General features: G+C 58.7%; 103 protein-coding genes and 1 pseudogene (1 of these 104 running past the window's edge). 59 read left to right on the forward strand and 45 right to left on the reverse strand.

Annotated elements, in window-relative coordinates; genetic code table 11:
- From F6R97_RS09710 to F6R97_RS09720, 3 genes are all read right to left on the reverse strand, one after another.
- The coding region (locus F6R97_RS09710; protein WP_409999792.1) for a cyclic pyranopterin monophosphate synthase MoaC at positions 1-134 on the reverse strand (134 nt) is incomplete at its 3' end.
- Positions 135-371: 237 nt separating this feature from the next.
- Positions 372-1766 (reverse strand): PhoH family protein, encoded by a 1395-nt coding sequence (locus F6R97_RS09715; RefSeq protein ID WP_038979050.1) that lies wholly within the window; start codon positions 1764-1766, stop codon positions 372-374.
- Positions 1767-2103: 337 nt separating this feature from the next.
- Positions 2104-3228: a polysaccharide deacetylase family protein gene (locus tag F6R97_RS09720; RefSeq protein ID WP_048396514.1), complete on the reverse strand. Its 1125-nt coding sequence runs from the start codon at positions 3226-3228 to the stop codon at positions 2104-2106.
- A gap of 232 nt (positions 3229-3460) precedes the next feature.
- On the opposite strand from F6R97_RS09720, the gene yaaA reads away from it, so the two are divergent.
- The 13 genes from yaaA to F6R97_RS09785 all read left to right on the forward strand — a co-directional run bounded on the left by yaaA (position 3461) and on the right by F6R97_RS09785 (position 21775).
- Entirely contained in the window at positions 3461-4240 is a 780-nt protein-coding gene (gene yaaA, locus F6R97_RS09725) for a peroxide stress protein YaaA (protein ID WP_019647726.1), read from the forward strand.
- 819 nt (positions 4241-5059) lie between these two features.
- Positions 5060-6376 carry a nucleotide sugar dehydrogenase gene (locus tag F6R97_RS09730; RefSeq protein ID WP_038979048.1) on the forward strand — a complete coding sequence of 439 codons (1317 nt, stop codon included), beginning with the start codon at positions 5060-5062 and terminating at the stop codon, positions 6374-6376.
- Between the two features lie 181 nt (positions 6377-6557).
- A complete protein-coding gene (gene alg8, locus F6R97_RS09735) occupies positions 6558-8039 on the forward strand; it encodes a mannuronan synthase (RefSeq protein ID WP_390176101.1) in 1482 nt (493 codons plus the stop codon).
- 35 nt (positions 8040-8074) lie between these two features.
- The gene (locus F6R97_RS09740; protein ID WP_038979046.1) at positions 8075-9244 is read left to right on the forward strand and encodes an alginate biosynthesis protein Alg44; all 1170 of its coding nucleotides are present in this window, start codon (positions 8075-8077) and stop codon (positions 9242-9244) included.
- Positions 9245-9253: 9 nt separating this feature from the next.
- On the forward strand, positions 9254-10765 hold the full coding sequence (gene algK / locus F6R97_RS09745; protein WP_173667513.1) for an alginate biosynthesis TPR repeat lipoprotein AlgK: 1512 nt from the start codon (positions 9254-9256) through the stop codon (positions 10763-10765).
- Positions 10762-12249 (forward strand): alginate export family protein, encoded by a 1488-nt coding sequence (locus F6R97_RS09750; protein WP_048396516.1) that lies wholly within the window; start codon positions 10762-10764, stop codon positions 12247-12249. The genes algK and F6R97_RS09750 overlap by 4 nt, the downstream gene beginning before the upstream one ends.
- 26 nt (positions 12250-12275) lie before the next feature.
- The gene (gene algG / locus F6R97_RS09755) at positions 12276-13865 is read left to right on the forward strand and encodes a mannuronan 5-epimerase AlgG (protein ID WP_315866449.1); all 1590 of its coding nucleotides are present in this window, start codon (positions 12276-12278) and stop codon (positions 13863-13865) included.
- A gap of 10 nt (positions 13866-13875) precedes the next feature.
- The gene (locus tag F6R97_RS09760; RefSeq protein WP_315866450.1) at positions 13876-15327 is read left to right on the forward strand and encodes an alginate O-acetyltransferase; all 1452 of its coding nucleotides are present in this window, start codon (positions 13876-13878) and stop codon (positions 15325-15327) included.
- 11 nt (positions 15328-15338) lie between these two features.
- Positions 15339-16469 (forward strand): mannuronate-specific alginate lyase, encoded by a 1131-nt coding sequence (locus F6R97_RS09765; protein ID WP_038979042.1) that lies wholly within the window; start codon positions 15339-15341, stop codon positions 16467-16469.
- Positions 16470-16681: 212 nt separating this feature from the next.
- Complete coding sequence (locus tag F6R97_RS09770) at positions 16682-18247, forward strand: MBOAT family O-acyltransferase (protein ID WP_038979041.1); 1566 nt, start codon at positions 16682-16684, stop codon at positions 18245-18247.
- 11 nt (positions 18248-18258) lie between these two features.
- Positions 18259-19434 carry an alginate O-acetyltransferase gene (locus tag F6R97_RS09775; RefSeq protein ID WP_038979040.1) on the forward strand — a complete coding sequence of 392 codons (1176 nt, stop codon included), beginning with the start codon at positions 18259-18261 and terminating at the stop codon, positions 19432-19434.
- Between the two features lie 14 nt (positions 19435-19448).
- Complete coding sequence (locus tag F6R97_RS09780) at positions 19449-20114, forward strand: alginate O-acetyltransferase AlgF (RefSeq protein WP_038979039.1); 666 nt, start codon at positions 19449-19451, stop codon at positions 20112-20114.
- Between the two features lie 209 nt (positions 20115-20323).
- A complete protein-coding gene (locus F6R97_RS09785; protein WP_038979038.1) occupies positions 20324-21775 on the forward strand; it encodes a mannose-1-phosphate guanylyltransferase/mannose-6-phosphate isomerase in 1452 nt (483 codons plus the stop codon).
- Positions 21776-21860: 85 nt separating this feature from the next.
- On the opposite strand, the gene F6R97_RS09790 is transcribed toward F6R97_RS09785, so the two are convergent.
- Positions 21861-24701, reverse strand: a complete 2841-nt coding sequence (locus F6R97_RS09790) for an RHS repeat-associated core domain-containing protein (RefSeq protein ID WP_315866522.1) — start codon at positions 24699-24701, stop codon at positions 21861-21863.
- 180 nt (positions 24702-24881) lie between these two features.
- On the opposite strand from F6R97_RS09790, the gene F6R97_RS09795 reads away from it, so the two are divergent.
- From F6R97_RS09795 to F6R97_RS09805, 3 genes are all read left to right on the forward strand, one after another.
- Positions 24882-25346 (forward strand): hypothetical protein, encoded by a 465-nt coding sequence (locus F6R97_RS09795; protein ID WP_008070465.1) that lies wholly within the window; start codon positions 24882-24884, stop codon positions 25344-25346.
- 35 nt (positions 25347-25381) lie between these two features.
- Positions 25382-26206 (forward strand): SDR family oxidoreductase, encoded by an 825-nt coding sequence (locus F6R97_RS09800; protein WP_038979037.1) that lies wholly within the window; start codon positions 25382-25384, stop codon positions 26204-26206.
- A 119-nt stretch (positions 26207-26325) separates the two neighbouring features.
- The gene (locus tag F6R97_RS09805; RefSeq protein ID WP_315866451.1) at positions 26326-26724 is read left to right on the forward strand and encodes a DUF4440 domain-containing protein; all 399 of its coding nucleotides are present in this window, start codon (positions 26326-26328) and stop codon (positions 26722-26724) included.
- A 150-nt stretch (positions 26725-26874) separates the two neighbouring features.
- On the opposite strand, the gene F6R97_RS09810 is transcribed toward F6R97_RS09805, so the two are convergent.
- The 4 genes from F6R97_RS09810 to F6R97_RS09825 all read right to left on the reverse strand — a co-directional run bounded on the left by F6R97_RS09810 (position 26875) and on the right by F6R97_RS09825 (position 31797).
- Positions 26875-27738 carry an HlyD family secretion protein gene (locus F6R97_RS09810; RefSeq protein ID WP_050681487.1) on the reverse strand — a complete coding sequence of 288 codons (864 nt, stop codon included), beginning with the start codon at positions 27736-27738 and terminating at the stop codon, positions 26875-26877.
- A 10-nt stretch (positions 27739-27748) separates the two neighbouring features.
- Positions 27749-27949: a DUF1656 domain-containing protein gene (locus tag F6R97_RS09815; protein ID WP_007896379.1), complete on the reverse strand. Its 201-nt coding sequence runs from the start codon at positions 27947-27949 to the stop codon at positions 27749-27751.
- Positions 27939-30143: an FUSC family protein gene (locus F6R97_RS09820; RefSeq protein ID WP_315866452.1), complete on the reverse strand. Its 2205-nt coding sequence runs from the start codon at positions 30141-30143 to the stop codon at positions 27939-27941. Before F6R97_RS09820 ends, F6R97_RS09815 begins: the two co-directional genes overlap by 11 nt.
- A gap of 154 nt (positions 30144-30297) precedes the next feature.
- Positions 30298-31797, reverse strand: a complete 1500-nt coding sequence (locus F6R97_RS09825) for an efflux transporter outer membrane subunit (RefSeq protein WP_315866453.1) — start codon at positions 31795-31797, stop codon at positions 30298-30300.
- Positions 31798-32081: 284 nt separating this feature from the next.
- Between F6R97_RS09825 and F6R97_RS09830 the strand changes: the two genes are divergently transcribed.
- From F6R97_RS09830 to F6R97_RS09845, 4 genes are all read left to right on the forward strand, one after another.
- Positions 32082-33050, forward strand: coding sequence for a LysR family transcriptional regulator (locus F6R97_RS09830; RefSeq protein ID WP_050681489.1), 969 nt, complete (start codon positions 32082-32084; stop codon positions 33048-33050).
- A gap of 334 nt (positions 33051-33384) precedes the next feature.
- On the forward strand, positions 33385-33648 hold the full coding sequence (locus F6R97_RS09835; RefSeq protein WP_038979031.1) for a DUF6124 family protein: 264 nt from the start codon (positions 33385-33387) through the stop codon (positions 33646-33648).
- 195 nt (positions 33649-33843) lie between these two features.
- On the forward strand, positions 33844-34818 hold the full coding sequence (locus F6R97_RS09840) for a D-glycerate dehydrogenase (RefSeq protein WP_315866454.1): 975 nt from the start codon (positions 33844-33846) through the stop codon (positions 34816-34818).
- 142 nt (positions 34819-34960) lie between these two features.
- Positions 34961-35470 carry a DUF2165 family protein gene (locus tag F6R97_RS09845; protein WP_038979029.1) on the forward strand — a complete coding sequence of 170 codons (510 nt, stop codon included), beginning with the start codon at positions 34961-34963 and terminating at the stop codon, positions 35468-35470.
- Between the two features lie 29 nt (positions 35471-35499).
- Here F6R97_RS09845 and F6R97_RS09850 read toward each other — a convergent pair whose 3' ends face one another.
- Positions 35500-36402: a DMT family transporter gene (locus F6R97_RS09850; protein WP_315866455.1), complete on the reverse strand. Its 903-nt coding sequence runs from the start codon at positions 36400-36402 to the stop codon at positions 35500-35502.
- A gap of 138 nt (positions 36403-36540) precedes the next feature.
- Here F6R97_RS09850 and F6R97_RS09855 point away from each other — a divergent pair, with 138 nt between their 5' ends.
- From F6R97_RS09855 to fecA, 4 genes are all read left to right on the forward strand, one after another.
- Positions 36541-37425, forward strand: coding sequence for a helix-turn-helix transcriptional regulator (locus F6R97_RS09855; protein WP_038979027.1), 885 nt, complete (start codon positions 36541-36543; stop codon positions 37423-37425).
- Positions 37426-37612: 187 nt separating this feature from the next.
- Positions 37613-38101 carry a sigma-70 family RNA polymerase sigma factor gene (locus F6R97_RS09860; protein WP_038979026.1) on the forward strand — a complete coding sequence of 163 codons (489 nt, stop codon included), beginning with the start codon at positions 37613-37615 and terminating at the stop codon, positions 38099-38101.
- Positions 38098-39036: a FecR family protein gene (locus F6R97_RS09865; protein WP_315866456.1), complete on the forward strand. Its 939-nt coding sequence runs from the start codon at positions 38098-38100 to the stop codon at positions 39034-39036. Before F6R97_RS09860 ends, F6R97_RS09865 begins: the two co-directional genes overlap by 4 nt.
- 91 nt (positions 39037-39127) lie before the next feature.
- Positions 39128-41461, forward strand: coding sequence for a TonB-dependent Fe(3+) dicitrate receptor FecA (gene fecA, locus F6R97_RS09870; protein WP_315866457.1), 2334 nt, complete (start codon positions 39128-39130; stop codon positions 41459-41461).
- Positions 41462-41678: 217 nt separating this feature from the next.
- On the opposite strand, the gene F6R97_RS09875 is transcribed toward fecA, so the two are convergent.
- Together F6R97_RS09875 and F6R97_RS09880 are read right to left on the reverse strand one after the other, a co-directional pair.
- The gene (locus tag F6R97_RS09875) at positions 41679-42086 is read right to left on the reverse strand and encodes an HPF/RaiA family ribosome-associated protein (protein WP_008070486.1); all 408 of its coding nucleotides are present in this window, start codon (positions 42084-42086) and stop codon (positions 41679-41681) included.
- Positions 42087-42299: 213 nt separating this feature from the next.
- On the reverse strand, positions 42300-43247 hold the full coding sequence (locus tag F6R97_RS09880) for a LysR substrate-binding domain-containing protein (protein WP_038979023.1): 948 nt from the start codon (positions 43245-43247) through the stop codon (positions 42300-42302).
- Positions 43248-43382: 135 nt separating this feature from the next.
- Here F6R97_RS09880 and F6R97_RS09885 point away from each other — a divergent pair, with 135 nt between their 5' ends.
- The 3 genes from F6R97_RS09885 to F6R97_RS09895 all read left to right on the forward strand — a co-directional run bounded on the left by F6R97_RS09885 (position 43383) and on the right by F6R97_RS09895 (position 46654).
- The gene (locus F6R97_RS09885; protein WP_315866458.1) at positions 43383-44759 is read left to right on the forward strand and encodes an L-serine ammonia-lyase; all 1377 of its coding nucleotides are present in this window, start codon (positions 43383-43385) and stop codon (positions 44757-44759) included.
- A 63-nt stretch (positions 44760-44822) separates the two neighbouring features.
- Positions 44823-46124: a serine/threonine transporter gene (locus F6R97_RS09890; RefSeq protein ID WP_038979021.1), complete on the forward strand. Its 1302-nt coding sequence runs from the start codon at positions 44823-44825 to the stop codon at positions 46122-46124.
- Positions 46125-46336: 212 nt separating this feature from the next.
- The gene (locus tag F6R97_RS09895; protein WP_038979020.1) at positions 46337-46654 is read left to right on the forward strand and encodes a DUF3509 domain-containing protein; all 318 of its coding nucleotides are present in this window, start codon (positions 46337-46339) and stop codon (positions 46652-46654) included.
- On the opposite strand, the gene F6R97_RS09900 is transcribed toward F6R97_RS09895, so the two are convergent.
- On the reverse strand, positions 46651-47151 hold the full coding sequence (locus tag F6R97_RS09900) for a phosphate-starvation-inducible protein PsiE (protein WP_007903272.1): 501 nt from the start codon (positions 47149-47151) through the stop codon (positions 46651-46653). The genes F6R97_RS09895 and F6R97_RS09900 overlap by 4 nt on opposite strands.
- Before the next feature lie 359 nt (positions 47152-47510).
- Between F6R97_RS09900 and F6R97_RS09905 the strand changes: the two are divergent.
- Positions 47511-47765, forward strand: a pseudogene (locus tag F6R97_RS09905) (YebG family protein); the annotation flags it as partial.
- A gap of 165 nt (positions 47766-47930) precedes the next feature.
- On the opposite strand, the gene F6R97_RS09910 reads toward F6R97_RS09905, so the two are convergent.
- The 4 genes from F6R97_RS09910 to F6R97_RS09925 form a co-directional block, all read right to left on the reverse strand.
- Positions 47931-49034 carry a dihydrolipoamide acetyltransferase family protein gene (locus tag F6R97_RS09910; RefSeq protein ID WP_038979018.1) on the reverse strand — a complete coding sequence of 368 codons (1104 nt, stop codon included), beginning with the start codon at positions 49032-49034 and terminating at the stop codon, positions 47931-47933.
- Between the two features lie 14 nt (positions 49035-49048).
- A complete protein-coding gene (locus F6R97_RS09915; RefSeq protein WP_315866459.1) occupies positions 49049-50035 on the reverse strand; it encodes an alpha-ketoacid dehydrogenase subunit beta in 987 nt (328 codons plus the stop codon).
- Positions 50028-51122: a pyruvate dehydrogenase (acetyl-transferring) E1 component subunit alpha gene (pdhA, locus tag F6R97_RS09920; protein WP_409999791.1), complete on the reverse strand. Its 1095-nt coding sequence runs from the start codon at positions 51120-51122 to the stop codon at positions 50028-50030. Before pdhA ends, F6R97_RS09915 begins: the two co-directional genes overlap by 8 nt.
- Before the next feature lie 132 nt (positions 51123-51254).
- A complete protein-coding gene (locus tag F6R97_RS09925) occupies positions 51255-52274 on the reverse strand; it encodes a Glu/Leu/Phe/Val dehydrogenase family protein (protein WP_038979015.1) in 1020 nt (339 codons plus the stop codon).
- A gap of 183 nt (positions 52275-52457) precedes the next feature.
- Between F6R97_RS09925 and F6R97_RS09930 the strand changes: the two genes are divergently transcribed.
- Positions 52458-53261: a SirB1 family protein gene (locus F6R97_RS09930; RefSeq protein ID WP_038979014.1), complete on the forward strand. Its 804-nt coding sequence runs from the start codon at positions 52458-52460 to the stop codon at positions 53259-53261.
- Positions 53262-53360: 99 nt separating this feature from the next.
- Here F6R97_RS09930 and maiA read toward each other — a convergent pair whose 3' ends face one another.
- From maiA to hmgA, 3 genes are read right to left on the reverse strand one after another with little or no spacing between them, the layout of a single operon-like run.
- Positions 53361-53996 carry a maleylacetoacetate isomerase gene (gene maiA / locus F6R97_RS09935; RefSeq protein WP_315866461.1) on the reverse strand — a complete coding sequence of 212 codons (636 nt, stop codon included), beginning with the start codon at positions 53994-53996 and terminating at the stop codon, positions 53361-53363.
- Between the two features lie 12 nt (positions 53997-54008).
- Positions 54009-55313 carry a fumarylacetoacetase gene (gene fahA / locus F6R97_RS09940; RefSeq protein ID WP_315866462.1) on the reverse strand — a complete coding sequence of 435 codons (1305 nt, stop codon included), beginning with the start codon at positions 55311-55313 and terminating at the stop codon, positions 54009-54011.
- Positions 55314-55316: 3 nt separating this feature from the next.
- Positions 55317-56621 (reverse strand): homogentisate 1,2-dioxygenase, encoded by a 1305-nt coding sequence (gene hmgA / locus F6R97_RS09945; RefSeq protein WP_315866463.1) that lies wholly within the window; start codon positions 56619-56621, stop codon positions 55317-55319.
- A 165-nt stretch (positions 56622-56786) separates the two neighbouring features.
- On the opposite strand from hmgA, the gene F6R97_RS09950 reads away from it, so the two are divergent.
- Entirely contained in the window at positions 56787-57578 is a 792-nt protein-coding gene (locus F6R97_RS09950; RefSeq protein WP_315866464.1) for an IclR family transcriptional regulator, read from the forward strand.
- 33 nt (positions 57579-57611) lie between these two features.
- Here the strand turns inward: F6R97_RS09950 and F6R97_RS09955 are convergent, their stop codons facing one another.
- From F6R97_RS09955 to F6R97_RS09970, 4 genes are all read right to left on the reverse strand, one after another.
- On the reverse strand, positions 57612-60182 hold the full coding sequence (locus F6R97_RS09955) for a dermonecrotic toxin domain-containing protein (RefSeq protein WP_315866465.1): 2571 nt from the start codon (positions 60180-60182) through the stop codon (positions 57612-57614).
- A 4-nt stretch (positions 60183-60186) separates the two neighbouring features.
- Positions 60187-62742 (reverse strand): LuxR C-terminal-related transcriptional regulator, encoded by a 2556-nt coding sequence (locus tag F6R97_RS09960; protein ID WP_315866466.1) that lies wholly within the window; start codon positions 62740-62742, stop codon positions 60187-60189.
- A 140-nt stretch (positions 62743-62882) separates the two neighbouring features.
- Positions 62883-64250 carry a DUF1329 domain-containing protein gene (locus F6R97_RS09965; protein WP_315866467.1) on the reverse strand — a complete coding sequence of 456 codons (1368 nt, stop codon included), beginning with the start codon at positions 64248-64250 and terminating at the stop codon, positions 62883-62885.
- A gap of 23 nt (positions 64251-64273) precedes the next feature.
- Positions 64274-66067 (reverse strand): DUF1302 domain-containing protein, encoded by a 1794-nt coding sequence (locus F6R97_RS09970; protein WP_315866468.1) that lies wholly within the window; start codon positions 66065-66067, stop codon positions 64274-64276.
- Positions 66068-66876: 809 nt separating this feature from the next.
- Between F6R97_RS09970 and F6R97_RS09975 the strand changes: the two genes are divergently transcribed.
- The 5 genes from F6R97_RS09975 to F6R97_RS09995 all read left to right on the forward strand — a co-directional run bounded on the left by F6R97_RS09975 (position 66877) and on the right by F6R97_RS09995 (position 72604).
- Positions 66877-69096 carry an S-type pyocin domain-containing protein gene (locus tag F6R97_RS09975; protein WP_315866469.1) on the forward strand — a complete coding sequence of 740 codons (2220 nt, stop codon included), beginning with the start codon at positions 66877-66879 and terminating at the stop codon, positions 69094-69096.
- Positions 69097-69357 carry a bacteriocin immunity protein gene (locus F6R97_RS09980; RefSeq protein WP_315866470.1) on the forward strand — a complete coding sequence of 87 codons (261 nt, stop codon included), beginning with the start codon at positions 69097-69099 and terminating at the stop codon, positions 69355-69357.
- A gap of 10 nt (positions 69358-69367) precedes the next feature.
- Positions 69368-69796, forward strand: coding sequence for a bacteriocin immunity protein (locus F6R97_RS09985; protein WP_315866471.1), 429 nt, complete (start codon positions 69368-69370; stop codon positions 69794-69796).
- Positions 69797-70332: 536 nt separating this feature from the next.
- Complete coding sequence (locus F6R97_RS09990) at positions 70333-72345, forward strand: S-type pyocin domain-containing protein (protein ID WP_315866472.1); 2013 nt, start codon at positions 70333-70335, stop codon at positions 72343-72345.
- 1 nt (position 72346) lies between these two features.
- Complete coding sequence (locus tag F6R97_RS09995; RefSeq protein WP_315866473.1) at positions 72347-72604, forward strand: bacteriocin immunity protein; 258 nt, start codon at positions 72347-72349, stop codon at positions 72602-72604.
- A gap of 47 nt (positions 72605-72651) precedes the next feature.
- Here F6R97_RS09995 and F6R97_RS10000 read toward each other — a convergent pair whose 3' ends face one another.
- The 4 genes from F6R97_RS10000 to F6R97_RS10015 all read right to left on the reverse strand — a co-directional run bounded on the left by F6R97_RS10000 (position 72652) and on the right by F6R97_RS10015 (position 76033).
- Positions 72652-73563, reverse strand: a complete 912-nt coding sequence (locus F6R97_RS10000; RefSeq protein WP_315866474.1) for an SDR family oxidoreductase — start codon at positions 73561-73563, stop codon at positions 72652-72654.
- A gap of 110 nt (positions 73564-73673) precedes the next feature.
- Positions 73674-74576, reverse strand: coding sequence for an alpha/beta hydrolase (locus F6R97_RS10005; protein WP_315866475.1), 903 nt, complete (start codon positions 74574-74576; stop codon positions 73674-73676).
- Positions 74577-75359, reverse strand: a complete 783-nt coding sequence (locus F6R97_RS10010) for a class II aldolase/adducin family protein (protein ID WP_315866476.1) — start codon at positions 75357-75359, stop codon at positions 74577-74579.
- A 218-nt stretch (positions 75360-75577) separates the two neighbouring features.
- Complete coding sequence (locus tag F6R97_RS10015; RefSeq protein WP_038979001.1) at positions 75578-76033, reverse strand: flavodoxin; 456 nt, start codon at positions 76031-76033, stop codon at positions 75578-75580.
- A 103-nt stretch (positions 76034-76136) separates the two neighbouring features.
- Between F6R97_RS10015 and F6R97_RS10020 the strand changes: the two genes are divergently transcribed.
- Positions 76137-76613 carry a PAS domain-containing protein gene (locus F6R97_RS10020; protein ID WP_038979000.1) on the forward strand — a complete coding sequence of 159 codons (477 nt, stop codon included), beginning with the start codon at positions 76137-76139 and terminating at the stop codon, positions 76611-76613.
- 54 nt (positions 76614-76667) lie between these two features.
- Complete coding sequence (locus F6R97_RS10025) at positions 76668-77273, forward strand: hypothetical protein (RefSeq protein WP_038978999.1); 606 nt, start codon at positions 76668-76670, stop codon at positions 77271-77273.
- 3 nt (positions 77274-77276) lie between these two features.
- Here F6R97_RS10025 and F6R97_RS10030 read toward each other — a convergent pair whose 3' ends face one another.
- Positions 77277-78254: a MerR family transcriptional regulator gene (locus tag F6R97_RS10030; RefSeq protein ID WP_038978998.1), complete on the reverse strand. Its 978-nt coding sequence runs from the start codon at positions 78252-78254 to the stop codon at positions 77277-77279.
- A gap of 193 nt (positions 78255-78447) precedes the next feature.
- Here F6R97_RS10030 and F6R97_RS10035 point away from each other — a divergent pair, with 193 nt between their 5' ends.
- The 11 genes from F6R97_RS10035 (at position 78448) to F6R97_RS10085 (ending at position 87455) form a co-directional block, all read left to right on the forward strand.
- The gene (locus tag F6R97_RS10035) at positions 78448-79017 is read left to right on the forward strand and encodes an antibiotic biosynthesis monooxygenase (RefSeq protein WP_038978997.1); all 570 of its coding nucleotides are present in this window, start codon (positions 78448-78450) and stop codon (positions 79015-79017) included.
- Positions 79018-79186: 169 nt separating this feature from the next.
- Entirely contained in the window at positions 79187-79897 is a 711-nt protein-coding gene (gene folM, locus F6R97_RS10040; protein WP_315866477.1) for a dihydromonapterin reductase, read from the forward strand.
- Between the two features lie 22 nt (positions 79898-79919).
- A complete protein-coding gene (gene folE / locus F6R97_RS10045) occupies positions 79920-80495 on the forward strand; it encodes a GTP cyclohydrolase I FolE (protein ID WP_038978995.1) in 576 nt (191 codons plus the stop codon).
- Positions 80496-80497: 2 nt separating this feature from the next.
- Positions 80498-80869 (forward strand): dihydroneopterin triphosphate 2'-epimerase, encoded by a 372-nt coding sequence (folX, locus tag F6R97_RS10050; protein ID WP_007901645.1) that lies wholly within the window; start codon positions 80498-80500, stop codon positions 80867-80869.
- Between the two features lie 68 nt (positions 80870-80937).
- Positions 80938-81234, forward strand: a complete 297-nt coding sequence (locus F6R97_RS10055; protein ID WP_018927179.1) for a DUF1244 domain-containing protein — start codon at positions 80938-80940, stop codon at positions 81232-81234.
- Entirely contained in the window at positions 81227-81565 is a 339-nt protein-coding gene (locus F6R97_RS10060; protein WP_027924562.1) for a HopJ type III effector protein, read from the forward strand. The genes F6R97_RS10055 and F6R97_RS10060 overlap by 8 nt, the downstream gene beginning before the upstream one ends.
- A 321-nt stretch (positions 81566-81886) precedes the next feature.
- Complete coding sequence (locus F6R97_RS10065) at positions 81887-83137, forward strand: aspartate aminotransferase family protein (protein WP_315866478.1); 1251 nt, start codon at positions 81887-81889, stop codon at positions 83135-83137.
- A gap of 230 nt (positions 83138-83367) precedes the next feature.
- A complete protein-coding gene (locus F6R97_RS10070; RefSeq protein ID WP_038978993.1) occupies positions 83368-84342 on the forward strand; it encodes an amino acid ABC transporter permease in 975 nt (324 codons plus the stop codon).
- 69 nt (positions 84343-84411) lie between these two features.
- A complete protein-coding gene (locus tag F6R97_RS10075) occupies positions 84412-85140 on the forward strand; it encodes an amino acid ABC transporter ATP-binding protein (protein ID WP_409999793.1) in 729 nt (242 codons plus the stop codon).
- Between the two features lie 47 nt (positions 85141-85187).
- Positions 85188-86021 (forward strand): transporter substrate-binding domain-containing protein, encoded by an 834-nt coding sequence (locus F6R97_RS10080; protein ID WP_048396698.1) that lies wholly within the window; start codon positions 85188-85190, stop codon positions 86019-86021.
- Between the two features lie 150 nt (positions 86022-86171).
- Complete coding sequence (locus F6R97_RS10085; RefSeq protein ID WP_048396547.1) at positions 86172-87455, forward strand: NAD(P)/FAD-dependent oxidoreductase; 1284 nt, start codon at positions 86172-86174, stop codon at positions 87453-87455.
- Positions 87456-87646: 191 nt separating this feature from the next.
- Here the strand turns inward: F6R97_RS10085 and trxB are convergent, their stop codons facing one another.
- Positions 87647-88603, reverse strand: a complete 957-nt coding sequence (gene trxB, locus F6R97_RS10090; RefSeq protein ID WP_048396549.1) for a thioredoxin-disulfide reductase — start codon at positions 88601-88603, stop codon at positions 87647-87649.
- 315 nt (positions 88604-88918) lie between these two features.
- Here trxB and cysZ point away from each other — a divergent pair, with 315 nt between their 5' ends.
- Positions 88919-89674 (forward strand): sulfate transporter CysZ, encoded by a 756-nt coding sequence (gene cysZ / locus F6R97_RS10095; RefSeq protein ID WP_038978989.1) that lies wholly within the window; start codon positions 88919-88921, stop codon positions 89672-89674.
- A gap of 40 nt (positions 89675-89714) precedes the next feature.
- Complete coding sequence (locus F6R97_RS10100) at positions 89715-90914, forward strand: glycosyltransferase family 1 protein (RefSeq protein WP_315866480.1); 1200 nt, start codon at positions 89715-89717, stop codon at positions 90912-90914.
- Positions 90915-91030: 116 nt separating this feature from the next.
- Here the strand turns inward: F6R97_RS10100 and F6R97_RS10105 are convergent, their stop codons facing one another.
- From F6R97_RS10105 to F6R97_RS10115, 3 genes are all read right to left on the reverse strand, one after another.
- The gene (locus F6R97_RS10105; protein WP_048396553.1) at positions 91031-92134 is read right to left on the reverse strand and encodes an NADH:flavin oxidoreductase; all 1104 of its coding nucleotides are present in this window, start codon (positions 92132-92134) and stop codon (positions 91031-91033) included.
- A gap of 210 nt (positions 92135-92344) precedes the next feature.
- Positions 92345-92827, reverse strand: coding sequence for a glutathione peroxidase (locus F6R97_RS10110; RefSeq protein ID WP_038978986.1), 483 nt, complete (start codon positions 92825-92827; stop codon positions 92345-92347).
- A gap of 122 nt (positions 92828-92949) precedes the next feature.
- On the reverse strand, positions 92950-93435 hold the full coding sequence (locus F6R97_RS10115) for a peptidylprolyl isomerase (RefSeq protein ID WP_007901600.1): 486 nt from the start codon (positions 93433-93435) through the stop codon (positions 92950-92952).
- Here F6R97_RS10115 and F6R97_RS10120 point away from each other — a divergent pair.
- The 3 genes from F6R97_RS10120 to F6R97_RS10130 all read left to right on the forward strand — a co-directional run bounded on the left by F6R97_RS10120 (position 93404) and on the right by F6R97_RS10130 (position 96825).
- Positions 93404-93742 (forward strand): DUF3565 domain-containing protein, encoded by a 339-nt coding sequence (locus F6R97_RS10120; protein WP_315866481.1) that lies wholly within the window; start codon positions 93404-93406, stop codon positions 93740-93742. The genes F6R97_RS10115 and F6R97_RS10120 overlap by 32 nt on opposite strands.
- Positions 93743-93816: 74 nt before the next feature.
- Positions 93817-95916, forward strand: a complete 2100-nt coding sequence (gene pta / locus F6R97_RS10125; RefSeq protein WP_048396556.1) for a phosphate acetyltransferase — start codon at positions 93817-93819, stop codon at positions 95914-95916.
- The gene (locus tag F6R97_RS10130) at positions 95917-96825 is read left to right on the forward strand and encodes an acyltransferase (RefSeq protein WP_038978984.1); all 909 of its coding nucleotides are present in this window, start codon (positions 95917-95919) and stop codon (positions 96823-96825) included.
- 181 nt (positions 96826-97006) lie between these two features.
- Here F6R97_RS10130 and cysN read toward each other — a convergent pair whose 3' ends face one another.
- From cysN to F6R97_RS10145, 3 genes are all read right to left on the reverse strand, one after another.
- The gene (gene cysN / locus F6R97_RS10135; protein ID WP_038978983.1) at positions 97007-98905 is read right to left on the reverse strand and encodes a sulfate adenylyltransferase subunit CysN; all 1899 of its coding nucleotides are present in this window, start codon (positions 98903-98905) and stop codon (positions 97007-97009) included.
- Positions 98906-98914: 9 nt separating this feature from the next.
- Entirely contained in the window at positions 98915-99832 is a 918-nt protein-coding gene (gene cysD / locus F6R97_RS10140; protein WP_008008639.1) for a sulfate adenylyltransferase subunit CysD, read from the reverse strand.
- A 262-nt stretch (positions 99833-100094) separates the two neighbouring features.
- Positions 100095-100853 carry a Nif3-like dinuclear metal center hexameric protein gene (locus tag F6R97_RS10145; protein WP_038978982.1) on the reverse strand — a complete coding sequence of 253 codons (759 nt, stop codon included), beginning with the start codon at positions 100851-100853 and terminating at the stop codon, positions 100095-100097.
- A gap of 103 nt (positions 100854-100956) precedes the next feature.
- Here F6R97_RS10145 and algW point away from each other — a divergent pair, with 103 nt between their 5' ends.
- The 3 genes from algW to F6R97_RS10160 all read left to right on the forward strand — a co-directional run bounded on the left by algW (position 100957) and on the right by F6R97_RS10160 (position 105084).
- On the forward strand, positions 100957-102114 hold the full coding sequence (algW, locus tag F6R97_RS10150) for a Do family serine endopeptidase AlgW (RefSeq protein WP_038978981.1): 1158 nt from the start codon (positions 100957-100959) through the stop codon (positions 102112-102114).
- A gap of 121 nt (positions 102115-102235) precedes the next feature.
- Positions 102236-104341, forward strand: coding sequence for a TonB-dependent receptor (locus F6R97_RS10155; protein WP_315866482.1), 2106 nt, complete (start codon positions 102236-102238; stop codon positions 104339-104341).
- 14 nt (positions 104342-104355) lie between these two features.
- Positions 104356-105084 carry a DUF4198 domain-containing protein gene (locus F6R97_RS10160; protein WP_050681505.1) on the forward strand — a complete coding sequence of 243 codons (729 nt, stop codon included), beginning with the start codon at positions 104356-104358 and terminating at the stop codon, positions 105082-105084.
- A 116-nt stretch (positions 105085-105200) separates the two neighbouring features.
- On the opposite strand, the gene hisC is transcribed toward F6R97_RS10160, so the two are convergent.
- The 10 genes from hisC to F6R97_RS10210 form a co-directional block, all read right to left on the reverse strand.
- Entirely contained in the window at positions 105201-106253 is a 1053-nt protein-coding gene (hisC, locus tag F6R97_RS10165) for a histidinol-phosphate transaminase (protein WP_315866483.1), read from the reverse strand.
- A 2-nt stretch (positions 106254-106255) separates the two neighbouring features.
- The gene (gene hisD / locus F6R97_RS10170; protein WP_038978977.1) at positions 106256-107593 is read right to left on the reverse strand and encodes a histidinol dehydrogenase; all 1338 of its coding nucleotides are present in this window, start codon (positions 107591-107593) and stop codon (positions 106256-106258) included.
- A 124-nt stretch (positions 107594-107717) separates the two neighbouring features.
- A complete protein-coding gene (hisG, locus tag F6R97_RS10175; RefSeq protein ID WP_007901570.1) occupies positions 107718-108353 on the reverse strand; it encodes an ATP phosphoribosyltransferase in 636 nt (211 codons plus the stop codon).
- Positions 108354-108482: 129 nt separating this feature from the next.
- Entirely contained in the window at positions 108483-109748 is a 1266-nt protein-coding gene (gene murA / locus F6R97_RS10180) for a UDP-N-acetylglucosamine 1-carboxyvinyltransferase (RefSeq protein ID WP_007901567.1), read from the reverse strand.
- Positions 109749-109770: 22 nt separating this feature from the next.
- On the reverse strand, positions 109771-110022 hold the full coding sequence (locus tag F6R97_RS10185; protein ID WP_038978976.1) for a BolA family protein: 252 nt from the start codon (positions 110020-110022) through the stop codon (positions 109771-109773).
- A gap of 114 nt (positions 110023-110136) precedes the next feature.
- Entirely contained in the window at positions 110137-110442 is a 306-nt protein-coding gene (locus F6R97_RS10190; RefSeq protein WP_038978975.1) for a lipid asymmetry maintenance protein MlaB, read from the reverse strand.
- A complete protein-coding gene (locus F6R97_RS10195) occupies positions 110439-111092 on the reverse strand; it encodes a phospholipid-binding protein MlaC (RefSeq protein ID WP_038978974.1) in 654 nt (217 codons plus the stop codon). The genes F6R97_RS10190 and F6R97_RS10195 overlap by 4 nt, the downstream gene beginning before the upstream one ends.
- Before the next feature lie 11 nt (positions 111093-111103).
- The gene (gene mlaD / locus F6R97_RS10200) at positions 111104-111571 is read right to left on the reverse strand and encodes an outer membrane lipid asymmetry maintenance protein MlaD (protein ID WP_007901560.1); all 468 of its coding nucleotides are present in this window, start codon (positions 111569-111571) and stop codon (positions 111104-111106) included.
- A complete protein-coding gene (gene mlaE, locus F6R97_RS10205) occupies positions 111571-112368 on the reverse strand; it encodes a lipid asymmetry maintenance ABC transporter permease subunit MlaE (RefSeq protein ID WP_038978973.1) in 798 nt (265 codons plus the stop codon). Before mlaE ends, mlaD begins: the two co-directional genes overlap by 1 nt.
- Positions 112368-113177 carry an ATP-binding cassette domain-containing protein gene (locus F6R97_RS10210; protein WP_038978972.1) on the reverse strand — a complete coding sequence of 270 codons (810 nt, stop codon included), beginning with the start codon at positions 113175-113177 and terminating at the stop codon, positions 112368-112370. The genes mlaE and F6R97_RS10210 overlap by 1 nt, the downstream gene beginning before the upstream one ends.
- Before the next feature lie 277 nt (positions 113178-113454).
- Between F6R97_RS10210 and F6R97_RS10215 the strand changes: the two genes are divergently transcribed.
- The 3 genes in view from F6R97_RS10215 to lptC are tightly spaced (at most 7 nt apart) and all read left to right on the forward strand, a layout consistent with a single transcriptional unit that may run on beyond the window.
- The gene (locus tag F6R97_RS10215) at positions 113455-114429 is read left to right on the forward strand and encodes a KpsF/GutQ family sugar-phosphate isomerase (protein WP_038978971.1); all 975 of its coding nucleotides are present in this window, start codon (positions 113455-113457) and stop codon (positions 114427-114429) included.
- The gene (locus F6R97_RS10220; RefSeq protein ID WP_038978970.1) at positions 114429-114953 is read left to right on the forward strand and encodes a KdsC family phosphatase; all 525 of its coding nucleotides are present in this window, start codon (positions 114429-114431) and stop codon (positions 114951-114953) included. The genes F6R97_RS10215 and F6R97_RS10220 overlap by 1 nt, the downstream gene beginning before the upstream one ends.
- A gap of 7 nt (positions 114954-114960) precedes the next feature.
- A protein-coding gene (gene lptC / locus F6R97_RS10225) for an LPS export ABC transporter periplasmic protein LptC (RefSeq protein WP_038978969.1) crosses the window boundary here: on the forward strand, positions 114961-115343 show its 5' portion. It continues 190 nt past the right edge of the window; 383 of the gene's 573 nt are visible here — the first part of the coding sequence; it begins with the start codon at positions 114961-114963; its stop codon lies off the right edge, out of view.

Genomic DNA, 115343 nt, shown 5'->3' on the forward strand with positions numbered 1-115343 from the left:
CCAGCAACGATCATCTGCAGGGTTTCGGGCAGCATGCGCACCAGCGCTTGGGCCGTCGCTTCACGGAACGTCACGGTTTTTTCAGTGACGTCGACCATATTGGCGCGACCTTGGGAATCGAGATGAGTCAGCACAGGGATACTCCTGATCAGGAGCATCGATTGTAAACCTGTGGGTCAAATTTCCGCACGTTTGATTATCCGATTACCACAATCCCCTTGTGGGAGCGGGCTTGCTCGCGAATGCGGTGTATCAGTCACTATATATTTCAACTGACACACCGCATTCGCGAGCAAGCCCGCTCCCACATTTGATTTGTGTCGGGCATAAAAAAACCGGGCGACCATTAGGCCGCCCGGTTTTGGTGAGGGTTACAGATGCGATTCGGCGTATTCGGCCAGAATCGAGCGTGGCACCCCTTGCAGGGTGATGTGCACACCGTTGGGGAAGTCCTTGAAGCGCTCGGTCAAGTACGTCAGCCCGGAGCTGGTCGCGGACAGGTAAGGGGTGTCGATCTGCGCCAGGTTGCCCAGGCACACCACTTTGGAACCGGCGCCGGCACGGGTGATGATGGTTTTCATCTGGTGCGGCGTGAGGTTCTGGCATTCATCGATCAGGATCAGACTCTGCTGGAAGCTGCGGCCTCGAATGTAGTTGAGGGATTTGAACTGCAACGGCACTTTACTGAGGATGTAGTCGACGCTGCCATGGGTGTTTTCGTCATCCATGTGCAAGGCTTCGAGGTTGTCGGTGATGGCGCCCAGCCAAGGCTCCATTTTTTCCGCCTCAGTGCCGGGCAGGAAACCGATCTCCTGGTCCAGGCCCTGCACGCTACGGGTCGCGATGATCCGGCGATAGCGTTTACTGACCATGGTCTGCTCAATGGCCGCCGCCAGTGCGAGGATGGTTTTACCCGAACCCGCAGCCCCGGTCAGGTTGACCAGGTGGATATCCGGATCGAGTAAGGCGTACAGCGCCAGACTTTGATAGATGTCACGCGGTTTCAGGCCCCAGGCTTCCTGGTGCAACAGGGGTTCCTGATGCAGGTCGAGAATCAGCAGTTTGTCTTCTTCGATATCCTTGATCCAGCCGACAAAACCCTGTTCGTCGATGATGAACTCGTTGACGTGCACCGCCGGCAGGTTGTCGATCAACTGCACTTGGTGCCAGGTGCGGCCATGATCCTGACGGGTGTCGACATTCCTCACACGGTCCCAGAAGGAGCCGGTCATGTTGTGATAACCGTTGGGTAGCAGCGACACGTCGTCAACCAGTTGGTCGGTGCTGTAGTCCTCGGCCGCAATCCCGCAAGCCCGGGCCTTGAGGCGCATGTTGATGTCTTTGGTGACCAGCACCACGGGCAGCTTTGGTTCGCGCGCGTGCAGGTCGATCAACTGGTTGATGATGATGTTGTCGTTCAGGTGCTCGGGCAGAATGATGTTCGGCTCAGTGCGCTTGCTCATCAAAATTGACAGCAAACCCTTGGGCCCACTCTTGCCGCGCTGGATCGGTACGCCGAGTTCGACGTCTTCGGGGCTGGCATCGCCCAAAGTCTTGTCGATCAGGCGAATCGCCTGGCGGCATTCAGCGGCAACGCTGTGATGCCCGCTCTTGAGCTTGTCCAGCTCTTCAAGCACGGTCATCGGGATGGCGACGTGGTGTTCTTCGAAATTAAGCAGGGCGTTTGGATCGTGAATCAATACGTTGGTATCGAGTACATAAAGGATTGGCTGGTTGGAAGAAGGGCTACGTCCGTGATCATCCATACTCGGTCACCTTTGTGGGAGCCAGTCGACGCAGTACCATGACAGTGCTGCGCCTCGAAGTGGCCGCCGAATTCACCTGCGAGGATTCAAGTGAACTGCACACAAACTGGGGTCTTGGGAGACGCCACCTGTGTTGCAGGTTTCGGCGGTCTGTCTTCGTAATACTCCAAAACACATGACAGAAAAAAGCACTTTGACGTTTTTTTGAAGTTTATTTTTCAGAGTGACGAATAGCCCTTGGCGTGCAGGCAATGTGCCGTTAAAGTCGGAAGTCCGCCTGCACCGATTTCTCTGCAAAAATCGCCCTTCCCCCAATGTTTACGGCCTTTTGCCGTTTTCAGCGAAACGCGTCCTGACAGTCTGCCCAACCGATCCCGCTTGGCGCCGTTTGCGTAATGAGCCAGGGCATCGCCGTTTTCAGCGCATCCTGCTTCACATTGAAATTGATCACCCCGTGCCGCCACAGCAGCATCAGGGTTAACACCCGTTGTGCGCTCTGGCTGCCCTTGAGCTTGCCGGCGCCGTCCTGGGCATCGATATCCCACAATGCCACCTGCAAGCCCTGAGACTTGAAGAAGCCCTCGGCATCGGACCGGCGCTGGCCATCGGGCGGGCGAAACAGCGGCACGTAATTCTCCGGCAGCTTGTTTTTGACCAGTTCGGCGCTGCGTCGCACCGAGTCCTGCCAGTCCTGCCAGTGGCTGTGGGAGCGGAACTCCCAGCCTTGCACGCCCACGCATTGCTGCGAATAAGTGCCTTGCAGGCTGGCCACCGAACGCTCGGCCAGACGGGCCTGAATGTCCTTGCCGAGGACGAAGAACGTAGCGCTCATGTTCGATTTGCGCAGGTACTCGGTGACCCAGGCGGTGTTATCTGGCGCGGTGTTGGCGGCGCTGTCGAATGTCAGCAGGAACAGGCGGTCATTCATGGCCTCGCCGTTGCGCTCATAGTCGCCAAAACGATCGACTTCGCTGCTGGTCTGCGGGAACAGCGCGGCCTTGCGCAACTGCTCGTCCAGGTACTGGGCGTGGAACAACCGGCTCGGCTCGGCCCACTTGATGTAATAGCTGTCGTCGCTTACCTGGAACTTGGCCGCTTGCTCACGCAAGGTGGCCATGTCCTCGACCAGGAAACAGAAGGAAGCATCCTGATCGCAACTCTGCTGGGCGAAGTTGTAATTGGTCAGCAAACGCTGCCACAGGCGTTGGCGCAACTGGTTGACCGACTCCAGATTGAGGGTGCGCAGGCCCAGGCGTTGAGCCAGGCTCGCTTCATCCAGCGATTCGCTGGCCAGCAGAACGCGGGCGAACATGAGGATTTCGGCCCGCGAGGCGACGTCGAACAACGTCGGGCTGCTGAGCTGCTCAGGCCAGGTACTGCGATCCAGCGTCGCCACATCGCCCGGCGCCGCCATGGCACCAAAGCTCAAGAGCCAGGCCGAGAATAGAAAAACGATACGCAATGGGATGTCTCCATAACAAAACCCGCGCGGCACTATATCGCGGGAAGATCAAAAGATCGCAGCCTCGCTTCGCTCGACAGCTCCTACAGATGGACGCGCACCGTAGGAGCTGCCGAGCGAAGCGAGGCTGCGATCTTGTTCAATGACGCCACCGATCACCTATGACACCCATAGCTGGAGTCAACACGAACAACCCCCTAGAATCGCCGCCACGATTAAAGGAGACGACTTCATGCTGATGGTGATTTCCCCCGCCAAGACCCTCGATTACGAAACACCGCCGGCGACCCAGCGCTTCACTCAGCCGCAATACCTCGACCACTCCCAGGAGCTGATCCTGCAACTGCGCGACCTTACGCCAGCGCAGATCAGCGAGCTGATGCACGTCTCCGACAAGATTGGCGGTCTCAATGCCGCGCGTTTCGGTAGCTGGACCCCGGCCTTCACCCCAGCCAACGCCAAGCAGGCGCTGCTGGCATTCAAGGGCGATGTGTACACCGGCCTGAATGCACAAACCTTCAGCGAAGCCGACTTCGATTACGCCCAACAGCACTTGCGCATGCTCTCCGGCCTGTATGGCCTGTTGCGCCCTCTGGACCTGATGCAGCCCTATCGGCTGGAGATGGGCACCAAACTGGCCAATGCCCGAGGCAAGGACTTGTACGCCTTCTGGGGTACGCGGATCAGCGAATGGCTGAACGAAGCCTTGGCCGATCAAGGCGATGACGTGCTGCTGAACCTGGCCTCCAACGAGTACTTCTCGGCGGTCAAACGCAGTGCCTTGAATGCGCGCATCATCAATACCGAGTTCAAGGATCTGAAGAACGGCCAGTACAAAATCATCAGTTTCTACGCGAAAAAGGCCCGCGGGATGATGAGTCGCTTCGTCATTGAAGAACGCATCAATGACCCGGTCGCCCTCAAGCAGTTTGACGTTCAGGGTTATCGCTACAGCAGCGAGCAGTCTAAACCGGACAATCTGGTGTTCCTGCGCGATCACGCACCGGAGTAATAGAACCTGCACTAAGTCAGCGCACGACACCCATTACTTCGTCGTGCGCGCCCCCTTTGATCATCGAACAATCCCTTCCGTTTCGCCGCTTTATTGGCGCCAAAATTCAAGCACTCTATTTTCTAACTTTAGTTTCACTCGACATTGATCATTTTTTTCAGTAGTGGCACTGAAAATTTTTATCCGTAGTGGCAAAAAAATATCTAACGCAATAATCACCCCATATATAAAGGGCCAAACGGCAAGTGCTATCAATATGAGAGCAGTGCCATCTTTTTCCATATTTCAAGAAATTTCAGAATTCGCGATGGGCGGACAGGAACTATGTCCAAATGCACCGCTCATACCACCGGTAACGATTCTCTCGGTGATTGTGCGAGATAACTTACACAGACAAGAGATTCATGTAGCGAAGTTGTCACACATACTTGGGCTTACTGATCGCTTATTTGGGCAACACATGAAGGACAGGAGATAACGCACCATTACTATCCCCTACAAGGCCACGGCTGCGCCCCTATAAACGTGCTCACCTGAGCACCCAACCGCTTGATTTACGGGCTTTCGGGCCTGGCATTGAGCGCGCAAGACCTTTGCACGGAAGTCTTCAGAAAAGAGGATCGGCTGCATAACAGGGCACGTCATAACAATAAGGCCTGGCTGCGCACATCTTGAGTGCACTTATTTAGACACTCGGAACTTAGTATGCCTGCACACGGCACTGTGGCGCCTTTAAGTCGCACTTGCGAGTGCACTATGACCGCTGAACACCATTAACTCCGGCCATGTAATGGCTTGATAAACACAGAGGTAATTGCGATGCGCATCAGCATATTTGGTTTGGGTTACGTCGGCGCAGTATGTGCCGGTTGCCTGTCTGCACGGGGCCATGACGTCGTTGGCGTCGATGTTGCCAAAGACAAAATCGATATGATCAACGCAGGCCGTTCGCCGATCGTTGAACCGGGTTTGGGCGAACTTCTGAAGAAGGGCATCGAGACGGGCAAATTGCGCGGCACGACCAACTTCGCCGAAGCGATTCGTGACACCGACCTGTCGATGATCTGCGTCGGTACGCCGAGCAAGAAGAACGGCGATCTGGAACTGAACTACATCGAAGCCGTGTGCCGCGAGATCGGTTTTGTCCTGCGCGACAAGACCACCCGCCACACCATCGTGGTTCGCAGCACCGTACTGCCGGGCACCGTGGCAAACGTGGTGATCCCGATCCTCGAAGACTGCTCTGGCAAAAAGGCCGGCGTCGATTTCGGCGTGGCGGTCAACCCTGAGTTCCTGCGTGAAAGCACCGCGATCGCCGATTACGATCTGCCGCCAATGACCGTTATCGGCGAGTTCGACAAGGCTTCGGGTGACGTTCTGCAGTCGCTGTACGAAGAGCTCGACGCGCCGATCATCCGCAAGGACATCGCCGTTGCCGAGATGATCAAGTACACCTGCAACGTGTGGCACGCCACCAAGGTGACCTTCGCCAACGAGATCGGCAACATCGCCAAAGCTGTCGGCGTCGATGGTCGTGAAGTGATGGAAGTGGTCTGCCAGGACAAGACACTGAACCTGTCCCAGTACTACATGCGCCCAGGCTTTGCGTTCGGCGGCTCTTGCCTGCCCAAAGACGTCCGCGCCCTGACCTACCGCGCCGGTTCCCTGGACGTGGAAGCACCGCTGCTCAACTCGCTGATGCGCAGTAACGAGTCCCAGGTGCAGAACGCGTTCGACATCGTCTCCAGCCACGACAAACGCAAAGTCGCCCTGCTGGGTCTGAGCTTCAAGGCCGGCACCGACGACCTGCGCGAAAGCCCGCTGGTCGATCTGGCGGAAATGCTGATCGGCAAGGGTTACGACCTGAGCATCTACGACAGCAACGTCGAGTACGCCCGTGTCCACGGTGCGAACAAGGATTACATCGAGTCGAAGATCCCTCACGTCTCGTCCTTGCTCAACTCCGACTTCGACGACGTGATCGCAAACTCCGACGTGATCATCCTCGGCAACCGTGACGAGAAATTCCGCGCCCTGGCGCTGGAAGCTCCACACGGCAAGCAAGTGGTCGACCTGGTTGGCTTCATGTCCAAAGCCACCAGCGTGAGTGGCCGGACCGAAGGCATCTGCTGGTAACACCCTCCTCGTAGGAGCCAGGCTTGCCGGCGAACCAGGCGACGTGATGTGTCAGGTACGCCGCCTTCGCGGGCAAGCCTCGCTCCTACAGGTCTGATGAGATCGACTTGGCTTTCTACGCCTGCCTTAACCCCATCGGGCCACCCCACAGGCTCGCCCGAGATCGAGACGGATGCAGATTATGCACAGGCTAAAGCACGGCCTACTTCAGGCCGCCGGTTGGCTGTTTTACCTAAGTTTACTGATGGGCATCGCCATGGCGCTGCCTGCGTCCACGTTCGACTCCGAGTCGAAGGACTTCATCTTCCTGATCGGTATCGTCGGTATCTGGCGCTACTCGATGGGTGCCACGCACTTTCTGCGCGGCATGCTGTTTCTGTACGTGGTCTACCCGCACCTGCGGCGCAAAGTGCGCAAGCTGGGCAAAGCGGCAGATCCGTCCCATGTATTTCTGATGGTCACCAGCTTTCGTATCGACGCGCTGACCACCGCTCAGGTCTACAGCTCGGTAATCCGCGAGGCCATCGACTGCGAACTGCCGACCACCGTGGTCTGCTCCATCGTGGAAATGTCCGATGAGCTGCTGGTCAAGAGCCTCTGGAAACGCATGAACCCACCGCCACGGGTCAAGCTCGACTTCGTGCGCATTCCCGGCACCGGCAAGCGCGATGGCCTGGCCTACGGTTTCCGCGCCATCTCGCGCCACCTGCCGGACGACCGCGCCGTGGTTGCCGTGATCGATGGCGACACCGTATTGGCCGAAGGCGTCGTACTCAAGACCGTGCCGTGGTTCCAGCTGTTCGGCAATGTCGGCGGCCTGACCACCAACGAGTTCTGCGAAGTGCGCGGCGGCTACATCATGAGCGAATGGCACAAACTGCGATTCGCCCAGCGTCACATCAACATGTGCTCCATGGCCTTGTCCAAGCGCGTGTTGACCATGACCGGCCGGATGTCGGTATTCCGCGCCACCGTGGTCACCAACCCGGACTTCATCGCCGATGTGGAAAGCGACTCGCTGCAACACTGGCGCCTGGGCCGCTTCAAGTTCCTTACCGGTGACGACAAGTCGAGCTGGTTCAGCCTGATGCGTCTGGGCTACGACACGTTCTACGTGCCGGATGCCGCGATCCACACCGTGGAACACCCGCCGGAAAAGAGCTTCATCAAGGCCAGTCGCAAACTGATGTTCCGCTGGTACGGCAACAACCTGCGGCAGAACTCCCGCGCCCTGGGCTTGGGGATGAAACGTCTCGGCCTGTTCACTTCGGTGGTGCTGTTCGATCAGCGCGTGTCGATGTGGACGTCCTTGCTGGGCCTGACCGTGGCAATCCTCGCCACCTTCAAGTACGGCAGCGCGTTCATCCTGGTTTACCTGCTGTGGATCGGCATCACCCGCCTGATCCTTACAGTGCTGCTGTCCTGTTCCGGTCACCGGATCGGCCCGGCCTACCCGGCGATTCTCTATTACAACCAGATCGTCGGCGCGCTGGTGAAGATCTACGTGTTCTTCCGCCTCGACCGTCAGTCCTGGAGTCGCCAGCCCACTTCCCTGACCCGTGATCTCGCCAGCTTTCAAGGTTGGTTCAACACTTGGTCGTCTCGGACCATGACCTTCTCCGCCGGCAGCATTTTTGTCGCCGTGCTGCTGATGATGGTCTGACCGAACTCGCCTGAATTAACTAGGAAATCGCCCATATGAATACCGCCGTCAACTCCAACGTAGTGCACGAATCCGAAGCCCAGCGCCAACACGCTCGCGTGAAAATCCCGGCCAAGCTGCGTTTCTTCGGCCCTGACCGGACTCCGGTTGAAGCCCGACTCATCGACCTTTCCGCTGGCGGTCTGGCGTTCAACGCCGGTCAGCTGCCGCTGAAAGTCGGCGATGTGCACAAGGCTCGCCTGCAATTCGTCATCGATAACCTCGGTTTGGCCATGGACGTGGAATTGCAAATTCGCTCCGTGGATCGCCAGACCGGTCGCACCGGTTGCCAGTTCCAGAACCTGGAACCCCGTGACATTTCCACCCTGCGCCACCTGATCACCTCACACCTGGCCGGCGACATCGTCAGCGTCGGTGAAATGCTGGCGACCCTGCAGCGCGACAACTTCACCAAGGCGCGCAAGGTCAAGGATGGCGGCCACGGCATGACCGCGCTCGGCCGTCTGAAAGCGGTGACCTTCAGCGCCGGTATCTTCGTGGTCGGTCTTGTGGCGTTCGGTTTCATTTTCAAATCGGTGTACGGCATGTACTTCGTCAGCCACGCCCAGGCCGGCCTGGTCAGCGTGCAGGGCATGAACATCACCATGCCGCGCGACGGCACCGTGCAGAGCCTGATCAAGGCTGACGGCGTTGCCGCCAAAGGCGCACCGCTGGCGACTTTCAGCACCAGCATGCTCGACGTACTCAAGGGCCATCTGGACGAAGGTCAACTGCAACCATCCAAGGTTGAAGAACTGTTCGGCAAGCAAATGACCGGCACCCTGACGTCGCCGTGCGATTGCACCGTGGCGCAGCAACTGGTGGCTAACGGTCAGTACGCCAGCAAAGGCGACGTGATCTTCCAACTGGTGCCGCGCAACACCGAAGCCAACGTTGAAGCACGCTTCACCTATCGCCAGTTCGGCGACGTACGCCCAGGCACCACGGTCAGCTTCCAGATCGCCGGCGAAGACCAAACCCGTACCGGCAAGATCGTCAGCAGCACCAGCCTGAAAAGCGCCGACCTGTCGTCCGACATCCGCGTGCAGATCAAACCTGACGAGCCACTGGACAGCGCCTTCGCCGGTCGCCCGGTGGAAGTGAACAGCACTCGTGGCCCGAACCTGAACTGGCTGATCAACAAAGCCATGGCCGCCGGTCTTTAAACAGAGGACATGCCCGTGACGATCATCAGTCTCCTGAAAACACCGCGAATCCTGTGGGAGCGGGCTTGCCCGCGATTGGATCAACGCGGTCTTTCTGAAGCACCGAGCCGCCTGAATCGCGGGCAAGCCCGCTCCCACAGTGGCTATGTGGTGTGCTCGCTCGCGCTGGCCGTGAGCCTCGCCGGCTGCGCCGGCCTGCCCGACCAGCGTCTGGCCAATGAAGCCCTCAAGCGCGGCGACACCACGCTGGCGGCGCAGAACTATCAGCAATTGGCAGACCTGGGTTACAGCGAAGCCCAGGTTGGCCTGGCCGATCTGCAGGTCGACAGCCGTGACCCGGCGCAAATCAAAAAGGCCGAGGCGACTTACCGCGCCGCGGCCAGCGTCTCGCCGCGGGCTCAGGCTCGCCTGGGTCGTCTGCTGGTGGCCAAACCCGGCGCCACCGAAGCCGAACACCAAGAAGCCGAAGCGCTGTTGAAGAAAGCCTCGGCCAATGGCGAAGGCAATACTCTGATCCCGCTGGCGATGCTGTACCTGCAATACCCGCACAGTTTCCCCAACGTCAACGCACAGCAGCAGATCAGCCAATGGCGCGCCGAAGGCAAACCGGAAGCGGGTCTGGCGCAAGTGCTGCTCTATCGCACCCAGGGCACGTACGACCAGCACCTGGATGACGTGGAGAAAGTCTGCAAAGCGGCGTTGAATACCACCGACATCTGCTACGTCGAACTGGCTACGGTCTATCAGAAACGCGGCCAGCCAGAGCAACAAGCCGAGCTGATCAAACAAATGCAGGCCGCTCACAGCCGTGGCGCCGTCTCTGCGCAACGTGTGGACAGCGTGGCCCGCGTGCTGGGCGATGCGAGCCTGGGCAAGACCGACGAGAAAACCGCTCAGTCGCTGCTCGAAGGCATTGCACCTGGCTACCCGGCATCCTGGGTCAGCCTGGCGCAACTGCTCTACGACTTCCCTGAACTGGGTGATGTCGACGCCATGATGAAGTACCTGGACAACGGCCGCGCCGCCGACCAGCCGCGTGCCGAACTGTTGCTGGGCAAGCTCTACTTCGAAGGCAAAATGGTGCCGGCCGACGCCAAGGTCGCCGAAGAGCACTTCAAGAAAGCCGTCGGCCGTGAAGTCGCCGCCGATTACTACCTCGGCCAGATTTACCGTCGTGGTTACCTGGGCAAGGTCTATCCGCAGAAAGCCCTGGATCACCTGCTGACCGCTGCGCGTAACGGCCAGAACAGCGCCGATTTCGCCATTGCCCAACTGTTCTCCCAAGGCAAGGGCACCCGGCCCGACCCGGTCAACGCATATGTCTTCAGCCAATTGGCGAAGGCTCAAAACACCCCACAAGCCAATGAGCTTGCGCAAACAATCGAAGCGCAACTGCCGCCTGACCGGCTGGCCGAGGCCCAACGCCTGCTGAAACAAGAGCAGGCCATTCGTAGTGCCGTGAGTTCGGACACGCTGGAACTGCACGCCCTGCAAGAAGAAGACGGCGAGGAATCCCTATGAAGCTCAATCCATTCGTGAAGGCCGGTATTGGCCTGACATTCGCCCTGCTGTGGTCGTGCCCGACCCTGGCAGCCCTGACCGAAGACAAGAACTTCGGCCTCGAAGTCAAAGTTACCGGCCAGTCCGAAGACGACCGTGACTTGGGTACTGCCAGCGGCGGCGACGTTTCCGGCGTCGGCCTCGACCTGCGTCCATGGGTATACGGCGAAAGCGGCGCGTGGAGCGCCTACGCCATGGGTCAGGCGGTGACGTCCACCGACATCATCGAAACGGACACCCTGCAACAGTCCGACAGCGACGGTACCCAGACCACCGACAACGGTGATCGCAAAACCAAGAAAAACTACCTGGCGATGCGCGAGTTCTGGGTCGGCTACAGCGGCCTCACGCCCTACCCTGGCGAGATCCTCAAGCTCGGTCGCCAACGCCTGCGCAACGACGACGGCCAATGGCGCGACACCAACATCGAAGCCCTGAACTGGACCTTCGACACCACCCTGTTGCGCGCCAACGCCGGTATCGCCGAACGCTTCAGCGAATACCGCACCGACTTGAAAGAGCTGGCGCCCAAGGACGAGGATCGCCTGCACGTTTTCGGCGACGTTGCCACTCAATGGTCGCCGGGTAACTGGGTCGGCATTCGCGGTCATCACACCCACGATGACGGCAAGCTCGACTACCCGGAACCGGGCGTGGCCGGCGATTCGCTGGATAAAAAACAGAACGGTGACATCAGCTGGCTCGGCCTCACCGCCGACAGCGACGCCTACAACTGGCGCAACACCAACACCGTCAACTACTGGGGCAGCATCACCGGCATGAGCGGCGACACCGACACGGTCAACCCGCTGAACGCCGATGGCACGCGTCCGACCGAAGCCAAACGTGGTGAAGACCTCAATGGCTGGGCCACCGATATCGGCCTGCGTTTGCGCCTTGATCCGCAGTGGCAAGTCGGTGCGGCGTATGCCCGTGCCAGCGCCGAGTACGAACAGACCGGCCTGGAAAGCAATCGCTCGAACTACACCGGTACACGCTCGCGGGTTCACCGTTTCGGCGAAGCCTTCCGTGGCGAAATGAACAACATGCAGACCGCTACCCTGTTCGGCTCGTGGATGCTCAACGACGAATACGACGCCAGTCTGATCTACCACAAGTTCTGGCGCGTCGACGGCAACAAGCCGGTAGGCAGCAATGGCATCAACGCCGTCGAAAACAACACCGACGACGTGACCGGCGCGATCCTCTCCAGCACCTCGCTGCCGCTGGAAGATGGCAACAAAGACCTCGGTCAGGAAATGGACCTGGTGGTCACCAAGTACTTCAAGCAAGGCCTGCTGCCTGCGTCGTTGAGCCAGTCGATCGATGAGCCTTCGGCTCTGGTGCGGTTCCGTGGCGGCGTGTTCAAGCCTGGCGATGCGTATGGCAAAGAAGTCGACTCGTACATGCACCGCGCGTTTGTCGACGTGGTCTGGCGCTTCTGATGCAAACCGCGAAGGGAGTGCCCGACATGAACAGCGCCAAGAAAGGCTCGATCAGCCTGCTGGCCGGCGCGCTGCTGCTCGCCAGCGCAGCGGCCTTCGCCACCGTCGAACCGGCCCAGCCTGTGCAAGCGGGAAAATCGACGACCATGGCCAAGGGGCTGCAACAGGCCAAGACCTACACCGTCAGCAGCGCACCAACCGCGCCGCTGGACCTGGACGCGCCGAAACTGCCGGACACCTCTGGCTACACCGCGGAAGCCATCGCCGAGAAAATCGTGCGCACCAAACCCGGCAAGATCAGCGTGCGCCGGATGATGCAAGAGAACGCCTTGAAGGACTTCATCGGCGGCGACAACAAGATGGCCGAGTGGGTAGTGCGTCAGCATGGCATCCCGCAGGCGATCTTCATCGACGACGGCTACATGAACCTCAAGGACCTGGCGAAGAAGCTGCCCAAGCAGTACTTCAGCGAAACCTCGCCGGGCGTGTTCCTGGCGAAGTTGCCGATCGTGGTGGGGAACAAGGGCATTCTGGAAATCGACAAGCAGACCCAGGAATTGCGCCTGTCCCAAGAGGCTGGTTCGTTCCTGGTCAACGACGGCCAGTTGTTCGTGCGTGATACCAGAATCACTGGCTGGAGCGAGAAGGCAAACGGCCCGGCGGCTTTCAAGTCGCCCAAGGAATTCCGTCCGTTCCTGCTGTCCTGGGGTGGCACCGAGACCTACATCGCCAACAGCAAGATCGCCAGTTTCGGTTACGCCAACAGTAAGTCCTACGGCGTGAGTATTTCCCAATACACGCCGAACATGGCCAAGGTGCTCAAGCGCCCTGAACCGAGCGGCTGGATCGTCGGCTCCGAATTCTCGGACATGTGGTACGGCTTCTACTGCTACGAAACCCGCGACTTCGTGGTCAAGGGCAACACCTACAAAGACAACATCGTCTACGGCATCGACCCGCATGACCGGTCGCATGGCCTGATCATCGCCGACAACACGGTGTTCGGTACGAAGAAGAAGCACGGGATCATTATTTCCCGTGAGGTCAACGACAGCTTCATCTTCAACAACCGCAGCTACGACAACAAGTTGTCGGGCCTGGTGATCGACCGTAACAGTGTGAACAACCTGATCGCCTACAACGAGATCTACAAGAACCACACCGATGGCATCACCCTCTATGAGAGTGCTGACAACCTGTTGTGGGGCAACAAGGTGATCAGCAACAAACGCCACGGCATCCGTATTCGTAACAGCGTGAACATCCGCCTGTATGAAAACGTCTCGATGGCCAACGGCCTGACCGGTGTCTACGGGCACATCAAAGACCTGACCGACACCGACCGGGACATCAAGCTCGATCCGTTCGACGCCCAGGTGTCGCTGATCGTGGTCGGCGGTGAACTGGCCGCCAATGGCAGCGGACCGCTGTCCATCGACTCGCCGCTGAGCGTGGAGTTGTATCGCGTGTCGATGCTCGCGCCGACCAAATCCAGTGGCATCAGCTTCTCGGGGATTCTCGGCGAGCGCCAGGATGAAATTCTCGACCTGCTGGTGCGCCAGCAGAAAGCCGTGCTGATCGACCCTGTCGAACGCCAGACCGAAATGCGGGACTGAGGATAATTTTATGCACCCACACTTGATCAAATTACTCAGCCTGTCGGCCCTGACCGCGGGCATTCTCGCGGCCAGTGGTGGCGTACGTGCCGAAGACGCCAAAGCACCCAGCTTCAAGGCCGAGGATTGCTGCAGCCTGTGCCCCGCCGCCCATGACGCGAAGAACTACACCACCCGCTATCAGCAGAACTTCACCACACTGGTGCAGGCGCAGGGCGATTGGCTGTTCCGTACGCAAGAAGACTTGCGCACCGAGTTCGACACCACACCCGCCGGCTACAAACGCCTGAAACAACTGCACGAGGCGTTCAAGAGCAAAGGCGTGGAACTGGTCATCGTTTACCAGCCGACCCGTGGCCTGGTGAACCGCAATAAGCTGAACCCGGCTGAGAAGGCGAGCTACGACTTCGACAAGGCGCTGAGGAACTACAAGACCATGCTCGGGCGTTTCGCGCAGATGGGCTACGTGGTCCCGGACCTGTCGCCGCTGACCAACGAGTCGCTGCCCGATACCCTGCCGGCTCACGATTTCTACTTCCGCGGCGACCAACACTGGACGCCGTATGGCGCCCAACGCACAGCGAAAATTGTCGCTGAGAAGGTCAAGCAATTGCCGGCTTTCGCCGACGTTCCCAAGCGTGAATTCGAGACCCATAAGTCGGGTCGCATGGGCAAGACCGGAACGTTACACAACATGGCTGGTCAACTCTGTGGCACTAGCTACGCGATCCAGTACATGGATCAGTTCACCACCGAGCCCAAGGGCGAAGCGGGCGATGGCGATCTGTTCAGTGATTCCGGAAATCCGGAAATCACCCTGGTCGGCACCAGCCACAGTGGCAAGAACTACAACTTCGCCGGTTTCCTCGAAGAGGCCATCGGCGCCGACATTCTCAACGTGGCGTTCCCCGGTGGTGGCTTCGAAGGTTCGATGCTGCAGTACTTGGGCAGCGAAGAGTTCCAGACCAAACCGCCGAAAATCCTCATCTGGGAATTCTCGCCGCTTTATCGCCTCGATCAGGAAACCATCTACCGCCAAATGATGGCGCTGCTGGACAACGGTTGCGAAGGCAAAGATGCACAGATGAGTGCCAGTGCCACGCTCAAACCGGGCAAAAACGAATTGATGGTCAACAGCAAGAACCTGGACCTGCGCAACAGCAGCCACCAGGTCGACATCCGCTTCGCCGACACCTCGGTGAAAACCTTGCAAGCCACCCTCTGGTACATGAATGGGCGCCACGAGGACATCAAGATCGACAAACCGGAAACCTCCGATACCGACGGGCGTTTCGCCTTCGAGTTGCGCACGGACGAAGACTGGGCCTCGCAGAACCTGCTGGCCGTCGAAGTCCAGGGACCTGAGAAACCAGGTACCACGCCTCAGAAAGTCGAAGCGAAAATCTGCAAACGCAACGTGTTCTCCGGCACCGGGCAGCGTACCGCTCAAGCCGGGCAATGAGGCTACCTCTTATGAACTGCATGCAAACCCGAACGCTGAAAAAGTTACTCGCGCCCTCCCTGCTGACGCTGGCGATGTTCGCCGGCGCCACCCAGGCCGCCGCGCCACTTCGCCCGCCGCAGGGTTACTTCGCGCCGATTGAAAAAGTCAAAACCGGCGACAAGAGTGAAGGCTGCGAAGCGATGCCGACGCCCTACACCGGTGCCCTGCAATTTCGCAGCAAATACGAAGGCTCCGACAAGGCCCGTTCGACTCTGAACGAGGCATCGGAAAAAGCCTTCCGCGACACCACCGCCGACATCACCAAGATCGAGCGCAGCACCAGCAAGCAGGTGATGAAGTTCATGCGTGACGGTCGTCCGGAACAACTGGAATGCACCCTCAGCTGGTTGACTGCCTGGGCCAAGGCCGACGCGTTGATGTCCAAGGACTTCAACCACACCGGTAAGTCCATGCGCAAATGGGCATTGGGCAGCATGGCTTCGTCCTATGTCCGCCTGAAGTTCTCTGACTCGCATCCACTGGCTACCCACCAGGAAGAAGCGCGAGTGATTGAAGCCTGGTTCAGCAAAATGGCTGATCAGGTGGTCAGCGATTGGGACAACCTGCCGCTCGAGCAAACCAACAACCACTCGTACTGGGCAGCCTGGTCGGTGATGGCCACGTCGGTCGCCACCAACCGCCGCGACCTGTTCGATTGGGCCGTCAAGGAATACAAGGTCGGCGTCAATCAGGTCGACGCCCAAGGCTTCCTGCCCAACGAACTCAAGCGCCAGCAACGCGCCCTCGCCTATCACAACTATGCCCTGCCGCCACTGGCGATGATCGCCAGTTTCGCTCAGGTCAACGGTGTGGATCTGCGTCAGGAAAACAACGGTGCTTTGAAACGCCTGGGTGATCGCGTGCTTGCAGGCGTAGAAGACCCGGATGAATTCGAGGAGAAGAACGGTAAAGAGCAGGACATGACCGACCTCAAGGTCGATTCGAAATTCGCCTGGCTTGAACCGTTCTGCTCGCTCTACACCTGCACGCCGGATGTGCTGGCGCAGAAACACAAAATGCAGCCGTTCAAGACCTTCCGTCTCGGCGGGGATTTGACCAAGGTCTACGACCCGGCCAGCGAAAAGGGCAAAGGTTCCTAGGAACAATACAAAACCCTGTGGGAGCGGGCTTGCCCGCGATTGCAATCTGACATTCAGCATTGATGTCGACTGACCCACCGCTATCGCGGGCAAGCCCGCTCCCATAGGGTCGGTGTCGAGTTTGAGTTTTGTGAGTTAGCCCTCCGGTTTTCGGTGGGGGGTTTGGGGGGGCCGTTGGCCCTTGACTGTTGGTTAAACATGGAGAGATCGGGATGGTATTTTCATCCAACGTGTTCCTGTTTCTGTTCTTGCCGATCTTTCTCGGCATGTACTACTTGAGCGGAATACGCTATCGCAACTTGCTGCTGCTGATTGCCAGCTACGTGTTCTACGCCTGGTGGCGTGTGGACTTCCTTGCGCTGTTCGCAGCCGTCACGCTGTGGAACTACTGGATCGGCCTGAAAGTCGGTGCGGCAGGCGTTCGGACCAAACCGGCCCAGCGCTGGTTGCTCCTGGGCGTCGGGGTGGATCTGTGCATCCTCGGCTACTTCAAGTACGCCAACTTCGGCGTGGACAGCATCAACGCGATGATGACCTCGGTCGGTCTGTCGCCGTTCATCCTGACTCACGTGCTGTTGCCGATCGGGATCTCGTTCTACATCTTCGAGTCCATCAGCTACATCATCGACGTCTACCGTGGTGATACCCCGGCGACCCGCAACCTGATCGACTTTGCCGCATTCGTGGCGATCTTCCCGCATTTGATCGCGGGCCCCGTGTTGCGTTTCCGCGACCTGGCCGATCAGTTCAACAACCGCACCCACACCCTCGACAAGTTCTCCGAAGGTGCCACGCGGTTCATGCAGGGCTTCATCAAGAAGGTCTTCATCGCCGACACCCTGGCGGTGGTGGCCGACCATTGCTTCGCCTTGCAGAACCCGACCACGGGCGATGCCTGGCTTGGCGCCCTGGCCTACACCGCGCAGCTGTACTTCGACTTCTCCGGCTACAGCGACATGGCGATTGGTCTGGGCTTGATGATGGGTTTCCGCTTCATGGAAAACTTCAAACAGCCGTACATCAGCCAGTCGATCACCGAGTTCTGGCGTCGCTGGCACATCAGCCTGTCGACCTGGTTGCGTGACTATCTGTACATCACCCTCGGCGGTAACCGTAAAGGCACGCTGATGACCTATCGCAACCTGTTCCTGACCATGCTGCTCGGTGGTCTGTGGCACGGCGCGAACATCACCTACATCATCTGGGGTGCCTGGCACGGCATGTGGCTGGCGATCGAAAAAGCCATCGGCCTGAACACTTCGCCACGCAGCTTCAACCCGGTCCGTTGGGCCCTGACGTTCCTGCTGGTAGTGATGGGCTGGGTGATCTTCCGCGCAGAAAACCTGCACGTCGCCGGTCGCATGTACGGCGCGATGTTCAGCTTCGGCGAATGGTCGCTGTCGGAACTCAACCAGGCCAACCTCACCGGTCTGCAAGTGGCGACCCTGGTGGTGGCTTACGCAACCCTGGCGTTCTTCGGCCTGCGTGATTTCTACACCAACCAGCCGCCGGTCAAGACCAAGCCTGCGGCGAACACCGAGACCGATGGTCCTGCCGCTGCCACGCCTGGAATGATCAAAGCCGTACCGGGCGACAACCCGGGCAGCATCCACGAACCGGGTTACACCGTCGGCGTTGAAGCGACTGTGCAACCGGCCTACTGGACCGCTGACTGGTCCCGTTACGTGATGCGCGCCTTGGTACTGCTGCTGTTCATCGCCTCGATTCTCAAACTCTCGGCGCAAAGCTTCTCGCCGTTCCTTTACTTCCAGTTCTGAGGGATCTGACTATGACCCGCTCATTACGCATCTTCTACATCGCCCTGTTCCTGGTGACCTTGCTGGTCCTGGGCGTGTGGTCGGTACGCAGCTTCTTCGGCTTCAGTACCAATGCCGATGCGACCGTGCTCAACGGTCGCTGGAGCAAAGCCGTCGAAACGCACTACGACGAAGAGTTCCCGATCAAGCGCCTGGGCACCAACCTTTGGGCCGCGCTGGATTTCAAACTGTTCAACGAAGGTCGTCCGGGCGTAGTGCTCGGTCGCGATCAGTGGCTCTACAGCGATGAAGAGTTCCACCCGATCGTCAACGAAGAGTTGAACCTGCAAGGCAACTACGCGCTGGTCGAAGGCGTGCGCCAGACCTTGAAAAAGCAAGGCGTGCAACTGGTGATGGCGATTGTCCCGGCCAAGACGCGTCTGTACCCGGAACATCTGGGTGAAGTGAAGCCGGCGAGTATCCACGCCAATCTGTACAAGGATTTCCACGCTCGTGTGGCGGCCAACAAGATCCTCGCCCCTGACCTGCTCGGCCCGCTGCAAAAGGGCAAGCAAGACGGTCAGCAAGTGTTCCTGCGCACCGACACCCACTGGACTCCGGAAGGCGCGCAAATCGCTGCCCAGACCCTGGCCAAAACCATTGCCGAGAAGGCTCCGCTCAGCGGCGAACCGCAAAACTTCGTCACCGAACCTGCGGAGAAGGTGACGCACAAGGGCGACCTGCGGTTGTTCCTGCCGCTGGACCCATTGTTCGAAAACCTGATGCCGGCGCAAGAGCCTTTGCAGAAGCGCAACACCGTGGCGGCCCAGGATCAGCCTGCCGGTGATGACGCCCTGTTCGCCAACACTGAAGTGCCGGTGGCCCTGATCGGCACCAGCTACAGCGCCAACCCGAACTGGAACTTCGTCGGTGCGCTGAAAGAAGCACTGCGCAGCGACGTGGTCAATTACGCCGAAGACGGCCATGGCCCGATTCTGCCGATGCTCACTTACCTGAAAAGCGATGCTTTCAAGAACAGCCCGCCACAAGTGCTGATCTGGGAGTTTCCTGAGCGATATCTGCCTGTGAACAACGAAATCGGTGACGCCGACCCGCAGTGGGTCGCAGAGCTTAAACAAGCCGGCGCACGCCAACAAAACGTAGCTGCAAACACTAAATCCGAGACGCCCGACCGGGCGCAAAACTGAAAGAGAGGTACACCATGACTTTCACTACTACTCCTCGCCGTCTCGCCGCTCGCTCCTTAAAAGCAGTCGCTCTCGTTGCTGGCATGAGCGTGTTGTCGATGTCCGCCTTCGCCGGTGACGGCGCGCTCTACGGCCCGACCGCACCCAAAGGCTCCAGTTTCGTGCGGGTCTTCAACGCTGGTAACGCTGAAGTCAGCGCCACCGTTGGCACCACCAACCTGAGCGAAGTCGCGCCGCTGTCCAGCACCGACTTCAGCTTCATGCCGGGCGGCGATTACAGCGCCAAGGTCGGCAGCCAGACCCTGCCGGTGAAGTTGGCCGGCGACCACTATTACACCCTGGTCAACAACGCCAGCGGCGCGCCACAACTGATCGAAGAGCCGCCGTTCAAGAACAAGCAGAAATCCCTGGTTCGCGTACAGAACCTGAGCGACAAGGCCCTGACCCTGAAAACCGCCGACGGCAAGACCGAAGTGGTTCCGTCCGTAGCGGCCAAGGGCCGTGGCGAGCGTGAAATCAACCCGGTGAAAGTCAGCCTGGCCCTGTACGACGGCGCCACCAAAGTCGGTGACGTGAAACCGGTTGCCCTGGAACGTGGTGAAGCCGCGGTGCTGTACGTCACCGGCAGTGGCAGCAGCCTGTCGCCAGTGTGGGTCAAGCGCCCGGTTTCGACGCGTTGATTAATTCTCTGAATTGACGCTCCCCCTGTGGGAGCGGGCTTGCCCGCGATGCAGACGACTCGGTGAAACAGATACACCGAAGTGATGCCATCGCAGGCAAGCCAGCTCCCACAAGGGACCGAGGTGTCAATTCGGACACGGAACAAGAACAAGAGTGAAACGACAGAACGCAGTAGCTCTAACCAAATCGATTTTAAAGGAGTAACAACATGATTCCGGTGATCTTGTCAGGTGGTAGCGGCTCACGTCTTTGGCCGCTTTCGCGTAAGCAATTCCCCAAGCAATTCCTCGCCCTGACCGGCGAACACACGCTGTTCCAGCAAACCCTGGAACGCCTGGTGTTCGAAGGCATGGACACTCCGATCGTGGTCTGCAACAAGGAACACCGCTTCATCGTCAACGAGCAACTGAGTGCCCGCAACCTGGACACCCAGCGCATCCTGATGGAACCCTTCGGCCGCAACACTGCGCCGGCCGTGGCCCTGACCGCGATGATGCTGGTCAATGAAGGTCGCGACGAGTTGATGCTGGTGCTGCCGGCCGACCACGTGCTGGAAGACCAGAAAGCCCTGCAACGCGCCCTGGCCCTGGCCACTGTGGCAGCCGAGCGTGGCGAGATGGTGCTGTTCGGCGTGCCGGCGACCAAACCGGAAACCGGTTACGGCTACATCAAATCCACCAACGATGCGCTGCTGCCGGAAGGCGTCAGCCGTGTCTCGCACTTCGTCGAAAAACCTGACGTGAAACGCGCCACCGAATTCGTCCAGTCCGGTGGTTACTTCTGGAACAGCGGCATGTTCCTGTTCCGCGCCAGCCGTTTCCTCGAAGAACTGAAGAAACACGATCCGGACATCTACGACACCTGCGTACTGACGCTGGAACGTAGCGCACAGGATACCGACACCGTCGACATCGACCCCGCCACCTTCGCCTGCTGCCCGGACAATTCCATCGATTACTCGGTGATGGAAAAAACCCAGCGCGCCTGCGTAGTGCCGCTGACCGCCGGCTGGAGCGATGTCGGTTGCTGGTCGTCGCTGTGGGAAGTCAATGAAAAAGACGCCAACGGTAACGTCACCAAAGGCGACGTGGTCATCCAGGACAGCAAAAACTGCATGATCCACGGCAACGGCAAACTGGTGTCGGTGATCGGCCTGGAAAACATCGTGGTCGTCGAAACCAAGGACGCCATGATGATTGTCCACAAGGACAAGGTCCAAGGCGTGAAGCAGATGGTCAACACCCTCAATGAACAGGGCCGCAGCGAAACCCAGAACCACTGCGAAGTCTATCGTCCGTGGGGCTCCTACGACTCGGTCGACATGGGCGGCCGCTTCCAGGTCAAGCGCATCTCGGTCAAGCCGGGCGCGTGCCTGTCGCTGCAAATGCACCACCACCGCGCCGAACACTGGATCGTGGTCAGCGGCACTGCTGAAGTGACCTGCGACGAAAACGTGTTCCTGCTGACTGAAAACCAGTCGACCTACATCCCGATCGCCTCGGTTCACCGTCTGCGCAACCCGGGCAAGATTCCACTCGAGATCATCGAAGTGCAATCGGGCAGCTACCTGGGTGAAGACGATATCGAGCGGTTTGAAGATATCTACGGTCGCTCTACCCCGATCGAACGCGGCGTGTCGGTGAAAACCATCGCGCAGTGATTTGACCGGTAAAAAATAAAAAGCCCTCGCCCAGCCCGCTGCGTCCCTATCCGCAGTGGGTTGGGTGGGGGCTTTTTCTCTTGCGTCAGCCGCGAGCTGACTTGGACGTCTCATTAAGTGATTGTCGTCTTCCGGCGTAAGGCTTGGGCGCGACAAGCTCAATGAAATCCTGCTGTCGGTTCAAGGTCTCAACCACCGCTTGCGTCTGCGTCGAAACTTCAGCGACTTTCTCGAAGGTTTCCGGATCAGCGCTACCGGAACTTGCGAATTCAATTTTGATGGTCTGCATCCTGAACTCCAGTACATCGATCATCACTGGCGTCTCGTCGTAAGCCTCACTAAGCGATGTCGCGTTCAGCCCTTGCGATGCCTGGTAAAACTCCCGACCTGTCTTGATCAAACCTGGCGCTTCCGACCCCAGCTTACTGCCGACCTTTTCGACCACCTTATCAACAACTGCGGTGGTGATTTTTTTCCTCAATTGCTTTCGCCCTTCACTTGTCCGCGGGTCAACCGCCACCAGCTCAAACTTTACCGCTGCAAGACTGAATTTCTTTCTGGGTTCAACGCTCTCAATGAATGCCTTAGGGTTCATTTCGTTACCCTTGAAGTTGATCGGACGCTCCAGTTGATAGGTGTCCACCATCTTGGAAATCAAAGCATCTGCCGCCTTGGAGCCGACTTTCGCCCCGACCTTGGCCCCCAGCGTTGCGCCTCCCGGACCTACCAACCCACCCAAGGCACCGCCTGCCGCAGCACCCGCCGACGTACCGGCCGCACTGACGGCACTGCTGGCAAGTTGGGTTAGGACCCGTCTGCCCAACGCCTTGAACCGATGCTGCGCATAGACGTGATTGAGTATTGAATTCTTGAGGTCAGAAACGACGCTTCCAACCGATGAGGCCAAAGCTTGCTGCTTATCCAGGCTCTCACTCAGCTGTGAAGCCTTGGTCCTTCCCCCGCCGTCGCTATCGACATGAGTCATGGGCGAGTTACTGACCATCTGATACAGGTTCGGTCCATCAACGAACCCCTTGGGATCTGGGTTGAGCCAACGTTGCAACCACGGCACGTAATAACGCAGACCATAGTAATAAAGCCCTGTCGCGTCCCGCTCCTTGCCCGAATAACGAATGGTTTTGTAACTCGCTTCCACGACGTCCGTTCCGGCAAACCACGCGGTCTCGCCGAAGGGATAGTAGGTTTCCTGACTGATGATTCGCGCGTCATCGGCGAGTTCCAGGGTGCAAGACTTCAGGTGATCAACGAGGTTGTAACAGTATTGTTTTTTGGGCACGCCGGACGGTGGATCCGTCTCCCAGTGCCATACCCGAACGTTGTTGAGGCCCGCCTGAGCGGTGATGACTTGCAGTACTTCCCCGGTGCAACTGTCGGTACGAAGCTCCAGCCCCGGCAAGTAACGTACTTCAGCCACCACGGTGCGGGCATTGGTATTGAGTGAGCGGATTTTACGCACTCGCTGGCCACCGCCATCGTAGACATAGCACTCCCAATCATTGAACCCGGAAGCGCGTTCCACTGGGCTGACCGAGTGCAATTGGTTACGTAAATCCCACGTCAGAAACCGGCCCTGATCCAGCTCCAGTAAATTGCCCCTGGCATCGAACGCGGCAGCGATTTCTTCTTCGGTGGGTGGCACCCCGTTGCACCAGGGCCGACAGCGATTGCTGTAGCGAGCGGCCTTCAGTTCATGCCCCGGGCCTTGTGCGCCAACATGGGTCAGCTTCAACAGATTGCCGCCTTCGTCATAGCGGTAGGTCTGCCGGTAATTGCTGACCGCCGCCGGATCGACCCGTCCCATCGATGCTGGGCCCTGATTGGCACTGCCCGCCTCCCAGCCAAAGGCCTCGATCAACTGGTAGAGGCTGTCGTAGCGAAAACGACTGAGCGGCTCGATACGCTGATTGGCAAAGTAACGCACCGGCAGTGCCTTGTCTTCGATGCTGAGGACGTTGCCCATTCGGTCATATTCGTAGATCAGATGCTGCAACCATCGCGCACTCGCATCCTGCGTCCGCCGCTCCATCAATAATCCGTCTTCAGCTCGGTAAACCAGAGCGGTTTGCACAGCATTGCCGGCAGTTTCGTATGCAACTTGCCCTTGGGCGTTGTACTGGACATCCCTGACCAGTGTCTGCCAAGTCAGCCCCTGAAGTTGCAAGCGCGCCTCACGCAAGGAACCGTCAAGGGTCAAGCTGAAGGCCTGGCGGTTTTCCTTGGCGTCGATCTGTTGCAGAACATCGCCCAACGGACCGAAATTCCACTTTGAAACAGCCCCCTCCCCCGGCTCAAGCAGCTTTTGACGATCGGCTTCCAACTCCGGCCAGTCAGGCGTAACAGGGTTTTGGGTAAAGTGACGAACTTGCTTCACGCATTGGCCGGTGATCGAAAATGCCTCGAACAGCACCGTCCCGGCGGGATCATCATGACGGATCAACTGCCCGCATCGATTCTGGTCACTATGGTCGGGACCGCCATAGGCCATGCGTTCAACAAACCTTCGCGGCTCGGTTGCTCCCTGCTCGAACACTGCCACGGGACGGAGCAGGTCGTCATATTCAACTTCGCGTCGTGTACCTCGGCTGTCCCACGCCAGCAAAATCTCGTCACCCAGACCGGGCAGGCTCAGTTGCAATCCAGCATCGACGCTAATGGTACAAAGCGCATTGCCAGACAGCGAATGCACGGTCGTTGAATTGGCGGGTGCCAGAGGATCTTCATCCTGCAATGCCCAAAGCCGCGGATCCCACTGTTTTATCGAATGGCCCGCAGCATCATGGGCTGTGCGATTGATGCGTGCTTCGCTGGGCAGGTTTACGACGGCGCGCCAATAGTCCACCGAACGGATCAACAAGCCACGCGGGTCGACGACGGACAATTTTGGTGTTTTGTGGTGCATTCCCATCGTCAAGACCTGCATGCCTGTATGTCCTGTTTGCCAATCGACATCTAACCGTTCGTGGACATGCCTGGCTACTATCAGAAATGACAGTACCGACCAACGGCCATCGATCTTACTCCACGAATGTCCATTCCGGCGCCCCTTCGGTAGGATGGTGTTTATGAGTTCAAGGAGCATTCACACATGTTCATCGGCGTCCTGCTGGTCATCACCTGGCTGATCCTGCTGCTGCGCTACCCGTCCAAGGCCGTGCCGGTTTCCATGGCCGCCGCTGTCGGATTGGGCCTGGTGGCGGTGTGGGTGTTCTGGCTGGACACCCGCGAGGTCAAGCAACTGGCGCGCCTTGAGCTGCGCATCACCTACGCGCCCGAACACTGCCCGGCGGATCGCCCCTTGAAGCTGACGATGAACAACGGCAATGACGTGCCGTTGACCGAACTGCGCTGGCGCATCGCCGCTTATGCACCGGGCGATACGGTCAATCTGGCTGACAATCAATACGCCGCACCGCGCTATCGCGGCCCCGGCGAACTGCAGGCCGGCGGCAATTGGGAAGACTGCTTGCCAATGCCGCCCCTGCGCCCCGGTTATCGCCCGCAAACCCTGGAGTTTCGCGCCGAGCGTTTGCAGGGTAGTTTCTCCGACTGATCCTCCCTTTCTTCTTTTTGCACAAGGACCGCGCCATGCCCGTTGCGTTGATTACCGGTTGCTCCAGCGGCATTGGCCGCGCCCTCGCCGACGCCTTCAAAGGGGCCGGATACGAAGTCTGGGCCAGCGCCCGCAAGGCTGAAGATGTAGCCGCTCTAACCGCTGCCGGTTTCACCGCCGTGCAATTGGACGTGAACGATGGTCCGGCACTGGAGCAATTGAGTGAGCGGATCAATCAGCAGTGCGGCGGTCTTGATGTGCTGATCAACAATGCCGGTTATGGCGCCATGGGACCGCTGCTCGATGGCGGTGTGCCGGCCATGCAGCGGCAATTCGAAACCAACGTATTTGCCATCGTCGGCGTGACTCGCGCGATGTTCCCGGTGCTGCGCCGCGCCAAGGGCCTGGTGGTGAACATCGGCAGCGTGTCCGGAGTTCTGGTCACGCCGTTTGCGGGCGCCTACTGCGCCTCGAAAGCCGCGGTGCATGCCTTGAGTGATGCGTTGCGTATGGAATTGGCGCCGTTCGGCGTGCGGGTGATGGAAGTTCAGCCGGGTGCCATCGCCTCCAGCTTTGCGAAAAATGCCGGCCATGAGGCTGAGCAACTGATCACCGAGCAGTCGCCATGGTGGCCGCTGCGTGAGGGTATTCGTGCACGGGCCAAGGCGTCTCAGGACAAGCCGACGCCGGCCAGTGAATTTGCCGCCGGTTTGTTGAAGGCCGTGCAGCAGAATAAACCGCCGCGTCTGGTGCGTTTGGGTAATGGCAGCCGAGCGTTGCCGTTGATGGCGGGGTTGTTGCCCAAGGGGCTGTTGGAGTCGGGGTTGATGAAGCGGTTCGGGTTGCGCGGGCAACTTTGAGACCGGGTTGACGCCATCGCGGGCAAGCCCGCTCCCACAGGTTGCGCGGTGCTCTCTGTGGGAGCGGGCTTGCCCGCGAAGACGTCTGACCAGACGCTTAAGAATTTCAGGAATTAAACATGAGCGACTACACCGAATACTTTGACGAAGTAATCCAGGCCCACATAGCCATCGAACAATGGTTGGCCGAGGAGCGAGACGCGTCCGAGCTTGAGCAATTGCTGACGCGTTTTTCGCCGCAGTTTTCCATGATCTCGCCATTGGGCCGGGTGCTGGACTTCGAGGCGTTGAATGAATTGTTTCTTCTGGCGGGCGGGAAGAAACTCGGGTTCAGGATTGAGCTCAGCGAGTTGCGAGGGGTCGCGCTGTATGACGGTGGTGCAGTGGTGAGTTACCGCGAGCAGCAGACCGATGCGACGGGGCTGCATTCTGATCGGCGATCCTCGGTGGTGTTTGAGAAGCAGGCAGATGGCAAGGTGGTTTGGCGGCATTTGCATGAGACGTTTTGCAAGGAATGAACTGTCGCCATCTGCCTGAGAGACCGAGTCGCTCCATTCGCGAGCAAGCCCGCTCCCACATTTGATCTTCAGTGAACACAGAATATGTGCACAAAGTAGATCAAGTGTGGGAGCGGGCTTGCTCGCGAAGCAGACGACTCGGTCTGTCAGTTACCCCTCGACAGCCTGTTTCACCACAACGGTACAAGTAATCCCCGCCGCCAACAGCACGCCCTCTGGCACTTCATCAATGTGTATCCGCACCGGCACCCGCTGCGCCAGGCGCACCCAGTTGAAGGTCGGGTTCACGTCGGCGATCAGCTCGCGGCTTTGCGGGTTGTCGCGGTCATAGATGCCGCGAGAAATGCTTTCCACATGGCCCTTGAGTACTTCGCCGCTCATCAATTGCATGTCGGCTTTATCGCCCACGCGCACGTGGGGCAATTTGGTTTCTTCGAAGAAGCCATAAACCCAGAATGAGTTCATATCGACCACGGCCATTTTCGCTTCGCCGATGCGCGCGTAGTCGCCACGATGAACGTTGAGGTTAGTGACATAGCCGTCCACCGCAGCGCGTACTTCGGTGCGCTTGAGGTTGAGTTCGGCAGCTTCCAATTGCGCCTGGGCGTGCTGGTAATCGGCCAGAGCCGAGTCGGCGATGTTGCTGGCGTCGTCGCGGTTTTCCCTCGAGATCACCAGGTTGTCGAGGTCGGCGCGGCGATGGGCGTTGACCTTGCGCATCTCCCATGTGGCTTTGCGCGAGGCCACCAGCGACTGCGCCTGTTTCACCGCGATGCGGTAATGCTCGGGGTCGATGCGCATCAGCAAATCGCCCTTCTTCACTCGCTGGTTGTCGCGCACCGGCACGTCCACCACTTCACCGGTAACGTCGGCGGCAACGTTGATGATGTCGGCGCGCACCCGGCCGTCGCGGGTCCAGGGGGTGTTCATGTACTGCACCCACAAGGTCCGGCCGATCCACAGGGCAAGGGCCAACACCAGCAGGGTCGCGAGCAGGCTGAAAAGCTTTTTCATCACGGTGTTCTCAACGGTAAACAGTCAGCGCCAAGGCGCCGAACAGACAGGTAAATAGACTCAGGCGCAGCAGCGCCGGGTGCCAGAAAAAGCGGTACAAATCAAACCCGGAGAGGAACCGGTCCAGCGCCCAGGCCAGCGCCGCCGCAATGAAAAACATCAGGGTCATGGTCGGCATGTACACGCCGTGGAAGGCGATTTCACGAGGCATGTTCAAGTCCTTGGGGCTTGGCAGTGGCGATGACATTTATGTAGTCCGCGAGCGGCGATTGCGGATCGAGCAGCGAGGTGCGGATGAAGTGCAGGTAGCTTTTCACCCGGCGCAAGGCAGAGGTATCGAAGTGCGGCGCGAAGGGTTCGTCGGTGGCCTGCACGCAACTGATTGCGTGGTCGACCGCGACCAGAGCACGCTCCAGATTGCTCCGGTTCGGTTGCAGAAACAGTCGCACCAGCGACCGCCCCATCACCCGGATTGACTGGCGCCACGGCTGGGATTCGGCGTAGGCCGGGTGCACCGGCAGAATTGCCTGTTCCTTGCGCAACTCGATGATCGCGTGGCCGACTTCCAGCACCACGAACATCCAGCGCAGCAAGTCCCGTTGCACCTGCGGCTGTCCCGCTGCGAGGCCGTAGGCCTGATGCAAAAGATCACGTGTGCGGCTTTCGAAACTCGATGCCAAACCCTTGAGTTTTCCGCTGATGGCGTACACCACTTGTCCGCGCAAATCCTGCTCCAACCTTCGCCATAACCAGCGACTGTTGGGCGGCAGAATGATCGCCCCGGCCGCCGCGCACACCAGCATGCCCATGATCATCGCGATGTAGTCGTTGATGAAGGCGTAAGGGTTGTAAACCGTGAGGTTGTCCGGCACCGAACCGGTGGTGAAGAAGATCAGCAATCCCAGGCCAACCCCGGCGTATTGCGGCCGTGAAGTCAGGAACGCCCCGACCACGATCACCGGCGCGAGCATCACGCACAGCAATGGAAAACCGTCGATCCAGGGGAAGATGAAGAACATCTCGACGAAGCCGATCAGCGCCCCGAGCAACGTCCCGCAGGCCATCTGAAATGCCATGCGCTTGGGGTTCGGTGTTGCCGCTGAAAGGCCGACGGTGGCAGCAGCGATCAGGGTCATGGTCGCCCCGCTCGGCCACGCGGTGGCCACCCAATAACTGCCGAGCACCACGAGGATGAATGCTGCGCGAATGCCCGATGCCGCCGAGGCCAGCCAGTTGGTTTGCAGAGTGAAGGGCTCGTCCCAACGTTCCCGTTCGTGGCTGTGATCGGCCAGGGATGCGTGGGTCTGTGCATAACTGTGCAGGTCGTCGACGAAGCGATAAAGCAGCTCGTAGGCGGTGTGAAAATCCAGCTGCTCGGCGTCGCTCGGATCACTCTCCTGAAAGGTCGCCCGCAGACTGCGGACCCGCGCCGGCAAGTTTTCCTTATAGGTCGCCAAAGCGGTGGCCAGGCGTGCAGCGTCGGGGCTGGTCAAAGCGCGACCGCTGAAACCGTCGAGCACTTCGGCCAAGTCCTGTAACCCCGGTTTGATCGCTGCGACAACGTGATCGGTGCCGCTGCTGCGTAGGCGTTCAAGCAACTGATGCAGCGCATTGAAGCGCGTGGTGATGCCCATGAATTCGCTGTTCAAACGACTGAGCCGCCCGTTGCGCCGACGCATGTGCGGGTCTTCGAACACCGTGACGCTGCGCAGCCCTTCCAGGCCTACCGCCTCGGCGATAAACCGCACGTTGTTCGCTTCGAACGCCTCGCGTCGGCTGCGACCGCGCAAGTCATCGGTGACGAACAGGGCAAACACACCGAAGCGCTGATACAAGGCATTGCGCATCGCGGCGCTGGCGGTTTGCGGCAGGATCGCGGCGCTCACCAGTGTCGAGCAGAGAATCCCCAAGGAAATTTCCAGCACACGCCAGACTGCCGCCATGAACGCCCCGTCGGGATGAGCCAATGCAGGCAGCCCGACCATCGCCGCCGTATAACCGGCGAGCACAAACCCGTAGGCGCGGAAGTTGCGATAACGCGCCGCGCCGGCCGAGCAGAGGCCGACCCAGATCGCCAGCGAGCCGAGGAACAGTTCGGTGTTCTGCGCAAACAAGGCAATCAACGCGACCATCACCGCCGACCCGGCCAACGTGCCGAGGAAGCGATAGAAACTCTTGGCGAACACTTGGCCGCTTTGCGGTTGCATGACGATGAATACGGTGATCATCGCGGTGCGTGGTTGCGGCAACTCCAGACGCATGGCCAGCCACAGGGTCAGGAACGCCGCGAACAGCACCTTGAAAATGTACACCCAGGTCACGCCATCGCTGCGTGCCCAGTCGAAGAAGCCCCGGCGCCATTCAAGGGAATACAGCCAGCGCAAAGGTGCGGGCAAGGGAGTCATGGAATTTTGCTCATTGAGATTCGGTTAAGACGCAGAACCTGTGGGAGCGGCGGTGCGGCGATCCGACTTGCCCGCGATGGTGGTGTGTCAGGCGCCATCAATGTCGGATGTGATGACGCCATCGCGGGCAAGCCCGCTCCCACAGGGTTAGTGTTCAACGCAAAAGAACCGGGGTGTTCGGGGGTTGGGTTTTCTCGGCATTCGGCACGTCATTGCCAGCGCCGAGGCCTCCGCCCAAAGCAGTCACCAATTGCGCATGAGCACTCAAGCGTGCAGCCTGAACCTGCTGCTGCACTTGTTGCTGCTTGAACAACAAGGTCTGCGCATTGAGCACGTTGAGGTAATCGGTCAGCCCGCGCTGATACGCGATCATCGCGATGTCGTAGGTCTTCTGCGCCGTGGCCACCGACTCGGCGGCGAAGGCCTGTTGCTTGTCCATCGACTCGCGGCGGATCAGTTGGTCGGAGATGTTCTTCAGCGCGTTGACCAGCGTCTGGTTGTACCTGGCCACGGCTATGTCATAACCGGCCGCGGCTTCACCCAGCTCCGAGCGCAAGCGGCCGCCATCGAAGATCGGCAACGAAATCGCCGGGCCGACGCTGTAGTTGAGCTTCTTGCCGGTCAAAAACTCCAGCGCTCCACCGCCGGTGGCCATGTAGCCGAGGCTGCCGACCAGATCGACGTTGGGGTAGAAGCCGGCGTGGGCAACATCGATACCCCGAGCCTGCGCCGCCACTTGCCAGCGACTGGCGACCACGTCCGGGCGTTGGCCGAGCAGTTGCGCCGGCAAAGACGACGGTAACTTCAGCGCCGCGCCCAACGACAGCGTCGGCCGTTGCAACTGCGCGCCCTCCCCCGGCCCCTTACCGGCCAGCGCGGCGAGTTGGTTGCGGCTTAGAGCAATTTCCTCGTCCAGCGCATCGATTTGCCGATGGGTTTCCGGCAATGGGGTTTCGGCTTGGCTGACTTCGAAATGGGTGCCGATGCCGCCGTCCAGACGTCTCTGTGCCAGGTCGAGGATTTGCTGTTGCTGCTTCAACGTTGCCGCAACGATGTCCCGTTGCGCGTAATGCAAAGAGAGCTCGATGTAGGCGCGGACGATGTTGCTCTGCAATTCGAGCTGGGCCTGCCGTGCTTCGGCGGCGCTCATGTGGGCCATGTCCACGGCGCGTTCGCTGGCGTTGCTTTCGCGTCCCCAGAGGTCGAGGGCATAGCTGAAGCCCAGCGCGGCGTTGTTGTCCCAAGTGGTGGTGTTGGCCAACTCGCCGGGACCGTAGAACTGATCGGTGGGCCAGTTGTGTCGCTTGAGGGTGGATTGGCCATTGATCTGCAGCGACTCGGCGGACTCGGCAATGCCGGCCATGGACCGCGCCTGACGCACTCGCGCTGCGGCCATGGCCATGCTCGGGCTGCCTTGCAGGGCGAGATCGATCCAGTGGTTCAGTTGCGGGTCGCCGTAGGCTTGCCACCATTGGGCGGTCGGCCAGTGAGCGTCTTGCGCGGCGCTCCGAATGGCTTCATCGGTGGCCAGTGAATCAGCCTCCAGTGCCTTGCCCTGTGGGGCAATACCTGCGGTGCCGATGCAGCCGCTGATTGCCAGGGTTAAAGCCAAAACACTGAGCGTCTTGAGCGCTCTGTTGATGCGACGCGGCACTGCTGCAAATTCCTGAAATAGGGGGAGATCCCCTGTAGGAGCTGTCGAGTGAAACGAGGCTGCGATCTTTTGATACTGCCCTTTAAAAGCAAAGATCAAAAGATCGCAGCCTCGTTTCACTCGACAGCTCCTACAGAGGTGGGCGCAATTCTAGGGGTGGGCCTGGATGGCGATAAGCTGGGATTCCTGTGAATCTTTGTTACCGTTGAAGAGATAATCCCTTTGTAGGGGCACCGCCCCTGTAACTTCGTGTCACAATTTGCCATCGCATTCGAGAGCACCCCATGGACACTTTGCAAAACATGCGCGCCTTCAGTTACGTGGCCGAGGCCGGCAGCTTCACCGCCGCCGCCGTGCAACTCGACACCACCACGGCCAACGTCTCGCGCGCGGTCTCCAACCTGGAAGCCCACCTGCAAACCCGCCTGCTCAACCGCACCACCCGCCGCATCGCCCTGACCGAGGCCGGCAAGCGCTATCTATTGCGTTGCGAGCAGATCCTGGCCTACATCGAAGAAGCCGAAGCCGAAGCCAGCGACGCCCACGCGCGCCCGGCCGGGCAACTCAAGGTGCACACCATGACCGGCATCGGTCAGCACTTCGTGATCGACGCCATCGCCCGCTACCGCAAAACCCACCCGGACGTGACCTTCGACCTGACCATGGCCAACCGCGTGCCAGATCTGCTCGACGAGGGCTACGACGTGTCCATCGTGCTCGCCAGCGAACTGCCCGACTCAGGCTTCGTTTCCCAGCGTTTAGGCATCACCTACAGCATCGTTTGCGCATCGCCCGCCTATGTGAAAGCCAACGGCTGCGCGCACAAGCCCAGCGACCTGCTCAACCACGCCTGCCTGCGCCTGGTGAGCCCGGTCATCCCACTGGAAAAATGGACCTTCGACGGCCCTGAAGGCCAGGAAATGGTCACCATCAACAGCTCGCCGTTTTTGGTGAACTCCGCTGATGCGATGAAGACTGCAATCACCAGCGGCATGGGAGTTGGGGTGTTGCCGGTGTATGCGGCGATTGAAGGGCTGCGCAACGGCACGCTGGTGCGGGTGATGCCGAATTACCGCTCACAGGAATTGAATCTGTATGCGATTTATCCGTCGCGGCAGTATCTGGATGCGAAGATCAAGACGTGGGTCGAGTACTTGCGCGGGTCGTTGCCGGAGATATTGGCGGCGCATCAGGCTGAATTGGCGGCGTATGAATTGAGTGGGAGTTTGGGCGGGGTTGGGGTGGCGAATTGAGCTACAGACGGTCCTACAAATCGCCAATGTTCGGGGATGCTTCCCACGTGTTTTGACGGTTGGTGTGTGGGACGGGAGATGGGTAGGCTTTGGGGGTCGCTGACGCATCAGCGATCAGGTCTGGAAAACCTGACATCCTTTACACACGCCTCATGGCATACTGCGGCGCTTTTTTGTGCACGCAGTTCCTTGTTATGGCAGCTGTGCGCGGGAGACCTTCGGGTCTGCCGGTTTGGAAGGTGTCCGGTTTTTCCAGTCCGCGCGCAGTTGCCACCTTTTCGTCTGGAAAACGGAAGGTGGCGACCCTAATACACCTTCCATAGGAATAGCCCTCATGTTTAAGCCAACACCGAATCCGCCCCACACTCCCAGCCATCTGTTCATCGTCGCCCCCAACGCCAATACCGAAAACCTGTTGGCCTACGCCAGCGAATCCCTCGCCTCGGCCAGCGTCATGGCCAGTGACTTCGCCGGGTTTCTCGAAGGCACTCATCGCAACACCATGCTCGGCATCCAGCAGGTCATCATGCTGGCCGAACTGGCGGTGAACCGGGTGCTGGATAACGTCGACATACCTAAGCCTGCGCCACACAGCTGATCCCTTGTAGGAGCGAGGCTTGCCCGCGAAGACTTTCTAACATTCAACATCTATGTCACCTGACACACCGCTTTCGCGAGCAAGCTCAGCTCCTACAGTTTTGAATGGCGTACACCCGGCGGTCCGAGACTCGCAAAATGTCCGGGAAGAATGTTAGCGTGCTTGGCATTCTCCAAGCCCGACGAGCCGCCTCCAATGAAAAAAACCGTCCTCGCCTTCAGCCGCATCACCCCACCGATGATCGAACGTCTGCAACAAGACTTCGACGTGATCGTGCCGAACCCGAAAAACGGCGACATCAACGCCCAGTTCAATGAAGCCCTGCCCCACGTCCACGGTCTGATCGGCGTCGGCCGCAAACTCGGTCGCGCGCAACTGGAAAACGCCAGCAAACTGGAAGTGGTCTCCAGCGTCTCGGTCGGCTACGACAACTACGACCTCGCCTACTTCAACGAACGCGGGATCATGCTCACCAACACCCCCGACGTCCTCACTGAAAGCACCGCCGACCTGGCCTTCGCCTTGCTCATGAGCAGCGCCCGCCGCGTCGCCGAGCTAGACGCATGGACCAAGGCCGGCCAATGGCAAGCCACCGTCGGCGCGCCGTTGTTCGGCAGCGATGTGCATGGCAAAACCTTAGGGATTGTCGGCATGGGCAACATCGGCGCGGCCATCGCTCGTCGCGGTCGACTGGGCTTCAACATGCCGATTATCTACAGCGGCAACAGCCGCAAGACCGAGCTGGAGCAGGAGCTCGGTGCGCAGTTCCGCAGCCTCGACCAGTTGCTGGCTGAAGCCGATTTCGTCTGCCTGGTGGTGCCGCTCAGCGAAAAAACCAGGCACCTGATCAGCCACCGTGAACTGGCGCTGATGAAACCGAGCGCCATTCTGGTGAATATCGCCCGCGGCCCCGTAGTGGACGAACAGGCGTTGATCGAAGCGCTGCAAAACAACCGGATTCGCGGCGCAGGGCTGGACGTCTATGAGAAAGAACCGCTGGCCGAATCGCCATTGTTCCAACTGAAAAACGCCGTGACCTTGCCGCACATTGGCTCGGCCACGCACGAAACCCGTGAAGCCATGGCCAACCGTGCATTGGCCAACTTGCGTAGTGCTTTGTTGGGTGAGCGGCCGCAAGACCTGGTGAACCCACAAGTGTGGAAAGGCTGACTAATAAGGGCAGACGTTTCAAACGCCTGCCCGCTCACTACATACTTTGCAATTCAGTCCACCGTCGTAAAGCAGACACACACGATAGACTCTCCATTACTTACCCGCCCTTTACGGGACTTAGCCATGGAGAGCATAAATTTTGAACCCGCCAACAACCGATCAACTCATCAGGTACAGCAAAGTCATATTGATGGCTTATATCAGCTTCTTTGGCTTGCTGGTGATGTTCAGCAACTTTACCGACTATGCGACCAATTATGAGTATGTCGGCCACGTCCTGAGCATGGACACCACCCGAGAGAATTTAAACCTGAGTTACCGGGCGATTACCTCACCCATGCTCCATCATCGGATCTACTGGATCATCATTACCCTGGAAGTTATTTATACGGCTTTCTGCCTACTTGGCACGTTTCATCTTTATCGAAACATCCATGCTTCTCCCGAAGATTTTCACGAAGCAAAAAAGTTTGCGATCATCGGACTATTGGTTGCCATGTTTGTCTATTACGTCGGCCTCCAAGTCATTGGCGTGGAATGGTTCAACATGGATGAATCACAAACCTGGAATGCAAAAGACTGGGCCCGACACATTGTCGACTTTATATTACCGTTATTGATTTATGTGGCCGTCAGGATCGAGCGCTGAGCTGTTCAGCACTCGATCCACAGGGAACCTCACGCCAATTTGCCGTTTCCTTGCACCATCGACGCCTTGGGTTTACGGAACACCAGCGCATTCCCCAACATCACCAACACCAGCCCCACCAGTGCCGGTGCCGTCCATTGATAGCCTTCGACAAACGCCGACACGTTCAGCGCCACCACCGGAAAGAGTACGGTGCAATACGCCGCCCGCTCCGGCCCCATGCGCCCGACCAAGGTCAGGTAGGCGGTGAAACCGATCACCGATCCCGGAATCACCAGGTACAGCAACGACCCGATGTAGCGGGCATTCCATTCCATGTCGAACGGAATGCCTTTGACCAGGCACCACGCCGACAACATCGCCGCGCCGTAAGCCATGCCCCAGGCATTGGTGGTCAGGGGTTTCAGGCCGGCCTTCTGTTGCAGACTCGACAGCATGTTACCCGCCGAGAAACACAAGGTGCCGAGCAACGCCAGACCCAAACCGAGCAAGGTTTCGGGGCTGGCGGTATGACCGGCCAGCTCCGGCCAGAACAGCAGGCCCAATCCGAGCAAACCCAGTGCACCGCCCATCAATACATTGCGAGCGATTTTCTGACCGAAAAACACCCGTGCATTGAAGGCGTTCCACAGTGTGGCGGTGGAAAATACCACGGCGACCAGACCGCTGGGGATCCACTGGCTGGCGGTGAGGAAACACATGAAATTAATGCAGAACAGACACAGCCCCTGCGCCAGGCAAATCAGATGCCCGCGACGGTTCATCACTTGCAGGCGCCGGCTAAGCAGCAACATCACGAACAGCACCAGCGCTGCGAGGCCGAAGCGATAAACGATCGACACCGGAATCGCTACCACGCCCAGTTGCCATTTCAAGGCAATCCAGGTGGTGCCCCAGATCAGCACGGTCAGTAGGTACAACGAAAGGTTCATGGTGACGACTCCTGAATAGGCCTTCAGTGTCCGGCGCGAAACCCTTTTGCACTTGCATAAACTTGCGCTTTTGTCGGCCGGCGGGCTGGCAGGTCAACGTCTACGGAGTAGGATGCAAAGCGTTGGAGAGAACCGATCATGGCCGCACAAGTGTCACTCGAGACCCTACAAGTCTTTCAAGCGCTTAACCGCTCGCCCAATGCTCGCCTGGAGCACAGCGCCGAGCTCGGTGACGGCATGGCTGCAGCTTTGTGGAACAACCACCACGACGCCCAGGACTACGAAGCGCCGAGCCATCACACCCTGTCGTGCTACATCGCCGGCGGCACCGGCACCTTTCGCCGCGACCAGCCCGGTACCAAGGGCGGCCCGGACAAGCTGTGCATTCTGCCGGCCGACCATCAGTCAGGCTGGGTGATCAATGGCGATATTCGCCTGGCCCACCTGTATTTTAGCCCCGAACAATTTGCCCTTGGCTGCGTCACGCTGCTGGATCGCGAACCGCGGGAATTGCAGTTACGCGAGCGCACGTTCCTTGAAGACCCGCAGCAAGCCCGGCGCTTTCGACAGTTGATCGCCCTCAACTGGGATGAACCGGGTGAACGTCTGCTCACCAGCAGCCTGGCCCACGAAATGCTCAGCCATGCCCTGCTCAGCCAGGTCGGCGTGCGTGAGGGCTTGCGCCTCAAAGGTGGATTGGCGGCGCATCAACGACGGCAGTTGGTGGAATTCATCGACCATCAAATGGCCGAAGCGATCAGCCTCGGGCAATTGGCGGGGTTGTGTGCGCTGTCCGAATATCACTTTGCGCGGATGTTTCGTGTGAGCTTCGGCCTGCCGCCACATCAGTATGTGTTGGCTCGACGACTGAGCCGGGCGCGGGAGTTGTTGCGCGGAACGTCGCAGCCGTTGGGGGATATTGCGTTGGCCTGTGGTTTTGCCAGTGCGAGCCATTTCACCAACCGGTTTCGGCAGGCGTTGGGTGGAACGCCTGGGGAATATCGGCAGGCGTTTTTGCGGTAAAGCAAGATCAAAAGATCGTCCGAACGCGGCCCGAGCCTTCGGCGGCTCCTACGCCGGTCGCGTGCTCCTGTAGGAGCTACCGCAGGCTGCGATCTTTTTCCCAGCGATTGCCGGATCCAGGCCTCGCCCCTACAATGCGAACAATTCTTGTTCTCTAACGTATCAAAATACGTCCGGAGCGGTTCCGTTGTCGTCAGCCACTACCGTCGAAGTCCTTTATCACGCCCATCACAACTGGCTCACCGGTTGGTTGCGGCGCAAGCTCGGCTGCCCTGACAGCGCCGCGGATCTGGCCCAGGACACGTTCATTCGAGTGCTGACGGCACGGGAAACGCCCCAGATCATCGAGCCACGGGCGTTCCTCACCACCATCGCCAAGCGCGTGCTGTTCAATCATTATCGTCGTCAGGATCTGGAGCGCGCCTACCTCGATGCGCTGGCGCAGACGCCGCAAATCGTCGCGCCGTCGGAGGAAGATCGGGCGATCATCCTGCAAACGCTGATGGAACTCGACCAATTGCTCGACGGTTTGCCGCGCCTGGTCAAACGCGCCTTTTTACTGGCTCAGCTCGATGGTTTGACTTATCCACAGATCGCTATCGAATTGGGCATTTCCATTGCCACTGTCAAACGGCACCTGAACAAAGCGGCGATGCGCTGCTACTTCGCACTATGAATAGCCCTGCGGATTTTTCCTCTCAAGTTGCCGAACAGGCCGTGCATTGGTGGATGGAAATCCAGCAAGGGCCTTTGAACCCGCGCCAGGAAATTGCCTGGCAGCAATGGCTCGATGCTCACGGCGAACATCGACGGGCCTGGGAACATATTCAGCGGGTCAACCAACGCTTGCGCGGTGTGTCTTCACCGCTGGCCCATGCCGCCCTCAACGCACCGAAATCCGCCGGCCGTCGTCAGGCGTTGAAGCTGTTGCTGATTCTCGGCGCGGGTTCGGCGGTCACTTGGGGCATGCGTGAGCACAATCCGCTGACGCCGTTGCTGGCCGACTACCGCAGCCCGATCGGCCAGCGACGCAAAGTGTCGCTCGGCGATGGCAGCCAAGTGCAGCTCAATACCGCCAGTGCGGTCGATGTACGAGTCGAAGGTCAGCAGCGGCTGATCCGCTTGCTCGAAGGCGAGATGCTCCTGACCGCCGCCCAAGCGTTTCAAGTACAGACCACACAAGGCCTGTTGAAAACCCAAGGTGGGCGGCTGAACGTGCGACAGTTTTCCGATCACACTCACGTGGCGGTGTTTGAGGGCAGCGCCGAACTGACGCCCGATGGCGGGTCGCCACGGATGCTGCAAACCGCCCAGCAGTTGAGCTTCGGCGCACGCGGCATCGACACTCCCCTGCCGCTGGACGCCAACAGCGGCGCCTGGGCCGATGGCATGCTGGTGGCCGCTCATATGCGCCTGGGAGATTTTCTCGATGAACTCGGTCGCTATCGCCGGGGGCAGCTCAATTGCGCGGCGAATGTTGCCGATCTGCTGATCTCCGGGACTTATCCACTGGACGACAGCGAGCGGATTCTTGATCTGCTGGAAATCAGTTTGCCGGTGAAGGTGAGGCGTTTCACCCGGTATTGGGTGACCGTCGAGGCGAAGGTTTAACAGCAAGATCAAAAAAGGTGAGCCGTTTTTCAGATCTGGCGTGACAGAGAAGGAAAGCCCCCTTGATTCAACCTTCTCAGGATCGCCCTCCATGCAACCCACCCGTCTCACACCACTGGCTCGCACTTTGCGCCAACTCTTGCTGGGCGCCAGCCTGAGCTTCGGCGCTCTGCCTCTGGTGCATGCCGCTGATGCCAAGCCCTACCACATAGCACCGTCCTCGCTGGAGAACGCCCTCAACCAGTTTGGCCGTGAAGCCGGCGTGCTGATCTCCTTTGGCTCGCAAGTCACCAGCGGTGTGCAAAGTCGCGGCCTGGAAGGCAACTACACCCCTTCGCAGGGCTTGAACGCGTTGCTCGAAGGCACCGGCTTGCAAGCCCGCGCCGAGGGCAACAATGCCTTCAGCCTGCAACCGGCGGGTGATGCGGCGCTGGAGCTGGACACCTCTAAAGTGGTCGGCGACTGGCTCGGCGATGCGGCTCAAACCAACGTCTTCGAACACCCCGGCGCTCGCGATGTAATCCGCCGCGAAGAATTCGAACGCCAGGGCGCGACTCAGGCCAGGGACGTGCTCAACCGCATCCCGGGGGTCAATGCGCCGGACAACAACGGCACCGGCAGCCATGACATGGCACTGAACTTCGGCATTCGCGGGCTCAACCCTCGGCTGGCTTCACGCTCCACGGTATTGATGGACGGCATTCCGGTGCCCTTCGCACCTTATGGTCAGCCGCAGTTGTCGTTTGCGCCGATCAGCATGGGCAACATGGACGCGGTCGACGTGGTGCGCGGCGGCGGTGCGGTGCGCTACGGGCCGCAGAACGTCGGCGGTGTGGTCAACTTCGTGACCCGCGCCATTCCCGATGAGCCGACGGTCAAAGGCGGCTTCCAGACCGAAACGGGTCCCTCGTCCAGCCATGACGGTTTCAAAACCACCGGCAATTTACTGGCCGGCGGAACCGCCGATAACGGTCTGGGCGGCGCGATTCTGTACTCGGGAACCCGCGGTGGTGACTGGCGCGAACACAGCGACACCGAAATCGACGACCTGATCCTCAAGGGCAAATACCAGCTCGATGATGCCAACAGTTTCAACGCCATGGCCCAGTACTACGAAGGCAAAGCCGACATGCCCGGCGGCCTGAACGTCGCCGATTACGATGCTGACCCGTACCAGTCGACCCGCCCGAAAGACCAGTTCTGGGGCCGCCGCACGATGTTCAACTTCGGCTATCGCTATCAGGAAGATCGCCGCGAGTTCACCGCCAATACCTTCTTCACCAAAACCCTGCGCAGCGGTTATCTGGATCAGGGCACTTTCCTCTCGCTGTCGCCACGCGAGTATTGGGTACGCGGCCTGGAAACCCGTTTCGCCCAAGGCTTCGATCTCGGTCAGACCAGCCATGAAGTCGGCGTCGGCTATCGCTACATCAACGAGGCCGGCCACGAACTGCGTTACCGCACGCCAATCGCCAGCAACGAACTCCCGACCACCAACAGCCGCAACGACCGCGATACCCGGGGCGGCACCGAGGCCAATGCGTTCTTTGTCGATGACCGGATCGATATCGGCAAGTGGACGATTACGCCGGGCATCCGCTACGAAATGATCGAGTCGCAGCAGACCAACAACCTGACCAACGTGAAATACAAGGGCGACTACAACACCGCCCTGCCGGCGTTGAACGTGCTCTATCACCTGACCGACAGCTGGAACCTCTACGCCAACACCGAAGGCTCATTCGGCAGCGTGCAGTACAGCCAGATGCCTAATCGGGTGACCAGCGGCGAAGTCAAACCGGAGAAGGCGCGCACCTGGGAACTGGGTACCCGTTACGACAACGGCGCGTTGCGGGCAGAGATTGGTGCGTTCCTGATCAACTTCGACAACCAGTATGAAAGTAATCAAACCAACGACTCGGTGATCGCCCGAGGCGAAACACGTCATCAAGGCATCGAAACCAGCATCAATTACGCCCTCGACGACTTGAGCCCGGCGCTGGCCGGTTTCGATGTGTACGCGACTTACGCCTATGTGGACGCAACCATCCGCGAAGACGGGCCGAACAAGGGCAATCGCGTGCCTTTCTCCTCCAAGCACAAAGGCACGGTCGGCGTCGGTTATACCGAAGGCGCGTGGAAACTGAACCTGGATAGCAGCTATCAGAGTGATCAGTTCGCTGACAACGCCAACACCTCGGCCGAAAGCGCCGATGGCAGCACTGGCAAGATTCCGGGGTACATGTTGTTCAGCAGCCGCGCGGCGTATGACTTCGGGCCGAAGTTGTCGGACCTGAATGTGGCGGTGGGGGTGAAGAACATTTTCAACCACCAGTACTTCACCCGCTCGTTCGATGACAACAACAAGGGCAAGTATGTTGGGGAGCCAAGGACGGTTTATGTGCAGACGTCGGTAGCGTTCTGACCTCACCCATTGATCGGTCCCACGCTCTGCGTGGGAATGCAGCCCGGGACGCTCTGCGTCCCAGAATCGGACGCGGAGCGTCCATTGAGGCATTCCCACGCAGAGCGTGGGAACGATCAGTCAGAAATCATTAAATCCAGAAACAAGAACGGGCCTGCATAAGCAGGCCCGTTTTTTAGGTGGAGAGAACGTAGGAAGGTAAAAAGTGAATCAGGCCTCAGCCGTTTTGTGCAGCCTGTTCGTTCTCGAGAAACTCGTCTTCCAGCAGCGCATCGGCGGTAGGCCTTTCGAACGGCACTACAGCGGCACGTGGTTTGCCCCGCAGTTTGCCGAACAGATGTTCAAGCGCATGTTCGAGTTTTTCGGCCGCACCGTCGATCGCCAGTTCCAGGTTAGCGGCTTTATGAGTGACAGAAATCGGTTGATGGCCTTTTGGCCGCGCTTCCAGCTGGCAGCGCATATCGTGGGGACCGGGCTTGTCGCCGTTCTCGTCCCGCAGGTGGACCTCGACGCGGGTCAGGTCCTCTTCATAACGTTCGAGCGTGCTCTCAATGGTAGTACGTACCCACTCCTCCAGTCGGATGCTGCTTTGAATATGGTTATCGCTATTGACTTGGATTTGCATAGTTCATCCCTTATTTCAGCTAGCTCGCGAGAGGCCGGTCAGCTAGCCCTTGGGCGTCATCACCGTGACCTCTTGGTTACACAATCGGTGTGTACGCAGAACATTTCAACCCCTAAAAAAAGATAAATATTGATTCGCAAAAAAAGCCGGACAACGGGCAAAAGCGCTGTTAATGTCGGGAGTTGGGTCGCATCGCTCTTCAGTCACAATTGCTCACATCTGCTGCTCCGCCAGCGGGTGCAGACCACGAAATATCCCCGCCTCTTCCACCAACCAGTCATGTACCGCGCGTACGCCGGGATGGCTCAGCGCGCCCGGCGCATAGAGCAGCACGTAACGCTTGTGATTAGGCACCGCCAGGCCAAACGGCACGATCAACGTCCCGCGTTCCAGTTCATCGTTGAGCAGCGTTCGCCGCGCAATCGCCACGCCCATCCCGGCAATCGCCGCTTCGATGGTCAGGTGATTGCGATTGAAGGTGTGCCCACGCCGTACATCCGCGCCTTCGAAGCCGATAGCGTTGAGGTAAAACTCCCATTCCGCGTACTCGTAACTGCCGCGCCAGGCGGTGATGTCGTGCAGCAATGGAAAATGCACCAGGTCCGCCGGGCCGTGCAGTGGCGGCCTTGCGCGCAACAAGCTCGGAGCGCAGACCGGAAAGATCTGCTCATCCAACAAGGCTGTGGATAACAATCCTGGATAACTGCCGTCATTGAGGTCGATGGCCAAATCGAAGTCGCCCTCATGCAATGGCACGCTGCTGTCCTCAGCCACCAGTCGCAGCTGAATGTCCGGAAAGCGCTGTTGCAAACGCGGCAGGCGCGGGGTCAGCCATTTGCTCAGGAACGAAGGAATCGAGCGCAACCGCAAAATCCCGCTGATCATTCCCGCATCCAGTCGTCGCAATTCCGCATCGATGCTGCCGTAGGCTTCGTTGACGGTGATAGCCAATCGCTGGCCTTCGGCGCTCAATTCCACGCCCCGGGGGCGACGATGAAACAGGCGAAAACCTAGCCGCTCTTCCAGTTGGCGAATTTGCTGACTGACCGCCCCCGGCGTGATGTGCAGTTCTTCGGCGCAACGGGTGAAGGACAAGTGCCGCGCGGCACACGAAAACACGTGCAGCCAGACGTAGGTCTGGGCGTGCAATTGGCGACTCATTGTTTAGTCCTGCTAAAGGCTGTCTTAGGAAGTTTCGTTGGTCACGTAGGACCGAGGTTGGCAGTATCGCCGACATTGCGCTTGTCCTACAGAAATGGCGGCGATTTCTCTTCCATTGCTTGTATAGGCTTTAGCATGGCTATCAGTGTTTTCGATCTCTTCAAAGTCGGCATCGGTCCGTCCAGCTCCCATACCGTCGGCCCGATGCGCGCCGCCGCAACCTTCGCCCAAGCGCTGATTGACCAACATTTACTGGCCGACGTACGGCGGGTAGTAATCCGACTCTACGGCTCCCTTTCGGCCACTGGCGTCGGCCACGCAACCGACCGTGCCTGCATCATGGGCCTGATGGGCGAATGGCCAGACAGTATTGATCCGAACTCAATCGACAGCCGAATCCAAACCTTGCGTGAAACCGGCGAACTGAGTCTGGCCGGCAAATCGACCATTGCCTTCAACTGGCAGCGCGATCTCCTGCTGCTCGACGAGAGCCTGCCCTACCACCCCAACGCCATGTCCCTGACAGCCTTCGGCGAAACCGGCGAGCTGTTCGAGCAGACGTACTACTCGGTGGGCGGTGGTTTCATCATCGAAGCAGCCGAAGCCGTGTCTGGCATTGCGCCGGCCAGCGATGTGGTGCTGCCCTACGACTTCTCCAGTGCCGCCGAATTGCTCAAGCTCTGCAACCAGCACGGTCTGCGGGTTTCCGAGTTGATGATGGCCAACGAACGGGCTTGGCGCAGTGACGCCGAGATCCGCCAGGGGTTGCTGCATATCTGGTCGGTGATGCGTGAATGCGTCGAGCAAGGTTTGCGCCACGAAGGCATCCTGCCCGGCGGTCTGAATGTTCCGCGCCGCGCCGCGAAATTGCACCGCAGCCTGTTGGAAATCGGCAAACCGAATGTCATCAGCTCCACCTTGTCGGCCATGGAGTGGGTCAACCTGTTCGCCCTCGCCGTGAACGAAGAAAACGCGGCTGGCGGACGCATGGTGACCGCGCCTACAAACGGAGCGGCGGGGATCATTCCCGCCGTGCTGCACTACTACATGAAATTCAACCCGGACGCGTCGGACGATGACGTCGTGGCGTTCTTTTTGGGCGCTGCCGCTGTAGGCATTCTCTGCAAGAAAAACGCCTCGATCTCTGGCGCCGAAGTCGGCTGCCAGGGCGAAGTCGGTTCGGCGTGCGCCATGGCCGCCGCCGGCCTGGCCGACATACTCGGCGCCACTCCCGAGCAACTGGAAAACGCCGCCGAAATCGGCCTGGAACACAACCTCGGCCTGACCTGCGACCCCGTCGGCGGCCTGGTGCAGGTGCCGTGCATCGAGCGCAACGCAATCGCTGCCGTGAAGGCGATCAACGCCACGCAAATGGCCCTGCGCGGCGACGGCAAACACTTCATTTCCCTGGACCGGGTCATCCGCACCATGCGCGATACCGGCGCCGACATGCACGACAAATACAAAGAAACTTCACGGGGCGGCCTGGCTGTTAGCTGGGTGGAATGTTGAAGAACATTTCCTGACAGCCCGCAACACGTGAGCCCGAGCAAGAATAATAACGAGGCAAAAACGATGACCGATGTACGTACACCCGCTGCCGATAATCCCGCTGTAGACCTGACACGCAATAGCGAAATATCCCACAAAGGCTGGAGTAAACACGACACCACCTGGATGCTTGGCCTCTATGGCACGGCGATTGGCGCTGGCACGTTGTTCCTGCCAATCAACGCCGGTGTCGGTGGTTTCTGGCCGCTGCTGATACTGGCGGTGCTGGCGTTTCCGATGACCTTCTTCGCCCACCGTGGCCTGACGCGCTTCGTGTTGTCCGGCCGTTCCGGGGATATTACCGAAGTAGTGGAAGAACACTTCGGCATCGGCGCCGGCAAGCTGATCACGCTGCTGTATTTTTTCGCGATCTTCCCGATTCTGCTGGTGTACAGCGTGGCGCTGACCAACACCCTGAGCAGCCTCATGGAGCACCAGCTGCACATGACACCGCCACCTCGGGCGATCCTGTCGCTGGGTCTGATTCTCGGCTTGATGGCGATCGTCCGTTGCGGTCAGGGCGTCATCGTCAAATGCATGAGCGTACTGGTTTACCCGTTCGTTGCAGCGTTGCTGTTGCTCGGCGTCAGCCTGATCCCGAACTGGAACGGCGCGTTCTTTGCCACCGCCAGTGAAGGCATGCCGCTGCCGCTGTTCTTCAAGACCTTGTGGCTGGCGATTCCGGTGATGGTGTTCTCGTTCAACCATTCGCCGATCATCTCCGCCTTCGCCGTCGATCAGAAACAGCGTTACGGCGAGCAAGCCGAACGCAAAAGCAGCGGCATTCTCGCGATCGCTCACGTCATGATGGTCGTCACGGTGATGTTCTTCTGCTTCAGCTGCGTGCTGGCGTTGTCCCCGGCGGACTTGGCCGCTGCGAAGGCGCAGAACATTTCGATCCTGTCGTACCTGGCTAACCATTTCCAGACACCGGTCATCGCTTACGCCGCGCCGTTGATTGCGCTGGTGGCGATCACCAAATCCTTCCTCGGCCATTACATCGGCGCCAGCGAAGGTTTTCAGGGGCTGATCGTGAAAAGCCTGCGTGGCCGTGGTCGCGTCATGTCCGCCAGTTGGCTGAACCGCATCACTGCGCTGTTCATGATCCTCAGTTGCTGGGCCGTGGCGACCTTCAATCCGAGCATCCTGGGCATGATCGAAACCCTCGGCGGGCCGATCATCGCGTGCCTGTTGTTCCTGATGCCGATGTACGCCATCCACCGCGTGCCGGCCTTGCGCCAGTACTCGAATCAGGCCTCGAACGTGTTTGTGGTGTTGATCGGCTTGATTGCACTGTCTGCGATCATCTACTCGTTCATGCCCTGAAACGGGCAGGCAAAAAGAAGGCGGGCCAAAGTGCCCGCCGTTTTTTTGTCGTGTTCATTACCCCATCGTTTTCCCGGCATGCCCCTTGCTTTGTCTCCTGCGTTGCACGGATGAAAGTTACAGGAACATGGAAGGCCGATGGTCTGGTGTTGCGAACTAATCCCGATCATGGCTGGTCAACAACTGCACGTTCAATCAGGCGGTGACGCATCATGGACAACCCCTTTCAACTCATTACCGATGCCTTTGCACCGGATTATCAAGTCAACCTGAGCATTCAGGGGCTGGACGGCCGCATCATGCTGACCCTCTCCAAAAGTGGCCGCGTGGTGGCCAAACGGATGATCAGCGCCGAACAGCGCAATGACCCCAAGCGCCTCAAACGCCTGGTGCAAAGCATTCAATTCGGCATCGCCATCGAACAGGGCCACAGCGCCGTGGCCATCCTTGAAGCCATGACCGACGGCGACAATCGCAACCCGCCGCCGCCCTTGGTCAAATCCCGGCCCCGACCTTCAATGGGGCTTTAAATCTCGCCCTTCTCCACTTCGGGATGCTCACCGGAACCCGCACCGATCTTGCGTTGCGGGTGTTCGATCTTCACCGAAGGAAATTGCGACGAGGCGTAACGCACCACCAGAATCGCAAACGCCAGCAGCAGAATCCCGCCGCACAGGTAGATGATCCCCAAGTCCGGTGGATTGTGGTGCGAGACGTTGGAGATCAGCAGCCGCGTCAGTGCGGTGATCGCCACGTAGATCAGGAAGCGCACCGGCATGTGGTTGGTCTTGAAGTAAATCCCGACCATCGCCCCCAGTTCCAGGTAGATGAACAGCAGCAAGATGTCATCGATCTTGATATGCCCCTGTTCGAGCATTCCGAGGAACTCCATCACCGCCGCCCACGCGGTCACCGCACCGATGGCGAACAGCGCCAGGTAGTGGAAGGTCTCGACGAACAGGTTGCCCAGGGACTCGGCCAGTTGGTGCACGTTCTGCCGCAGGTTCTCGGCCCAGTTGATTTTCACTTTGAATGTTCCTTAGCTCGGTTCGAGCGGATGATGCGGGTTTGACGTGACGGTTGTTCTGCATGCAGAAAAAAGGCCAGATACTGTTGGGTGAGATGATGGCCGCGTGATATGAGACACGTTAGCGGTGGTTGGACGGACGCCATCGCGGGCAAGCCCGCTCCCACAGGGTCCGGCGGTGATCCTTGTGGGAGCGGGCTTGCCCGCGAATGGAGCGACTCGGTTCACCTGACAAACGCCGATTACGGTCTACATTAAAAAGCCACTACCCAAAGCGCAGGGATTCGCTTATCCTTTTCGCTGTATATAAATACAGTGGTCGAAACAGACAACTAATGTGAAGGCATGTGAGGTGGTGAATGGCCGTCGAAGTGGTATACCGCAGCAGCCGAGATCTGGAGCGCTTGTTCATGGATAAAGCCGAAGCTGACCGTCATGACAAAATGCTCGAACTGGCCGAATTGCTGGCTGAAGTGTTGCAAAAAGCCGTTCCGTCCCTGACCGAACAGCAAGTGGAAGAAGCCGGGATCTACATGGCGAAGAACCGTGATGTATTCGCCAAGGCATTCAAGAGCCAGCCGGACGCACTGTCCGAACTGCTGAATGCACCCGCCGAAGTCGCTGAGCCTGTTGAAGCAGCTGCACCTGTTGAAGTGACGGACGCTGAGCCGACCAAGCCAGCCAAAGCCGCCAAGACACCAAAGTAAGCAATGCCCGAATTGAATAGGCCCTGAGTCAAATGGCTCAGGGCCTTTTTCATGCCTGCGGGAAACCTGGATCTAGGGTTGTTCCAGCGCCTCGACCAACGCTTTGAAGAACCGCGCCGCCTCGCCGCCGGTGACCACCCGATGATCGAAGGTCAGGGACAACGGCAGGATCGGATGCACCACCACCGCTCCTTCGACCGCCACCGGTTCATCACGGATTGCCCCGGCGGCGAGGATCGCCACTTGCGGCGGCACCACCACCGGGTTGGCATAACGGCCGAACAAGGTGCCGAAGTTCGACAGGGTCAGGGTGGCGCCCATCATTTCCTGGGGCGGGATCGAGCGCGCCTGCACGTCGGCGCGCAGACGCATCACACCTTCTTTCAAATCCGCCGCCGTGCGTTGACCGACATCGCGCAGCACCGGCACGAACAAGCCGTCCGGCGTATCCACGGCAATGCCCAGATCGAGCCGTTCGTGTTGCTTGAGCGCCAGGGTTTTGCCATCGAAGGCGCTGTTGAGCACCGGCTCTACGGCGCAGGCGGCCGCCATCGCCTTGGCCAGACGAATCAGCGGTTCTCGTGCCTGCCCCCAGCGATGCAGATCGGCATCACCAAAAATTGTTACCGGGACAACTTCGGCATGGGACCTGGCCATGTTCAGTGCCATGCTGCGTCGCACACCACGCAGCTTCTCGCCGCCGAAGCGTTCGCGCTCTGTCTGGGCCGAGTTTTCTACGTCGCTGCGGGTGATCTGGCCGTCTTGACCGGAGCCGACCAAGGCGCTCAGTTCAACACCGAGTTGCCGAGCCAGTTGACGCACCGCCGGCGTGGCACGGTTCGCCAGATGCTCACGAGTCGAAGGCGCAGCGCCGATGAAAAATGCATCCTCCTGATTCGTACCGCCGCCCTCAAGCCGGCCCACCACGGTGCCCGCATCCGCTTCGCCTTCGTAACCGAGCAGAGGTTCGCCAACGTGAAGGATGTCGCCCTCGCCACCAAAGGTTTTCGCCACCACGCCGTCGTAGGGCGCGGGAATGTCCACCAGCGCCTTGGCGGTTTCCACCGACACCAGCAGTTGGTCGGCCTTGACGGTATCGCCGACCTTGACGTGCCAGCGAACGATTTCCGCTTCCTGCAAGCCTTCGCCCAGATCCGGCAGTTTGAAATATTTCATCGCAACCTCCTCTGTCAGGCGTGGTGCAGCACGATGTCGCAGGCATGAAGGATGTCTTCGACGCCGGGCATATACAGCGACTCCAGTCGATACAGCGGCGGCGGAATGTCTGGCGCGGTGACTCGCTGGATCGGTGCGTGCAATTCCAGAAATACCCGTTCGTAGAGGCTGGCGGCGATTTCCGCGCCGACCCCGCAGGAGCGTGGCGCTTCATGCACGATCACGCAGCGACCGGTCTTGCGCACCGAGGCTTCCATCGTGTCGAGGTCCAGCGGTTTGATACTGGCGACATCGATCACTTCCGCCGAGATGCCCTGCTCGGCCAGTTGCGTGGCGGCTTGCAGGGTTTCCATCACGCTGGCGCCCCAACTGATCAAGGTAAGGTCGCTGCCTTCACGCAGGGTGAAACAGCTGTCAAGCGGCAGGCGCTTGCCGTCATCCAGCAGCGGTTGCGGGTTCATTCGATAGAGTCGGGTCGGTTCGAGAAATATCACTGGATCCGGGTCGTCGATGGCCGCGAGCAACAAGCCATAGGTCCGGGCCGGCGAGGACGGGATCACCACCCGCAGCCCCGGAATATGCGCGAACAGGGCTTCAGTGCTTTCGCTGTGGTGCTCCGGCGCGCGAATCCCGGCGCCCATGGGCGTTCGCATCACCATCGGGCAGGTGATCCGCCCGCGCGTGCGGTTACGCATGCGGCTGGCGTGAGACACCAGGTGCTCCATGGTGGCGTAGATGAAACCCATGAACTGGATTTCCACCACCGGTTTCAGGCCTTGGGCCGCCATGCCCACCACCAGCCCGCCGAGCATGGTTTCGGCCAGCGGCGAGTCGATCACCCGCTTGAAGCCAAAGCTGTCGCGCAACCCCAGCGTGGCGCGGAACACGCCACCGTTCACCCCGACGTCTTCACCGAGGACGATGACGTTTTCGTCTTCGCTCATGGCCCGATGCAACGCCAGATTCACCGCTTCCAGCAGCGTCACCTTACCGTTACTCATGACCCGAACCTCCCGTCCGGCGCGCCACCCGTTCGAGAAACTCTTCGCGCTGTTCGGCCAGGGCTTGTGGCCACTGCGCGTAGACATGATCGATCACCGACTCCGGTGGCTGCAGGCCCGCCGCTTCGAAGTTATCCACAGCCCCCAGCACCAAACCTTGGCATTCGCTGATCAGTGCCTGTTCGCGGCCTTCGTCCCACACGCCCTGCCCGGCCATGAAGCGTTGCAGGCGTTTGATCGGTTCTTCGAGCCAGGCCTGCTTGACCTCGTCCGCCGACCGGTAGCGCGTGGCATCGTCGGCAGTGGTGTGATCGCCGAGGCGATAGCTCAGGCATTCGAGTAACACCGGACCTTTCCCGTGGCGTGCCCGTTCGAGGGCTACTTGTATGCGGTCGTAAACGGCGAGCATGTCATTGCCGTCGACTTGCTCGCCGTGAAACCCGGCGCCAATGGCTTTCTGCGCCAAGGTTGGGGCGCCGCACTGAATGCGTCGCGGCACCGAGATCGCCCATTGGTTGTTGTTGATCACAAACACCACCGGCAACTGCCAGGCGCCAGCAACGTTGAGGGCTTCGAGGAAATCACCTTTGCTGGTTCCGCCGTCGCCGCAAGTAGTGACGGCGACCCGATGCTCGCCACGGATTTTGAAGGCGCTGGCGACGCCGCAGGCATGCAGGGCCTGGGTGGCAATCGGCACGCAGATCGGAAAATCCTCGGCCACCGCCGGGTCGGCAAAGTCGCTGCCACGCTCATCGCCGCCCCAGTACAAAAGGATTTCTTCCATGCGCACACCACGCATCAATTGCACGGCGGTGTCGCGGTAATACGGGATCAGTACGTCTTCGGTGTGCATCAGGCTGCCGACCGCGACGCCAATGGCTTCCTGGCCCAAGGTCGGCGCATAAGTGCCGATGCGCCCGGTGCGTTGCAGGGCGACAGCTTTCTGATCGAAAAGGCGGGTCAGGACCATCTGCCGATACAGACGAGTCAGCAGATTGAAGTCGTCGGCCCAGGAGGGAAGATTGCCGAGCGGCTGACCATCAGGGGATAAAAAACGGGTGTACGGCAGCTCAACCTTGTGAGGCATCACAGGGCTCCTGGCACGCGTGAGTCGGCGTGCATTTGTCAGGCCCGACGCTTGTGACGCAGGGCTTGAGGAGCAAGTCGGCTGGATAGGCCCTCACTCCTTCATCGGTTCAAACTTTTCATCAGTACAACATCACCGGTACAGCACTTTCTCCGCCAACTCATCCGCCACCCGGGCCGGAGAACGCTTTTCCGCTTGGGCATGAGCGAAGACTTCGGTCAGCCGAGAACTGATTTTCGACAGGTGCGCGGTGATGGTCGTCAGCTCCTCCCCGCGGTGTTTGAGCGACACGTAGATCAGCCCGCCAGCATTGATCACGTAATCGGGCGCATACAAAATGCCCCGGCGCTCTAGCTGATCGGCGATTTCCAGATGGATCAGTTGGTTGTTTGCCGAACCGGCGACCGCCGCGCAGCGCAGTTGCGCCACACTGTTGCTGTTAAGCACACCGCCCAGGCCGCAGGGCGCGAGTATGTCGCACGGTGTGCTGAGCAGCGCGTCGTTGGCGATTGGATGAGCGCCCAATTGCTCCATGGCCAACTGCACTTTACCGTGATCAATATCGCTGACCAGCAACTCGGCACCGGCCGCGTGTAGCTGTTCGGCCAAGGCATAACCGACGTTGCCCAGGCCTTGAATGGCGATGCGCAAGCCTTCGAGATTATCGCTGCCCAAGCGGGCCATGGCGGTGCTGCGAATGCCGGCAAATACGCCCATGGCGGCGTGCGGTGCCGGGTCGCCCGCAGCGGTGGTGCTGGTGACGAATTGTGTTTGTTGGGCGATGCAATCCATGTCCGCCACCGAGGTGCCGGCGTCGATGGCGGTGATGTAACGACCGTCGAGTTCGTTGATGCAGCGCCCGAAGGCTTCAAATAGCGCGGCGCGGTTTTCCACATGGGCCGGGCGAAGAATCACCGCAACGCCACCGCCCTGAGCCAGGCCGGCCAGGGCCGCCTTGTAACTCATGCCTTGGGCAAGGCGCACGGCATCCTCGATCGCGGATTCATCGCTGGGGTAAGCAAGGTAACGACACCCGCCCAGGGCAGGCCCCAGACGGCTGTTGTGGATGGCAATCACCGCCTTCAACCCGGTGACCGGATCGACGCTCAGGTGCAGCGATTCAAGGCGAGTGCTTTGCATGAGAGCGAACATCGTAGGGCTCCCGAATCACTTCTTGTAGTCGCCAGTATAGGCTTGCGCACAAAAATTGCAGAAGCGCACCGGAATAAGCGGCGGCGCTTTGAACGCTTTCGGACATAACCTGTTACTACCTATGTGCAGTACTGGACGAAAGCGTGTGACGGGTCTAAAACGAGGCATTGCCCGGAGATTTTGATGACCCCGCGCCAACGTTTTTTCGATTGTCTGCAACGATCACCGCCCGCGCTGTTCGAGGCGGCGCTGTGGATGGCTGTCGAACACGATAAAGAGCTGGATCCCGAGACAGTGCTGGCGGACTTCAAGGACCTGCAACAGCGGGTCAGCTATGGGTTGCCGATGCTGCCGGTGAGTGAATTGGCCCAACCGTTGTTGCGGCGAATGAATGACCTGGGGTTCGCCCAGGACGACTCCACGCCCTTGCGCCCGCAAGTGGCGTTACTCAATAAAGTGCTGGAACGTCGGCGGGGCCAGCCGCTGGTGCTGGGCCTGATTGCGCTGGAACTGGCCAGAAGGCTGGAGATTCCCATGGTCGGGGTCAACTTTCCCGGGCATTTCCTGCTGCGGGTGCAAGGCGCCGATCACCTGCTCGACCCGTGCGGCGGGCGACGGCTGTACCCCAATGATTGCCGCGAACTGCTGCAACGCCAATACGGCCCGAACATGAAGCTGGGCGCCGAGCATTTACTGACTGCCGAGCCGGTGCAGATGCTGCAACGGCTGTCGCGCAACCTGCGCCAGTTGTACCTCACGAATGACGACTACATCGATGCCCTGATCGACGCCGAGCGCGTGCTTGAACTGGGCAACGCCAGCGCCTCCGACTATCTGGCCCGGGCCAGCCTGTATCAACGCCTGGACTGCCCGAATGCCGAGCGCTTTGACCTTGAGCATGCGCTGCTGCTCAGTGACGATCCGATCCAACGGATTCGCCTGACTGAACGACTCGGGCACCTACCGCCCAATTCGGTCGTGCATTAAAAGCAAAAGATCGCAGCCTTCGGCAGCTCCTCATTGGGATGGCGTACATCCTGAGCTGCCGAAGGCTGCGATCTTTTGATCTTGTTTATGACAACCTTGTTATGGGGTATCGGGCTGATTCGCCGGATGGGCCAGGAAGAAGGCTGGGTGTGTCGCTGCCAACGCCGCCACTCGACGAATTCGCGGGTAGGCTTCCAATGAAATATTGAAGCGCTCGGCTGCATACAACTGCGGGATCAAATAGACGTCCGCCAGCCCCGGTTGATCGCCAAAGCAATAACCGGTGTCACCGATCAATTGCTCCACCGTCGCCAACCCTTGGCTGATCCAGTGACCGATCCACTCCACCACCTGCGGCTCATCGTGCCCCAACTGCCGAAGCTTGTTGAGCACGCTGACGTTGTGCAGCGGATGCACATCACACCCGATCACCGCCGCCACGCCACGCTCATGAGCGCGGACGGCCAAGTCTTTGGACAGCAATGGCACCTGTGGATAACGTTCCTCCAGGTACTCGATGATCGCCGGTGACTGGATCAGCAACTCGCCTTCGTCGGTGCGCAAGGCTGGCACCCGGCCTTGCGGATTGATGCCCAGATACGTCGGCTGCCGATGTTCGCCACCTTGCGGCGCGATCAGGTTGATTGGCAGCGCCTGGTAATCCAGCCCCTTCAACGCCAGCGCGATACGCACCCGGTAAGACGAGGTCGAACGGTAGTAGGTATAGAGTTCCATGACCCGATCCTCTTAACGCGCCGGCAGCACTTTGCCGCGGCATTCGCCGAAACCGATGGAAGCAAAACCCTCGCGGCTGCAACGCGCGCGCAGAATGATTTCGTCGCCGTCCTCAAGGAATTTACGCACCTCGCCCGACGCCAGTTGAATCGGTTTTTTACCGCCCTCGGTGATTTCCAGCAGGCTGCCGAACTGACCGTTTTCAGGACCGGACAGCGTGCCCGAACCGAACAGATCACCGGCCTGCAACTGGCAGCCGTTGACGCTGTGGTGCGCAACCAGTTGTGCAACGGTCCAGTACATGTGTTGGGTGTTGCTGAGGGTCAGGCGACGGGCTGGCAGATTTTGCTCGCGCATCGATTCGGTCAGCAGCAGCACTTCGAGTTCAATGTCGAAGGCACCGGCAGCCTGATCACGTTTGTCGAACAGGTACGGCAACGGCTGCGGATCGCCTTCCGGGCGCGCAGGCTGGGCACGGCGGAACGGCTCCAGCGCTTCGGCCGTCACCACCCACGGCGAAATGCTGGTGATGAAACTCTTGGAGAGGAATGGACCCAGCGGCTGGTATTCCCAGGCCTGGATGTCCCGCGCCGACCAGTCGTTGAGCAGGCAGAAACCGGCGATGTGATCGGCGGCATCACCGATGGCGATGGAGTCGCCCATCGCGTTGCCCTGGCCGATCCAGATGCCCAGTTCCAGTTCGTAGTCCAGACGTGCGCACGGGCCAAACGTCGGCTCGCTCTGGCCGGCCGGCAGGGTCTGGCCTTTCGGACGACGCACGTCAGTGCCAGACGGGCGAATGGTCGATGCACGACCGTGGTAACCAATCGGCACGTACTTGTAGTTCGGCAGCAACGGGTTGTCCGGGCGGAACAGTTTGCCGACATTCTGCGCGTGCTCGATGCCGACGTAGAAGTCGGTGTAGTCGTTGATCCTCGCTGGCAGGTGCATTTCGCAATCCGCCGCCAGCGGCAGCAGCTTCGCGCCTTGAGCCTCGATCTTGCCGTGCAGGGTGCTGCCTTCGGCAAACAGTTCCAGCAGACGTTCGCGCAAAGAGACACGAGCCTCGCGGCCCAATTCGAAGAACGCATTCAACTGGCCGCCACGGGTGGCTTCGACTGCTTTCTTCGCAATGCCATCGAACAGGCCGGCATCCAGTGCCGCTTCCAGATCAAAGATATGGTCGCCGATCGCCACGCCACTGCGCGGCGCGGAGCCCTTCACGCTGAACACGCCTAACGGCAGGTTTTGCAGCGGAAAATCCGCGTGGCCGTTGGCGGAGGCAACCCAGCTACGAGTGATGGAAGTCTGAGTCATGGGTTATCTCCGGGTCGGGTCGAAAGTGGCGGGCAACGTAGCCCAGCAAGCGTCGTAATTGTTTTGCAGTTGCGGGCAATCCAGGGCGAATCGGCTCGGGCGCAACACTTGGCTGGTCTCGAACATGAAGGCCATGGTGTTATCGATTTTAGCCGGCGCCAATTCAGCGTTGATCGCCTTGGTGCAGGTCTCGCCGTCGGGGCCGTGGGCGCTCATGCAGCTGTGCAACGACGCACCGCCAGGCACGAAACCTTCGGCCTTGGCATCGTATTCGCCCTGGATCAGGCCCATGAATTCGTTCATCAGGTTGCGGTGGAACCACGGTGGACGGAACGTCTTCTCGGCCACCATCCAGCGTGGCGGGAAGATCACGAAGTCGAGGTTGGCCAAACCATGCACGCTGGTCGGCGAGGTCAGTACAGTGAAAATCGACGGATCCGGATGATCGAAACTGACCGTGCCGATGGTGTTGAAACGGCGCAGGTCATATTTGTACGGCACGTTGTTGCCGTGCCAGGCGACCACGTTCAGCGGCGAATGATCAAGCTCACAACCCCACAACTGGCCGAGGAATTTCTGTACCAGGGTGGTCGGTTGTTTGAGGTTTTCGAAATGGGCCACCGGCGTCAGGAAGTCGCGAGGGTTAGCCAGACCGTTGCTGCCGATCGGCCCCAGATCCGGTAGGCGCAGCGGGGCGCCATGGTTTTCCGCGATGTAGCCGCGGGCTTGCGGGTCGAGCAGTTCGACGCGGAATTTCAGCCCGCGAGGCAGAACGGCGATTTCCAGCGGTTCCAGCTCCAACACACCCAGTTCGGTGGCGATGCGCAAACGGCCAAGTTCCGGCACCAGCAGCAGTTCGCCGTCGGCGTTGAAGAACACGCGTTCCATGGAACGGTTGGCGCGGTAGTTATAGATACTGATCCCGGACGGTTTTTCCGCGCCCGAGTTGGCGGCCATGCTCACCAGCCCGTCGATGAAATCGGTCGGTTCGGTCGGAATGTCCAACGGATTCCAGCGCAGGCGATTGGGGGTTACTTCACCCAATGGGCCGCCGGCCAATTGCCGATCCAATTTGACGAATGCCGGATGGTTGGCCGACGGCTGAATGCGGTACATCCAGGTCCGTCGTGCTTCGCTGCGAGCCATGGTAAAGGCCGTACCGGAGAACAGTTCGGAGTACAGGCCGTAAGGGGCTTTTTGCGGGGAGTTCTGGCCGACGGGCAGTGCGCCCGGCAACGCTTCGCTGCTGAATTCGTTGCCGAAGCCTGACTGGTAAGCCAGCGCTGGCGCCGTTGAATCGAGGTTCATGGAGCCTCCTGAACGGGGAGTAGGCAATGGCCTGTCACTCTGCTGAAGAGGTCTTGGCACGCCTGGGTTATTTTTATCGTAATTCGATTACGCATAACGTAATTTGATTGGTATTGACCGTCAAGCTATAAAGACGCCCATTCGTCCCGGGATCACACCGCCTCCATGACCAGCGAAAGCAACGGTAAACAGAAAGTCCGCTCGGCCGAGGTCGGCACCGACATCCTCAAGGCGCTTGCCGAGCTGTCGCCATCCACCTCTCTGTCGCGCCTGGCCGAACACGTGCAGATGCCGGCGAGCAAGGTTCACCGCTATTTGCAGGCGCTGATCGCCAGCGGTTTTGCCGAGCAGAACCCCGCCACCAACCACTATGGCCTCGGCCGTGAAGCGCTTCGGGTCGGCCTGGCTGCTTTGAACAGTATGGACGTGCTGAAAGTCGCCGCCCTGCCCTTGGCCGAGTTGCGTGACGATCTGAATGAGACCTGCTTTATAGCGGTGTGGGGCAATCAGGGCGCGACGGTGGTGCACATCGAACCGGCGGTGCGCGCGGTGACAGTGGTTACGCAATTGGGCTCGGTTTTACCGTTGCTCAGCTCGTCGACAGGGCTGGTGTTCAGTGCCTATTTGCCCCACCGAGAAACCGATGAGTTACGTGATCTCGAAGTTCGCGCCGTCGACGTTCATCCGTTGGCCGATGAGCAGGCTTACACCACATTGTGCGAACAGATCCGTGAACGCGGCTTGCACCATGTTCACGGCTTGCTGATGCCCGGCGTGGATGCGTTGTCGGCGCCGGTGTTCAATGCGGTCGGACAGGTGGCGGCGGTGATGACCATCGTCGGCCCGACCTCGTTGTTCCATGCCGATGAAAACGGCCCGGCGGCGCAGCGTTTGCTGGCGGCGACCCGGGCCGTGAGTTGGCGGATGGGGTATCAAACTGAAGACTTCAACCGCTGAGCGGGATCCGGAAGTAATGGCCAGCCTTGACTGTTACACAAGGGTGGTTTTGCTGACTGAGCTGTCAGGATCGGCCAGGATCTCTTGGATCGCCTCGAGCGCCCGCTCCTCCAAGCCTGGTTGGCCTGTGGCCGCGCAGTACAGTTTTTCGACTTCTCGCGCATCGCCCAGCAAGTCAATGAGATTTTTCTGCACCTGACTGGCTCCCGCTCCACCTATCCCGGCCTTGCCCAGCGACGCCAGTTCAATCAACGCTTCCTTGAAATGCCCCATGGCTTTTGCCCGGTCACCCTCGGAGTAGGCCACGCCCCCCTGCACCAAATTCTGGGTCAGCAACGCGGCACTTAATGCAATACCTACAGGCGGAAAGACGATGCTGATCACGCTAACTGCTGTCACGACAGCGTCGTACACCAGGCCGGCAATGATTTCGTCGAGGCTTTGGGTGGCCTCATCGACATCAGAAATGATCTTGTATACCACGTCGTTGTAGCAGTCGTTCAGATCGGTGACGCGACTGTTACGCACCAGCACTGGCGCTTCTGTGAAGTTGGCCAACTGCTCAAGATCCGTCAGATAGGTACCAACCTGCGGCTGGTACTTCACGAACGCCCGATCATACAGGTAGTCACCAATGCCCCGGGTTTTCACGGCGGGTACAAAATCCTTGAAGGGACGCAGTTCGCAGCCATCCGGTGCATTCGGGGTATACAGATATTCTTCGACTTTCCCGGCCACAAGCAGCCTGAACACGAATACCCCCACCACCAGACGATCCCGGAGAAAGAGCTTGAACAAGGCACTGTGGCGCACATCACCAGGCGCTTCACCGACGGGACTGGCCGGCTGCATCGAACCGAACGCCACGATAACCTTCTCGATCTCGATGACATGCTGTGGTGGTACGCGCCCCGTGAAAGCCGCTTGCATGAGTGACACGGTCATCTGCCGACGCATTCCGCCTATGCAAATCCCTCGCTTTAACAGTCCTTCGGGATTGGAGCGGTTGAGATATACCGAACGCAACATATCGATGTACTTCTCACCGGGGCGCAACGTTTTCGACCAACTGGAAATATCGCGGATATCAAGCGTTCTGATATCCGGATGGTCTGTCGCCCACGTGAAGCGTGGGTAAAGAGGCTGGCCGACGCCGCTGGCTTCAAAATGCACTTCACGAACAATCAGTTCAGTCAGTGTCATCTGTTGTTCCTGACTGATTTGCACATAAATCCGGTCAGGGTTGACCGCTAAACTTTCACCTCGTTGCAGTAATACTTGTTCGACCCGTTGCTTGATAAGGTCGAAGCAAAACCGCTCGTAGGAAATGAACCCGCCCTGGCGCACCTCAAGGGTTTTCAGAGCCTTGAGTTCGCAATTGAGTCGCGTGAAGCGCTGACGCTGTTCATCGGAGGCATTACGATAACCATAGGGTGTCAGACTTTCTTCTTGCGCCACCAGCCATGCCCGATGATTGAAAACAATACTCTTCAGCACTTCCTCTCCTTGATAGAAAGAAGGTGCCAATCTGGAGCCGCGCCAATTGCTGGGTCGTGGCGGAATTGTTTTCAGGTAACCGCCAATCTCTTCCCGTTCCAGCGCGTGGGTCTGCCATACCAGATAATCACGACCTTGTTCCGTCGCCGTCCAGGCGCTGAGAGATAGATCCAGCACCCTGAAGGTTGCAAAGCGGTGCCACTCCTGCCCCCCGGGCGCTCCCGGCGCGTACAAAAACCAATCGTGCGAATAGCTATCAAGAGGGCCGACGACGACCACATCGCAAAGTGGACGGGTGTCTTCACGCAACTGCAAGGGCGCCAGCGTCAGACTCATATCTCCGGCTACTGCACGTCGAATCAGTTGCAGGTTGGCGTCGTCGAGGTGTCCCTGGAGCTTCGCGGCAAATGCACTCAGTAAAAGCCGGTCACGAGTGACATTGTTCATGGCTGCCAGCACACCTGCTTGCTGGTAGACACTCCGAATTTTATTCCCAAAAGCTGCGCGCACGTCAGTGGTAAACACCTCTTCCAGCCATTGCTGGTTTAGGCCCGATGGCAAAAGTCCGTCGCTCTTGAAAGTGATCTGGCTACGCTGACCATTTTCATGCAGCCCGTGCAGCAGCAAGTCGGTCAGAGATCGCTTGTCCTCCTGAACATAGATTCGACCAGCTTGCTCGAACACATAACGGCAGTGGGTCGTGATGTTGTCGGGGTCAGCGGTTGCGCCAAACTCCATTAGCAGCGCCTGACTCATCAGATTCCGGGCATAAGCTTGTACACTGGTGAAGTGCCCGAGTTGTTTTTCCAGATCGTTACGGCTGCCGATCAACTGTTGTTCCAGTTCGCCGTAATGCAATTGATCGGCGGCGCCCACGTACTTAAACCATTGCGGACGGCTGTCGCTTACCGCGGAGTAAATTGTATTCATGATATTAATTTCTGTCCTATAGATAGTCTGAAAACCAACTTTACCGTTGGCTTCTTTAAAACTACCCCAGAACAAACTAACAACAAACCGCCTATCCAATACCAAATATGCGCAGCCCATACCGCATGTAACGACACCCTCACAAAACTCAAAACTCAATACAGCCTCAACAGCCATAAAATCAACTGCACAACCCAAGTAACTTTGCCTTTGCCACGGCTTGCGTCCTGCGCTCCACTCCTAACTTTCCGTGAATACGCCGGGCATGGGTTTTAACAGTATGCAAAGAAATGAACAGGGCATCTGCAATCTGTTGATTGGAATGACCGAGTGCTATTAACTCCAGTACTTGTCGTTCACGCTGGCTCAATGCACCTATTTCACCTGAACGCAGGATAAGTTCGTCTGGCAAAACAGAAGACCGGGCTTCAAACAATGCACCCTGACGCTGTCTCAACTCTCTCAACACCTGTTGTCCCTGGTATCGCTCCACACTGCAAACGCCCTCTTGCAACATACCGATGGATTGTTCCGTACGGCCGGCGAGCCACAATGCTTCGGCTACCGCCAGTTGCAACTCAGTGGCGAGCGCCCACATACCGCGCGCCTGTGCGTGTGTCATCAAAAACTCAAGCTGTGCCGTGGCATCAGACATCTGCGGCGCTAACCGGACTCGGGCGAGGATCAGCAGGTATTCGATCCGTGGAATCAACTCCAGAGTGGCCGGCGGCGCCTGTCGTGCCCGGGGCCCGCGATAGTGTTTGAGTACCCGGCTCAACGCCTCGCGCGCCAGCTCGGGACGTCCCTGTTGCAACCAGAAATGACTACTGACCTGCAACAGCACTCCTCGGTAGACCGTGTCCGGAATCTGCCGCTGCTGCATCAAGCGCTCGGCATCGCGCAAGCGAACAAAGGCCTGGGCGTAATCGCCTTGATTGGCCGCCAATTGCGCCTGACCGAGAAAACCGTAGAGCACACGTTTGTCGTGGCTGCGCAGACAATCGTCGAGACCGTGCTGAAAGAACTCGGTGGCCCGTTCCTCCTGCCCCATGCATAACGCCAGTCGTCCACGTCGCAGGGCGATGCGCCCGAGCAGAGGCGTGGGCCGATCCCCTTGCTGGCAGAGCAGTTCGTGCACGTTGAGCAACAGGCTCTCGGCGCGGGCCGGAGCCCCCCGCTGCTCCAGCAATTGCGCATGATCAAGTTCCATTAAGCCCTCGAACACCAACGAACCTCGCGCCCGCGCCAGGCACAGTGCCTCGCGGTTATGGGCTTGCGCCACGTCGAGTTCGCCTCTTAGCAATGCCTGTTGCGTCAGACCGGACAAACACATCAGGCGCGCCGTCCAGCATTCGGGATCGAGCGCGCTCAACGCTTCAAGGAAGTGCGCGCGCGAAGTCTCCATTCGTCCCTGTAAATGCAGCAACCAACCCTGCAGAGCCTGCCAGCGTGCAATCAATTGACGCTGAAGCAGCGCCGAGGGTTGAGGCGTGAAGTACGCCAAATGAGCAATGCAGGCATTCGCCTGTTCGAAACGTCCGGCGAATAACAGCGCAGCTGTTATCAATCCGACCAACTGCGGGCTGCCCAGCGTCAGTTCCTCGCCTTGCTGCTCATGCAAACGCAACAACAGCACCACCGTCTGCTCCTCGAACAAATGCTCGAAACTGAAGTGCTGCAGCAGGCTGACCGCCACTTCGTATTCCTCGGCGAGCAATGCCTGCTCGAAGGCCGATTTCCAGTCCTGTTCGGCACAGAACCACTGACAGGCACGCCGATGCCAGGAGCGTCCCGACGGCCATTGCTCATCGCGCAACAACTGGCTGAACGGGGTGAAAATCTGTAGCCAGTCGGTGGAGTCCCGCCAGGGTTCGATAAAACAGCCCAGCGCTTGCAAGGTCCGCAAGTACTGAGCGCCCTCCCCGGCCCCGAACAGGTGATCGCACAACCGGGCATTGAAACGGGGCAAGTGGGCCAGCACCCGCCAGGCCTCACTTAACTCAGGCGTCAGCGAACTGAACAACTCATGTTCCAGGTAATCGAGCAAGGTGTCCGCCCGTCCCAGGGGTTTGTCCTGACGCGACCAGTCGCACTTCTGCAGCAATGCAATCCGCACACCGGCACACCAACCACCCGTGCGCAGGATGATCCGACTGGCCACCTTGCTGGCTTGCTCCGGTACCCAGGGCTGCAATATCTGCTCGACTTCGACCGAGGTAAAAGCCAGCGAAGCGCTCTCGCATTCGTACAACTCATCATCAAGCAGCAACCTTGGCCAATTGCAGGGCGGCCGGCGGCGGGCGCCCAGCCACCAGGTCAGCATCGGGCTGCTGATCGCCAGCATGCGATCCAGCAGCGAGTCCAGCGCCGGGTTCGGCAGACGGCAGTAGTCATCGAGAAACAGCCAGGTCGGCGTCTGCAATCGCGCCAGACAGCCCAACAACCCGGTTTCATCCGATGAGGCCAGTCCCAGCATCTGCGCCAGACGATGACGAAAATCCGCCGCGCTACACGCTACGCCAGACAATGGCAGCCAATGCACTCGACACTGGGTTGGCGCCTGCAACAGGCATTCGGCGAGCAGCGCGCTCTTGCCACTGCCGGCGGGTGCGCAGAGCAATTTCACCCGTGCCGTCGAAGCCAATAACGGCTCGCTCAAACGGGCCCGCGACAGGTGATGAGAGGACAGGCGGGGCAGGAATCCAGAACGGTCCAGACACGGAGTCATGGCGGTCATTGCGGCGTGCCTTTTTATAATTGTCCGGCCACCCTAGCCCTCTATAACCCGCTTGTTGAGAAGTATTCAGGACGCTGATCGGCGCCCATAAAAAAGGCGACCCGCAGGTCGCCTCTGGTGATGCCTATGTATCAAAACCCTTACCGAACGCCCTCGGCGCGCAGGGCCGACGGGGTGTAGTCCGCAGACTTGGCGTTGAAGCCGAATTCGAAGCTGTGCTTCTCTTCGTTCTTCATTCCCAGGGCAATGTATCGGCCGGCAATGATGTCGTAGAGCGCCTCCAGGGTGTAGGCCGGAGTCTGATGATCGTAGTAATACTGGGCGTGACCTTCGGCCACTCGCCACAGTTGGCCGCGACCGTCGTAGTGATCCGCCAGCGCCACTTGCCAGCTGTCTTCGTCGAGGTACATATGGCGCTTGGCGTAGATGTGCCGCTCGCTCGACTTGACCGTGCCGACCACTTCCCAGACCCGGTGCAGCTCATAACGGGTCAGGTCCTGGTTGATGTGCCCGGCCTTCACCACGTCATCGTACTTGAGGCTCGGCGAGTCGAGTTTGTAGCTGTTGTAGGGAATGTACATTTCCTTTTTGCCGATCAGTTTCCAGTCGTAGCGATCAGGCGCGCCGGAGAACATGTCGAAGTTATCCGACGTGCGCAGACCATCGGCGGCGGTGCCCGGCCCGTCGTAGGCCACTTGAGGTGCGCGTCGCACTCGACGTTGACCGGCGTTGTAGATCCACGCCAGACGCGGCTCTTTTACCTGGTCGAGGGTTTCATGCACCAACAATACGTTACCCGCCAAGCGCGCCGGCGCGGTCACCGATTGCTTGAAGAAGGTCAGTACGTTGGCGCCTTTTTCCGGATCCAGATCCTTCATCAATTGCGGTACGGCGATCTCTTCCTCGAAGCGGATCGGCGTGTAGCTGCCGTTGGTCTGTGGGGTCACTTGGGTGATGATGCGTCGCAGGTTGCCGCCGTGATAACGGGTGATGTGGTTCCACAGGACCTCGACGCCGTTCTTCGGAATCGGGAACGCGTAGTAGCGGTTGCCGGTGAAGTTGGCCAGGCCGTTACCGTCGTTGATGCTGTTCACATTCAGCGCGCTGCGCTTGGCCGACTCGTAGATTTCCGGCGGCAGGCCCACGGTGCGATGGGTCGGGTAAACCGGGATCTTGTAGGTTTCCGGGTAGCGCTTGAACATCGCCACCTGGCCATCCGAAAGCTTGTCCTTGTACTTATCAACGGTTGCAGCAGTGATGGTGAACAACGGTTTTTCGCTGGCGAACGGGTCAGCCAGGAAGCCTTTGCTGTCGACCGCGCCGGCGTTTTTCGGGATGCCACCGGTCCAGGCCGGGATCGAGCCGTCGGCGTTGCCGGCCTTCTCGGCGCCCAGTGGCGTGAGTGTGGTGCCGAGCTTGTTGGCTTCTTCCGGCGAGACCGCCGCCATCACGTTGGCGGCCAGCAGGCTCAGGGCCAGGGCGCCGCATTGCAGAATCATCTTGCGCATTAACATCATCCTTCTCAGCCAGATCAGAAGTTCACACCGAAGCTCAGCGCCAGGAAGTCACGGTCTTCCAGGACGTTGTAGTCACCGCCGAAGAAGTCGGTGTAACTGAGGCTCGCGGTATAGGTGTTGCGGTAATCGGCATCGACACCGACGCTGACCGCTTTGGCGCCTTCGTTGAACAGCCCGTTGGGACCGTAGCCGGCGACGTCATGGGACCAGGACAGGTTGGGTTTGAGGTTGATCCCGCCAATCACGTTGGCGTAATCGAGGATCGCCCGGGCGCGGTAGCCCCAGGAGGTGGAGGTGACGAAGCCATCGGTATCGCCACCGAAACCGTACTGGCCGTAGACCGAATCACGGCCATAACGCAGCTTGCTCCGCGACTCCAGACCACCAACCCGTACCACCGCTGCTTCACCGACCAGAGTCAGCCGTTGGGCACCCAGCACTTGGTCGAAGAAATGCGTCAGGGTGCTTTGGACCTGGGTCACTTCCTTGCGGCGATAACCCGTGTTGTCGGCACCTGGCCGGGTCGCGACAGGCGATGCGGCGCCGCCGGCGATCGGGTTAAGCAGTGCCAGGGTCAAGTCGTTGGTGTTGACCTGTACTGGAGCGTTGGGCCGGTAGCTGATTTCGCCAGTCCAGGCAGTGCCGGTGGGCAACGTGGTGGAGAAGCTCGCACCGTACAGACGAATGTCTTCCGGGTATTCGAGGTAATACTGACCGCGCCCGAGCATCACGCTTTGGGCCAGGCCCGAGCCACTGCCCGGTGCCAGACGGTTGGCGGCGCTGATCATGCCCGGCAGCCTGGCCAGTGTCGACAGCCCGGCGGTGGTGGTGCCGACGGTTGGTGTGCGACTGTGGTAATTCATGAAGTAGAGGCCGTATTCGGTGTCGTCACCGAGCCAGCGCAAGGCAGTGCCCCACTGCCCGGAATCCCGGGCATCGCGGTCGCCGCCACGGGGCACGATCACGCCCTCACGGGAGACCTGGATAGGTTGGCCAAAGGCTGCCGCCAACGGCGCCAGCGGCGCAATCGCCGGGTTGCCGACGGTGTAACCGGTGTTGCAGCCGTCCGCCGCCACGTCGACGCCAAAGAAGGTGCCGCAGTTGTCGAGAACGGTCTGATCCCACTCCAGTTGGTAGAAGCCTTCCACGGTGAGCTGATCGGTCAGGCCCTGGGAGGCGAACAGCATGTTCACCGGAATCAGGCCTTCCTTGATCTCGGCTCCAGGACGACGGAACGCGGAAACGTCGACCGGGTTGATACTGTTGATCGAGTTGCCGATGAAGGTGCTTTCACCCCAGCTGACCACCTGCTTGCCGGCGCGCACGGTGCCCGGCAGATCGGCGATGGAATAGTTGTGATAGACGAACGCATCGAGGATCTGCGCGCCCGAAGATTTGGCGCCTTCCTTGCGACCGCTGTCGCTGATCTGCTTGAACTCGCGATCTTCATCCTTCAGCTCGAAGTCGTACCAGTACTTGCCACGGACAAACACACCCGTGTCGCCGTACTTCAACTCGAGGTCGTGGATACCTTTGAAGATCTTGGAGAAGGTCTCGCCTTTCTTGAAGTTCAGCCGTCCGTCATCACCGGTCGAAGACTGGCCGGTACCGCCATTGACGGTGCCCGCCAGTGACTTGTCGGCATCGCGCATGCCCCAGCTCGCGCCAACCGACAACGAGGAATCGAACTGCCCCTCGATTTCGCCAATGTTGAATGAAACAGCCTGCGCCTGGGCACAGCAGCCCAAGGCCACCGCAACGGCCAGCGCTTGCGGTTTGAAGATGGCGCGCATTGTTGTTTTTGTCATGCGTCTTCCCCGGTGAGTGACAGAAGGCCCCACCCTACTGCCGCACGCCGGGAGCGATAAGCGCACCAAGGAGGTATTCGCGCTGTACCTCTAAAGGATGAATGCCCGCATCGGACGGGGGTTTGCGCGGGGTATGGATGGGCTGGATGGAGGGTTATCAGCGCAGCGCATGGTCGTGGGTTGAATCGGGCATGTGGCAGCGGCCGAAGGCTGCTACAGGGTTCAGCCAAAGACTGTTGCTCAGACTGCAACAGTGCATGTCTGGAATCGCTATTTTTCCTTTGCACTCAAGCCCTTATTCTTGTCGGGCTTTCACGGCAAACGGCCTGAAAGCATGAACCGACGGGGATGATAGACCTACCCCGTTGACGACAGAATCCAGATGATTTGAAGCGTATTTTTCGACTCATCGCCCGTGTTCACTGACGTTGATTTATTGCTCCTTGATCCACGTCTTGCTTTGGCCGCTGCGTTTGCAGCGGCCTTTTTTATGGGTGATCGGTTTGTCTGGCGATCAGGCTTCATACAAGTGTTCCTACAAGATGCTTCGCTGTAGCAGGTAAGAAACATCCTCCTCAAGATAAAGACATTTCTAATTATTTATTCAGCCAAGGAAACTTCTCTCGATTACGCGAGTAGTTCCCTACGCACTTCTCGGACCCATGCCTTCCAATTCCACTGTAACGTAAAGCAATAACTTATCCATCCATGGACGAGCACTCTCTACTGCAACAAGTCGGAGCATCTTCCGAATCCTATATCCATTGATCAATTAGAAACCCTGAACAGCAAATTCAAAGGAATTGAATATGCAGAAACCACCATTGATTCTTGATGCAACACATATTACTGCAAAGGCCCCAGATAACTGGGACCCCTTTAAGGACACCACGCAGGGCTATTCATTTAGCGGTATGTTCGGGCCGGCAGGGGCCAACCATAAAACCCGCGAAATAATGTACAACACTCAGATCGCCCTTGAACAAGAGTTCGGCGCAAAGTCCACATTATTACCACAATCAATTGAGGCCGAACTGGCCGCGACACGGCTGGAAGGACCAACGCATCCTCTACCGCCGGCGGCGGCATTGGTTCGCGAACTGGGTGTTAGAAACACGCTGATTCAACGCAAGACTGCAGAACTTCACAGACAGACTGCCATCGCCAACCGCTTTTATGGAAGTGATCCGCTTGGCAAAAAATTCAATGACTTTCTGAATCAGGCCTCGGCTATCCGGCGAACGGACCGGTCAGCCGGAACGCGGGAGTTGTGGAGTCAATCCTACCGGGCAGCTCATGAAGCGAGGCTTCTGAGCCAAGCCATCCAGCTTCTCAATCAGCAACAGGTCAACGTGCTCAACTGGCTGGCTGCTGTGCAAGCCGAAGATCAAGCTCGAGCCGCGGCAGAACAGGAGGCACACCGGGCAGCTGCCGAACTGGCGCGAATCAATGAGCAGGCACGACTTGCGGCGCTTGCTGGAGCCGCTCGACTGGCAGCCGAGCGCGAGCGGGTCGCCGCAGAAGAGCGCCGTCAGGAAGCTGTTGCAGAGGCAGCACGCCTTCAAAAAGAACAGGAGGAGATCCGCAACCGCGAACAGGCACGGATTGTGGCATTGGCTGAAGCCCAACGGATGGCGGTCGAACAGGCGCGGCTCGCCGCCGAAGCAGCCGCCCGACAGCTCGCGGCCGAGCAGGCGAGTATCGCGGCCCTGGCGGATCTCCAGCGCCGCAAAGAAGCCGAAAAGGCTCGCATTGAACGTGAGAACAAACTGCAGGCTGAAAAAACGCGTCTTGAGCGCCAGCAGAAAGCCCTAAAAAGGGCACAAAGAAGAAAACGGAAACAAGCGCGGAAGAACGCCCGAGCCGAAGCCGAACGGCAGGCGGAGCAATCGCGCTTGCATGCGCAATGGCAAGCCGAAACCGAGGCTCGCTGGCAACGACCTACATTTGCCAACGTGGGTTCGATGACAGCCTTTGGCCCAGCGTTTACGGGCACTCTCGGTAGTTTTGGTAATAATCCGACAACCGCTCTGGCACTCAGAACCGCACTTCGCACCGGGGTGTCCCTTGCAGTTGCAGCCCTCTCGACAGCTACAGCTCCAGTGCTGGTCGGTTTCGCCACCTTGCTGGTTCCGTCCAGTCTGGGTAATGGCGATCTTTATTCAGCGAGTGTTCCTCTTTCAGACCTTGCGCCTGATTTAACGGCCGACCTGCACGAGCTGGCGGCCACCGAGGGCGAAGTCGATCTGCCGGTAAGGCTTGGCTCGAGGACGATAGGCAACAGAGTAGAGATCGTCATTGTCAGCACCGACGGCGTGACAGTACCCGCCAATGTCCCCGTGAGAACGGCTCACTTCGACGCAAAGAAAAACGTTTACGTTTCCACCGCCTCCGACTCCATCGGCCCCATCCTCACTTGGACGCCATTGGTAGACCCACTGAATCCTTCGACGGATTTCCCGCTGGTCGACACTGAGTTGCCGATTTACGAAGGCGCAAATGTTACTCCCGACGGGGGACGGATAGACCCGTTTCCGCAGCTGGATCAGTATGGTTTTGGTGGATTCATCACGGTCTTCCCGATTGAGTCAGGGATCCCGCCGACGTTCACGATGTTCAGGGATCGACGCCAGGATCCCGGGATTGCAACCGGCAACGGTCAGCCGGTTTCAGAGAACTGGTTGGGAGCAGCGTCGACACTGCAAGGCGCACCGATTCCCGAGCAGATTGCGGATAGACTTCGAGGGAGGGAGTTTTCGAGTTTCAAGGCATTTCGCAGGGCGTTTTGGAAGGCTGTGGCTGCCGACTCGGAACTAAGCTCACAGCTATCCCGACTCAGCAAAATCGAAACTGAAAAAGGACTCGCTGCAAGAGCAGATCAGGCGGATCACGTCGGAAAAAAGAGAAAGTTCGATCTTCATCATGTAATACCCATTAGTGAAGGCGGAGCAGTCTATGAAATTGATAACCTTCGCGTGCTGACTCCCAAGCAACATATCAAAACACACTCAAAAAACAGGGAGCTATAAATGAATCAAAAAAACAGGTTAGAAGATTACACGGAATCCGAATACAAGAGACTCATACTTCGTTTATTCAAGGGAGACTACTCATCGGAAGAAGAGCTTGAGGAAATCGTTGAGACCATCGTTAATACGTCGGAGCACCCCAACGGCTCAAACATATTGTACTTCCCCGAAGAGGGCGTAGAGGATAGTCCGGAAGGCGTGCTTAGCACCATAAAGCAGTGGCGAGCCGCCAACGGCAAACCAGGCTTCAAACCCGAGTGACCAAAAAGGGTTGATAACGCGTCAAGTCACACCGAAAGCCTCGCGTAAGGCAGCTGCTCTTGCAGCTGCCTTTTTTATGAGCGATGGATTTCCACGAAAGTGGCCTAATAGTTACTTGAGACTCTTTCGATCTTTTCCTTCAACGCCCCCAAAAAAAAGGAATCGGAAAATTAATATAAACTTAAAAACCAGATTTGAAGACTATACCGAGCGCGAATACATCGAACTCGTAAGCATCCTATTTGATGGAAGCTATTCATCAGAGGATGAGCACGACAGCATATTTGAGATTATCATCAGCACTTCAGAACATCCTAGTGCTTCCGATGTTTTGTGCCATCCGGAAGATGGCGTTGAAGACAGTCCATTTGGTGTAGTAACAGTTTTTAAAGAATGGCGAGCGGCAAACGGAAAACCAGGGTTTAAACCTGAAAAATGAAAAAGCGAGCAGGCATTCCTTGCCTGCTCGCTTTTGCTTCCTATTACAACGAATACTCCTGCAACTCCCCATCACTTCCTTCAGTGCGTGAATAAGGAAATTGGTTTAGACCGATCTCAGTCCTTATTCTGAGAGGGCTTTCACGGCAGATCGCCCGAAGCACGCCCATCTCAGCCACCAAGTGGTCGACTCCTTGATTCAACGTCTTACCGTGGCCGCTGCGTTTGCAGCGGCCTTTTTTATGGGCGATGGTTTTGTGGCGCCATCTCCTGCCTTTTTGATGTTTAAAGCAGTTCCTACAAGAAGTTTCCCATACCTGCATAGGAAACATCTTTATGCACAGTGGATAATTTTGCTCTTACTCCTATTCATCCGAAACCTCTGTCGAATTTCAATGTAAAAGCCCACACATTTATCAGACCCACAACTTCTAATTTAACTGTAACTTGAAACTGCACAAAACGGTTGCTTGCGAAATATTTTCTATAAGTTCGTAAACCTTCTCTGACATCCAGCACATTCACAAGGATATGAATATGCAAAGACCTCCACCTTTTGTATTGACCGAGCCTGTCTGGACAACAGGCGTAGCCCCTCCCGGATTTACTCCTCCACCTCAAATTCCTACTAATACCTATAACAGCGGAGCATTCGGATTTCCTCCGGGCGCCAGCCGAGTTGTAAGCAAAGTAACCCACACCATCGCGACAGCCGAACAAGAATATCAAGCCAAACTAACACAACTTCCACAAATTATTGATAACGAACTGACCGCCACAAGACTGAATGGACCCACCCACCCAGTTCCCCCTATTGAGGGAATTGCTCGAGAACTGGAGGTAATTAACAGACTGGCGATACGCAAGAAGGCCGAGTTCGATAACAAGACAGCGATAGCCAATAGTTATTACGGCTACGACCCAATTGACAGGCCCTTTCCGGAGATCCTTAAAAAAGGTGTGACCCTGGAGAAACCGTTTCATGCAAACAGTCTTGGAATGCTGGCATGGACCAAGTCCTACAAGGCAGCGTATGACGCAAGGCTGTTATCCCAAACAATCCATTCGCTTGAGCAGCGATACGGCAATCTAGTGACAACCCTCACAGCCTTGCAGGCTGCGGAACAAGCGCGATTGGCAGCAGAACAGGAAGCACAACGCGTCGCTGCCGAACAGGTACGCATCAGGGCAGAAGCTGAAGCACTCGCCCACGCTCAATTGCAGGCACGATTAGCCGCCTTGGCAGAAGCCGAACGCGTGGCCGAGGAACAGGCACGGATGGCGGCGGAACAGGAAGTCCGGCGGGCCGCCGCGGAACAAGAAGCACAACGTGTTGCAGCTGAGAAGGCACGTAATGCACAACGGCAGAGAGCTGCAGAAGAGTATGAAAAGAAGCGTGCAGAACAGGATGCACGGTTGAAATATCTTGATTCGTGGAACGAGTCACTAAAAGCCGATCAAGCTAATCGCCCATTTGTCGTGTCGGGCTCAGCGGCGTCGGTAGTTCCCGTGTTTACCGTTGCTACAGGAAGCATCTTTACACCTGCGAACAATCTACTGGCGATCAAGGCTGCGCTTCGGGCGGCCGTAGCAGCAGTGACTTCAGCCTTAGCCACGTCTTCCAGTGTGGTGATTGGCGGGTTTGCGGTGCTGATGTTCCCCTCGCCACTCGGTAATAGCGACCTCTACGCCTTGAGCGTGCCGCTCTCGGATCTCACACTTATTGATCCCGATGGCTTGTACGACATCGCCGAGGCCAATGGGGAAATTGATCTGCCGGTATCTATCGGTTCAAGAACCATCGATGACAACATTGAATTCATAGTCGCCGCTACAAATGGAGCGACGGTGCCCTCCAAAGTACCGGTGCGGCTCGCCATCCACGATCCAAGCCTGAATGTTTACAGATCCTACAACCCGGATACCCCATCCATCGGTATGACCTGGACGCCTATCGTCAAGACAAAAAACGCATCAACGACCTCGCCGGCTCGCGAATCGAGGATCTATATTTACAACGGCACTACCCCTGCCTCGCGGGAAGGAAGACTGGATGAGTTTCCAGAGTTGGATCTCTACAGTTTTGGTGGTTTCATCAATGTGTTCCCCGCTGAGTCGGGTATTCCACCGATCTACACGATGTTCAGGGATCGACGGGATGATCCTGGTGTGGCAAGCGGTTATGGAGAAACAATATTGGGTATTTGGCTGGGATCAGCGTCGCAAGACAATGGCGCAGCGATTCCCAATCAGATCGCGAATAAACTCCGAGGACGGGATTTTTCAAGCTTCAGGGCGTTTAGAGAGGCTCTCTGGAGAGCTGCAATTGACGATCCTGATTTAGCCAAACAGTTTACTGCCAACAACATTGAAGAAATGAAAAACGGAAGAGCCCCTTTTACGCGAAAAAACGACAGGATGGGTGGCCAGGTAAAATTTGAATTACACCATGTGAACCGTGTTTCTAAAGGTGGTGATATTTACGGCATAGATAACATCCGGATTGTCACACCAAAACGCCATTCTGAGTTGCACAAAGGAGGTAATTAATATGAGCGCTACTAGTATTTCCGATTATACCGAAGAGGAATTTCTTGAATTTTTAACCGAAATTTGCAAGTCGGAGTACCTGACTGAAAAAGATCAAATAGAGGCTGTACTCTTATTTGAAAAGCTGACGGAACATCCAGACGGATCTGACTTGATTTACTATGCAGACTCAGACGAAGACTCCACACCCGAAGCCATCATTAAAAAAGTGAAAGTCTGGCGAGCCGCCAACGGAAAACCAGGCTTCAAAACCGAGTAACCAAAAACAACAGGATCAAGGCTTTACTCTTGATCCTGTTGGACCTGTCACACCGAATACCTCTGCAAATTCCCCATCATTTCCCTCAACGCCTCAATATTATCCTTCGGGTGCGCCGCCCCCTCAAAATCACAAATCTGCTCCCAATGCGCCGCCACATCTTCCGGCGAAAACCCCACTCGCGGATCGAACCCGGCGCCCAGGCTGCGCTCCCAGCGCACCTTGCCCATCCAGCCGCCACCCACTTCGAATAACCCCGAAGTTTCCTGGCAATGCTCACTGGCCAGGTACACCACCAGCGGGCTGACCAGTTCCGGTTTGAGTTGTTCGAACACTTGTGGCGGGATCAGGCCTTCGGTCATGCGGGTGCCGCCGGTCGGGGCGATGGCGTTGACCAGGATATTGTTCTTGCGGCCTTCGATGGCCAATGTGCGGGTCAGGCCATAGAGGCCGAGTTTGGCCATGCCGTAGTTGGATTGGCCGAAATTGCCATAGATGCCCGAGGTCGATGCGGTGAAGATCACGCGGCCGTAGTTTTGCTCGCGCAGGTGCGGCCAGGCGGCGCGGGTGACCTTGTAGGCGCCCTCGACGTGGACGCGGTAAACCAGGTCCCAGTCGCTGTCGTCCATTTTGTGAAAGGTCTTGTCCCGCAGGATGCCGGCGTTGTTCACCACGACATCGACACGGCCGAATGTGTCGAGTGCATGCTGGACGATTTTGTCACCGTCGGTGACGGAATCGTGGTTGGCCTCGGCGGTGCCGCCCGCTTCGCGAATTTCCGCCACCACTCGGTCCGCTGCCGAAGCATTGGCGCCGTCACCTTGAGCCGAGCCGCCAAGATCATTGACCAGCACTTTGGCGCCCTGCTTTGCGAACAGCAGCGCGTGCGCCCGGCCCAGACCGCCGCCCGCACCAGTGACGATCACGACTTTATCTTCGAAGCGCACAGACTCATTCATGGGGAATTCCAGCAGGCCAGGGGACAATGAGTGCGAGTGTCAGCCACGGGGCTGCCGGTCACAATGAACACGGGGGCGGCTGAATGGTGCGCAATAAGGCAGCGGGATAGTCAGGAACACGCCACCTTGCGCGGTGGTGAAACCAGCCGGTCGCGAAACTCCAGATAGTGCTTGAGCACCTGCGCCGGCGCTTCGATCTGCGGGTAATGGCCGATCTCAGGCAGCAGGACCGTGTCCGGGTCGGGAATCAGTTGCCGATAGCGCGTCACCATGTGCCCGCCGGAAACCGGATCGACCTCGCCATCGATGACCCGCAACGGCACCTCTCCCCGCTGCATGGCGCTGACCCAACGTTCACGCTGGACTCGGCGCTGCGGGATATAACTGATCAATTTGTGCATGATCCGTTGCCCGTGATTACTGTCGACCAGGCTCCAGAAATCATCCAGTTCACTTTCCGTGGGCCGGGTCTGCGGACCGAAGATCTGCTGGAAACTCTTTACCAGCGCATCACGGGAAAAAGCTCGCCCGATCATCCAGCCGAAGGGGCTGAGCAGGAGTTTTTGCATCAACACCGGGCGATGGGTTTCGGGAAACAGCCCGCCATTGAGGAAGACGCAACTGGCAATATCAGCGCGCGTTTCATAGTGCCGGGCCAACAATTCCTGAGCCACGCTGTCGCCATAATCATGTGCCAACACGTGAACGGGTTGCTCAACGTTCAGATGCGCCAACAAGGCCTGTTGCAGATCAGCCTGTTCCAGCAGGCTGTAGTCATGATTCACCGGTTTGGCCGAGTCGCCGAAACCGAGCATGTCACAGGCAATCACCCGATAGCGTTGCGCCAGCGGTTGCCACAGGTAATGCCAGTCCCAACTGGCCGTCGGGAAGCCATGGATCAGCAAGAGCGGTTCGCCCTGCCCCGCGGCCCAATAGCGGATGGTCTGACCGCGAAATACGAACGTCTGGCTGCGCTTGCGCCAGACACACAGAGGAATCTCGGCGAGTGGCATTTAGAATTTATAACCCGGGTCTTGTTTATCGAGTTTGCGCAGCAGCGCCGGCCAGGCCAGCGCGCCGCCCATCCCTTGAGCACTTTTGGTGACACCGGCAATCATCGCCTTGGCGCCCGCCAGAATCTGCGGCTCGATGGCGATCAGCTCCGCGCCACCGTTCTGTGCCAGCACCTGAATCTCGCAGGCGCGCTGAAAGGTAAACATCATCAGGAACGTGTCGGCGATGGTGCCGCCACAGGTCAGCAGACCGTGGTTGTGCAGCATCAGGAAATTGTTTTCGCCAAGGTCGGCTTGCAGTCGCGCCTTTTCTTCATGATTTAGGGCAACGCCTTCGTAGGCGTGATAAGCCAGGCTGGAAAGGACGAACAAGGACTGCTGACTGATCGGCAAGATGCCCTGCTTCTGCGCCGATACCGCCACCCCCGCCGCGGTGTGGGTGTGCAGCACACATGCAACGTCATGACGGACTTCATGCACGGCGCTGTGGATGGTGTAACCCGCCGGGTTGATCTCGTAAGGGCTGTCCATCAACTTGTTGCCGGCCTGATCGACCTTGACCAGGCTCGACGCAGTCATTTCATGGAACATCAGTCCGAATGGGTTGATCAGGAAGTCTTCAGTGCCCGGCACCTTGGCGGAAATATGCGTGAAGATCAGGTCGTCCCAGCCGTGCAAGGCGACCAAACGATAACAGGCAGCCAGATCGACGCGGGTCTGCCATTCGGCGGCACTGACGTTGTCTTTGATGCTGTGTGGCGATTGGACGGGGGCTACGCTCACGGCAAGAATTCCCTTTTTTATTTTTCTGGGTTTTTATTGTTTTTTGCTGCGTTACAGCAGTCTAGTCAGCCCCCGGGCTTCGTGTAGTTGCATTGGCAGCCAGCTTGATGGCCGAGCGAGTCAGTGCACGGGTGAGTCTGGATCCATGTCAAAGCGCTGCCGCCAATAAAGGCTAAGCCACGCAAACCTGTGGGAGCGAGCCTGCTCGCTCCCACAAGTCAGCCACGCAAAACGCTGACCAGTTCCGCCAGCCAAGGCTCGGCGTCGGTTTCCGGCGTCACGGTTTCACTGGCGTCCAGGCGCAGCATCGGCAGGATTTCACGCACGCCCAGTTCGCCGAACAATTCACGCATTTGCTCACCGCCACCGCAGAACGTATCGCCATAACTCGAGTCGCCCAATCCGAGCACAGCACCCGGCAAACCACGCCAGGCGGCGGGCAATTGATCGCGAATCGCCGAATACAGCGGCTGCAGATTGTCCGGCAACTCGCCCATGCCGGTGGTTGAGGTCACCGCCAGAAACGCTTCGGGACCAAACGCCTGAACATCGGCGAGTGTCGCGCGGGGGTTGTGCCAGGTTTCAAAACCGGCGGCGTTCAAAATGCTTGCTGCGTGACGGGCGACTTCTTCAGCCGTGCCGTACACCGAGCCGGAAAGGATGGCGACTTTCATCAATCTGATCCTGAATCTAAATAAAAGTAGGAGATATTAACAGCACCGCCCTCATTGATCTTTTAGAATGCAGCGTATCAATCAATACGCAAAGGACTCTGCGATGATCAATGCCTCACTGCTGCAAATGGTGATTGACGCCTCCAATGACGGCATCGTGATTGCCGAAAAGGAAGGCGAACAGGACAACATCCTGATTTACGTAAACCCGGCATTCGAGCGCCTGACGGGTTATACCAGCGAAGAAATCCTCTATCAGGATTGCCGTTTTTTGCAGGCAGGAGACAGGGATCAGCCAGCCCTCGCCTTGATTCGGCAGGCATTGGGCAGTGGTGGTTCCTGCCGGGAAATCCTCAGAAATTACCGCAAGGACGGCACCCCGTTCTGGAACGAACTGTCGCTTTCCACGGTAAAAAACCCGCACGACGGACAGACCTATTTTGTCGGGGTGCAGAAAGACGTCACGGCTCAGGTCAAGGCGCAGCAGCGAGTCGCGCAGCTGGAGGCGCAATTGGCCGAGGCACAGGCAGAAATTCTCGCCCTCAAAACGACGAACGGCTCAAACCAATCTGCGAATTAGTGGTCATTTACTACAATCACCGATGACTTTGTAATTATTTCTTTCGAGCAAATCATGCAGCGCGACGCACTCCTGACGCAGGATGAGCTGGATTTTATCCAGAACATGCAACACAACCCGCAACTCAATGTGCGAGATGCGACGTCGAGCCTGCTCGTCAACGGTGGTTCGCAGATTCGTGACCTGCTCACACGCCTGGCCGCTCATGAACAAGTCACCATCCAGGCCAATTTCGAAAACCAGCAAATGACCTTCCCGCTGCACTTGGTGGAAGATGAATTTCACGCAATGCATCTACGCCTCGGCGTCCCCAGCATCTATGAAGACGGGCCGATGATTCGGCCATGGCGCCTGGCACTCGAAGAGCCCGTGGCGCTGGAAAATGCCAAGGGGCAACCCGGCACGATGTGGGTGCACGAAATATCGTTCAAAGGGGTATTGCTGGAGGTTCGCAACAAGACCAAGGCGCCAAAGCACTTCGCGTTGTGGTTCAGCCCGTCAGGTTATGAGCGGATTGCGTTGCGCGGCACCTTCGAGCGTGAAACCGAACAGGGTTTCTATGCCTATGAATTGAGCCAGAGCGACACGGACGAAACCGAACGCCTGCGTCAGTACATCCTTCAGCAACATCGGCTGACCCATCCTGCACTGCATATCTGAATCTCAGGTATCCAGGTTTCCCGCCAGGAACTGTTTCAGACGCTGGCGCATCAACACCCCCTCGTTTCCCAGACAACCGATCGATGATCCGGCCAGGCTCTCCTGTGCCAGGTCCGATGCATCCCCGGCCAGCAACACCTGACAATCCAGGCTCATGGCCAAGCGTTTCAAACGTCGAGGCAATTCACCGGCCGGCGCGTGACTGGAAACCAGCACCAATGCTTGGGGCTTGATCTTCTCACAGATCAGGATCAACTCGTCGAAGGGCTGACCGATCGCCAACAACTGAATAGCCGAATCGACACTGCTCAGATACAGCGCAGTGAGCAGCACATCGAGTTCACGACATTGGTCGGCCAAGGCGCAGACGATCACTCGTCGCGGTTGCATGACACGTACCAGCAGCAGGCGTTGCAACACTCGAGAACGCAGAAAACCATCCAGGAAAAGCCACTCGCTGGTCTGACCGAACCCTTCATGGCGTTGGAGTAGTAGCTTCCAGACCGGAATCAGAATGTCCTGAAACACCACCGTCAGCGGGTAACTGGAAAAAATCTGACCGTAGACGTGTTCCAGTTGAACCTCGTCAAAAGCGCTCACCGCCGCCTTGACCTGCTGCTGCCATTGGCCGTAGTCGGTCTGAACGAGTTCGTTGGGAATGACCTGCGCCAGCACCTCGAATGGCTCGGTCTTGGCCAGTATCTTGCCGACCTTGCTGACCGCGACGCCACGTTCGATCCAGCCAAGGATGCTGCGAACACGCTCGATATCGGTCATCGAATACAAACGGTGCCCGCTTTCGGTGCGCGTGGGTTGTATCAAACCGTACCGCCGCTCCCATGCGCGTAGCGTGACCGGGTTGACCCCTGTCAGACGCGCGACCTCACGAATCGGAAACAGCTCTTCTCGCATCAACGAGGTATTGGGGAGCAAGCCAGGAGCAAAGTCAGTCAGCACAGCCATTTTGGGATTTACGTCCATGTATAAAATCTCGATACATTTAACGCTCCTACCCCTCTAGCATTCAAGACGTTGATATACGACGAAGGTCGCTGACGCTATCGTCAGAATCAGGAATAATCCTTGCCTGTCCCGAGACGCAGCCCATCACCCCGGCGCTGTGTCTGGCGAAGCTCTTACCCGGAGCGACGCGTTAGTAATATGGAGATACACAATGTCTACTTCACCCGTCACGCTGATGGTTGCGCGTCGCGTCGCCGATGGGCGTTATCAGGACCTGATGGCCTGGTTGCGCGAAGGCGAACAACTGGCCACCGACTTCCCCGGTTACCTCGGCTCTGGTGTGCTCGCTCCACCGCCCGACGATGACGAATTCCAGATTATCTTTCGCTTCGCCGACGAGCAGACAATGCACGCCTGGGAGCATTCCGCATCGCGCACTGCCTGGCTGGGACGTGGCAGTGATCTGTTTGCCAACCCTTCGGAACATCGGGTCCGTGGCATCGATGGCTGGTTCGGTGCGGTCGGTCAACGTCCGCCACGCTGGAAACAGGCCGTGGCGATCTGGCTGGCGTTCTTCCCGGTGTCCCTGTTGTTCAACTTTGTATTGGGGCCGCTGCTGGCTGAAACGGGTTTGCTGACCCGCGTGTTTGTCAGCACCCTGTGCCTGACGCCATTGATGGTGTATTTCTTCATTCCGCTGTCGACCCGTTTGCTGGCCGGGTGGCTGCAACCCCCCTCTGCGCGTCCGTTGTCCGCAGCACCCACCACTCAAAATCAATAACCCCCTGTAGGAGCGAGGCTTGCCCGCGAAGAACGATGACGCGGTTTGACAGATAGACCGAGTCGTCTCCTTCGCGGGCAAGCCTCGCTCCTACGTAGGTCTCGCAGGACGTAGGTGAACGACTCCCGTCGCTGGTATAGTTTTGCTCTTACCGCGACGCGAGCCGTTCATGACCTCTACCGCAGCCCCAATCCTCATCACCGGTGCCGGCCAGCGTGTCGGCCTGCACTGTGCGCAGCGTTTGCTCGAAGACGGCCATCCGGTCATTTTCAGCTACCGCAGCGAACGGCCTGGTGTGCAAACCCTGCGCGATCTAGGGGCGACCGCAGTGTTTGCGGACTTTTCCAGCGAGGCCGGAATCCTTGCGTTCATCGGCGAACTGAAAAACCACACCGACAGTTTGCGGGCGATTGTCCATAACGCTTCTGAATGGCAGGCAGAAACCCCGGGCTCCGCAGCCGCGGCTTTCACCCGCATGTTCAGCGTGCACATGCTGGCGCCTTACCTGATCAATCTGCACTGTGCCGATTTGCTACGGCGTTCAAGTCCTGCCGACATCGTGCACATCAGCGATGACGTGACTCGCAGGGGCAGCAGCAAGCACATCGGCTACTGCGCCAGCAAAGCCGGGCTCGACAGCCTGACCCTGTCCTTTGCCGCAAAATACGCGCCCGGCATCAAGGTCAACGGTATCGCGCCAGCCCTGCTACTGTTCAATCCCGACGACGACGCGGCGTACCGCGCCAGGGTTCTGGCCAAATCGGCACTGGGCATCGAGCCCGGCAGCGAAGTGATCTACCAGAGCCTGCGCTATTTGCTCGACAACCCTTATGTCACCGGCACGACCCTGACCGTCAACGGCGGACGGCACGTCAAATAAGCCGCTCCCGCGAGGATGTCCCATGACGTTATTCCCGCCACACAACTCCTTGTCCGAGAGCTATCGCGAGATCCTGATCGGCCTCGGTGAAAACCCCGACCGCGAAGGACTGCAAGACACCCCGGTTCGCGCCGCCAAGGCGATGCAATACCTGTGTCATGGCTACGAACAAAGTGTCGAAGAAATCGTCAACGGCGCGCTGTTTGCCTCCGACAATGATGAAATGATCATCGTCGACAACATTGAGCTGTACTCGCTCTGTGAACATCACATGCTGCCCTTCATCGGCAAGGCCCATGTGGCTTATATTCCGACAGGCAAGGTGCTGGGCCTGTCGAAGATTGCGCGGCTTGTGGATATGTTCGCCCGCCGACTGCAAATCCAGGAAAACCTCACCCGGCAAATCGCCGACGCAGTGCAGCAAGTGACCGACGCCGCCGGTGTCGCGGTGGTCATCGAAGCCCAGCACATGTGCATGATGATGCGCGGCGTCGAAAAACAGAATTCGACCATGAACACCTCGGTGATGCTCGGCGCCTTCCGCGAGTCGAGTAATACCCGCCAGGAGTTCCTGCAATTGATTGGACGGAGCAAGTAGCAATGCCACAACTTCAACCAGGAATGGCACGCATCCGGGTCAAGGACCTGTGTCTGCGAACGTTCATCGGGATCAACGAGGACGAAATCCTCAACAAGCAGGATGTGCTGATCAATCTGACCATTCTGTACGCCGCCCAGGATGCGGTGCGTGACAACGATATCGATCACGCGTTGAATTACCGCACCATCACCAAGGCGATCATCGCCCATGTGGAGGGCAATCGCTTTGCCCTGCTCGAACGCCTGACCCAGGAATTGCTGGACCTGATCATGGTCAACGAGTCGGTGCTGTACGCCGAAGTCGAAGTCGACAAGCCCCATGCCTTGCGCTTCGCCGAGTCGGTATCGATTACCCTGGCCGCGAGCCGCTGACTGCGTCTGGCGCATCGGTCGCCAGGCTTTTATCATCCGCGCCACGATTTGATTGCACAGAGCCCACCATGAACGATCAACAACGCCTGGAACTTGAAGCCGCCGCCTTTCGCCGGTTGGTTGCCCACCTGGACAGTCGCAAGGATGTGCAGAACATCGACCTGATGAACCTCTCGGGTTTCTGCCGCAACTGCCTGTCCAAGTGGTACAAGGCCGCTGCCGACGAACGCCAGATCGACGTCAGTCTCGATGAAGCCCGCGAAGTGGTTTACGGCATGCCGTACGCCGAGTGGAAAGCCCAGTACCAGAAAGAAGCCAGCGCCGACCAGCAAGCGGCGTTCGCCAAAGGAAAACCCAATGAGTGATTTGAACACCCTGCGCGCCAGCCTCAAGAGCGGCGAACACGCTTTCGCCGATACCTTGGCGTTCATCGCCGCCGGTTACGACTATCAGCCCCAGGCGTTCAATAACGGCGGCGTGGAAAACGCCGCCGGGCAGAACGAAGGTTCGTGCAAGACCCTGGGTCTGGCATTGCTGGAAGGTCTGAGCGATGAAGAAGCGCTGTTGGCATTTGGCGAGCATTACCGCTCGGTGGTGGCCACGCCTGAAGGCAGCGACCATGGCAATATCCGCGCGTTGATCGCCCATGGCTTGGCGGGGGTGAAGTTCACTCAGCAGCCACTGACTCGCCGCTGATTAGCGAAGATCAAAATCAAAAGATCGCAGCCTGCGGCAGCTCCTACGCCGATCGCATTCTTCTGTAGGAGCTGGCGAAGCCTGCGATCTTTTGATCTTTTGATCTTTTGATCTTTTGATCTTTTGATCTTTTGATCTTTTGATCTTTTGATCTTTTGATCTTTTGATCTTTTGATCTTTTGATCTTTTGATCTTTGATATTTCAATCCCGACACCACATCCCGACTTTTAATATTGACCCGACGACTTTATTTCGTTTGCCGGGCACCGCTGCTCGCGGCTTAGATAAAAAGAAGAAACCCTTCTTCTGAGTCCGTATCCATGAGCAGCGAAAACATCAGTCGGTCAATCAACATCGTTCATCCCGTCACGCTCAGCCACGGCAAAAATGCCGAGGTCTGGGACACCGACGGCAAACGCTACATCGATTTTGTCGGTGGTATCGGCGTGCTGAACCTCGGCCATTGCCATCCGCGCATCGTCCAGGCCATTTGCGAACAAGCCACCCGGCTGACTCACTACGCGTTCAACGCAGCACCGCATGTGCCTTACCTCGAACTGATGGATCGCCTGACAGCGTTTATCCCGGTGGATTACCCGGTCAGCGGCATGCTCACCAACAGCGGTGCCGAAGCGGCGGAAAACGCCCTGAAAATCGCCCGTGGCGCCACCGGTCGCACGGCAGTCATCGCCTTCGACGGCGCCTTCCACGGTCGCACACTCGCCACTCTCAACCTCAACGGCAAAGTCGCGCCCTACAAACAGAAAGTCGGTGTGTTGCCCGGTCCCGTGTATCACCTGCCCTTCCCCAGCAAAGACAATGACGTGACCTGCGCCGAGGCCGTGAAGGCGATGGAGCGGCTATTCAGCGTCGAGATCGACGTTGATGACGTGGCCTGTTTTATCGTCGAACCGGTACAGGGCGAAGCGGGTTTCCTGGCGATGGATGTGGAGTTCGCCCAGACGCTGCGACGTTTCTGTGATGACAAAGGCATCCTGTTGATCGCCGATGAAATCCAGTCTGGCTTCGGCCGTACCGGCCAGCGGTTTGCGTTCTCGCGATTGGGCATTGAACCGGACCTGATCCTGCTGGGCAAAAGCATTGCCGGCGGTGTACCGCTGGGGGCGGTTGTCGGGCGCAAGTCACTGCTCGATAACTTGCCCAAGGGCGGATTGGGCGGCACCTATTCGGGCAACCCCATCGCCTGCGCCGCCGCATTGGCGACCCTGGACGAAATGACTGACGCGCATCTGCACGGCTGGGGTGCGCAACAGGAAGAAGCGATTGTCAGCCGCTACGAATCCTGGCGAGCCCGCGAACTGTCACCGTATCTGGGGTGTTTGACCGGCGTTGGTGCAATGCGCGGCATCGAGCTGATCAATGCCGACGGCACACCGGCCTCGGCACAACTGACGCAGCTACTGGCACTGGCGCGAGATTCGGGCTTGCTGCTGATGCCCAGCGGCAAGTCGCGCCACATCATTCGGCTGCTGGCGCCATTGACCACTGAGGCCACCGTGCTGGAGGAAGGGCTGGATATCCTTGAGGCGTGCCTGGCAAAGCTTTCCTGAACAGCAAACTGCGATCCGGGACTGACGTAGCGAATTATGTTCGCTTGTAGTCCCCGATTTTGCGTCGCAATACTGACCAAATACCGTGCTGTAGGAGCCAGGCTTGCCGGCGAAGGCGTCCCCAAATCCGCCTTCGCCGGCAAGCCTGGCTCCTACGAAAAGCAATTCGAATTAACCAAAGCCCCTTTTCATCAAGCGAGATCTCACCACCTACAAGCCCTGAGGCAGTCATGTATCACGACAATATAATTTATAAGAAAAAGTCCAATGATCCTCAATTCCTGCTTGGCGTAGCCGTGGTGCTGTTCCTCGGTTCCTACCTGATGAACCTGGGTAACAGCGCCCTCAGTCATTTCCTGCATCCGCTGTTGGGCAACGCCCCGGACGGCCTGACCGCTCGCAACATCGCCATTGGCTTGGCGATTGCCGCACTGGGTACGCTGAACTTCCACGTCCTTGGGCGCTTGAAGTTCAAGGTACAGACCACCGTGGTCTGGATCGAATTGCTGATCCTGTTCCTGGCATTCTTCGACACCTTCGACCTTTCCTACAGCTTCATTCTCGACAAGATCGGTTTCCTGATCATCCAGGGTGCCGCCACCACGCTGTACATCTCCGCCATCGCGATTGTGATTGCCTTCGTGCTGGCCTTGATCGGCGCCGTGGCCAAGCTGTCGAACAATGGCCTGGCCAATGCCATCGCCTCGTTCTACACCTCGTTCTTCCGCGGTGTTCCGCTGCTGATCCAGATCTACCTGATTTACCTTGGACTGCCGCAGCTGGGCTATGTGGTCGACGCGGTGCCGGCCGGCATTCTGGCGTTGTCGTTGTGCTACGGCGCTTACATGACGGAGATCTTCCGAGCGGGTATCCAGAGTATTCCGGTGGGCCAGTGGGAAGCTTCACGAGCGCTGGGCATCAACCCGTTCAAAACCCTGAGCCGGGTGATCATGCCGCAAGCCTTGCGGGTGATTATCCCGCCCACCGGCAACCAGTTCATCGCCATGCTCAAGGACAGTTCGCTGGTGTCGGTGATTGGCGTCTGGGAACTGATGTACCTGGCCAAGACCCAGGGTCGCGCGGATTTCCGCCACCTGGAAATGCTGATCACCGCCGCGATGATCTACTGGGCCCTGTCGTTCATCCTCGAACGGGTGCAGGCGCGAATCGAAAAACGGGTCAACCGATCCATTGCAAGGGGTTGATGCGTGATGACTCGAACCAATACCGCTGAGCAACTCGACCTGGCACCTGCTGTGAAGACCAGCCCCTCAATGATTTCCATCACTAGCCTGAACAAGTGGTACGGCAATTTTCACGCCTTGCGCGATGTCGATCTGAACGTCGCCACGGGTGAAATCCTGGTGGTCTGCGGGCCGTCGGGCTCGGGCAAGTCGACGATGATTCGTTGCATCAACCACCTGGAGAACTTCCAGAAAGGCCACATCCAAGTCAACGGCATCACCCTCACCAGCGAGGCAGACAGTGTCAGCGCTGTGCGCCGGGAGATCGGCATGGTGTTCCAAAGCTTCAACCTGTTCCCGCACTTGAGCGTGATGGACAACCTGACCCTGGCCCCGCAACTGGTGCAAGGCGTGTCGTCCGCCGAGGCGAAAAAGCGCGCCCAGGTCTATCTGGAGCGAGTGCGAATTGCCGAGCATGCGCACAAGTACCCGTCCCAATTATCCGGTGGTCAGCAGCAGCGAGTGGCGATTGCGCGGGCGCTGTGCATGAACCCCAAAGTCATGCTGTTCGATGAGCCGACCTCGGCCCTGGACCCGGAAATGGTTCACGAAGTGCTGGACGTGATGGGCGAGTTGGCCACCGACGGCATGACCATGATTTGCGTGACCCACGAAATGGGTTTTGCCAGCAAGGTCGCCGATCGCGTGCTGTTCATGGACCAGGGCCAGGTCATCGAACAAGCCACCCCTGCCGAATTTTTCAACAACCCACAGACCGAACGCGCGCAGCAATTCCTGTCGCAAATCATCGGTCACTGAGAACTGCTTTTACCCCCGCATAACAATAACGAGAAGTGGAGATGAACATGCTCAGTAAAAAACACGTACTTACCCTCGCAGCCGCCATGTCGCTGTTGTTCGTCGGCGCCGCCAACGCCGGAGCCGTACTGGACAAAATCCAAAGCAGCAAAACCATGACCGTCGCCACTTCGGCGACCTGGCCACCCCAGGGTTTTATCAACGACAAGAATGAAATCGACGGGTTCGACATCGACGTTTCCAAGGAGATCGCCAAGCGTCTCGGCGTCGCGGTCAAGTTCATCACCCCCGATTGGGACGTGATCACCGCGGGCAAGTGGAACGGGCGCTGGGACATGTCTGTGGGCTCGATGACCGCCACCAAAAGCCGCGCACGGATCCTCGACTTTCCCGCGACTTATTACTACGTGCCCTACGTGTTTGCGGTTCACAACAAATCCACACTCACCGACCACAAAGCCCTCAATGGCAAGACTATCGGTGTCGAAGGCGGCACCACTTCCGAGGATTATCTGAACCAGGCGCTGGCCATCGAAGCGACGGACATGCCGCCCGTCGCCTATGACGTACAGACCAAGAAGATGAAGACCTATGCCGGTTCCCTCGGGCCGCTGGATGACCTGCGCTTGGGCGATGGCGTTCGCCTCGACGGCATCCTCACTCAGCGCAGTACGCTGGAAGCTGCCATCAAGAAAAATTACCCGCTGCGGGCCGTCGACAACGGCGTGGTGTTCTACGAACCACTGGCCATTGCCACTGACAAGGGTGACGCGGAGTTGAAAGCCAAACTCGGTGAAATCATCGGCGCGATGCACAAGGACGGCACGCTGACCAAACTGTCGACCAAGTGGTACGGCGTGGACTACTCGACGGTCAAGTAACCACCACCGTCCTGTGGGAGCGGGCTTGCTCGCGAAAGCGTAGTGACAGTCGACCTTAATGTTGAATGTTAAGCCGCTTTCGCGAGCAAGCCCGCTCCCACAATGTCCAGGCGTTCGCTTAATCGACCGGCAACTTGTCAAGGATTCAGCATGGCCTTCCCCACCACCTGGTACTCCCAAACCTCGTTGCCCCGCGCGGCCAGGTCCGTACTGAACAGCCACGAAACCTGCGACGTCTGCATCATCGGCGCCGGGATTGCGGGCCTTACCGCCGCCCTGGAACTGACCCGGCGCGGTAAACGCGTGGTCATTCTCGAAGCCCATCAAGTCGCTTGGGGCGCGTCCGGCCGCAATGGCGGCGTGGTCTCGCCGGGCTGGGCTGAAGGGTCAGGGGCGATCCGCAAAAAGCTTGGGCTGGAACAGGCCAGGGCGCTGTTTCAAATGTCCGTCGAAGGCGTGGAAATAGTGCGCCACAACATCGCCGAACTGGCTCTGACCGGCTGCGATCCATCTGCCGGCACGATTAGGGTCAAGCGTTACGACGACAGCGCAGGCGTGAAAAACCACATCGACACCATGCGCCGCGACTTCGGCTATGAACTCAACTACCTCGACACCACACAGGTTCGCGAACGGGCTCATACCCTGCGCTATTTCCAGGGCGTCGAGGATCCGAACGCCTTGCACTTTCATCCACTGAATTATTGCCTGGGCCTGGCCCTCGCCATCGAAGCGGCTGGAGGGCAGATTTTCGAACACTCAAAAATGCTGGCCTGGCATCGCGAGGGCAGCGATAAAATTGTCCAGACTGCTCACGGCTCCGTGCGTTGCCAGGACCTGGTGTTCTGCGCCGGCGGTTACGGCGGCCCGGAGTTGCAGAAACTCAGCCGCGCCTACCTGCCCATCGCCACATACGTGGTACTGACCGAACACCTGGGCGACTCGATCAAAAACGTCCTCGACTCCGGCGCCGCCTTCTCCGACGACCGCCGCGCCTCGGACTACTACCGCGTGGTCGAAGGCGACCGCCTGCTGTGGGGCGGACGCATCACCACCCGCAACGAACAGAACGAAAAAGCCTTGGCGGACATGCTCAAGGCGGACATGGTCTCGGTGTATCCACAACTGGCGCCGGTAAAAATCGAATTGGCCTGGTCGGGCCTGATGGGCTATTCCACCAACAAAATGCCTAACCTGGGGCTGTTGGAACCGGGCGTCTGGGCCTGTACCTCGTTTGGCGGCCATGGCCTGAATACCGGCTCGATTGGCGGCAGGGTCATCGCCGAAGCCGTGTGCGAGGAAAGTGCGCGGTATCAGTTGTTCAAGCCGTACCTGCTGGATTGGAATGGTGGACCGTTCGGGCGGGTTGCGGCCAACGCGATCTATCAGTCGTTGAAGGTCATGGACTTTGTTCAGGAACGGTTTCGTAGCTAAATGAATTGGCCAACACAATCCTTGTAGGAGCGAGGCTTGCCCGCGAAGGCGTCGTATCAGCCGACATCAATGCTGAATATTAAATGCCTTCGCGGGCAAGCCTCGCTCCTACAGGGGATGTGGTGAACTCATTTGCTATGGGCAGAAAAAAACCGGCCGAAGCCGGTTTTTTGCTTTCTACAGAATCAGAGTTACGCGTTCTGCAGATCGTCGAGGTAGCGCTCGGCGTCCAGTGCCGCCATGCAGCCGGCGCCGGCCGAGGTGATGGCCTGACGGTAAACGTGGTCAGCCACGTCACCGGCGGCAAAGATACCTTCGAGGCTGGTGGCAGTGGCGTTGCCGTCACGGCCGCCCTGCACAACAAGGTAACCGTCTTTCAACGTCAACTGACCTTCGAACAGCGAAGTGTTCGGGGTGTGGCCGATTGCGATGAACACGCCGTCGACTGTCAGCTCGTCGAAGCTGTCGTCGTTGTTCTTCAGGCGGGCACCGGTCACGCCCATGTTGTCACCCAGGACTTCGTCCAGAGTCGAGTTCAGCTTCAAGACGATTTTGCCTTCGGCAACCCGGGCATTCAGCTTGTCGATCAGGATCTTCTCGGCACGGAAGGTTTCGCGACGGTGGATCAAGGTCACTTTGCTGGCGATGTTGGCCAGGTACAGCGCCTCTTCAACAGCGGTGTTGCCGCCACCGACCACAGCCACTGGCTTATTGCGGTAGAAGAAACCGTCGCAGGTCGCGCAGGCCGAAACGCCTTTGCCCATGAACGCTTCTTCCGATGGCAGACCCAGGTAACGAGCGCTGGCGCCGGTGGCGATGATCAAGGCGTCGCAGGTGTAAGTCGCGCTGTCGCCGGTCAGGGTGTACGGCTTGGCAGCGAAGTCCACGGCATTGATGTGATCGAAGACGATTTCGGTTTCAAAGCGCTCGGCGTGCTCTTTCATGCGGTCCATCAGCGCCGGGCCGGTCAGGCCGTGGACGTCGCCCGGCCAGTTGTCGACTTCGGTGGTGGTGGTCAGTTGACCGCCAGCCTGCATGCCAGTGATCAGCAGTGGCTTGAGGTTGGCACGGGCGGCATAGACCGCGGCGCTGTAACCGGCAGGGCCGGAACCGAGAATAATCACTCGCGAATGACGAACTTCAGACATGACCTGCTCCTGTTGACCGGGCCCTAAACACTGGGCGCGGAACGCCGGATTGCCGGCGGGAATAAAAAAGGACCGTTGAAAGCACTTGGGGAAGGCTTGGGCTCGACAGTCCTGTAAAAGAATGGGTGCAGCGTATCGAGGGGGCGAAGATTAAGGAAATACGGTTTAACAATCCAGCTCATAGGCGGTCTCTATGTCGTTGCCGCGAATATATAGACGCCTTTGTTACAGTTAATGTCGATGCCGCTACCGCGCTTTCGCCTGTAAGGCAAAGCCGGTAAGGTCGGCGCGTTTACCCTTTGCTCGGAGCACGTTATGCCCGCCCCCGTTCTGTCTGGCCCGCAATACCTGCGCGAGGGCCTCAAGCTGGTCCTGAGCCCAAGCCTGCGCTTGTTCGTGTTGTTGCCGCTGGCGATCAACCTGGTGCTGTTCGTCGGATTGATCTATCTGGCCGGCCATCAGTTCAGTATGTGGGTCGATACGTTGATGCCATCCTTGCCCGATTGGCTGAGCTTCCTCAGCTACGTGCTCTGGCCGATTTTTGTCGTGTTGGTGGTGTTTATGGTGTTCTTCACCTTCACCATGCTCGCCAACATCATTGCCGCGCCGTTCAATGGCTTCCTCGCGGAGAAAGTCGAAGTGGTGGTGCGCGGCACCGATGACTTCCCGGCCTTCAGCTGGGGCGAACTGATCGCCATGATCCCACGCACCCTGTCCCGGGAAATGCGCAAACTCGGCTACTTCCTGCCCAGGGCCATCGGGCTGTTCATCCTGTCGTTCATCCCGGTGGTCAACATCATCGCCGCGCCACTGTGGCTGCTGTTCGGGGTGTGGATGATGGCGATTCAGTACATCGACTACCCGGCGGACAACCACAAACTCGGCTGGAACGAAATGCTCGCCTGGCTGCGGCAGAAACGCTGGCAGAGCCTCGGCTTCGGCGGCAGCGTGTATCTGGTGTTGCTGATACCGGTGGTCAACATTCTGATGATGCCGGCGGCAGTGGCCGGTGCGACGCTGTTCTGGGTGAGGGAGCGTGGCGCGGAGAATCTGGTGGCAGAACGCCGCTGATCGCGTCACAAATCCATCATCCCACCGTCACAATGACGACATGGCCTCAGCCGACACTGAGGTCATGACGACAACTCTGCATATCACCCTGATCACCGAAACCTTCCCACCGGAAATCAACGGCGTTGCCAATACCCTTGGTCGCTTGTTCGACGGTTTGCGCGCGCGTGGGCATCAGGTCGAGTTGGTGCGACCACGTCAGGGTGGCGACCCGCTCATGGGCAGCAACGATGAGTTGCTGTTATGTCGAGGCTGGCCGCTGCCGGGTTATCCCGGCCTGCAATGGGGTCAGTCGTCGATGCACAAGCTGCTGCGGCGCTGGAAACGGCATCGCCCGGATGTGTTGTACATCGCCACTGAAGGACCGCTGGGGTTGTCCGCATTGCGCGCGGCACGGCGCTTGGGGATTTCGGTGGTCAGCGGCTTTCATACCAATTTTCAGCAGTACTCCAGCCAATACGGCCTCGGGCTGCTGACGCGCTTACTGACTCACTACCTGCGCTGGTTTCACAATCGCTCGACCCTGACCCTGGTGCCCAGCGCCAGCCAGCGACTGGAACTGGAACGTCGCAGTTTCGAGCGCTTGGCGTTGCTCTCTCGAGGCGTCGACAGTCAGTTGTTTCATCCGGCCAAACGGCTGAAGCCGCTGCGCGAGCAATGGGGACTGGCCGAGGATGATATTGCCTTCATCCACGTAGGACGCCTGGCCCAAGAGAAGAATCTTGGCTTGCTCAAGCGCAGTTTCGACACGCTGAAAATGACTTATCCACAGCGAAAAATGAAATTGATTGTGGTCGGTGATGGTCCGCAAAGATCGATGCTGGAGAAGGAATTGCCCGAAGCGATTTTCTGCGGCTCACAACGCGGCGAAGCCTTGGCCAGTCACTATGCGTCGGGGGATGTGTTTCTGTTTCCAAGCCTGACCGAAACCTTCGGCAATGTGGTGCTGGAGGCATTAGCCTCGGGGCTGGGGGTAGTGGCGTACGATCAGGCCGCGGCGGCCCAGCATATTCGCCATGGCTACAACGGCGTACTGGCCATGCCTGGGGATGAAGAGGCGTTCTGCGATGCGGCACGTTGGCTGCTGGAGGAGCGCGAAACCTTGCGCTGCGTGCGCCTTAATGCGCGCCAGCATGCGAGTCGTCAGGGGTGGGCGGCGATTATCGAGCAGTTCGAAGGGCAGCTGCGCGGGGCTTGTGTTGGGGAGCAGGTGGTTCCTAATGCACAGACATTACCCTGAATCTTTGCTGACCTTGAGGCTATCATCGCGGGCAAGCCCGCTCCCACAGGATTTGTGTGTGACGCAGAACACTGTGGGAGCGGGCTTGCCCGCGATGGGGCCCTTCCAGACGCTACTTAAACCAGCGTCATCAGCGCCTCACGGCTGAACGGCAGGATGTCTTCCTCACGACCGTCCCGCACTTTCTGCGCCCAGTCCGGGTCCACCAGCAATGCACGACCCACGGCCACCAGATCGAACTCATCGTTGTTCAAACGCTCCAGCAGTTTTTCCAGGCTGGCCGGTTGGGCGATCTTGTCGGTGTTGACCATGAATTGCAGGAACTCGCCGTCCAGGCCGACGCTGCCGACGGTGATGGTTGGCTTGCCGGTGAGCTTGCGAGTCCAGCCGGCCAGGTTCAGCTCGGAACCATCGAACTCAGGCTCCCAGAAACGCCGCGTCGAGCAGTGGAAAATGTCCACGCCGGCGTCGGACAATGGCTTGAGGAACTCGCCCAAGGCTTCTGGAGTTTGTACCAAGCGCGCGGTGTAGTCCTGCTGCTTCCACTGGGAGAAACGGAAGATGATCGGGAAACCCTCACCGACCGCTGCACGCACCGCCTCAATCAGTTCGATGGCGAAGCGCGAACGATTGGCCAGGCTGCCACCATATTCGTCAGTACGCTGATTGCTGCCTTCCCAGAAAAACTGGTCCACCAGATAACCGTGGGCACCGTGGATTTCCACGCCGTCCATGCCGATGCTCTGAGCATCCTTGGCGGCTTGGGCGAATGCGGCAATCACGTCCTGGATATCTTCCTTGGTCATGCCGTGAACCACGACCTGACCGTCCTTCAATTTTTCCGACGGACCGTAACCCGGCACGCTGGCGTCCGGCTCGGTGCCGATGCGGCGCACGCTGCCCACATGCCACAGCTGTGGAACGATCTTGCCGCCCTCGGCATGCACCGCATCGACGACTTTCTTCCAGCCGGCCAATGCCGCTTCACCATAGAAGTGCGGCACGTTCGGATAGCCGTTGGAGGCCTTGTGACCGACGGTGGTGCCTTCGGTGATGATCAGCCCAACCCCGGCGGCGGCGCGACGACGGTAGTACTCGATCACTTTGGAATTGGGCACGCCGCCCGGCGAAAACGAGCGGGTCATCGGCGCCATTACAACGCGGGTCGGCAACTCGAGAGCGCCTAGGTGAAAAGGCTTGAACAGGGCTTTGACGGGCATGGGACGCTCCACGGGATATAGACTTTATGACGGCGATAATATGGAGAGTGCCAAGCATTGAACAGCACTATTGATTTGGGTGATTTAGGATTAAAAGACAGAAAACATTGTAGGAGCGAGGCTTGCCCGCGAAGGCGTCATGTCAGTCGATATCAATGTTGAATGACATGACGCCTTCGCGGGCAAGCCTCGCTCCTACAAGAGGGGATGTCAGCTCAGCGCTTTTTCGATCGCCTGGATGACAGCATGATCATCCGGCGCCGTTCGAGGCGAGAACCGCGCCAGCACGCGACCATCCTTGCCCAGCAGGAATTTCTCGAAGTTCCAGGTGATGTCGCCCGGGAATTCCGCGCCTTCGCCCGCCAGCAGGCGATACAACTGGTGACGCTCATGGCCGTTGACTTCCAGCTTGCTGGACAACGGAAAGGTCACGCCATAGTTGAGGCTGCAGAACGCCTGGATCTCCTGCTCGGTGCCCGGTTCCTGTCCGGCAAACTGGTTGCATGGCAAGCCCAGCACACTGAAACCCTTTTCCTTGTATTGCTGGTAGAGGTTTTCCAGCGCCGCGTACTGTGGGGTCAAACCACATTTGGAGGCGACGTTGACCACCAGCACGACACGCCCCTTGAAGGGCGCCAGAGGTAGCTCCTGACCATCCAGGGCTGTCAGTTTAAGGTCGTGAAAAGCACTCATGACGAACTCCAAATTCCAGTGTTCTTCTCAAAACAGCCACTTGGCGGTGCCATCAAGGACAGCCGCGGACTAAAAAGGCGCCCTCGGGCGCCTCTCCAGCTCTCTGAGCTTAGCGCAGAAAATCAGTGGTGATGGCCACCTTCGCCATGGACGTGACCATGAGCGATTTCTTCCTGGCTGGCGTCACGGATGTCGATGATCTTGACCTGGAAATTCAGGCGCTGACCGGCCAATGGGTGGTTGCCGTCGACAGTGACATCGTCGCCGTCCAGATCGCGAATGGTGACGATCTGCATCTGGCCGTCCGGAGCGGAAGCGTGGAACTGCATGCCCACTTCCAGCTCGTCGACGCCTTCGAACATGCTGCGGCTCAGGGTGCTGACCAGTTCGGCAGCGTATTCGCCGTAGGCATCTTCAGGTTCTACAGCGACAGTCAGTTCGTCACCGACTGCTTTGCCTTCCAGTGCCTTTTCCAGGCCCGGGATGATATTACCTGCGCCTTGCAGGTAGACCAGCGGCGCGCCGCCGGCGGAGCTGTCGATGACCTCACCAGCGTCGTTGGTCAGGGTATAGTCGATGGAGACAGCCTTATTGGCGGCGATCAGCATGGGGCGAGACCTTTTGCATAAGAAAGATGAATGTCCAAGTTTAGCGAAGCAATCGCCCGAAAGCGAACACAACCCGGACAGACGGGTTGCGACGAAAGCCTCGACCGTCACAGGCTTTCATCAGGATGAGGATGGCCACTGGGTAGCCGAGCTTTCCTGCGGCCATACCCAACACCTGCGGCACCAGCCGCCGTGGCAATCCCGGGCCTGGGTGCTGGACCCTTCGCTGCGTAATGAAAAAATAGGCCAGCCCTTTGATTGCGGATGGTGCGCACAAGGCTCGGTTAGCGATAACCTTGACGACTGAATTTCGGTAGATCGTCAGATATAGATGATCACCTGGTGGCCACGGCTGCCCACATGCACTTCCAGAGAATCCGCATGCAAACTTTTTTTATCGCACCCACCGATTTTGGTGTGGGTCTGACCTCCATCAGCCTCGGGCTGGTACGTACACTTGAGCGGGCCGGTCTCAAAGTCGGCTTTTTCAAACCGATTGCCCAGCCGCACCCGGGCGACACGGGCCCTGAACGCTCCACCGAACTGGTGGCCCGCACCCACGGCTTGAAACCGCCTCAGCCACTGGGCCTGGCCCACGTCGAGCGGATGCTTGGCGACGGTCAGCTGGACGAACTGCTCGAAGAAATCATCACCCTTTATCAGCAAGCCGCTGTCGGCAAGGACGTGCTAATCGTCGAAGGCATGGTCCCGACCCGCAGCGCCAGTTACGCGGCGCGGGTCAACCTGCATTTGGCCAAGAGCCTCGACGCCGATGTGATTCTGGTCTCGGCACCGGAAAACGAAGTGCTGACTGAACTGTCCGGCCGGGTGGAGTTGCAGGCGCAATTGTTCGGCGGGCCGAAAGACCCGAAAGTCCTTGGCGTAATCCTCAACAAGGTCAAGACCGACGAAAGCATGGAGGCCTTCGCCTCGCGCTTGAAGGAACACTCGCCGTTACTGCGCAGTGGCGATTTCCGCCTGCTCGGCTGCATCCCGTTCCAGCCCGAACTGAATGCGCCGCGCACCCGCGATGTGGCCGATCTGATGGGCGCTCAGGTGCTCAACGCCGGCGACTATGAAGCCCGGCGCATGACCAACATCATCATCTGCGCGCGCACCGTGCGCAACACCGTGGAGCTGCTCAAACCCGGTGTGCTGGTGGTAACCCCCGGCGATCGCGACGACATCATCCTCGCCGTCAGCCTCGCGGCGATGAACGGCGTGCCTCTGGCCGGCCTGTTGCTGACCAGCGACACCCTGCCCGACCCGCGCATCATGGATTTGTGCCGTGGCGCCTTGCAGGCCGGCTTGCCGGTGTTGTCGGTCAGCACCGGTTCCTACGACACCGCCAACCAGTTGAACGGTTTGAACAAGGAAATCCCGATCGACGACCGCGAGCGTGCGGAGATCATCACCGACTTCGTCGCCAGCCACCTCGACGCCAACTGGCTGCACCAGCGCTGCGGCACGCCACGGGAAATGCGCCTGTCGCCAGCGGTGTTCCGCTACCAACTGATCCAGCGCGCCCAGGCCGCCAACAAGCGCATCGTGTTGCCCGAAGGCAGCGAGCCGTTGACCGTGCAGGCCGCGGCGATCTGTCAGGCGCGCGGCATCGCCCGTTGCGTGTTGCTGGCCAAACCGGCGGACGTCGAAGCGGTCGCCCGTGCCCAAGGCATCGAGTTGCCACCGGGGCTGGAAATCCTCGACCCGGACCTGATTCGCGAGCGTTACGTCGAGCCGATGGTTGCACTGCGCAAGACTAAAAGCCTCAACGCGCCGATGGCCGAGCAACAACTGGAAGACACCGTGGTGATCGGCACCATGATGCTGGCGCTGGATGAAGTCGACGGACTGGTGTCCGGGGTCATTCACTCCACCGCCAACACCATCCGTCCGGCCCTTCAACTGATCAAGACCGCGCCGGGCTGCACCTTGGTGTCTTCGGTGTTCTTCATGCTGTTTCCGGAAGAAGTGCTGGTCTATGGCGACTGCGTGATGAACCCGCACCCGAGCGCCAGCGAGCTGGCCGAGATCGCCTTGCAAAGCGCCGATTCGGCAGCGGCGTTCGGCATCATTCCGCGCGTGGCGATGATCAGCTACTCCAGCGGTGAATCGGCCAGCGGCGAAGAAGTCGAGAAGGTTCGCGAGGCCACTTTGCTCGCCCACGAACAGCAAAACTCGCTGTTGATCGACGGCCCGTTGCAGTACGACGCCGCCGCCAACGAAACCGTGGCCCGACAACTGGCGCCGAACAGTCAGGTGGCCGGTCGTGCCACGGTGTTCGTGTTCCCCGACCTGAACACCGGCAACACCACCCACAAAGCCGTGCAGCGCAGCGCCGACTGCGTCAGCCTCGGGCCGATGCTGCAAGGCCTGCGCAAACCGGTGAACGACCTGCCACGCGGCGCGCAGGTTGACGACATCGTCTACACCATCGCGTTGACCGCGATCCAGGCTGCCAACCGACCTATGGATGTTTAAATGCTGGATTTTCTACCTGCACCCCTGCGCGGCGTGATCGCCTCGCTGTTGTTGGCGCTGAACACGATTGTCTGCTGCACGCCGCTGTTCGTAGTCGCGATCTTCAAACTGCTGCTGCCCTTCCCCGCCGCCCAGCGTTTCACCGACTGGCTGATGGGCCACATCCACGAAACCTGGATCAGCAACAACAAGGCCTGGATGGACCTGCTCGGGCACACGCGCTGGCAGCTCAGCGGTCTGGAAGGCCTGGACTATCAACACTCGTACCTGATCACCAGCAACCACCAGAGCTGGGTCGACATCATGGTGTTGCAGTACGTGCTCAACCGTCGCATCCGCCCGCTGAAGTTCTTCCTCAAACAGCAACTGATCTGGGTGCCGGTGATTGGTCTGGCGTGGTGGGCGCTGGGTTTCCCGTTCATGAAGCGATACTCCAAGGCCTATCTGGAAAAGCATCCAGAGAAGAAAGGCAAAGACCTGGAAACCACCCGCAAGACCTGCGACAAGTTCCGCAATAACCCGGTGGGGATTTTCAACTTCGTCGAAGGCACGCGCTTCACCGAGGGCAAACACGTACAGCAGAGCTCACCGTTTCGCTACCTGCTCAAGCCGAAAGCGGGCGGTATTGCCTTCGTGCTGGATGCCATGGGCGACCAGCTGGAAGCCATCGTCAACGTGACCATCCACTATCCGGCCGGGCGTCCGGGCTATTGGGATTTGCTCTGTGGGAATGTGAAGGATGTGGTGGTGCACTTTCAGGAGCTGAAGATTCCACCGCAGTTCGTCGGCAAGAACTACGACCAGGATGGGGTGTATCGGTTGGAGTTTCAGGGCTGGATCAATCAGCTGTGGAATGACAAGGATGCGCTGTTGGGACAGATGCACCGCGAGTACACCGCCAAGGTTTGAGGTGTTTGTACCGGCGCCATCGCGGGCAAGCCCGCTCCCACAGTGGTTCTGTGTGGAATGCAAATTTTGTGTTCACTAGAGATCCCTGTGGGAGCGGGCTTGCCCGCGATGGCGATTTCAAGGACACAAAAAAACCCGCAGACGATCACTCATCTGCGGGTTTTTTATTGGCAGCTAACGCTTAGATCGCGCCACGCTTACGCAGCAGATCCAGCACTTGCTTGACGCTTTCTTCCACCGACAGCGACTGGGTGTCGATCACCAGATCGGCATTCAGCGGCACGTCGTACGGGAAGGATTCGCCCGGGATGTTGTCACCAGCCGCCGCGTACAGACCTTGCGGATCACGCTCGGCACAGACCGTCGGAGAGGCCTGGACGTAGACCGTCAGCAGACGCTCCTTGCCGATCAGGTCCTTGGCCTGTTCACGACCTTCGGCACTCGGCGCAACGAATGCAGCCAGGGTCAGCAGACCAGCTTCGTTGAACTGACGCGCAACGTGCGCCGCACGACGCCAGTTCTCGGTACGCCCGGCGCGATCCTGCGGCAGACCTTTATTGAGGTCGTGACGCAAGTTCTGGCCATCGAGTACAAACACCGCACGACCCAGGTCGAACAGCTTGCGTTCAACCGCGTAGGCCAGGGTGCTTTTGCCAGCGCCCGACAGCCCGCTGAACAATACGGTGGCCGGTTGCTGACCAAAGCGCTGGACGCGTTCTTCGGTGGCTACGTGAGCCAGTTTGCCGTGGTGGGTGCTGGTGCCATGGCTCAACGGCTGGGCGATGATCATGCCGGCCGCGACCGTGCCGTTGGTCAGTCGATCGATGACGATGAACGAACCAGTGGTGCGGTTGCTGTCGTAACCGTCCAGCGCGATAGCCGCGTCGAGGCTGATCTTGACCCGACCGATCTCGTTCAGTTGCAGCGAGCTCGCCGGCCCTTCGGCCAAGGTGTTCACGTCCACGCGATTGACGATGCTGGTGATTGAACCCGGCACGTAAGTCGTGGCGCGCTTGATGTCGTATTTCTTGCCCGGCAGCATCGGCTCTTCGGCCATCCACACCAGCATGGCGTCGAAGGCGTCAGTCACTTGCGGCTGGTTATCGGCATGCACCAGCAAGTCGCCGCGGGAGATGTCGATTTCGTCTTCCATGGTCAGCGTCACGGCTTGACCAGGACCTGCATGCTCCAGCTCACCTTCGAAGGTGACAATGGATTTCACGCGGCTGCTCTTGCCCGACGGCAGCACAACGACTTCGTCGCCCTTGTGCACGATGCCGCTGGCCAGGGTGCCGGCGAAACCACGGAAGTTCAGGTTCGGACGGTTGACGTACTGCACCGGGAAACGCAAATCGGTGTAGTTGCGGTCATTGGCGATTTCGACGGTTTCGAGGATTTCCATCAGCGACTGGCCGGTGTACCACGGCGAGCGCTCGGACTTGTTCACTACGTTGTCGCCCTTGAGCGCGGACATCGGCACGAACGCCATGGTGGTCGGCTTGAACGCGATGCCTTCGGCGAACTTCAGGTAATCGGCCTTGATCGACTCGAACACGCTTTCGTCGAAGCCGTTGAGGTCCATCTTGTTGATGGCGACAACGATGTGCTTGATGCCCAGCAACGAGGCGATAAAGCTGTGGCGACGGGTCTGGGTCTGCACGCCGTAACGGGCGTCGACCAGAATGATCGCCAGGTCACAGGTGGATGCACCGGTGGCCATGTTGCGGGTGTACTGCTCATGGCCGGGGGTATCGGCGATGATGAATTTGCGCTTGGCGGTGGAGAAATAGCGGTAGGCGACATCAATGGTGATGCCCTGCTCACGCTCGGCCTGCAAGCCGTCGACCAGCAACGCCAGGTCGATGTCTTCACCGGTGGTGCCGACTTTTTTCGAGTCGCGGGTGATGGCTTCCAGGTGATCTTCGTAGATCATCTTGGAGTCGTGCAGCAGGCGCCCGATCAGGGTGCTCTTGCCGTCGTCGACGTTGCCACAGGTAAGAAAGCGCAGCATTTCCTTGCGTTCGTGCTGGCCCAGATAGGCGAGGATGTCCTCGCTGATCAAATCAGATGCGTGCGACATGACAACCCCTTAGAAATAACCCTGACGTTTCTTTTCTTCCATCGAACCTGCGCCATCGTGATCGATGACTCGGCCCTGGCGTTCGGAAGTTCGCGTCAGGAGCATTTCCTGAATGATGTCGGTCAGGCTGGTGGCCTCGGACTCGACCGCACCGGTCAACGGGTAGTCGCCCAGCGTACGGAAACGGACCTTCTTCTTGACGATGCGCGCCTTGTCTTCGTCGCTCAGGTGATTGAGCAGGCGCTCGTCGTCGATCATGATCCAGGTGCCATTCATCTCGATGACGTCGCGCTCGGCTGCGAAATACAGCGGCACGATCGGGATACCTTCGAGGTAGATGTACTGCCAGATGTCCAGCTCGGTCCAGTTCGACAACGGGAATACGCGGATCGATTCGCCCTTGTTGACCTTGCCGTTGTAGACGTTCCATAACTCGGGACGCTGGTTTTTCGGGTCCCAGCGGTGCTTGGTATCGCGGAAGGAATACACGCGCTCTTTGGCACGGGACTTCTCTTCGTCACGACGGGCACCACCGAATGCCGCATCGAAGCCGTACTTGTCGAGGGCCTGCTTAAGGCCTTCGGTCTTCATGATGTCGGTGTGCTTGGCACTGCCGTGGGTGAGCGGGTTGATTCCCTGCGCAACACCCTCGGGATTCACGTGCACCAGCAGGTCCAGGCCGAGCTCTTCAACCATGCGGTCGCGGAACGCGTACATTTCCTTGAACTTCCACTGGGTGTCGACGTGCATCACCGGAAACGGAAGTTTGCCCGGGAAGAATGCTTTGCGCGCGAGGTGCAGCATCACGGCGGAGTCTTTACCGACGGAGTACAGCATCACCGGGTTATCGAACTCGGCGGCGACCTCGCGGATGATGTGGATGCTTTCGGCCTCCAGCTGTTTCAGATGCGTCAGTTTGTCGACCATGGCTACTCACGAAAACGATCTTATGGACGGCCTGCGGGCCGTGTTCGAGCGGGGAATCCTAGCACAGCGCCCCCTTCTAATCAGGACGCTGGCTAGATCGAAAGGGTATATGAATATACCCCCTCGTTTGGGCACTCCAGATTGGAAACCCACCCCTGTGTAGGAGCTGCCGAAGGCTGCGATCTTTTGATCTTGATCTTTAAAATCAAAAGATCGCAGCCTTCGGCAGCTCCTACAGAGGTGACCGCATTGCAGTCCGAAATCAGATGGGGTTCGGGCAATCGATGAAGATGTGCTCGAGGGCGAAACGTCGCGCCAGGTAATCGCCCAAAGCCTGCACACCGTAACGCTCGGTGGCGTGGTGACCGGCGGCGATGAAGCTGATGTCGTTTTCCCGGGCGCTGTGGAACGTCTGCTCGGAGGCTTCGCCGCTGAGGTACAGATCGACGCCGGCTAACACCGCCTGATCAATGTAACCCTGGCCGCCACCGGTGCACCAGCCGACCCGACGAATCATCGCGCTGCCTTCGATCAACAATGGCTCGCGCCCCATGACTTCCTGCACGCGACGGGCGAAATCGCGCGGGGTCATCGGTTCGCTCAACGAACCGACCAGACCAACGATTTTCAGATTGTCCGGATCCAGCGGGCCTTCAACCGTGATATCCAGTTGCCGGGCAAGCTGCACGTTGTTACCGACTTCCGGGTGCAGATCCAGCGGCAAGTGATAGGACAGCAGGCTGATATCGTGCTTGAGCAGGGTTTTCAACCGGCGCTGCTTCATGCCGGTGATGCACGGGTTTTCGCCTTTCCAGAAATAGCCGTGATGCACCAGCACCAGATCGGCCTGGGCCTCTACCGCGGCGTCCAGCAACGCCTGGCTGGCGGTGACGCCGCTAACGATGCGCATCACTTGTGGCCGGCCTTCGACCTGCAAACCATTGGGGCAGTAATCGGCGATCTTCGCACTTGCCAGGTAGCGGTCGGCTTCTTCGACCAGGGTGCTCAGGGCAACGGCCATAAAAGACTCCTAAATATCCCGTTCAGAGGCACGCGCGGCCTCGTATAATGCGCGACATTATGGGCGGTCTCACACCGCCTGCAACCTCTGTAGGACTTGCTTAATGCTCAAGGCGCTGCGTTTTTCCGGCTGGCCGCTGTTGGCCGGTGTGCTTATCGCTCTATTGATTATGCAGCGTTACCCGGAATGGGTCGGGCTACCGAACCTGGACGTCAATCTGCAGCAAGCCCCGCAAACCCTCGGTCTGCAGCAGGGCCCGGTGTCCTATGCCGACGCGGTGACCACGGCCGCGCCGTCGGTGGTCAACCTGTACACCACCAAAGTGGTCAACAAGCCCAGCCATCCGCTGTTCGAAGATCCGCAGTTCCGCCGCTTCTTCGGCGACAACTCGCCCAAGCAGAAGCGCATGGAGTCGAGCCTCGGTTCGGGCGTGATCATGAGCCCGGAAGGTTACCTGCTGACCAACAACCATGTGACCAGCGGTGCCGACCAGATCGTGGTGGCGCTCAAGGATGGCCGTGAAACCCTGGCCCGAGTCATCGGCAGCGACCCGGAAACCGACCTCGCGGTATTGAAGATTGACCTGAAAAACCTGCCGTCGATCACCGTCGGCCGTTCCGACAATATCCGCATCGGCGACGTGGCCCTGGCCATCGGCAACCCCTTCGGCGTCGGCCAGACCGTGACCATGGGCATCATCAGCGCCACCGGGCGCAATCAGCTCGGGCTGAACAACTACGAAGACTTCATCCAGACCGACGCTGCGATCAACCCCGGCAACTCCGGCGGTGCGCTGGTCGACGCCAACGGCAACCTGACCGGCATCAACACGGCGATCTTCTCCAAGTCCGGCGGTTCTCAGGGCATCGGTTTCGCGATCCCGGTGAAGCTGGCGATGGAAGTGATGAAGTCGATCATCGAACACGGCCAGGTGATTCGCGGCTGGCTCGGCATCGAAGTACAACCGTTGAGTCAGGAACTGGCGGAATCGTTTGGTCTGTCCGGACGTCCGGGGATTGTGGTCGCGGGGATTTTCCGTGACGGTCCGGCGCAGAAGGCCGGCCTGCAATTGGGCGACGTGATCCTCAGCATCGACGGTGAACCGGCCGGCGACGGTCGCCGTTCGATGAACCAGGTGGCGCGGATCAAGCCAACCGACAAGGTCACCATTCAGGTGATGCGCAACGGTAAAGAGCTCAAGCTCACGGCGGAAATCGGTCTGCGTCCGCCACCCGCGCCAATCAAGGAAAAAGAAGAGTAGGAGCTGCCGAAGGCTGCGATCTTGACGCCCTCGGCCGCTCCACAACTCCGAAATCGTTAACAGTATATATTCTCATTAGGCATGTTATATTGTTTCAATATCACTATTGGAACAACATAACATGTCGTCTCGAACAATGGCTTCCCTCGCAGGCCTGGCCCTCGGTTTGTTGGGGGATCCGGTCTTCGCCGAAGAATCGCAAACCGTTGAACTGGACGCCATCAGCGTCACCTCCGAGTACGAATCCCCCACCGGCCCGGTCAAGGGTTACCGCGCCACGCGGTCTGCCAGCGCAACCAAGACCGACACGGCCATTCGCGATATCCCGCAATCGATCAGTGTGATTCCCGTCAGTGTGCTCCAGGATCTGGGCAGCACCAGCGTCGAGCGCGCGCTGGATTTTGCCGGTGGCGTGTCGAAGCAGAACAACTTCGGCGGCTTGACGCTCTACGAATACAGCGTGCGCGGCTTCACCACGTCGGAGTTCTACAAGGACGGCTTCAGTGCCAACCGCGGCTATCCAAGCACGCCGGACGTGGCCAACATCGAACGCATCGAAGTGCTCAAAGGCCCAGCCGCCAGCCTTTATGGTCGTGGCGATCCAGGCGGTACGGTGAACATCGTCACCAAGAAACCCCAGCCGGAAGCCTTCACCACACTGCAAACCAGCGCCGGCAGCTGGGATCGCTACCGCACCGCCGTGGACGTCAACACGCCGCTGGATGATGACGGTAACGTTCTGTCCCGGGTGAACCTGGCGGTCGAGGACAACCACAGCTTCCGCGATCACGTCGACAGTCAGCGAGTGTTCGTTGCGCCTTCGTTCAGCTGGCAACTGAACCCGGACACCAGCCTGTTGGTGGAGAGCGAGTTCGTGCGCCACAGCTCGACCTTCGATCGCGGTGTCGTCGCGCCGAACAATAAATGGAGCGGCGTCTCCCGTTCGACCTTCCTTGGCGAACCCAACGACGGCAACATCGACAACCACAACAATCTGCTGCAAGCCGCCCTCGAACATCAACTCAACGATAGCTGGAAACTGCGCCTCGCCAGTCATTACAAGGAAGGCAAACTCTGGGGCTTCGCCTCCGAAAATCGTCCCTTGAATGCCGACGGCCATACCGTCAACCGTCGCTATCGCGAGCGCGATACCAACTGGCACGACAGCATCACCCAACTCGAACTGCGCGGTTTGTTCGACATCGGCAGTTGGCAACACGAACTGCTGATCGGCAGCGAATACGAGAATTTCCGTAAGAACGAACGGGTCACGACCATTGCCGGCGGCCCGTACGCCATCGATATCTATCGGCCGATTTACGGCCAGCCGAAACCCAATGGCGCACGCTCCGGGACCGACTTCTTCGAGCACGTCGAAAGCCAGGCACTGAACCTTCAGGACCAGATCGTCTTCACCGACAAACTGCGCGGCATGCTCGGTGCGCGCTTCGAACATTTCGAACAAAGCATCGACGATCACAGCCGCAACGCGACCAGCCGCCAGCGCCACGACGCACTGACTCAGCGAGCCGGCCTGCTCTACCAACTGACGCCTGAAGTGGGGTTATTCGCCAACGCCTCCACCTCGTTCAAACCGAACAACGGGCTGGACGCCGCCGGCAAATCCTTCGACCCGGAAGAAGGCGTCGGTTATGAAGTCGGGATCAAGAGCGAGCTGTTCGACGACCGCTTGAGCACCACCCTCGCCGCCTTCCATATCGAAAAGGAAAACGTCCTGGCGCTCGATCCGAGCACCGATTCCAGCCGCGCCATGGGCAAGGCCCGCAGCCAGGGTGTCGACCTGCAAGTCACCGGGCAAGTGACCGATGCCGTGCGAGTGATCGGTGCTTTCGCTTATATCGACGCCGAAGTCACCCAAGGCGACAAGGTGATTCCCACCGGCAGCCGAATTCTCGGCGTGGCCAAACGCAGCGGCAGTTTGTTGGGCGTTTATGAATTTCAGGATGGCCATTTACGCGGTTCGGACCTTGGTGCAGCGTTCACCTATGTCGGCGATCGCTCGGGTGAAGCCGGCAGCGATTTCGAACTGCCGGCCTACCACACCGTCGATCTGCTGGCGCATTATAAAGCCAGCGAAAACGTCACCCTCGGCCTGAACCTGAACAACCTGTTCGACGAGAAATATTTCGAGCGCTCCTACAGCAACTACTGGGTCAATCCCGGTGAGCCGCGCAATTTCACTGTCAGCCTGACACTCAATCTGTAAAAGGAAAAATCTCCATGCAACAAGGCAAATCACTGGTTCTGCTGGGTCTGTTCGGCGCGATGTTCGCCACCCACGTTTCGGCCCATGGCCTATGGACCGAACAACGTCGCGGCAATATCGAAGCCATTTACGGTGATGGCGCTGAGGACAATGCTTTCAAGGCGCAGAAAATCAGCGGCGCCTGGGCCTACGACACCGAAGGAAAAATGATCCCGGTTACCGTGGAACGCCTGGCCGACCATGCGCGTCTGCAACCACTCAAACCGCCCGCGGCGCTAGCAGTCGCGCTGGACAATGGCATGTGGTCGCTGACCGCCGACAAAAAGTGGATCAACGAAGGACGCAGTAAGGTGCCAGGATCGATCGAGTCGACCGAGACGTTCAAATACAGCCTGGCCATTTACCAGCCGGGGGCGAAGTTGCCGAAGCTCGATCAGATGAAACTGGTGATTTTGCCGGAAGTCGATCCGCTGACGGTCGGGCCTGGCAAGTCGTTGCCGGTACGGGTGCTATTGGACGGCAAGCCGGCGGCGGGCGTGAAGTTGGTGGGCGACTATCGCAGCGCGCCGAGTACCATGAGCACCGAAACCGATGCAGACGGCCGGGCGCAGGTTCTGGTGCGCAATGAAGGGTTGAACGTGATTGCGGCGCAGGTGGAAGTGCCTGTGAAAAATAGCCCGGATGTGAGCACTCGCGGACTGTTCACGTCACTGACCTTCCTTGGCGAACCGCATCACGAGTAACACACAGAACCTTGTGGGAGCGTGGCTTGCCCGCGATGGGGACACCGCGGTGCAACAGGTAGACCGCGTTATCGTTTATCGCGGGCAAGCCACGCTCCCACAGGATCGGGGAAGCCTTACAGGTCGCCGAGGCCGTCGATCAGCGCCTGATTCTGCTCCGGCGCGCCGATGGAAATACGCAGGAACTGGGCAATCCGCTCTTGCTTGAAGTGCCGAACGATCACGCCCTGTTCGCGCAACTTCGCCGCCAGCCCCGCCGCATCGTGCTGCGGGTGACGGGCGAAAATGAAGTTTGCTGCCGACGGCAACACCTCAAACCCCTTCGCTTCCAGCTGCGCGACCACCTTCTCGCGACTCTCGATGACCAACCGGCAGGTCTTGTCGAAATACTCGCGATCCTCGAACGCCGCTGCAGCCCCGACAATCGCCAGACGATCCAGCGGATAGGAGTTGAAGCTGTTCTTGATCCGCTCCAGCGCCTCGATCAGGTCCGGATGCCCCACCGCCAGGCCAACCCGCAGGCCCGCCAGCGAACGGGACTTGGACAGGGTCTGAGTCACCAGCAGGTTCGGATAACGGTCCACCAGCGTGATCGCCGTTTCACCGCCAAAATCAATGTAAGCCTCATCCACCACGACCACCGAATCCGGGCTGGCCTTGAGGATTTGCTCAACCGCGTCCAGCGCCAGGAGGCAGCCGGTCGGTGCGTTCGGGTTAGGGAAAATAATCCCGCCGTTCGGCTTGGTGTAGTCCGCCGGGTTGATCTGGAATTGCTCATCCAGCGGCACCGCGTCGAATGCGATGCCATACAACCCGCAGTAAACCGGGTAGAAGCTGTAGCTGATATCCGGGAACAACAACGGCTGATCGTGTTGCAGCAAACCGTGGAAAATGTGTGCCAGGACTTCATCGGAACCGTTGCCGAGGAACACCTGATTGCCCTGCACGCCGTAGTACTTGGCAACAGCCTGCTTGAGCAGGTCGCTGTTCGGGTCCGGGTACAGACGCAGGTTATCGTTCAGTTCGGTTTGCATCGCAGCCAAAGCTTTAGGCGATGGACCGTACGGGTTTTCGTTGGTGTTGAGTTTCACCAGTTTCGCCAGCTTCGGCTGCTCGCCCGGCACGTAAGGCACCAGGCTTTTGACGAAGGGACTCCAGAATTTACTCATGCTTAGTTCCCCTGCCCTTCATTAAAGAGCTCGTCAACGATGCGGTATTCGGCGCTGCGGGCGTGAGCGGTCAGCGACTCGCCACGGGCCAGCACGGAAGCGGTTTTGCCCAGTTCGGAGGCACCCTGCTCGGAGCAGAAGATGATCGACGAGCGTTTCTGGAAGTCGTAAACACCCAGCGGCGAAGAGAAGCGCGCAGTGCCGGACGTCGGCAACACGTGGTTTGGACCAGCGCAATAGTCGCCCAGGGCTTCGGACGTGTGACGGCCCATGAAGATCGCGCCGGCGTGGCGGATCTGCGGCAACCAGGCCTGGGGATCGGCGACCGACAACTCCAGGTGTTCTGGCGCAATACGGTTGGCGACTTCGATGGCTTGTTCCATGTCGCGAACCTTGATCAGCGCACCGCGACCATTAATCGAGGTTTCGATGATCTCGGCGCGCTCCATGGTCGGCAGCAGTTTGGCGATGCTCGCTGCGACCTTGTCGAGGAACTCGGCGTCCGGGCTGACCAGAATCGCCTGGGCGTCTTCGTCGTGCTCGGCCTGGGAGAACAGGTCCATGGCAATCCAGTCCGGATCGGTCTGGCCGTCACACACGACGAGGATCTCCGACGGCCCGGCGATCATGTCGATGCCGACCTGACCGAACACGTGGCGCTTGGCGGTGGCGACATAGATGTTGCCAGGGCCAACAACCTTATCGACCTTCGGCACGCTTTCGGTACCGTAAGCCAGCGCCGCAACTGCCTGGGCGCCGCCGATGGTGAACACCCGGTCAACGCCGGCGATGCAGGCCGCGGCCAGCACCAGTTCGTTGATTTCGCCGCGCGGCGTCGGCACGACCATGACCACTTCGGTCACGCCGGCAACCTTGGCCGGAATTGCGTTCATCAGCACCGAGGACGGGTACGACGCCTTGCCGCCTGGCACATACAGACCGGCGCGATCCAGCGGCGTGACCTTCTGGCCCAGCACCGTGCCGTCGGCTTCGGTGTAGCTCCAAGAATCCTGTTTCTGTTTTTCGTGATAGCTGCGCACGCGGGCTGCGGCTTTTTCCAGGGCTTCACGCTGAGGCGCGGTAATCCGGGTCAATGCCAGTTCCAGACGTTCGCGCGGCAAAATCAGGTCTGCCATGGAGGCGACTTGCAGGCCGTCGAACTTCTGGGTGAATTCCACCAGCGCCGCGTCGCCACGCTCGCGCACAGCCTTGATGATGTCCAGCACCCGCTGATTGACCGAGTCGTCAGACACACTTTCCCAGCTCAGCAGATGATCCAGATGATGTGCGAAATCCGGGTCAGCAGCGTTGAGTCGGCGAATTGCAGTCGGTGCGGTCATAGCGAGAGCCTCATAGGAATGGCAAAAACTCAGGCGCCCGAAGCTAACATTCGATCCGCTTGGGCACCTGAGAATTCTGGCTATGAGGCGGATAGACGGCGCGACTCAAGGTCGCGCAGGTAAATCAGCCGCGGTGTCGAGACTCCACTGCCTTGCGCAGGGTGTCGATCAACGCCTGGATACGGGCGTGCTGCATTTTCATCGACGCTTTGTTGACGATCAGCCGCGAGCTGATGTCGGCAATGAAGTCCTGGGGTTCCAGGCCATTGGCACGCAGAGTGTTACCGGTGTCGACCACGTCGATGATCTTGTCCGCCAGACCGATCAGCGGCGCCAGCTCCATCGAGCCGTAGAGCTTGATGATGTCGACCTGACGACCCTGCTCGGCGTAGTAACGCTTGGCGACGTTGACGAATTTGGTCGCCACCCGCAGACGGCCCTTGGGCTCGACATCGCCGACACGGCCGGCGGTCATCAGCTTGCAGAGGGCAATTCGCAGATCCAGAGGCTCGTACAGACCCTGGCCGCCATATTCCATCAGCACATCTTTACCGGCGACGCCCAGGTCCGCGGCACCATGCTCGACATAAGTCGGCACATCGGTGGCGCGCACGATCAGCAGGCGCACATCGGCCTGGGTCGTGGGGATGATCAGCTTGCGGCTCTTGTCCGGATTCTCGGTCGGCACGATGCCCGCTTCAGCCAGAAGCGGCAGGGTGTCGTCAAGGATGCGGCCCTTGGACAGTGCGATGGTCAACATGGGAAACGTCAGTCCTTATCAAGGTACTCATGCCCGGTCGCAAATGGCGCCGGACACACATCGAGGGTGTCACCACCCTCGATTCATAACAAACTCAGTAGGCGCGTCCTTGCGCCCATATGGCAACTACTAGCCCGGAACGCGACGGATCTTGGCGCCGAGCATCTGCAGTTTCTCTTCGATGCACTCGTAACCACGGTCGATGTGGTAGATGCGGTCGATCAGGGTATCGCCTTCAGCGATCAGCGCCGAGATCACCAGGCTGGCCGAAGCACGCAGGTCGGTGGCCATTACTGGCGCGCCCTTGAGCTTCTCGATGCCGGTGACGATGGCGGTGTTACCTTCGACCTGGATATGAGCGCCCATGCGGTGCAGTTCGTATACGTGCATGAAGCGGTTTTCGAAGATCGTCTCGATCACCGCACCCGTGCCTTCGGCAATGGCGTTGAGGGAGATGAACTGCGCCTGCATGTCGGTCGGGAACGCCGGGTATGGAGCGGTCCGCACGTTAACGGCTTTTGGCCGCTTGCCGTGCATGTTCAGCTCGATCCAGTCTTCGCCGCAGGTGATTTCAGCACCCGATTCGCGGAGTTTTTCCAGAACGGCTTCGAGGATGGTCGGATCAGTGTCCTTGACCTTCACACGCCCGCCAGTTACCGCTGCCGCCACCAGGTAGGTGCCGGTCTCGATACGGTCAGGCATCACCTTGTAAGTGGTCGGGTGCAGACGCTCGACGCCATCGATGGTGATGGTGTCGGTGCCGGCGCCAGTGATCTTGGCGCCCATGGCGTTCAGGAAGTTCGCCAGGTCGATGACCTCAGGCTCGCGAGCGGCGTTTGCCAGCACGCTGCGGCCCTTGGCCAGAGCGGCCGCCATCATGATGTTCTCGGTACCGGTCACGCTGACGGTGTCGAAGAAGAAGTGTGCACCGCGCAGGCCACCCTCAGGGGCCTTGGCCTTGATGTAGCCGCCTTCGACGTCGATGACCGCGCCCATGGCTTCGAGGCCACGGATGTGCAGGTCGACCGGCCGCGAACCGATGGCGCAACCGCCAGGCAGTGCGACTTCGGCTTCGCCGAAACGGGCAACCATCGGGCCCAGCACCAGGATCGAGGCACGCATGGTTTTCACCAGTTCGTACGGCGCGATCAGGGTCTTGATGGTGCGCGGGTCGATTTCGACACTGAGCTTCTCGTCGATCACCGGCTCAATGCCCATGCGACCGAACAGCTCGATCATGGTGGTGATGTCGTGCAGGTGCGGCAGGTTGGCAACGGTAACCGGGCCATCGCACAGCAGGGTTGCAGCCAGGATCGGCAGGGCAGAGTTCTTTGCCCCGGAGATGCGGATTTCGCCATCAAGACGAACGCCACCGGTAATAATCAATTTATCCATAAGAATCTCGACGCCCTTGGGCTCAGGTGCGCTCGGCCCAGGCCGCGCTGCTGAAAAATTTCATAGTGACCGCATGGATGCTGCCATCGGTGATCCATGGGTTCAAATGGGCATAGATCTGCTGCTGACGCTTCACCGGGCTCAACGCCGCCAGTTCATCGCTAATCACGTTCAGCTGAAAGTTGCAGCCTTCGCCCTCAACTTCTACCTGCACTTGTGACAGAGAATCGGACAGCTTTCCTTCAAGGAAGCTCTTTACTTCGTTGGCCTGCATGCTCAACCTCAATCGGCGCCCTGTGCGCGCGGGTCGGACATCATACAAAAAAGCCCCGCGCCTGCGAACCCCGCGAAGCAGGACTCTGACGGGGGGCTTCTTTATAGATGCGGTTCAGGGATGCGCCAATAGCTCGGTCAATTCGCTGACCTGAGCGATTTCACGCATATCTTCGGGTATCGCACGAATGCTCAGGGCCTTGCCGGCCGCCTGAGCATCGCGCATGAAGCACAGCAACAGCGACAAGCCGACGCTGCTGGACTTCTCCACCGAGGAGCAATCAATCACCAGCATAGCCGCGTTACTGGACTTGATCAGCGCCTGCCCCTGCTTGCGCAGGTTCGGGCCTGTCCGGTAATCCAGCACGCCACTGAGCAGCAGTTCGCCGGATTCGCTCATGCGAATAGCCGACTCACTCATTGGGTTTGGTTCTCGGTAGATTGTTCGGTGGCTTCCTTGGCTTTGGCGACTTCCCCGGCCCAACCGTTGATGGTTTTGTCCAGGTCGTTGCCATTGCGCTGCATCGCATCAGCGAACTGATCGCGGAACAGCTTGCCGATATTGATGCCATTGATGATCACGTTGCGCAGCTTCCACTCGCCATTGATCTTTTCGAGTGTGTAAGACACAGGATAGATCGCGCCGCTGCTGCTTTTGACCGTCATGCCAACGCTGGTACGGTCTCCCGACTCATCCTTGGCGGGATCGACGACGATGCCCTGGTTGTCGTACTCAAGCAAAGCATTGCCATAGAACTGGAACAGGCCTTTTTTGAAGTTCTCGACAAACTTCTGCATCTGCTCGGGGGTGGCCTTGCGTGAATACTTGACCGTCATGATGCTCTTGGAAATACCTTCGGCATCCACCACAGGACCGACGATGGTATTCAGCGCCGTATAAAAGTCCTGTGGGTCCTGCTTGTACTTTTCTTTGTTGGCGGCAAGATCCGCCAACAACCGGGTGGTGGTGTCCTGTACCAGATCGTGCGCGGAAGGCCCCGCCACGGCGTTAGCCATCAACGGCAAGGCCGCAAGTATCACCAACAGGCCACGTCGCAAGATAGAGATCATTCAAAAGCTCCTCATTTGGCGTCTTTGCTAACGGTATTGAGCAGAAATTTACCGATCAGGTCCTCGAGTACCAGTGACGACTGCGTGTCGTGGATGGTTCCACCCTCCTTGAGCAGGGTTTCCTCCCCGCCCACACTGATACCGATGTATTTCTCACCCAACAGGCCAGCGGTCAGGATAGATGCAGTGGAGTCAGTCGGCAGATTATCTACGCGCTTTTCCAGTTGCATGGTCACCCGACCGGTGAAGCTGTCGCGGTCCAGATCGATCGCCGTGACCTTGCCGATGGTCACACCGGCCATGGTCACTTTAGCTCTGACCGTCAAACCGGCGATATTGTCGAAATACGCATAAAGTTTATAAGTTTCGGTGGTTGCGCTCGGGGACAGACCACTGACCCGCAACGCAAGCAACAGCAAAGCCAGGATGCCAGCCAGCAAGAAAAGGCCGACACCGATTTCCAGGGTGCGGTTTTGCATCAGAAATCTCCAAACATCAAGGCGGTCAAAATAAAGTCCAGGCCGAGTACTGCCAAAGAGGCATACACCACGGTCTTGGTAGTGGCACGACTGATCCCCTCGGAAGTGGGCTCGCAGTCATAGCCTTGGAATACGGCGATCCAGGTCACGACGAAGGCAAAAACGATGCTTTTGATGATGCCGTTGAGCACATCGTCGACAAACGTCACGCTGTTTTGCATGTTCGACCAGTAGGAGCCGTCATAGACACCCAGCCAGTCGACGGCCACCCACGAACCGCCCCAGATACCCACCACGCTGAAAATCATCGTCAGCACCGGCAGGGAAATGAAGCCGGCCCACAGGCGCGGGGCAATGATGTACTTGAGCGGGTCGACCCCGATCATTTCGAGGCTGGACAATTGCTCGGTGGACTTCATGTTGCCGATTTCAGCGGTCAGGGCCGAACCCGCGCGACCGGCGAACAGCAAGGCCGTGACTACCGGGCCCAGTTCACGCAACAGCGTCAGCGCAACCATCTGCCCGACGGCCTGCTCCGAACCGTAGCTGGACAGAATATTAAAGCCCTGCAGCGCCAGCACCATGCCGATGAATACCCCGGAGACCACGATGATCACCAGGGACATCACGCCCACCGAATGCAGTTGCTTGACCAGCAGGCCAAAACCGCCGCCGATGCCGCCACGACCGAGCAAGGCATGATAAAGGAACAGAGCCGAACGCCCGAATACCGCCAGCACATCGATGCCGGCGAAGCCGAAGCGGCGTACTCTTTCTATTAATGAAATCTTGCGCATCAGCGCTTCCCCAGAAGATCTGCGCGGTAATCCGGCGCTGGAAAGTGGTATGCGACCGGGCCGTCGGGTTCGCCAGTCAAGAACTGACGAATACGTGGCTCATCCGATTTCATCAAATCCTTGGGTGTGCCCTGGCCCAACACTTGCCCGTCGCCCACCACAATGAGGTGGTCAGCGATGCTCGCTGTCTCGGCCAGGTCGTGGGAAACCACGATGCTGGTGATGCCCAGCGCATCGTTGAGCAGGCGGATCAGGCGCACCAGTACGCCCATGGCGATCGGGTCCTGGCCGACAAAGGGCTCGTCATACATGAGGATTCGCGGATCGAGCGCAATTGCCCGGGCCAGCGCGACGCGACGTTTCATGCCGCCGGACAATTCGTCAGGCATCAGGTCGATGGCGCCACGCAAGCCCACGGCCTGCAATTTGAGCAAGACAATGTCGCGAATCATTTCTTCCGGCAGCTCGGTATGAACACGCAGCGGAAAGGCAACGTTCTCGAACACATCAAGATCGGTAAACAACGCGCCGCTCTGAAACAACACACCCATGTGCTTGCGCGCATCGAACAGATCGCTGCGCGACAACGTTGGCAGGTTCTGGCCGTTGACCCAGACTTCGCCGCTGGTAGGACGCAATTGTGCGCCTATCAGCCGCAACAGCGTGGTCTTGCCACACCCGGAAGGCCCCATGATGCCGGTGACCTTGCCGCGCGGTATGCGGATATCGACGTTATTGAAAATGCTGCGCGTACCGCGCTTGAAGGTCAGTCCCTTCAGCTCGACCGCGTAGGCGTTATCGGCACTCATCTAAACTCCTTGCGATGCAGCCTCTCACTCGGACGCCTGGCTTTCTGGCGAAAGCACATACCTCCCCCGGGCAGGCCGAACTGGCGGCGAACTATATCACTGCAAAGCTCAAGCGCCCAAGGCCCAAGCCGGGCATGTTCAGCAACATGACCGCCTGAAATCATCTATTTAGAGAGATTCGGTAACAAGGAATTACAAACCGCAACGAACTTGCGTGAGGGTTTTGATCATTACCGTTATAATCGCCGCCTTTTCATCAGGCTATTCGATTTCCGACATGAACCAATCAAGCGACCTGATTCAATCAGCACAACGTACCATCCGCCTCGAACTGGAAGCCGTACAAGGCTTGCTGCCCCATATCGATGCAGATTTCGTACGTGCTTGCGAGATGATTCTGGCCAGCAAAGGCCGAGTGGTCGTGGTCGGCATGGGCAAATCGGGGCACATCGGCAACAAGATTGCCGCCACCCTCGCCAGCACCGGCACCACGGCGTTCTTCGTGCACCCGGCCGAGGCCAGCCATGGCGACATGGGCATGATCACCCGTGATGACATCATTCTGGCGCTGTCGAACTCCGGCTCCACCAATGAAATCGTCACCTTGCTGCCGCTGATCAAGCGCCAGGGCATTCAGATGATCAGCCTGACCGGCAACCCCGAGTCGCCGTTGGCCAAGGCTGCGGAAGTCAACCTCAATGTAAGCGTCGAACACGAAGCCTGTCCGCTGAACCTGGCGCCCACCTCTTCGACCACCGCGGCACTGGTCATGGGCGACGCTCTCGCCGTTGCCTTGCTTGAAGCTCGCGGTTTTACCGCTGAAGATTTCGCTTTTTCCCACCCGGGTGGCGCCCTTGGCCGCCGTTTGTTGCTGAAAGTGGAAAATGTCATGCATGCCGGCACCGAATTGCCGCAAGTGATGTGCGGTACGCTGCTCAAGGATGCCTTGATGGAAATGACCCGCAAGGGGTTGGGCATGACCGTTGTACTGAACACAGATGGAAAGCTCGCCGGGATCTTCACCGACGGCGATCTGCGCCGCACGCTGGACCGCACCATCGATATCCACAGCACGACCATTGATGAAGTGATGACCGCCCACGGCAAGACCGCCCGCGCCGAGATGCTCGCCGCCGAGGCGCTGAAAATCATGGAAGACCACAAGATCAACGCACTGGTAGTGGTCGACAGCGAAGACCGCCCGGTCGGCGCCTTGAACATGCACGATTTGCTGCGTGCGGGAGTAATGTAATGAGCACGGACCTGCTGCAACGCGGCAAACAGATCAAACTGGCGGTATTCGACGTCGACGGCGTACTGACCGATGGGCGCCTGTACTTCCTCGAAGACGGCAGCGAATTCAAGACTTTCAACACCCTCGACGGCCAGGGCATCAAGATGTTGATGGCAGCCGGCGTGCAGACCGCTATCATCAGCGGCCGCAAGACCCCGGTGGTCGAACGGCGCGCGAAGAACCTCGGTATTCCACACCTTTACCAGGGTCGCGAAGACAAACTGGTGGTACTCGACGAACTTCTTGCCCAGCTAAACCTGAGCTATGAACAAGTGGCCTATCTTGGCGACGACCTGCCAGACCTGCCGGTGATTCGCCGTGTCGGTCTTGGCATGGCGGTAGCCAGCGCTGCCAGTTTCGTGCGCGAACACGCCCACGGCATCACCCTGGCCCGTGGTGGCGAGGGTGCCGCTCGCGAATTCTGCGAATTGATCCTGCGCGCCCAGGGCCGCCTCGATGCGGCCAACGCCGCGTACCTGTGAGCCCATCATGCTGAGCAAAAAGATTCGCAACATCCTGGTGTTCGGTTGCATCGCAGCGATTTTTGCAGCGGTCGGCTACTGGAACATCAGCCCGGAAAGCTTCCTCGACAAGCCAGTGGTGAAGGTCGATGAAAGCGCGATCGACTATTACGCAATCAACGCCCATAGCGTGCAGTACCTGCCCGACGGCAAACTGCAATACGAAATGACGTCGGACAAGGTCGAACACCTGAAAGCGACCGAGGTGACGTTGCTGACCAACCCCGACCTGAACATGTTCCGTGGCACCGAATTCCCCTGGCACGTCCAGAGCGAGCGCGGCGAAGTCAACCCGGACGGCACTCAGGTCGAGCTGATTGATTCGGTACGTATCACGCGTTTCGACGAAAA

Source organism: Pseudomonas sp. JV414, from assembly GCF_032424305.1.
GTDB lineage: Bacteria > Pseudomonadota > Gammaproteobacteria > Pseudomonadales > Pseudomonadaceae > Aquipseudomonas > Aquipseudomonas lini.

Excerpts from the sequence above, each read along its gene's own strand:
- trxB (WP_048396549.1), bottom strand. The coding sequence starts at position 88,603 with ATGTCTGAAGTTCGTCATTCGCGAGTGATTATTCTCGGTTCCGGCCCT.
- F6R97_RS10015 (WP_038979001.1), bottom strand. The coding sequence starts at position 76,033 with ATGAAAGTCGCCATCCTTTCCGGCTCGGTGTACGGCACGGCTGAAGAA.
- F6R97_RS09820 (WP_315866452.1), bottom strand. The coding sequence starts at position 30,143 with ATGACTCCCTTGCCCGCACCTTTGCGCTGGCTGTATTCCCTTGAATGG.
- F6R97_RS10145 (WP_038978982.1), bottom strand. The coding sequence starts at position 100,853 with ATGGCCGTTGCCCTGAGCACCCTGGTCGAAGAAGCCGACCGCTACCTG.
- F6R97_RS09890 (WP_038979021.1), top strand. The coding sequence starts at position 44,823 with ATGACCGATGTACGTACACCCGCTGCCGATAATCCCGCTGTAGACCTG.
- F6R97_RS09835 (WP_038979031.1), top strand. The coding sequence starts at position 33,385 with ATGTTTAAGCCAACACCGAATCCGCCCCACACTCCCAGCCATCTGTTC.
- F6R97_RS09925 (WP_038979015.1), bottom strand. The coding sequence starts at position 52,274 with ATGTTCGCTCTCATGCAAAGCACTCGCCTTGAATCGCTGCACCTGAGC.
- F6R97_RS09875 (WP_008070486.1), bottom strand. The coding sequence starts at position 42,086 with ATGCAAATCCAAGTCAATAGCGATAACCATATTCAAAGCAGCATCCGA.
- F6R97_RS09840 (WP_315866454.1), top strand. The coding sequence starts at position 33,844 with ATGAAAAAAACCGTCCTCGCCTTCAGCCGCATCACCCCACCGATGATC.
- F6R97_RS09785 (WP_038979038.1), top strand. The coding sequence starts at position 20,324 with ATGATTCCGGTGATCTTGTCAGGTGGTAGCGGCTCACGTCTTTGGCCG.
- F6R97_RS10075 (WP_409999793.1), top strand. The coding sequence starts at position 84,412 with ATGATTTCCATCACTAGCCTGAACAAGTGGTACGGCAATTTTCACGCC.
- F6R97_RS09980 (WP_315866470.1), top strand. The coding sequence starts at position 69,097 with ATGAATCAAAAAAACAGGTTAGAAGATTACACGGAATCCGAATACAAG.
- cysN (WP_038978983.1), bottom strand. The coding sequence starts at position 98,905 with ATGTCGCACGCATCTGATTTGATCAGCGAGGACATCCTCGCCTATCTG.
- alg8 (WP_390176101.1), top strand. The coding sequence starts at position 6,558 with ATGCACAGGCTAAAGCACGGCCTACTTCAGGCCGCCGGTTGGCTGTTT.
- F6R97_RS09805 (WP_315866451.1), top strand. The coding sequence starts at position 26,326 with ATGAGCGACTACACCGAATACTTTGACGAAGTAATCCAGGCCCACATA.
- F6R97_RS10085 (WP_048396547.1), top strand. The coding sequence starts at position 86,172 with ATGGCCTTCCCCACCACCTGGTACTCCCAAACCTCGTTGCCCCGCGCG.
- maiA (WP_315866461.1), bottom strand. The coding sequence starts at position 53,996 with ATGGAACTCTATACCTACTACCGTTCGACCTCGTCTTACCGGGTGCGT.
- F6R97_RS09780 (WP_038979039.1), top strand. The coding sequence starts at position 19,449 with ATGACTTTCACTACTACTCCTCGCCGTCTCGCCGCTCGCTCCTTAAAA.
- folE (WP_038978995.1), top strand. The coding sequence starts at position 79,920 with ATGACGTTATTCCCGCCACACAACTCCTTGTCCGAGAGCTATCGCGAG.
- F6R97_RS10030 (WP_038978998.1), bottom strand. The coding sequence starts at position 78,254 with ATGGACGTAAATCCCAAAATGGCTGTGCTGACTGACTTTGCTCCTGGC.
- F6R97_RS09800 (WP_038979037.1), top strand. The coding sequence starts at position 25,382 with ATGCCCGTTGCGTTGATTACCGGTTGCTCCAGCGGCATTGGCCGCGCC.
- F6R97_RS09775 (WP_038979040.1), top strand. The coding sequence starts at position 18,259 with ATGACCCGCTCATTACGCATCTTCTACATCGCCCTGTTCCTGGTGACC.
- F6R97_RS10190 (WP_038978975.1), bottom strand. The coding sequence starts at position 110,442 with ATGAGTGAGTCGGCTATTCGCATGAGCGAATCCGGCGAACTGCTGCTC.
- F6R97_RS10210 (WP_038978972.1), bottom strand. The coding sequence starts at position 113,177 with ATGAGTGCCGATAACGCCTACGCGGTCGAGCTGAAGGGACTGACCTTC.
- algW (WP_038978981.1), top strand. The coding sequence starts at position 100,957 with ATGCTCAAGGCGCTGCGTTTTTCCGGCTGGCCGCTGTTGGCCGGTGTG.
- F6R97_RS09955 (WP_315866465.1), bottom strand. The coding sequence starts at position 60,182 with ATGGCTGTTGAGGCTGTATTGAGTTTTGAGTTTTGTGAGGGTGTCGTT.
- F6R97_RS09995 (WP_315866473.1), top strand. The coding sequence starts at position 72,347 with ATGAGCGCTACTAGTATTTCCGATTATACCGAAGAGGAATTTCTTGAA.
- cysD (WP_008008639.1), bottom strand. The coding sequence starts at position 99,832 with ATGGTCGACAAACTGACGCATCTGAAACAGCTGGAGGCCGAAAGCATC.
- F6R97_RS10000 (WP_315866474.1), bottom strand. The coding sequence starts at position 73,563 with ATGAATGAGTCTGTGCGCTTCGAAGATAAAGTCGTGATCGTCACTGGT.
- F6R97_RS10155 (WP_315866482.1), top strand. The coding sequence starts at position 102,236 with ATGTCGTCTCGAACAATGGCTTCCCTCGCAGGCCTGGCCCTCGGTTTG.
- F6R97_RS09960 (WP_315866466.1), bottom strand. The coding sequence starts at position 62,742 with ATGACCGCCATGACTCCGTGTCTGGACCGTTCTGGATTCCTGCCCCGC.
- yaaA (WP_019647726.1), top strand. The coding sequence starts at position 3,461 with ATGCTGATGGTGATTTCCCCCGCCAAGACCCTCGATTACGAAACACCG.
- F6R97_RS09950 (WP_315866464.1), top strand. The coding sequence starts at position 56,787 with ATGACCAGCGAAAGCAACGGTAAACAGAAAGTCCGCTCGGCCGAGGTC.
- F6R97_RS10215 (WP_038978971.1), top strand. The coding sequence starts at position 113,455 with ATGAACCAATCAAGCGACCTGATTCAATCAGCACAACGTACCATCCGC.
- folX (WP_007901645.1), top strand. The coding sequence starts at position 80,498 with ATGCCACAACTTCAACCAGGAATGGCACGCATCCGGGTCAAGGACCTG.
- F6R97_RS09910 (WP_038979018.1), bottom strand. The coding sequence starts at position 49,034 with ATGAAATATTTCAAACTGCCGGATCTGGGCGAAGGCTTGCAGGAAGCG.
- algG (WP_315866449.1), top strand. The coding sequence starts at position 12,276 with ATGAACAGCGCCAAGAAAGGCTCGATCAGCCTGCTGGCCGGCGCGCTG.
- F6R97_RS10035 (WP_038978997.1), top strand. The coding sequence starts at position 78,448 with ATGTCTACTTCACCCGTCACGCTGATGGTTGCGCGTCGCGTCGCCGAT.
- F6R97_RS10220 (WP_038978970.1), top strand. The coding sequence starts at position 114,429 with ATGAGCACGGACCTGCTGCAACGCGGCAAACAGATCAAACTGGCGGTA.
- murA (WP_007901567.1), bottom strand. The coding sequence starts at position 109,748 with ATGGATAAATTGATTATTACCGGTGGCGTTCGTCTTGATGGCGAAATC.
- F6R97_RS10160 (WP_050681505.1), top strand. The coding sequence starts at position 104,356 with ATGCAACAAGGCAAATCACTGGTTCTGCTGGGTCTGTTCGGCGCGATG.
- F6R97_RS09880 (WP_038979023.1), bottom strand. The coding sequence starts at position 43,247 with ATGAGTCGCCAATTGCACGCCCAGACCTACGTCTGGCTGCACGTGTTT.
- pta (WP_048396556.1), top strand. The coding sequence starts at position 93,817 with ATGCAAACTTTTTTTATCGCACCCACCGATTTTGGTGTGGGTCTGACC.
- F6R97_RS10020 (WP_038979000.1), top strand. The coding sequence starts at position 76,137 with ATGATCAATGCCTCACTGCTGCAAATGGTGATTGACGCCTCCAATGAC.
- folM (WP_315866477.1), top strand. The coding sequence starts at position 79,187 with ATGACCTCTACCGCAGCCCCAATCCTCATCACCGGTGCCGGCCAGCGT.
- F6R97_RS10110 (WP_038978986.1), bottom strand. The coding sequence starts at position 92,827 with ATGAGTGCTTTTCACGACCTTAAACTGACAGCCCTGGATGGTCAGGAG.
- cysZ (WP_038978989.1), top strand. The coding sequence starts at position 88,919 with ATGCCCGCCCCCGTTCTGTCTGGCCCGCAATACCTGCGCGAGGGCCTC.
- F6R97_RS09970 (WP_315866468.1), bottom strand. The coding sequence starts at position 66,067 with ATGACAAAAACAACAATGCGCGCCATCTTCAAACCGCAAGCGCTGGCC.
- F6R97_RS09965 (WP_315866467.1), bottom strand. The coding sequence starts at position 64,250 with ATGCGCAAGATGATTCTGCAATGCGGCGCCCTGGCCCTGAGCCTGCTG.
- F6R97_RS09760 (WP_315866450.1), top strand. The coding sequence starts at position 13,876 with ATGCACCCACACTTGATCAAATTACTCAGCCTGTCGGCCCTGACCGCG.
- F6R97_RS09715 (WP_038979050.1), bottom strand. The coding sequence starts at position 1,766 with ATGGATGATCACGGACGTAGCCCTTCTTCCAACCAGCCAATCCTTTAT.
- F6R97_RS09990 (WP_315866472.1), top strand. The coding sequence starts at position 70,333 with ATGCAAAGACCTCCACCTTTTGTATTGACCGAGCCTGTCTGGACAACA.
- F6R97_RS09975 (WP_315866469.1), top strand. The coding sequence starts at position 66,877 with ATGCAGAAACCACCATTGATTCTTGATGCAACACATATTACTGCAAAG.
- F6R97_RS09790 (WP_315866522.1), bottom strand. The coding sequence starts at position 24,701 with ATGGGAATGCACCACAAAACACCAAAATTGTCCGTCGTCGACCCGCGT.
- pdhA (WP_409999791.1), bottom strand. The coding sequence starts at position 51,122 with ATGCCTCACAAGGTTGAGCTGCCGTACACCCGTTTTTTATCCCCTGAT.
- F6R97_RS09915 (WP_315866459.1), bottom strand. The coding sequence starts at position 50,035 with ATGAGTAACGGTAAGGTGACGCTGCTGGAAGCGGTGAATCTGGCGTTG.
- hisC (WP_315866483.1), bottom strand. The coding sequence starts at position 106,253 with ATGAGTAAATTCTGGAGTCCCTTCGTCAAAAGCCTGGTGCCTTACGTG.
- F6R97_RS10065 (WP_315866478.1), top strand. The coding sequence starts at position 81,887 with ATGAGCAGCGAAAACATCAGTCGGTCAATCAACATCGTTCATCCCGTC.
- F6R97_RS10100 (WP_315866480.1), top strand. The coding sequence starts at position 89,715 with ATGGCCTCAGCCGACACTGAGGTCATGACGACAACTCTGCATATCACC.
- mlaE (WP_038978973.1), bottom strand. The coding sequence starts at position 112,368 with ATGCGCAAGATTTCATTAATAGAAAGAGTACGCCGCTTCGGCTTCGCC.
- F6R97_RS10070 (WP_038978993.1), top strand. The coding sequence starts at position 83,368 with ATGTATCACGACAATATAATTTATAAGAAAAAGTCCAATGATCCTCAA.
- F6R97_RS09730 (WP_038979048.1), top strand. The coding sequence starts at position 5,060 with ATGCGCATCAGCATATTTGGTTTGGGTTACGTCGGCGCAGTATGTGCC.
- F6R97_RS09850 (WP_315866455.1), bottom strand. The coding sequence starts at position 36,402 with ATGAACCTTTCGTTGTACCTACTGACCGTGCTGATCTGGGGCACCACC.
- F6R97_RS09815 (WP_007896379.1), bottom strand. The coding sequence starts at position 27,949 with ATGCCTCGTGAAATCGCCTTCCACGGCGTGTACATGCCGACCATGACC.
- F6R97_RS10080 (WP_048396698.1), top strand. The coding sequence starts at position 85,188 with ATGCTCAGTAAAAAACACGTACTTACCCTCGCAGCCGCCATGTCGCTG.
- hisD (WP_038978977.1), bottom strand. The coding sequence starts at position 107,593 with ATGACCGCACCGACTGCAATTCGCCGACTCAACGCTGCTGACCCGGAT.
- F6R97_RS09765 (WP_038979042.1), top strand. The coding sequence starts at position 15,339 with ATGAACTGCATGCAAACCCGAACGCTGAAAAAGTTACTCGCGCCCTCC.
- hmgA (WP_315866463.1), bottom strand. The coding sequence starts at position 56,621 with ATGAACCTCGATTCAACGGCGCCAGCGCTGGCTTACCAGTCAGGCTTC.
- F6R97_RS09885 (WP_315866458.1), top strand. The coding sequence starts at position 43,383 with ATGGCTATCAGTGTTTTCGATCTCTTCAAAGTCGGCATCGGTCCGTCC.
- F6R97_RS10055 (WP_018927179.1), top strand. The coding sequence starts at position 80,938 with ATGAACGATCAACAACGCCTGGAACTTGAAGCCGCCGCCTTTCGCCGG.
- F6R97_RS10025 (WP_038978999.1), top strand. The coding sequence starts at position 76,668 with ATGCAGCGCGACGCACTCCTGACGCAGGATGAGCTGGATTTTATCCAG.
- F6R97_RS10195 (WP_038978974.1), bottom strand. The coding sequence starts at position 111,092 with ATGATCTCTATCTTGCGACGTGGCCTGTTGGTGATACTTGCGGCCTTG.
- F6R97_RS09750 (WP_048396516.1), top strand. The coding sequence starts at position 10,762 with ATGAAGCTCAATCCATTCGTGAAGGCCGGTATTGGCCTGACATTCGCC.
- F6R97_RS09930 (WP_038979014.1), top strand. The coding sequence starts at position 52,458 with ATGACCCCGCGCCAACGTTTTTTCGATTGTCTGCAACGATCACCGCCC.
- F6R97_RS09795 (WP_008070465.1), top strand. The coding sequence starts at position 24,882 with ATGTTCATCGGCGTCCTGCTGGTCATCACCTGGCTGATCCTGCTGCTG.
- F6R97_RS10115 (WP_007901600.1), bottom strand. The coding sequence starts at position 93,435 with ATGCTGATCGCCGCCAATAAGGCTGTCTCCATCGACTATACCCTGACC.
- F6R97_RS09865 (WP_315866456.1), top strand. The coding sequence starts at position 38,098 with ATGAATAGCCCTGCGGATTTTTCCTCTCAAGTTGCCGAACAGGCCGTG.
- F6R97_RS10120 (WP_315866481.1), top strand. The coding sequence starts at position 93,404 with ATGGAGACAGCCTTATTGGCGGCGATCAGCATGGGGCGAGACCTTTTG.
- algK (WP_173667513.1), top strand. The coding sequence starts at position 9,254 with ATGCCCGTGACGATCATCAGTCTCCTGAAAACACCGCGAATCCTGTGG.
- F6R97_RS10130 (WP_038978984.1), top strand. The coding sequence starts at position 95,917 with ATGCTGGATTTTCTACCTGCACCCCTGCGCGGCGTGATCGCCTCGCTG.
- F6R97_RS09855 (WP_038979027.1), top strand. The coding sequence starts at position 36,541 with ATGGCCGCACAAGTGTCACTCGAGACCCTACAAGTCTTTCAAGCGCTT.
- fecA (WP_315866457.1), top strand. The coding sequence starts at position 39,128 with ATGCAACCCACCCGTCTCACACCACTGGCTCGCACTTTGCGCCAACTC.
- F6R97_RS10005 (WP_315866475.1), bottom strand. The coding sequence starts at position 74,576 with ATGCCACTCGCCGAGATTCCTCTGTGTGTCTGGCGCAAGCGCAGCCAG.
- F6R97_RS09810 (WP_050681487.1), bottom strand. The coding sequence starts at position 27,738 with ATGAAAAAGCTTTTCAGCCTGCTCGCGACCCTGCTGGTGTTGGCCCTT.
- hisG (WP_007901570.1), bottom strand. The coding sequence starts at position 108,353 with ATGTTGACCATCGCACTGTCCAAGGGCCGCATCCTTGACGACACCCTG.
- mlaD (WP_007901560.1), bottom strand. The coding sequence starts at position 111,571 with ATGCAAAACCGCACCCTGGAAATCGGTGTCGGCCTTTTCTTGCTGGCT.
- F6R97_RS09740 (WP_038979046.1), top strand. The coding sequence starts at position 8,075 with ATGAATACCGCCGTCAACTCCAACGTAGTGCACGAATCCGAAGCCCAG.
- F6R97_RS10105 (WP_048396553.1), bottom strand. The coding sequence starts at position 92,134 with ATGCCCGTCAAAGCCCTGTTCAAGCCTTTTCACCTAGGCGCTCTCGAG.
- F6R97_RS09770 (WP_038979041.1), top strand. The coding sequence starts at position 16,682 with ATGGTATTTTCATCCAACGTGTTCCTGTTTCTGTTCTTGCCGATCTTT.
- F6R97_RS09830 (WP_050681489.1), top strand. The coding sequence starts at position 32,082 with ATGGACACTTTGCAAAACATGCGCGCCTTCAGTTACGTGGCCGAGGCC.
- F6R97_RS10185 (WP_038978976.1), bottom strand. The coding sequence starts at position 110,022 with ATGCAGGCCAACGAAGTAAAGAGCTTCCTTGAAGGAAAGCTGTCCGAT.
- F6R97_RS09895 (WP_038979020.1), top strand. The coding sequence starts at position 46,337 with ATGGACAACCCCTTTCAACTCATTACCGATGCCTTTGCACCGGATTAT.
- F6R97_RS10060 (WP_027924562.1), top strand. The coding sequence starts at position 81,227 with ATGAGTGATTTGAACACCCTGCGCGCCAGCCTCAAGAGCGGCGAACAC.
- fahA (WP_315866462.1), bottom strand. The coding sequence starts at position 55,313 with ATGACTCAGACTTCCATCACTCGTAGCTGGGTTGCCTCCGCCAACGGC.